At 71.5% G+C, this 100307-nt stretch carries 89 protein-coding genes, 2 tRNA genes, 2 pseudogenes and 1 riboswitch; of the genes and pseudogenes, 35 read left to right on the forward strand and 58 right to left on the reverse strand.

The window, feature by feature from the left end; translation table 11 throughout:
• Positions 1-171: pseudogene (locus ACWD5D_RS33155) on the forward strand (ectoine/hydroxyectoine ABC transporter ATP-binding protein EhuA); the annotation flags it as partial.
• 126 nt (positions 172-297) lie between these two features.
• Here ACWD5D_RS33155 and ACWD5D_RS33160 read toward each other — a convergent pair.
• A complete protein-coding gene (locus ACWD5D_RS33160; RefSeq protein ID WP_451376495.1) occupies positions 298-1056 on the reverse strand; it encodes a class I SAM-dependent methyltransferase in 759 nt (252 codons plus the stop codon).
• Positions 1057-1156: 100 nt separating this feature from the next.
• Here ACWD5D_RS33160 and ACWD5D_RS33165 point away from each other — a divergent pair, with 100 nt between their 5' ends.
• Positions 1157-1798: a CGNR zinc finger domain-containing protein gene (locus ACWD5D_RS33165; RefSeq protein ID WP_451376496.1), complete on the forward strand. Its 642-nt coding sequence runs from the start codon at positions 1157-1159 to the stop codon at positions 1796-1798.
• Here ACWD5D_RS33165 and sodX read toward each other — a convergent pair.
• Positions 1702-2136 carry a nickel-type superoxide dismutase maturation protease gene (gene sodX, locus ACWD5D_RS33170; protein WP_451376575.1) on the reverse strand — a complete coding sequence of 145 codons (435 nt, stop codon included), beginning with the start codon at positions 2134-2136 and terminating at the stop codon, positions 1702-1704. The two genes, ACWD5D_RS33165 and sodX, sit on opposite strands and share 97 nt — an antisense overlap.
• A 145-nt stretch (positions 2137-2281) precedes the next feature.
• Between sodX and sodN the strand changes: the two genes are divergently transcribed.
• The gene (sodN, locus tag ACWD5D_RS33175) at positions 2282-2677 is read left to right on the forward strand and encodes a superoxide dismutase, Ni (RefSeq protein WP_451376497.1); all 396 of its coding nucleotides are present in this window, start codon (positions 2282-2284) and stop codon (positions 2675-2677) included.
• A gap of 509 nt (positions 2678-3186) precedes the next feature.
• On the opposite strand, the gene ACWD5D_RS33180 is transcribed toward sodN, so the two are convergent.
• The 4 genes from ACWD5D_RS33180 to ACWD5D_RS33195 form a co-directional block, all read right to left on the reverse strand.
• Positions 3187-4392 carry an NAD(P)/FAD-dependent oxidoreductase gene (locus tag ACWD5D_RS33180; RefSeq protein WP_451376498.1) on the reverse strand — a complete coding sequence of 402 codons (1206 nt, stop codon included), beginning with the start codon at positions 4390-4392 and terminating at the stop codon, positions 3187-3189.
• Positions 4389-4598 carry a ferredoxin gene (locus ACWD5D_RS33185; RefSeq protein WP_451376499.1) on the reverse strand — a complete coding sequence of 70 codons (210 nt, stop codon included), beginning with the start codon at positions 4596-4598 and terminating at the stop codon, positions 4389-4391. Before ACWD5D_RS33185 ends, ACWD5D_RS33180 begins: the two co-directional genes overlap by 4 nt.
• 35 nt (positions 4599-4633) lie before the next feature.
• Positions 4634-5872 carry a cytochrome P450 gene (locus tag ACWD5D_RS33190; protein ID WP_451376500.1) on the reverse strand — a complete coding sequence of 413 codons (1239 nt, stop codon included), beginning with the start codon at positions 5870-5872 and terminating at the stop codon, positions 4634-4636.
• Between the two features lie 150 nt (positions 5873-6022).
• Positions 6023-6505 (reverse strand): MarR family winged helix-turn-helix transcriptional regulator, encoded by a 483-nt coding sequence (locus ACWD5D_RS33195; protein WP_451376501.1) that lies wholly within the window; start codon positions 6503-6505, stop codon positions 6023-6025.
• A 151-nt stretch (positions 6506-6656) separates the two neighbouring features.
• On the opposite strand from ACWD5D_RS33195, the gene ACWD5D_RS33200 reads away from it, so the two are divergent.
• Entirely contained in the window at positions 6657-7106 is a 450-nt protein-coding gene (locus ACWD5D_RS33200) for an ATP-binding protein (RefSeq protein WP_451376502.1), read from the forward strand.
• A gap of 190 nt (positions 7107-7296) precedes the next feature.
• Complete coding sequence (locus ACWD5D_RS33205) at positions 7297-8499, forward strand: epoxide hydrolase family protein (protein WP_451376503.1); 1203 nt, start codon at positions 7297-7299, stop codon at positions 8497-8499.
• Positions 8500-8669: 170 nt separating this feature from the next.
• On the opposite strand, the gene ACWD5D_RS33210 is transcribed toward ACWD5D_RS33205, so the two are convergent.
• The 5 genes from ACWD5D_RS33210 to ACWD5D_RS33230 form a co-directional block, all read right to left on the reverse strand.
• Positions 8670-9002, reverse strand: coding sequence for a DUF952 domain-containing protein (locus tag ACWD5D_RS33210; protein WP_451376504.1), 333 nt, complete (start codon positions 9000-9002; stop codon positions 8670-8672).
• Between the two features lie 9 nt (positions 9003-9011).
• Positions 9012-10220: an RNA polymerase sigma factor gene (locus ACWD5D_RS33215; RefSeq protein ID WP_451376505.1), complete on the reverse strand. Its 1209-nt coding sequence runs from the start codon at positions 10218-10220 to the stop codon at positions 9012-9014.
• Positions 10221-10233: 13 nt separating this feature from the next.
• On the reverse strand, positions 10234-10656 hold the full coding sequence (locus tag ACWD5D_RS33220; protein ID WP_451376506.1) for a YciI family protein: 423 nt from the start codon (positions 10654-10656) through the stop codon (positions 10234-10236).
• A gap of 95 nt (positions 10657-10751) precedes the next feature.
• Entirely contained in the window at positions 10752-10988 is a 237-nt protein-coding gene (locus ACWD5D_RS33225; protein WP_451376507.1) for a hypothetical protein, read from the reverse strand.
• Positions 10989-11014: 26 nt separating this feature from the next.
• Positions 11015-11599, reverse strand: a complete 585-nt coding sequence (locus tag ACWD5D_RS33230) for a dihydrofolate reductase family protein (protein ID WP_451376508.1) — start codon at positions 11597-11599, stop codon at positions 11015-11017.
• Between the two features lie 111 nt (positions 11600-11710).
• Here ACWD5D_RS33230 and ACWD5D_RS33235 point away from each other — a divergent pair, with 111 nt between their 5' ends.
• A complete protein-coding gene (locus ACWD5D_RS33235; protein WP_451376509.1) occupies positions 11711-12301 on the forward strand; it encodes a TetR/AcrR family transcriptional regulator in 591 nt (196 codons plus the stop codon).
• Between the two features lie 41 nt (positions 12302-12342).
• Here the strand turns inward: ACWD5D_RS33235 and ACWD5D_RS33240 are convergent.
• Positions 12343-12732 (reverse strand): annotated as a pseudogene (locus tag ACWD5D_RS33240) (polyprenyl synthetase family protein); the annotation flags it as partial.
• A gap of 115 nt (positions 12733-12847) precedes the next feature.
• On the reverse strand, positions 12848-14254 hold the full coding sequence (locus ACWD5D_RS33245; protein WP_451376510.1) for a family 2B encapsulin nanocompartment shell protein: 1407 nt from the start codon (positions 14252-14254) through the stop codon (positions 12848-12850).
• A 296-nt stretch (positions 14255-14550) separates the two neighbouring features.
• On the opposite strand from ACWD5D_RS33245, the gene ACWD5D_RS33250 reads away from it, so the two are divergent.
• Both ACWD5D_RS33250 and ACWD5D_RS33255 read left to right on the forward strand, forming a co-directional pair.
• Positions 14551-15153, forward strand: coding sequence for an N-acetylmuramoyl-L-alanine amidase (locus ACWD5D_RS33250; protein WP_451376511.1), 603 nt, complete (start codon positions 14551-14553; stop codon positions 15151-15153).
• Positions 15154-15210: 57 nt separating this feature from the next.
• On the forward strand, positions 15211-16143 hold the full coding sequence (locus tag ACWD5D_RS33255; protein ID WP_451376512.1) for a 1-aminocyclopropane-1-carboxylate deaminase/D-cysteine desulfhydrase: 933 nt from the start codon (positions 15211-15213) through the stop codon (positions 16141-16143).
• Here the strand turns inward: ACWD5D_RS33255 and ACWD5D_RS33260 are convergent.
• Complete coding sequence (locus tag ACWD5D_RS33260) at positions 16140-17735, reverse strand: Na+/H+ antiporter (protein WP_451376513.1); 1596 nt, start codon at positions 17733-17735, stop codon at positions 16140-16142. The genes ACWD5D_RS33255 and ACWD5D_RS33260 overlap by 4 nt on opposite strands.
• Before the next feature lie 61 nt (positions 17736-17796).
• Between ACWD5D_RS33260 and ACWD5D_RS33265 the strand changes: the two genes are divergently transcribed.
• The 3 genes from ACWD5D_RS33265 (at position 17797) to ACWD5D_RS33275 (ending at position 19889) form a co-directional block, all read left to right on the forward strand.
• A complete protein-coding gene (locus tag ACWD5D_RS33265) occupies positions 17797-18057 on the forward strand; it encodes a UBP-type zinc finger domain-containing protein (protein ID WP_451376514.1) in 261 nt (86 codons plus the stop codon).
• A gap of 273 nt (positions 18058-18330) precedes the next feature.
• A complete protein-coding gene (locus ACWD5D_RS33270) occupies positions 18331-18747 on the forward strand; it encodes an ATP-binding protein (RefSeq protein WP_018544439.1) in 417 nt (138 codons plus the stop codon).
• Positions 18748-18875: 128 nt separating this feature from the next.
• Positions 18876-19889 (forward strand): RNA polymerase sigma factor SigF, encoded by a 1014-nt coding sequence (locus ACWD5D_RS33275; RefSeq protein ID WP_451376515.1) that lies wholly within the window; start codon positions 18876-18878, stop codon positions 19887-19889.
• A gap of 17 nt (positions 19890-19906) precedes the next feature.
• Here the strand turns inward: ACWD5D_RS33275 and ACWD5D_RS33280 are convergent, their stop codons facing one another.
• Positions 19907-20368 (reverse strand): hypothetical protein, encoded by a 462-nt coding sequence (locus tag ACWD5D_RS33280; protein ID WP_451376516.1) that lies wholly within the window; start codon positions 20366-20368, stop codon positions 19907-19909.
• Positions 20369-20595: 227 nt separating this feature from the next.
• Here ACWD5D_RS33280 and ACWD5D_RS33285 point away from each other — a divergent pair, with 227 nt between their 5' ends.
• On the forward strand, positions 20596-21564 hold the full coding sequence (locus tag ACWD5D_RS33285; RefSeq protein ID WP_451376517.1) for a diacylglycerol/lipid kinase family protein: 969 nt from the start codon (positions 20596-20598) through the stop codon (positions 21562-21564).
• A 320-nt stretch (positions 21565-21884) separates the two neighbouring features.
• Positions 21885-22142 carry a WhiB family transcriptional regulator gene (locus ACWD5D_RS33290; RefSeq protein WP_003992873.1) on the forward strand — a complete coding sequence of 86 codons (258 nt, stop codon included), beginning with the start codon at positions 21885-21887 and terminating at the stop codon, positions 22140-22142.
• 200 nt (positions 22143-22342) lie between these two features.
• Here ACWD5D_RS33290 and ACWD5D_RS33295 read toward each other — a convergent pair whose 3' ends face one another.
• Positions 22343-23809: a sensor histidine kinase gene (locus ACWD5D_RS33295; protein ID WP_451376576.1), complete on the reverse strand. Its 1467-nt coding sequence runs from the start codon at positions 23807-23809 to the stop codon at positions 22343-22345.
• Between the two features lie 389 nt (positions 23810-24198).
• The gene (locus ACWD5D_RS33300; RefSeq protein ID WP_451376518.1) at positions 24199-24828 is read right to left on the reverse strand and encodes a TetR/AcrR family transcriptional regulator; all 630 of its coding nucleotides are present in this window, start codon (positions 24826-24828) and stop codon (positions 24199-24201) included.
• Between the two features lie 166 nt (positions 24829-24994).
• Here ACWD5D_RS33300 and nagB point away from each other — a divergent pair, with 166 nt between their 5' ends.
• Positions 24995-25780 carry a glucosamine-6-phosphate deaminase gene (gene nagB / locus ACWD5D_RS33305; protein ID WP_451376519.1) on the forward strand — a complete coding sequence of 262 codons (786 nt, stop codon included), beginning with the start codon at positions 24995-24997 and terminating at the stop codon, positions 25778-25780.
• Positions 25781-25840: 60 nt separating this feature from the next.
• Here the strand turns inward: nagB and ACWD5D_RS33310 are convergent, their stop codons facing one another.
• The 4 genes from ACWD5D_RS33310 to ACWD5D_RS33325 form a co-directional block, all read right to left on the reverse strand.
• Entirely contained in the window at positions 25841-27367 is a 1527-nt protein-coding gene (locus ACWD5D_RS33310) for a glycoside hydrolase family 3 protein (RefSeq protein ID WP_451376520.1), read from the reverse strand.
• A 9-nt stretch (positions 27368-27376) separates the two neighbouring features.
• A complete protein-coding gene (locus ACWD5D_RS33315; RefSeq protein ID WP_451376577.1) occupies positions 27377-28243 on the reverse strand; it encodes a carbohydrate ABC transporter permease in 867 nt (288 codons plus the stop codon).
• 32 nt (positions 28244-28275) lie between these two features.
• Positions 28276-29262 (reverse strand): carbohydrate ABC transporter permease, encoded by a 987-nt coding sequence (locus ACWD5D_RS33320; protein WP_451376521.1) that lies wholly within the window; start codon positions 29260-29262, stop codon positions 28276-28278.
• 74 nt (positions 29263-29336) lie between these two features.
• Positions 29337-30614, reverse strand: a complete 1278-nt coding sequence (locus tag ACWD5D_RS33325; protein ID WP_451376522.1) for an extracellular solute-binding protein — start codon at positions 30612-30614, stop codon at positions 29337-29339.
• 406 nt (positions 30615-31020) lie between these two features.
• Between ACWD5D_RS33325 and ACWD5D_RS33330 the strand changes: the two genes are divergently transcribed.
• The 6 genes from ACWD5D_RS33330 (at position 31021) to ACWD5D_RS33355 (ending at position 38889) form a co-directional block, all read left to right on the forward strand.
• Positions 31021-31785 carry a GntR family transcriptional regulator gene (locus ACWD5D_RS33330; protein WP_451376523.1) on the forward strand — a complete coding sequence of 255 codons (765 nt, stop codon included), beginning with the start codon at positions 31021-31023 and terminating at the stop codon, positions 31783-31785.
• A 136-nt stretch (positions 31786-31921) separates the two neighbouring features.
• The gene (locus ACWD5D_RS33335; protein WP_451376524.1) at positions 31922-32188 is read left to right on the forward strand and encodes a DUF3311 domain-containing protein; all 267 of its coding nucleotides are present in this window, start codon (positions 31922-31924) and stop codon (positions 32186-32188) included.
• A complete protein-coding gene (gene mctP / locus ACWD5D_RS33340) occupies positions 32185-33801 on the forward strand; it encodes a monocarboxylate uptake permease MctP (protein WP_451376525.1) in 1617 nt (538 codons plus the stop codon). The genes ACWD5D_RS33335 and mctP overlap by 4 nt, the downstream gene beginning before the upstream one ends.
• Before the next feature lie 149 nt (positions 33802-33950).
• Positions 33951-34094, forward strand: a riboswitch (cobalamin riboswitch).
• Between the two features lie 126 nt (positions 34095-34220).
• Entirely contained in the window at positions 34221-36608 is a 2388-nt protein-coding gene (locus ACWD5D_RS33345) for a ribonucleoside-diphosphate reductase subunit alpha (protein WP_451376526.1), read from the forward strand.
• A gap of 113 nt (positions 36609-36721) precedes the next feature.
• Positions 36722-37678 carry a ribonucleotide-diphosphate reductase subunit beta gene (locus ACWD5D_RS33350; protein WP_451376578.1) on the forward strand — a complete coding sequence of 319 codons (957 nt, stop codon included), beginning with the start codon at positions 36722-36724 and terminating at the stop codon, positions 37676-37678.
• A 248-nt stretch (positions 37679-37926) separates the two neighbouring features.
• Positions 37927-38889, forward strand: coding sequence for a GlxA family transcriptional regulator (locus ACWD5D_RS33355; RefSeq protein WP_451376527.1), 963 nt, complete (start codon positions 37927-37929; stop codon positions 38887-38889).
• 128 nt (positions 38890-39017) lie between these two features.
• Here the strand turns inward: ACWD5D_RS33355 and def are convergent, their stop codons facing one another.
• From def to ACWD5D_RS33395, 8 genes are all read right to left on the reverse strand, one after another.
• Entirely contained in the window at positions 39018-39668 is a 651-nt protein-coding gene (gene def / locus ACWD5D_RS33360) for a peptide deformylase (RefSeq protein WP_451376528.1), read from the reverse strand.
• A gap of 128 nt (positions 39669-39796) precedes the next feature.
• Positions 39797-40804: a tetratricopeptide repeat protein gene (locus ACWD5D_RS33365; protein ID WP_451376529.1), complete on the reverse strand. Its 1008-nt coding sequence runs from the start codon at positions 40802-40804 to the stop codon at positions 39797-39799.
• A gap of 131 nt (positions 40805-40935) precedes the next feature.
• A complete protein-coding gene (locus ACWD5D_RS33370) occupies positions 40936-42198 on the reverse strand; it encodes an HD-GYP domain-containing protein (protein ID WP_451376530.1) in 1263 nt (420 codons plus the stop codon).
• A 64-nt stretch (positions 42199-42262) separates the two neighbouring features.
• A complete protein-coding gene (locus tag ACWD5D_RS33375; protein ID WP_451376531.1) occupies positions 42263-43570 on the reverse strand; it encodes an HD-GYP domain-containing protein in 1308 nt (435 codons plus the stop codon).
• A gap of 106 nt (positions 43571-43676) precedes the next feature.
• Complete coding sequence (gene rsrA, locus ACWD5D_RS33380) at positions 43677-43979, reverse strand: mycothiol system anti-sigma-R factor (RefSeq protein WP_451376532.1); 303 nt, start codon at positions 43977-43979, stop codon at positions 43677-43679.
• Positions 43976-44680, reverse strand: a complete 705-nt coding sequence (locus ACWD5D_RS33385; RefSeq protein ID WP_451376533.1) for a sigma-70 family RNA polymerase sigma factor — start codon at positions 44678-44680, stop codon at positions 43976-43978. The genes rsrA and ACWD5D_RS33385 overlap by 4 nt, the downstream gene beginning before the upstream one ends.
• A gap of 307 nt (positions 44681-44987) precedes the next feature.
• A complete protein-coding gene (locus ACWD5D_RS33390; protein WP_451376534.1) occupies positions 44988-45614 on the reverse strand; it encodes an alpha/beta hydrolase family protein in 627 nt (208 codons plus the stop codon).
• A 23-nt stretch (positions 45615-45637) separates the two neighbouring features.
• On the reverse strand, positions 45638-46453 hold the full coding sequence (locus ACWD5D_RS33395) for an SOS response-associated peptidase (protein WP_451376535.1): 816 nt from the start codon (positions 46451-46453) through the stop codon (positions 45638-45640).
• 69 nt (positions 46454-46522) lie between these two features.
• On the opposite strand from ACWD5D_RS33395, the gene ACWD5D_RS33400 reads away from it, so the two are divergent.
• From ACWD5D_RS33400 to ACWD5D_RS33415, 4 genes are all read left to right on the forward strand, one after another.
• Complete coding sequence (locus tag ACWD5D_RS33400) at positions 46523-47245, forward strand: M50 family metallopeptidase (protein ID WP_451376536.1); 723 nt, start codon at positions 46523-46525, stop codon at positions 47243-47245.
• Between the two features lie 80 nt (positions 47246-47325).
• Entirely contained in the window at positions 47326-48654 is a 1329-nt protein-coding gene (aroA, locus tag ACWD5D_RS33405) for a 3-phosphoshikimate 1-carboxyvinyltransferase (protein ID WP_451376537.1), read from the forward strand.
• Positions 48655-48670: 16 nt separating this feature from the next.
• A complete protein-coding gene (gene rsgA / locus ACWD5D_RS33410; protein WP_451376538.1) occupies positions 48671-49681 on the forward strand; it encodes a ribosome small subunit-dependent GTPase A in 1011 nt (336 codons plus the stop codon).
• Between the two features lie 84 nt (positions 49682-49765).
• Positions 49766-50089 carry a DMT family transporter gene (locus ACWD5D_RS33415; RefSeq protein ID WP_451376539.1) on the forward strand — a complete coding sequence of 108 codons (324 nt, stop codon included), beginning with the start codon at positions 49766-49768 and terminating at the stop codon, positions 50087-50089.
• Positions 50090-50366: 277 nt separating this feature from the next.
• On the opposite strand, the gene ACWD5D_RS33420 is transcribed toward ACWD5D_RS33415, so the two are convergent.
• Complete coding sequence (locus ACWD5D_RS33420) at positions 50367-50972, reverse strand: TetR/AcrR family transcriptional regulator (protein WP_451376540.1); 606 nt, start codon at positions 50970-50972, stop codon at positions 50367-50369.
• A 251-nt stretch (positions 50973-51223) separates the two neighbouring features.
• On the opposite strand from ACWD5D_RS33420, the gene hisN reads away from it, so the two are divergent.
• Both hisN and ACWD5D_RS33430 read left to right on the forward strand, forming a co-directional pair.
• The gene (hisN, locus tag ACWD5D_RS33425) at positions 51224-52024 is read left to right on the forward strand and encodes a histidinol-phosphatase (RefSeq protein WP_451376541.1); all 801 of its coding nucleotides are present in this window, start codon (positions 51224-51226) and stop codon (positions 52022-52024) included.
• A 147-nt stretch (positions 52025-52171) separates the two neighbouring features.
• Complete coding sequence (locus ACWD5D_RS33430; RefSeq protein ID WP_451376542.1) at positions 52172-52567, forward strand: CBS domain-containing protein; 396 nt, start codon at positions 52172-52174, stop codon at positions 52565-52567.
• Positions 52568-52643: 76 nt separating this feature from the next.
• Here ACWD5D_RS33430 and ACWD5D_RS33435 read toward each other — a convergent pair whose 3' ends face one another.
• Positions 52644-54098: a catalase gene (locus tag ACWD5D_RS33435; protein WP_451376543.1), complete on the reverse strand. Its 1455-nt coding sequence runs from the start codon at positions 54096-54098 to the stop codon at positions 52644-52646.
• Between the two features lie 142 nt (positions 54099-54240).
• Here ACWD5D_RS33435 and ACWD5D_RS33440 point away from each other — a divergent pair, with 142 nt between their 5' ends.
• Positions 54241-54657 (forward strand): Fur family transcriptional regulator, encoded by a 417-nt coding sequence (locus ACWD5D_RS33440; protein WP_451376544.1) that lies wholly within the window; start codon positions 54241-54243, stop codon positions 54655-54657.
• A gap of 109 nt (positions 54658-54766) precedes the next feature.
• On the opposite strand, the gene ACWD5D_RS33445 is transcribed toward ACWD5D_RS33440, so the two are convergent.
• The 4 genes from ACWD5D_RS33445 to ACWD5D_RS33460 form a co-directional block, all read right to left on the reverse strand.
• Positions 54767-54840 (reverse strand) — tRNA-Met (locus tag ACWD5D_RS33445).
• 147 nt (positions 54841-54987) lie between these two features.
• Entirely contained in the window at positions 54988-56787 is a 1800-nt protein-coding gene (locus ACWD5D_RS33450; RefSeq protein ID WP_451376545.1) for a tetratricopeptide repeat protein, read from the reverse strand.
• Positions 56788-56992: 205 nt separating this feature from the next.
• Positions 56993-57066, reverse strand: a tRNA-Met gene (locus tag ACWD5D_RS33455).
• A gap of 41 nt (positions 57067-57107) precedes the next feature.
• Entirely contained in the window at positions 57108-60005 is a 2898-nt protein-coding gene (locus ACWD5D_RS33460) for a UPF0182 family membrane protein (RefSeq protein WP_451376579.1), read from the reverse strand.
• A gap of 164 nt (positions 60006-60169) precedes the next feature.
• Between ACWD5D_RS33460 and ACWD5D_RS33465 the strand changes: the two genes are divergently transcribed.
• Positions 60170-60712, forward strand: coding sequence for a PPA1309 family protein (locus ACWD5D_RS33465; protein ID WP_451376546.1), 543 nt, complete (start codon positions 60170-60172; stop codon positions 60710-60712).
• A 106-nt stretch (positions 60713-60818) separates the two neighbouring features.
• Here ACWD5D_RS33465 and ACWD5D_RS33470 read toward each other — a convergent pair whose 3' ends face one another.
• The 4 genes from ACWD5D_RS33470 to ACWD5D_RS33485 all read right to left on the reverse strand — a co-directional run bounded on the left by ACWD5D_RS33470 (position 60819) and on the right by ACWD5D_RS33485 (position 64061).
• Positions 60819-61916, reverse strand: a complete 1098-nt coding sequence (locus ACWD5D_RS33470; protein WP_451376547.1) for a YlbL family protein — start codon at positions 61914-61916, stop codon at positions 60819-60821.
• A gap of 50 nt (positions 61917-61966) precedes the next feature.
• Entirely contained in the window at positions 61967-62122 is a 156-nt protein-coding gene (locus ACWD5D_RS33475) for a hypothetical protein (protein WP_451376581.1), read from the reverse strand.
• A 204-nt stretch (positions 62123-62326) separates the two neighbouring features.
• Positions 62327-62788 carry a molybdenum cofactor biosynthesis protein MoaE gene (locus ACWD5D_RS33480; RefSeq protein WP_451376548.1) on the reverse strand — a complete coding sequence of 154 codons (462 nt, stop codon included), beginning with the start codon at positions 62786-62788 and terminating at the stop codon, positions 62327-62329.
• 160 nt (positions 62789-62948) lie between these two features.
• Positions 62949-64061 (reverse strand): SDR family oxidoreductase, encoded by a 1113-nt coding sequence (locus ACWD5D_RS33485; RefSeq protein WP_451376549.1) that lies wholly within the window; start codon positions 64059-64061, stop codon positions 62949-62951.
• Positions 64062-64253: 192 nt separating this feature from the next.
• Here ACWD5D_RS33485 and ACWD5D_RS33490 point away from each other — a divergent pair, with 192 nt between their 5' ends.
• Positions 64254-65708, forward strand: a complete 1455-nt coding sequence (locus ACWD5D_RS33490; protein ID WP_451376550.1) for a zinc-dependent metalloprotease — start codon at positions 64254-64256, stop codon at positions 65706-65708.
• The gene (locus ACWD5D_RS33495) at positions 65705-66226 is read left to right on the forward strand and encodes an NUDIX hydrolase (RefSeq protein ID WP_451376551.1); all 522 of its coding nucleotides are present in this window, start codon (positions 65705-65707) and stop codon (positions 66224-66226) included. Before ACWD5D_RS33490 ends, ACWD5D_RS33495 begins: the two co-directional genes overlap by 4 nt.
• 87 nt (positions 66227-66313) lie before the next feature.
• Here ACWD5D_RS33495 and ACWD5D_RS33500 read toward each other — a convergent pair whose 3' ends face one another.
• The 4 genes from ACWD5D_RS33500 to ACWD5D_RS33515 form a co-directional block, all read right to left on the reverse strand.
• Positions 66314-67069, reverse strand: a complete 756-nt coding sequence (locus tag ACWD5D_RS33500) for an AIM24 family protein (protein WP_451376552.1) — start codon at positions 67067-67069, stop codon at positions 66314-66316.
• Positions 67070-67086: 17 nt separating this feature from the next.
• A complete protein-coding gene (locus ACWD5D_RS33505; protein ID WP_451376553.1) occupies positions 67087-67767 on the reverse strand; it encodes an AIM24 family protein in 681 nt (226 codons plus the stop codon).
• An 11-nt stretch (positions 67768-67778) separates the two neighbouring features.
• The gene (locus ACWD5D_RS33510) at positions 67779-69476 is read right to left on the reverse strand and encodes a TerD family protein (protein ID WP_451376554.1); all 1698 of its coding nucleotides are present in this window, start codon (positions 69474-69476) and stop codon (positions 67779-67781) included.
• Positions 69477-69601: 125 nt separating this feature from the next.
• The gene (locus ACWD5D_RS33515) at positions 69602-70198 is read right to left on the reverse strand and encodes a M48 metallopeptidase family protein (RefSeq protein ID WP_451376555.1); all 597 of its coding nucleotides are present in this window, start codon (positions 70196-70198) and stop codon (positions 69602-69604) included.
• A 302-nt stretch (positions 70199-70500) separates the two neighbouring features.
• Here ACWD5D_RS33515 and ACWD5D_RS33520 point away from each other — a divergent pair, with 302 nt between their 5' ends.
• Together ACWD5D_RS33520 and ACWD5D_RS33525 are read left to right on the forward strand one after the other, a co-directional pair.
• Entirely contained in the window at positions 70501-71820 is a 1320-nt protein-coding gene (locus ACWD5D_RS33520) for a ThiF family adenylyltransferase (protein ID WP_451376556.1), read from the forward strand.
• Complete coding sequence (locus ACWD5D_RS33525; RefSeq protein ID WP_451376557.1) at positions 71813-73225, forward strand: ABC1 kinase family protein; 1413 nt, start codon at positions 71813-71815, stop codon at positions 73223-73225. The genes ACWD5D_RS33520 and ACWD5D_RS33525 overlap by 8 nt, the downstream gene beginning before the upstream one ends.
• A gap of 1 nt (position 73226) precedes the next feature.
• Here the strand turns inward: ACWD5D_RS33525 and ACWD5D_RS33530 are convergent, their stop codons facing one another.
• From ACWD5D_RS33530 to ACWD5D_RS33550, 5 genes are all read right to left on the reverse strand, one after another.
• The gene (locus tag ACWD5D_RS33530) at positions 73227-73439 is read right to left on the reverse strand and encodes a hypothetical protein (RefSeq protein WP_451376558.1); all 213 of its coding nucleotides are present in this window, start codon (positions 73437-73439) and stop codon (positions 73227-73229) included.
• A gap of 136 nt (positions 73440-73575) precedes the next feature.
• The gene (locus ACWD5D_RS33535; RefSeq protein ID WP_451376559.1) at positions 73576-73902 is read right to left on the reverse strand and encodes a hypothetical protein; all 327 of its coding nucleotides are present in this window, start codon (positions 73900-73902) and stop codon (positions 73576-73578) included.
• Positions 73899-74267, reverse strand: coding sequence for a WhiB family transcriptional regulator (locus tag ACWD5D_RS33540; RefSeq protein ID WP_451376560.1), 369 nt, complete (start codon positions 74265-74267; stop codon positions 73899-73901). Before ACWD5D_RS33540 ends, ACWD5D_RS33535 begins: the two co-directional genes overlap by 4 nt.
• A gap of 175 nt (positions 74268-74442) precedes the next feature.
• Positions 74443-74763: a hypothetical protein gene (locus ACWD5D_RS33545; protein ID WP_451376561.1), complete on the reverse strand. Its 321-nt coding sequence runs from the start codon at positions 74761-74763 to the stop codon at positions 74443-74445.
• A gap of 163 nt (positions 74764-74926) precedes the next feature.
• Positions 74927-77209: an ATP-dependent DNA helicase UvrD2 gene (locus ACWD5D_RS33550; protein WP_451376562.1), complete on the reverse strand. Its 2283-nt coding sequence runs from the start codon at positions 77207-77209 to the stop codon at positions 74927-74929.
• Positions 77210-77324: 115 nt separating this feature from the next.
• Here ACWD5D_RS33550 and ACWD5D_RS33555 point away from each other — a divergent pair, with 115 nt between their 5' ends.
• Positions 77325-77567 (forward strand): mycoredoxin, encoded by a 243-nt coding sequence (locus tag ACWD5D_RS33555; protein ID WP_451376563.1) that lies wholly within the window; start codon positions 77325-77327, stop codon positions 77565-77567.
• A 251-nt stretch (positions 77568-77818) separates the two neighbouring features.
• Here the strand turns inward: ACWD5D_RS33555 and nudC are convergent, their stop codons facing one another.
• The 5 genes from nudC to ACWD5D_RS33580 all read right to left on the reverse strand — a co-directional run bounded on the left by nudC (position 77819) and on the right by ACWD5D_RS33580 (position 88413).
• Complete coding sequence (gene nudC, locus ACWD5D_RS33560) at positions 77819-78763, reverse strand: NAD(+) diphosphatase (protein ID WP_451376564.1); 945 nt, start codon at positions 78761-78763, stop codon at positions 77819-77821.
• 155 nt (positions 78764-78918) lie between these two features.
• Positions 78919-80322 carry a dipeptidase gene (locus ACWD5D_RS33565; protein WP_451376565.1) on the reverse strand — a complete coding sequence of 468 codons (1404 nt, stop codon included), beginning with the start codon at positions 80320-80322 and terminating at the stop codon, positions 78919-78921.
• Between the two features lie 10 nt (positions 80323-80332).
• A complete protein-coding gene (locus tag ACWD5D_RS33570) occupies positions 80333-84025 on the reverse strand; it encodes a UvrD-helicase domain-containing protein (protein ID WP_451376566.1) in 3693 nt (1230 codons plus the stop codon).
• A gap of 114 nt (positions 84026-84139) precedes the next feature.
• A complete protein-coding gene (locus tag ACWD5D_RS33575; RefSeq protein ID WP_451376567.1) occupies positions 84140-87640 on the reverse strand; it encodes an ATP-dependent helicase in 3501 nt (1166 codons plus the stop codon).
• A gap of 266 nt (positions 87641-87906) precedes the next feature.
• The gene (locus ACWD5D_RS33580) at positions 87907-88413 is read right to left on the reverse strand and encodes an MGMT family protein (protein WP_451376568.1); all 507 of its coding nucleotides are present in this window, start codon (positions 88411-88413) and stop codon (positions 87907-87909) included.
• Between the two features lie 185 nt (positions 88414-88598).
• Between ACWD5D_RS33580 and ACWD5D_RS33585 the strand changes: the two genes are divergently transcribed.
• Positions 88599-91502, forward strand: a complete 2904-nt coding sequence (locus ACWD5D_RS33585; RefSeq protein WP_451376569.1) for a lysylphosphatidylglycerol synthase domain-containing protein — start codon at positions 88599-88601, stop codon at positions 91500-91502.
• Positions 91503-91736: 234 nt separating this feature from the next.
• Positions 91737-93281: an alpha/beta hydrolase gene (locus tag ACWD5D_RS33590; RefSeq protein WP_451376570.1), complete on the forward strand. Its 1545-nt coding sequence runs from the start codon at positions 91737-91739 to the stop codon at positions 93279-93281.
• Between the two features lie 320 nt (positions 93282-93601).
• On the opposite strand, the gene moeZ is transcribed toward ACWD5D_RS33590, so the two are convergent.
• The 5 genes from moeZ to ACWD5D_RS33615 all read right to left on the reverse strand — a co-directional run bounded on the left by moeZ (position 93602) and on the right by ACWD5D_RS33615 (position 100167).
• Positions 93602-94780: an adenylyltransferase/sulfurtransferase MoeZ gene (gene moeZ, locus ACWD5D_RS33595; RefSeq protein WP_451376571.1), complete on the reverse strand. Its 1179-nt coding sequence runs from the start codon at positions 94778-94780 to the stop codon at positions 93602-93604.
• A gap of 63 nt (positions 94781-94843) precedes the next feature.
• Entirely contained in the window at positions 94844-95593 is a 750-nt protein-coding gene (locus tag ACWD5D_RS33600) for a spherulation-specific family 4 protein (protein ID WP_451376572.1), read from the reverse strand.
• A complete protein-coding gene (locus ACWD5D_RS33605; RefSeq protein WP_451376573.1) occupies positions 95581-96540 on the reverse strand; it encodes an NAD-dependent epimerase/dehydratase family protein in 960 nt (319 codons plus the stop codon). Before ACWD5D_RS33605 ends, ACWD5D_RS33600 begins: the two co-directional genes overlap by 13 nt.
• Before the next feature lie 241 nt (positions 96541-96781).
• Positions 96782-98170 carry a hypothetical protein gene (locus tag ACWD5D_RS33610; RefSeq protein ID WP_451376580.1) on the reverse strand — a complete coding sequence of 463 codons (1389 nt, stop codon included), beginning with the start codon at positions 98168-98170 and terminating at the stop codon, positions 96782-96784.
• 221 nt (positions 98171-98391) lie between these two features.
• Positions 98392-100167, reverse strand: coding sequence for a DUF3492 domain-containing protein (locus ACWD5D_RS33615; protein ID WP_451376574.1), 1776 nt, complete (start codon positions 100165-100167; stop codon positions 98392-98394).
• Positions 100168-100307: the final 140 nt, after the last annotated feature.

Below are 100307 nucleotides of genomic sequence, written 5' to 3' on the forward strand. Positions count from 1 at the left end.
TCCGGCATGACGATGGTCGTCGTCACCCACGAGATGGGCTTCGCCCGCGAGGTGGGCGACAGCCTGGTCTTCATGGACGAGGGCGTCGTGGTCGAGTCCGGCCACCCGCGCGAGGTCCTGACGAACCCGCAGCACGAGCGGACGCAGTCGTTCCTGTCCAAGGTGCTGTGACGCTTCGCTGAAGAAGGGCGGTACGGGGATTCCGTACCGCCCTTCGGTATTCCCTCGGAGCGTGCGTTCAGGCACGCCGAACCCGACCGCCCCGCCCGACGATCCCGCCCGACAGTCCCGCTGGACCTACTTGAGCGCCAGCAGCAGCGTGTCGGACGGCGAGCACCACACCGAACGCGCCTCCCCGAACCCCTTCTCCCGAAGGACCCGCGCGTGCCAGGCCACGGACGGCATGTCCCCGTCGGCGTGCTCACCGTAGATCTCGAAGCGACGGGCGGTGGGCTCGGCGAGGACCGGGTCCTTCGCGGCCAGCTGCCACCACTGCGCCCAGTCCAGCGCACCGCCGCGCCTGGCCTGATCCATGCGGGTGTGCCGCTGGGCGCGCTCGGCCGCGTTGATCCGGGGCGTGGTGTCGTCGATCATGTGGTCCGCGTTCATGAAGACACCGCCGTCGCGGACCAGCTCCGCGACCTGACCGTAGAGGGCCGCGAGAGGTTCGCTGTGGAGCCAGTGCAGGGCCGTGGCGGTCAGGACCGCGTCGTAGGAGTCGTACGGCAGCTTCGCCGGCCAGGCGGGGTCCTTGAGGTCCCCGGTGACGAAGGAGACCCGGTCGTCGCCCTCGAAGGTGCCGCGGGCGATGGCGAGCAGTGCCGGGTCGAGGTCGACGCCGGTACTGGTGGCCTCGGGGAAGCGCGCCAGCAGCCGGGCGGTGATGGTGCCCGTGCCGCAGGCGAGGTCCAGCACGCGTGGTGCCGTGCCGACGAGCGCCTCGACCATGTCGAGCATGATCCGGAACCGCTCCTCGCGGTCCGGCATGTACCACTCCTGCTGCCGGTCCCAGCTCTCCTGCCACGCGGCCCAGTCGGTTCCGGTCGTGGTGGTCATGTTTTCTCGGCCCCCTCAGAGATGCGTAATACCCTGGAAGCACGACCGGCTGTTACCCGACCGCAGAAACGACCATAGAGCGCCCCCGTAAGGACTACAAGTGGAACTGGCCTATTACTCGGATTACGCGGTACGCCTCGTCAACAGCGAGGAGCCGGTCCGCGGCAAGGACTCCCTGACCTCGGTCGAGGCCGTCCGCGACCTCTTCGGCGCGGGCCTCGGCGCGAACTCGTCGGCGGCCCGCCGCGCCACCGACGCCGATGTCACGCGCTTCCGGTCGGTCCGGGCCCGGCTGCGCGCCGTCTTCGAGGCGGCCGACCAGGGCGACGAGACCCTGGCCGTCGACCTGCTGAACTCCCTCCTCCTGGAGTTCCCGGTCAGCCCGCAGATCTCCGGCCACGACCACCGCGACGAGGACGGCCGCCCGCTGTGGCACATGCACCTGGCCGACCACCCGTCCAACCCCACCGCCGGCTTCGCGGCGATCGCGGCGATGGGCCTGGCCTTCCACCTCACCGAGTACGGCGTCGACCGCCTGGGCCTGTGCGAGGCGGCCCCGTGCCGCAACGCCTATCTGGACACCTCCACGAACCGGTCCCGGCGCTACTGCTCCGACCGCTGCGCCACCCGCGCCAACGTGGCCGCCTACCGGGCCCGCAAGCGCCTGGATGCCGACCGGCCCGACAGCAGCGGCCGGGCCGCCGAGAGCGCCCAGCGCAGCAGCGCGAGCGGCGAACGCTGACGGTTGCCGATGGGCCGGAGCCGCAGCCACGCCTTCCCGAGGATCAGGTCCTCCGGCACGACCCCGTAGTCGGTGCTGTCCCCGCCCGCGTAGGGGTTGTCGCCGAGCACCCACCAGCCGCCGTCGCGGCGCTCCACGGCCCGCTTGACGACCAGCAGGTCCTGCTGGAAGGGATGGCGCAGGACGACGACGTTCCCCGGCCTGACCGAGGCCCCGTACTGCAACAGCAGCCGGTCCCCGTGGTGCAGCGTGGGCACCATGGACGGCCCCGTCACCTCGGCCACCCCGAAGGGCGCCACGGCCCTCCCCCGTTCCGTCTCCTGCGACAGCTCCGGCATCCCCGGCACCTCCCCGGTCCGTTCCTCCACCAGTCTCAGTCTCACCCTGGACTTTTGTCCTAAGCCCTGGGGGGCACTCGGGAAAACCCGTCCCGCAGGGAGTAATGTCCCACCTGAGAAGACGATCACGAGGAAGGAACGCTCCATGCTTTCCCGCCTGTTTGCCCCCAAGGTCAAGGTCAGCGCCCACTGCGACCTGCCCTGCGGCGTGTACGACCCGGCCCAGGCCCGCATCGAGGCGGAGTCGGTGAAGGCCGTGCAGGACAAGATGGCCGCCAACGACGACCCGCACTTCCAGGCTCGCGCCATTGTCATCAAGGAGCAGCGCGCCGAGCTGGCGAAGCACCACGTCTCCGTGCTCTGGAGCGACTACTTCAAGGCCCCGCACTTCGAGAAGTACCCGGAGCTGCACCAGCTGGTCAACGACACCCTGAAGGCCCTCTCGGCCGCCAAGGCGTCCACCGACCCGGCCACCGGCCAGAAGGCGCTGGACTACATCGCCCAGATCGACAAGATCTTCTGGGAGACCAAGAAGGCCTGATCTTCGATCATGCCATCTGACCTGCGATTTCCTTGGTTGCAGTGTCTCCCTGCCCGCACCCGGCCCGCAGGCCGCCCACCCCGGCGCCCCTGACGGCCCGGGTGCGGTCTTTTTCGCCCGGCCACGGGTGGACGTGGATCCGCAGTGTGATGCCGGCGGCGCGTGGCCAAGGACCGGTTGGACCTGCTTGACCTGCTGGACACCCGCGCCGCCGGTGATGAGCGCGGAGGCGTAGCAGTGCCCGCTGGTCGCGGGTCACCATGTCGGGCAGTTCGGCGGACTTGGAGTGCAGCAGTTCGGCGGGCTTGCGGCCCTCGCGCTCGGCAGCCTCGTCCTCGGCCGCCCGAAGCGCCCTGCGGGCGCGGTTCCACTCCGCCTTCCAGCGGCGGTGGTTGGAGGCATGGGATGACCTCCTCGCCCGGCATGGACGGGAGTTCGGTCGGTGGTCACCAGCGGTCATCCCTCCTTGCTTCCGGTGGGACGAGAATGCTTCCTGTGGAACCTGCGGGTCAGTTCACGCTTGCCGGGCTGAGCGCGGGTGCGGCCGCGAAGCCGGTCCATGACGCGTGGTCGACGACCAAGCGGCGCAGCGTGCGGACCTGGCGCGGAGCGTTCCAGCCGAGTACGCCGACCACCCTCCCGTGGTGCCCGTAGGCGGCGGCGAAGTGGCCGTCCGACGTGTCGCCGTGGACGATCCGCGTCTCCGCGTCCCGCGGGAAGATCCCGTACGCCTGGATCCTGGTGTCGTACTGGTCGGTCCAGAAGTAGGGCACGGGAGCGAACGGGGTGGCGTCGCCGAGCAGGTTGCCGGCCGCGGCCATGGCCTGTTCGGTGGCGTTCATCCGGTGCTCCAGCCGCATGCGGGTGCCGAAGTGCGCGTTGGGCCAGGAGGCGACGTCGCCGGCGGCGTAGATCCCGGGGGCCGCCCGGCAATGCGCGTCGCACTCCACCCCGTCTCCCAGCCGCAGGCCCGAACCTTCCAGCCAGCCGGTCGCGGGCGCGGCGCCGAGGGCCAGGACGACGACGTCGGCCGGCAGTGTGGTGCCGTCGCCGAGTTCCACTCCGGTCACCCGGCCGCCGGCCGCACGCAGCCGGCGTACCGGCACCCCGCAGTGCAGGCGTGTTCCGTGGCTCCTGTGCAACTCGGCGACGAGCGCACCGATCCGGTCCCCGAACGGGCGCCGCACCGGGACCGGTTCCGGCTCGGCCACGGTCACCTCCAGGCCCATGGTCCGGGCGGCCGCGGCCACCTCGGTGCCGAGGAATCCGGCGCCGACCACGACCACCCGGGGCCCGGCGAGCAGCGCGGCGCGCAGGGCGAGGGCGTCGTCGAGCGTGCGCAGGACATGGACTCCGGCCAGATCGCTGTCGGGAAGGCGCCGGGGGGCCACACCGGTGGCGATGACCAGCGCGTCGAAGCCGATGCTCTCGCCGCCTCCCAGGCGCACCCGGCGGCCCGGGATGTCGAGGGCGACGGCGCGTTGTCCGAGCCGCAGGTCGGCCCGCAGCCGTGTGAGATCCGGTAGGGAGCGCAGGGTGGCGCGTTGGGGCTCCCAGGCGCCGGTCAGGATCTGCTTGGACAGCGGAGGCCGGTCGTACGGCGGTCGGGACTCCTCACCGATCAGCGTGAGGGTGCCGCCCCAGCCGCGGCGGCGGAGGGTCTCGGCCGCGCTCAGGCCGGCGGCGGAGGCTCCCACGATGACTGTCCGCTTCACAGCTCGTCCTCCTGTTCCTCCACCCAGATCGCCTGGGCCGGGCAGAGGGCGGCGGCCTGTCGGACGTCGTCCGCGAGACCCTCCGGCACGGTCTCGACGCGCAGGACGACGATGCCGTCCTCCTCGCGCTGGTCGAACACGTCCGGTGCGCTCAGCACGCACTGCCCGGAGGCCACGCACTTGTTCTGGTCGACGATCACCTTCATCGGGTCCTCCTTTCCCGCACGGCAGTCGGCCGCGCTCACCAGGTGACGGGCAGCTCGTAGACGCCGTAGACGTTCCCGTCGTGCTTGAACGGGATCTCGTCGAGATCCACGGCGAGCTTCAACGTGGGGATGCGGCGGTAGAGCGTGCTGTAGACGACCTGCAACTCCACCCGGGCCAGCGGCTGGCCCAGGCACTGGTGGACGCCGAAGCCGAAGGCCACGTGATGGCGGGGGTTGCGGTCGATGTCCAGGTGGTCGGGGGCGGGGAAGGCGTCGGGATCGCGGTTCGCGACGTCGTTGGCGAGGACGACGCCCTCCCCGGTGCGGATGGTCACACCGCCGACGTCGATGTCCGCCAGGGCCACCCGGCGGCGTCCGCTGTGCACGATGGTGAGATAGCGCAGGAGTTCCTCGACCGCCGAGGCGACCGTCTTCGGGTCGTCGCTCCCGCGCAGCCGGTCCAGCTGGTCCGGGTTCCGCAGCAGGGCCAGGGTGCCCAGCGCGATCATGTTCGCGGTGGTCTCGTGCCCGGCGGTCAGCAGCAGCATTCCCATGCCGACCGCCTCACGCCGGGAGAGTTCACCGGCCTTGACCCGCGCGGCCAGCGTGGAGAGCACGTCGTCGGCCGGGCGGGCGAGTTTGACGCCGATCTGCCGGTCCAGGTAGTCGAGCAGCTGCTGTGTGGCCACTCGCGCCTGCTCCACGGTGCTGGTGCGCTTGATCAGGATCTTGCTGTTGGCCTGGAAGAAGTCGTGGTCGGCATACGGGACACCGAGCAGCTCGCAGATCACCAGCGACGGCACCGGCAACGCGAACGCCGGGACCAGGTCCACCGGCTTGGGCCCGGCGAGCAGGGTGTCGATCAGACCATCGACGATCTTCTGAATGGCAGGCCGCAGCGCCTCCACCCGCCTGATGGAAAAGGCCGCGGTGACCATCCGGCGAAGCCGGGCGTGCTCCGGATCGTCCATGTTGATGAAGGTCCGCGACTGCCTCCGGCGCTCTCTTTGGGCCGGGCTCAGATGGGGGTAGTGCGGGAGGTTGCTCTCCGAGCTGATCCGCGGATCGGCCAGCAGAGCCCGTACGTCGTCGTAGCGGGTGACCAGCCACGGGGTGCTGCCGTCCCACAGCCGCACCCGGCTGATCGGAGCCTGGTCCCGCAGGGTGTGCAGGGCCGGCGGCGGGTCGAAGGGACAGCGGGCGGCCCGGGTCATGGGGTAGTCCGGTACCTGCGCCGACGGCACATCGGTGCCGGGTGCCGAGAAGGTGCTCATGGTTCTCCGCCCTTTCCGAAGTCGGATACGGGGGCAGTGCCGGGACCGGGCCCCGGCGCGCGCGGTGCGCGACGGGGCAGCGGAGCAGGTCCCGCCTGCCGGAGGAGACACCGAAGAGCGTGGCCAGCAGGCTCAGGAGGCTCGGGAGGCTCAGGAGGGCGATTCGCCGCCGGAAGCGCTTGGCTCCGAGGGGGCTTGGACCATCCGCCGCACGATGGGCAGGGCCGTGCGCATGGCCTCGCCCAGTACCCGCACGTCCTGCTCGGGCAACGCGGCCAGCATGTCGGCCACCCGGGCACACTGCGCGCGCCGGCGCTCGGCCATCAGCTCTCGCCCGGCTTCCGTGATGGCGACCAGGCGGACCCGCCCGTCTCCGGGATGGCCCACTCGAGTGGCCAGGCCCTGGTCTTCCAGCCGATGCACCAGGGCGGTCATCGACGGCTGGGCGATGCCCTCCGCCGCTGCCAGCGCGGTCAGCCGGATCGGACCTTCCCGCTCCAGCCGACTGAGCGCCGCGGCGGTGGTCAGACTCATGCTCTGCCGCTCCGACAGAAGGTGTCTGACCATCCCGGTGGCCAGCTCGTTCAGCGCCGCCGCCACCTCCTGGCGACCCTCTTCGGGTGCCTCATCCATACACACACCTATATCACCCTTCTATATAACATGTCTATATTTTCCATCTATATAGACAATCTATATAGATGAGTGATATGCAGGTCGTAGACCGTCAGGGGTTCTGGTCACAACCAAGGCGCCACGGCGGCGCCGGAGGAAGGTGATGACCGTGACCTGCACCTACGCCACAGAGGCACCCCCACGGCAGGGTCCTGCTCGCAGACCGTCTGCATCCGGCGGCACATGGACCCTGGCGCACCGCCCGGAAGCCGCCGGCGAAGCCCGCAAGATCACCAGAGAGCTGCTGACCCGGTGGAGCGTCGCCGAGGACGCGGCCGACTCGGTCCTTCTGACCGTCTGCGAACTCGTCACCAACGCCGTGGAGCATGCCCTGCCCCCACTGCACTTCGGACTGAGCCGCGACCCGGGCACCCAGCGAGTGCACATCGAGGTGTCCGACGGAGGCCCCGCCGCCACGCACAGCGACTGGGCGGCCGGCTGCACGCCCGACGAACACGGCCGCGGACTGGAGATCGTCGATCAGCTCACCGCCGCGCACGGCGACCGCGAGGAACCCGGACGCGCCGTCCACTGGGCCGACGTCACCAGCGTGCCCTGACTCGGCCGCGCGACGGCGCCCGGTGCTCGCGATCGTCCCCGCGTCCCGTACGAAGCGGCTGATCACTGTGCGAGTCGGGCAACCCGACTCGCAGGGGCATCCCGGTCTCTGCCGGTGCAGAGATGACGGCGTCCGGGCCGGCACAAAATGCCGAGGTCGGAAACGGCAGGCCCACCTAAGCTGCACCACCATGGCGACATCACCGGACGACACCATCCGACCGTTCCGAGTCTCGGTCCCCGACAGCGATCTGGACGATCTGAGGGAGCGCCTCGACCGCACCCGCTGGCCCGACGAACTGCCCGATGTCGGCTGGTCCTACGGCGTTCCGCGTGACTACCTGCGGGAGCTTGCGCACTACTGGCGACATGAGTACGACTGGCGGGCGGCGGAGACGCGCCTGAACCGGTGGCCGCAGTTCATGACCACGATCGACGGCACCAACATCCACTTCGCGCACATCCGCTCCCCGGAACCGGATGCCATGCCGCTGATCATCACGCACGGCTGGCCCGGATCCATCGTCGAGTTCGATCGGATCGCCGGCCCGCTCACCGATCCCCGGGCGCACGGCGGCGACCCTGCGGACGCCTTCCATCTGGTCCTGCCGAGCATCCCTGGCTTCGGGTTCTCCGGCCCCACCCGGGAAAAGGGCTGGGAGTACCAGCGAGTCGCGGCCGCGTTCGCCGAGTTGATGCGGCGCCTGGGCTACCACCGATACGGGGCCCAGGGCGGCGACTGGGGATCGGCCATCTCCCGCGAACTGGGCCGCATCCGCCCCGACCGGGTCATCGGCGTCCATCTGAACATGATCCCCGGCGCCGGGGCGACGGCCGAGCCGACCGAGGAGGAACTCGTCGCCCTCAGCCCCGCGGAACGGGAGCGCACCCGGGCCTCCTGGGAGCGGATGCGGGCGTGGAGCCGCGACAAGCAGGGCTACGCGGACATCCAGTCCACGCGTCCGCAGACACTCGCCTACGCACTCTCCGACTCACCGGTCGGCCAGCTCGCCTGGATCGCCGAGAAGTTCAAGGACTGGACGGACTCCGTCGACCGGCCGGAGGACGCCGTCGACCGCGACCATCTCCTGACCAACGTGATGCTGTACTGGCTGACCGGGACCGCCGGCTCCTCCGGGCGCATCTACTACGAGCGCGCTCACGCCGCCTACGGGGGAGATCAGCCGGAGCCCTCGACGGCCCCCACCGCGTTCGCCTCCTTCCCGCAGGAGAACTTCATCGTCCTGCGCCACATCGCCGAACGCACCAACAACATCGTCCGCTGGACGGAGTTCGACCGGGGAGGCCACTTCGCCGCGATGGAGGAGCCGGACCTGCTCGTCGGCGACATCCGAGCCTTTTTCCGCAGCCTGCGCGCCGCGACCGCGTCCTGAGGGGACGAGCACCGGCCGCACCGCACTGCGGGCGGACCGACGCCTGGAACACAGGCGCCGTTCGATTACGTGACCCGGTCCCGGCGCCGAAGCGCGCGGTGCTCGCGGGGAGTTCGTGACGCGGCTGTCCGAGACGGCGGGCGTCTGCGGGCGTCCGCGCGCGGCCGACGTCAGCCCCAGGGTTCCACGTCCACCACGGCGTCGACGGGCACCGGCCCGTACGCGTGCGGGAACTCCTCCCCGCCGGGCTCCATGGCCTCGTACTTGAGCGGCACGCCCAGGAGGGCCGGGTCCACCACGAGGACCACCAGCTCGTCCGGGCCGTCGTAGTCGCCGTACAGGAAGGCGCCGACGCGCGGGAGTTGCTCGCGGGTGGAGAAGTGGATGAAGCCCTCCTGCTGGAGGGTGCGGCCCCGGGTGGACACCTCGTAGGTGCCGCGCTCGCGGGCTTCCTCCCACAGCGAGCGCTCGGTGAGGTGGACGATGTACGGAAGCTTCGGCATACGGCCACGCTACGGCTTCAGCCGGGCCGCGCGCGTCTGCAGATAGCGCCGTTCCGGCAGGCTGAGGGTGCCGGCGGCGGCAGAGGCGTAGGCGGCGCGGGCCCGGTCGTGGGCGCCCGCGCGTTCCCACAGGTGCCCGCGGACCGCGTCCAGCCGGTGGCTGCCGCCCAACTCACGTTCCATTCCGTCCAGTTCCGCGAGGCCGGCCTGGGGACCGTGGACCATGGTGACGGCCACCGCGCGGTTGAGGCGCTCGACGGGGCCGGGGACCTGACGGACGAGCAGGTCGTAGAGGCCGAGGATCTCCCGCCAGTCGGTGGCCTCGCTGGAAGGTGCCTCGTCGTGTACTGCGGCGATCGCGGCGCGCAGCGCGTAGGGACCGGCCGGCCCCTGGGACAGCGCCTCGGTGACGAGGGTGACGCCCTCCTCGACCGCCGTCCGGTCCCAGCGGGTGCGGTCCTGTTCGTCGAGCGGGATCAACTCGCCGTGCGGACCGGTGCGCGCGGTGCGGCGGGCGTCGGTGAGGAGCATCAGGGCGAGCAGGCCGGCGCTCTCGCCGTCGTCGGGCAGCAGCCGGTGGATGGTGCGGGTCAGCCGGATCGCCTCGGCGGCGAGGTCGTGGCGCTGCAGGGCGGTGCCCGAGGTCGCCGTGTACCCCTCGTTGAAGATCAGGTACAGGGTGTGCAGAACCGCGGGTAGCCGCTCGGCCCAGTTGTCCGGCCGCCCGAAGTGCGCGCCCCGGACCCTTTTCTTGGCCCGGCTGATCCTCTGGGCCATGGTCGCCTCCGGTACGAGGTACGCGCGGGCGATCTCCGCCGTGGTCAGGCCGCCGACCGCGCGCAGGGTGAGGGCGATCTGGGCGGCCGGGGCCAGATCGGGATGGCAGCACAGGAAGAGCAGGCTGAGGGTGTCGTCCTCGCGCGGCGCCCGGTCGGACGGGGCGATCCGGACGGCGAGCGCGGCCGCCCGCTCCTCCCGCGCCCGCCGGGCCTCGTCCGCGCGCAGCGCGTCGGTCAGCCGCCGGGCCGCCACCTTGATCAGCCAGCCGCGCGGATTGTCCGGCACTCCGCTCTCGGGCCACTGCCGCGCCGCCGCGAGCAGCGCCTCCTGGACGGCGTCCTCGGCTGCGTCGAAATGCCCGTAGCGCCGCACCAGCGCACCGAGGACCTGCGGAGCGTGCAGACGCAGCAGTTCCTCGGTGCCGGTGGTGCCGGTCATGCGGCGACGCCGGTCATTCGGCGCTGATGTCCCCGGCGCCGTCCATGATGGGCCGGATCACCACGGGGTACTCGGGCAGGCCCTCCGGTCCGGGGCAGCGGGTGACGCGTTCGGCGATCTCGGTGACCCGGTCCAGGCTCGCACAGTCCACCACCCAGTAGCCGGCCATCAGCTCCTTGGTCTCGCCGTACGGGCCGTCGGTGATCACCGTGTTGCCGGCCTTGTCGCGCCCGACCAGCCGGGTCCGGGCGGGCTCGGCCAGGCCCTGGGCGTCGACGAGTTCGCCGGACTCGGCCAGGTCGTCGCTGATGGCGCCCATGTACAGGTACATGGCCTTGAGCTGCGCCTCGGTCCAGGCCGGGGAGTGCGCGGAGGGCTTGCCGGCCATCGCCTCGTAGTCCGCCTGTGTGCCCTGCACCATCACCAGGTACTTCATGGTCCGCTCCTTCGGCTGGGCCGCCCTGGGCGGGCGGCTCTCACAGGGGACGTCGGAGCCGGGCCGGAATCATCGACACCGCTCGGAGATCTCGCTCAGGTTTTTTTCGCGGCGGACGCGGCGGACGCGGCGGACGCGTGGGGGTGGGGTGCGACGACGGACTTGGCGTCCGGGGCCGCGGGCTCGGCGGGTGCCGCGTAGGCCGGGCAGTCGGGGTTGCGGCACGGGCCGGGGCCCCACACCGGCACCCAGGCGCCCAGCGTCTTGTGCCGTCCCACGATCGTGGCGGCGGGCTGTCCGCAGACGGGACAGACATGCTTCTCGCGGCCCATGTCCTCAGGGTAGGGCGGCCGGGGGCTCAGCGCTTCCTGCGGTACGACCGCACCAGCACGCCGTTGCCGAAGGTGCGCACCGTGTCCAGCGTGAACTCCGTGATGTCGAGGCCGGTGGCGAACATCGGCATACCCGTGCCGTAGACGATCGGGTAGCTCTTGATGACCAGTTCGTCGATCTCGGCGAGCAGGGTTCCGGCGACCTGCGAGCCGCCGCACAGGTAGATGTCCAACCCTCCCTCCTCCGCCTTCAGCTCGCGGATCCGGCCGACCAGGTCGTCGGCGATGATCTCGACGTTCGGGTCGGGCGAGGTGCCCAGGGTGCGCGAGGCGACGTACTCGCGCAGGTGGGCGTAGGGGCTGGTGATGCCCTCCTTCAGGGCCAGGTCGTAGCTGGCGCGGCCCTGGACGATCGTGTCGAACCGCCGGTTCGCCAGGTGATCGACGCCGAGCGCCTTACGGCCGTGGGTGGCCAGGGTCTCCGGGAACTCGGCCTTGAGGAAGGCGAGGTACTCCTCGTCGAGGAACCGGAACATCGCCGTGGCGTCGCCGTTCTCGTCGCCGATGAAGCCGTCGAGCGAGCAGGCGATGAAGTACGTGAGCTTTCGCAAGCTGTTCTCTTTTCGTAGGCTGCCGAGCGGCCGGTTAACCACTCAGCTTGTAGTGCTCCATTTTTCCGGGACGCATCCCGGAACGAGGGCAAGTGAGAGAGGTGGTTCCGCATGGCGGGGAATCCGGAGCGGCGGGCGGCGCTGGTGGACGCTGGGATCGCGGTACTCGCGCGGGAGGGCGCGCGCGGGCTGACGTTCCGCGCCGTGGACGCCGATGCGGGCGTGCCCACCGGCACCGCCTCGAACTACTTCACCGGCCGCGACGACCTGCTCCGCCAGATCGACGCCCGGCTGCACATCCGGCTCGCGCCGGATCCCGAGGTGATGGCGGAGCTGCTGCGAAGCGCCCGGGACCGCGCGTTGGTCACGGCCCTCATGCGGGACCTCATGGGCCGCGCGGTCCGCGACCGCACCGGCTATCTCGCCCTGCTGGAGATGCGCCTGGAGGCCACCCGCCGCCCCGAACTGCGCACCTCCTTCACCACGTCCGTGCGTGGCGATCTGGAGCAGGGCATGGAGTTCCACCGAGAGGCCGGCCTGCCCGGCGGGGACGAGACCGTCACCGTCCTCTACCTGGCGATGCTCGGCCTCATCCTGGAACACCTGACCCTCCCCGGAGTCCTGGACGGCGTCCTGGACGGGGTGAGCGTGCCGGAGGGCCTGGTCGAACGGATCGTGGCGACGGTGGTCCCCGAGAAGTAGGCCGAGGGGTACCGGTAGTAGGCCGAGGGGTACCGGGAGGCGACCGCGGCGGCGGCCCGCACGGCCGCCGCCCGCGCCCCGGGACCGCCCAGCGCGGTGGCCGCGGCGAGCACGAGCGCGGGCCTGATCGCCTTGCCCGCGTTACCCGCCGCCGCAGTGCCGTCCGCCTGCTGCCAGCCGAAGTGGTAGAGGGCGACCCGGCGCATGGAGCCGGGCAGCGACTCGATGGCCGCGCGCAGCTCCGGGTCGACGAGGGCCCGGGTGCGCTCCAGCAACGCCAGCGCCTCCTGGCCGTCGAGCGGCCCGGCCCCGGCGTCAACCGCCGGGCGGCGCCGCTGGTGCGCTCCCGGTGGCGCGGGCGCCTCCCCCGATCCGCCGGGTCCTGCCTCGCCCGTCGAACCCTGCTCGGTCTCCGTCATGAACTCGGCCATGATTCCCCCCTCGCGTGGTCCGCGGACGTGGCGGCGCTTCCACTCCGGCTGGACGCATACCCCGAGGATGTACCCGCCCCGGAGGGCGGGAACACGGCCGCGAAGTGCGGAAACGTCACCTCCACCGGCCGATCTCGACGTTCTCCAGCACGCCGAGCGCGTCGGGCACCAGGACGGCGGCCGAGTAGTAGGCGGTCACGAGGTACTTGATGATGGCCTGTTCGTTGATGCCCATGAAGCGCACGGACAGGCTCGGCTCGATCTCGTCCGGGATGCCGGACTGCCTCAGGCCGATGACGCCCTGGTCGGCCTCGCCGGTACGCATGGCGATGATCGACGTCGTCCGGGCCTCGGTGACCGGGATCTTGTTGCACGGGTAGATCGGCACGCCCCGCCAGGTCGGGATGCGGTTGCCCCCGACGTCGATCGTCTCCGGGACCAGTCCGCGCTTGTTCAGCTCGCGTCCGAACGCGGCGATCGCGCGCGGGTGGGCGAGGAAGAACTTGGTGCTGCGCCGGCGGCTGAGCAGCTCGTCCATGTCGTCCGGGCCGGGGACGCCGTCGTGCGGCTGGATCCGCTGGTCGTACTCGCAGTTGTGGAGGAGGCCGAACTCCCTGTTGTTGACGAGTTCGTGCTCCTGGCGCTCCTTCAACGCCTCGACGGTGAGCCGCAACTGCTGCTCGGTCTGGTTCATCGGCTGGTTGTACAGGTCGGCCACGCGCGTGTGGATGCGCAGCACGGTCTGGGCGATGCTCAGCTCGTACTCGCGCGGCCGGGCCTCGTAGTCGACGAAGGTGTTCGGGATGTCGGGTTCGCCGGAATGACCGGCCGCCAGCTCGACCGCCTTCTCGCCGTACTTGTTGGTGTGCTGCTCGGGGGCCGACCGCAGCTCCTGGAGGTGGTCGCGCAGCGAGTCGGCGCGCTCGGCGACCTGCTCGAAGTCCGTGCGGCTGAGGATCAGCACCGTGCAGGCGGTGTCCGCGCGGGCGGTGTACTCCCAGATGGCGTCCGGGTCCACCAGCGCCTGCTCGCCGAAGTAGGCGCCGTCGCCGAGGACCCCGAGGACCGCGTCGTCGCCGTAGGGGCCCGTGCCGACCTTCTCGACCCTGCCGTGGGCCAGCAGGTACACCTTGTCGGCCTGGTTGCCGAAGGAGGCGATCACGTCGCCGGGCGCGAAGTCCCGCTGCCGGCAGCGCCGGGCCAGCTCCGTCAGTACGTCGTTGTCCTCGTACGACCGCAGCGCGGGCAGCTCGCCGAGTTCGGCAGGGATGACCTCCACCTGGTCGCCGGTCTTCACAAAGGTGATGCGGCCGTCACCGACGGCGTAGGTCAGTCGCCGGTTCACCCGGTACGTGCCGCCGTGTACGTCCACCCAGGGCAGGCTGCGCAGGAGCCAGCGGGAGCTGATCTCCTGCATCTGGGGTACGGACTTGGTCGTGGTGGCCAGGTTCCGCGCTGCCGCCGTGCCGAGAGACTGCTGCGGCTTGCCCTGATCCGTGCGGACCTCTTCGCCTACCGACATAAGGAAATGCCCTCCCATGTACGCCCGGTCCCCGCTCTCACCTGGCACCGGTCTCGCAGACGAGGCTTCCATCACGGAGAGCAGCCACGCCATTACCCGAAAGAGCGGGAATGGATCATCCGACTACTGGGCAGGAAGAGGGACCTCACCCACCTCCTGTCCACGCTGCGCGAGGTGTCCGGATCGGCTCGCACGGCCTACGAACGCGCTGGTCCGAGACGTCCGTTCTCGGTAGAGGCTGCGGTACGAGAGGACCGCGGCCGGCGGCCTCCGGGCACGGTACGAAGGAGGCGGCCATGTCCCCACCCATGTCCGCGAGCGCGTTTCTCGACGCTCTGCGAACGGAGGGTGTCACCGTCGTCGAATGCGGCGACCGGCAGCATCACGATCGCAACCACAAGGGCCCCTGGCGCCCGGTCCACGGCGTGATGATCCACCACACGGCCACCCTGGGCAGCGCGCGCACCGTGGAGATCTGCCGGGACGGCCGCGCCGATCTGCCCGGCCCGCTGTGCCACGGGGTGATCACCAAGGACGGCACGGTCCATCTGGTCGGCTACGGCCGCGCCAACCACGCCGGCCTCGGCGACGACGAGGTCCTGCGCGCGGTGGCCGCCGAGAAGGGGCTGCCGCCGGACAACGAGGCGAACACCGACGGCAACCGGCACTTCTACGGCTTCGAGTGCGAGAACCTCGGCGACGGCGAGGACCCCTGGCCCGAGAGACAGCTCGACGCGATCGCACGCGCCGCCGCCGCGGTGTGCCGACGGCACGGCTGGACGGAGCGGTCGGTCATCGGCCATCGGGAGTGGCAGCCGGGGAAGGTGGATCCCCGGGGCTTCACGATGGCGTCGCTGCGGGAGCGGATCGCCGAGCGGCTCAAGGGCGGGAAGGACTGAGGGCCGACTGGGCGCCGGGCCGGGGCACGGGCCTTCCCGCTAGGCGACAATGGGCTCGTGACCAGCGCCGACCCGCTCGCCCCCGTGCTTCCCTCGCCTCTTCAGGAGGTCCGGGACAGCCGTTTCGGCCGTCATGGGGTGCGTCTGCTGCTCAAGCGGGACGACCTCGTCCACCCGGAGCTGATCGGCAACAAGTGGCGCAAGCTGGTGCCGAACGTCGAAGCGGCGGCGGCGCAGGGGCGGCCGCTGGTCACCTTCGGCGGGGCCTATTCCAACCATCTGCGGGCCACCGCTGCGGCGGGCCGGCTCCTGGGGCTGCCCACGGTCGGCGTGGTCCGGGGCCAGGAGCTGGCGGACCGCCCGCTCAACCCGTCACTGGCCCGGTGCGCGGCCGACGGCATGCGCCTGCACTTCGTCGACAGATCGACGTACCGGCACAAGAACGACCCGGGGACCCTGGCCGCGATCCTGCGCGCGGCCGGCGCCGAGGAGGCGTACGTCGTGCCCGAGGGCGGCAGCAACGCCGAGGCGGTGCGCGGTTGCCGGGCCCTCGGCGCGGAACTGCGCGGCCGGGCCGACGTCGTGGCGGTGGCCTGCGGAACCGGCGGCACCCTCGCCGGTCTCGCCGCCGGACTGGACTTCGGGCAGCGCGCGCTCGGCATACCCGTCCTCAAGGGCGGCTTCCTGGAGGCGGACATACAGGCCCTCCAGGAGTGCACGTTCGGCACCCGCACCGGCGCCTGGTCCCTGGACGACCGCTTCCACTTCGGCGGTTACGCCCGTACGACCCCGGAGCTCGACGCCTTCGCGGCGGACTTCGAGCGGCGGCACGGCCTGCAGGTGGAGCGTCTGTATGTCGCCAAATTGCTGTACGGGCTTGTCTCCCTGACAGAAGAAGGCGCCTTCGCGCGCGGGACGTCGATCGCCGCGGTCGTCACCGGACGGCCCTTCCCGCCGACGCCGCCGGCCTCTCCGGTCCCGCCCGCCTAGCTCGCCTCCCGATACGCCGCCGCCTCCTCCAGGTCGAGCCTGCGCAGCAGCGAGCGCAGCATCTCGTCGTCGATGTAGCGCAGGTCGCGGAGCTTGACGAAGACGTTCCGCTCGGAGCTGATCATCTCGCGGGACAGCCGGCGGTAGGTGTCGTCGACGGACTCGCTGGTGATCGGGTTGACCTGGCCGAGCCGTTCCCAGACGGCGTTGCGGCGGCGCTCCAGGACGGCGCGCAGCCGGTCGGCGAGCGGCGGGGGCAGGGCGTTGCGCTCGTCGGCGAGGAGGTCGTCGAGGCGCCGCTCGGCGGCCCGGGAGGCCTGTGCCTGGGCGTTGGCCTCGGCGAGGGTCTCGGCCTGGCGGTCGCGGCCGGGGAACTTCAGCAGGTGGATCAGCGGGGGCAGGGACAGCCCCTGCACGACCAGGGTGCCGATGACGGTGGTGAAGGTCAGGAAGAGGATCAGATTGCGCTGCGGGAAGGGCTGGCCGCCGTGCACGGTCATCGGGATGGAGAAGGCGATGGCGAGGGAGACGACGCCCCGCATGCCGGCCCAGCTGGTGACCATCGCGCCTCTCCAGGTGGGATTCGCCTCGCGTTCCCTGATGCGCTGCGACAGCATGCGCGGCAGGAACGTCGCCGGGTAGACCCACACGAACCGGGCCACCACGACGACGAGGAAGAGGACGCAGGCGTACAGGGCGGCGCGCGTGCCCTCGTACGCTCCGAGGCCTTCGAGGACGACCGGGAGCTGGAGGCCGATCAGGGCGAAGACCGCGGACTCGAGGATGAAGGCGACCATCCTCCACACCGCCTCCTCCTGGAGCCGGGTGGCGAAGTCGACCTCCCACGCGCGGTGGCCGAGGTAGAGCGCGACGACCACGACGGCGAGGACTCCGGAGGCGTGCACCTGCTCGGCGACGCCGTAGGCGACGAACGGGATCAGCAGGGAGAGGGTGTTCTGGAGGAGGGGTTCCTTCAGATGCGTGCGCAGCCAGTGCAGGGGTGCCATGAGGACGAGGCCGACGCCGACGCCGCCGATCGCGGCGATCAGGAACTCACGGATGCCGCCCTCCCAGGTCGCGCCCTCCCCGATGGCGGCGGCCAGGGCCACCTTGTAGGCGGTGATCGCGGTGGCGTCGTTCAGCAGGGACTCGCCCTGGAGGATCGTCGTGATCCGGGACGGCAGTCCGACCCGGCGTGCGACGGCGGTGGCGGCCACGGCGTCCGGCGGTGCCACGACCGCGCCCAGCACCAGCGCGGCGGTCAGCGGCATCCCGGGCACGAGCAGGTAGGCGGACCAGCCGACGACGACGGTCGCGAAGAGCACGTAGCCCACCGACAGCAGCGCCACCGGTCGGAACTGGGCCCTCAGGTCCAGGTAGGAGCTGTCGCTCGCCGAGGTGTACAGCAGCGGGGGCAGCAGCAGCGGCAGGACCACGTCGGGGTCGAGGGTGTAGCCGGGCACCCCGGGCACGTAGGACACCGCGAGGCCGACCGCGACCAGCAGCAGGGGGGCCGGCACCGCGGTCCGCCGGGCCGCGCCCGCGACCGCGGCACTGCCCGCCACCAGCAACAGCAGCGGCAACACGTCCATGAACTTCGCCCACCCTCATTTTTCGCGCGGTTACCCGCGCGCCCGTCGTAATCTGGCAATCATGAAACAGTGCACGCACGCCGACGCGCTGCCGCACCCTGCACCCGAGCCGCTCAGCGAGACCTGCCTGGAATGTCTTGCGGAGGGGACGCATCCGGTACAGCTGCGGCTCTGTCTCGACTGTGGCCACGTCGGCTGCTGCGACTCCTCACCGCGGAAGCACGCCACGGCGCATCACGCGAAGTCCGGCCACCCCATAATGCGGAGCTTCGAACCCGGCGAGGACTGGCGGTGGTGCTTCATCGACCACGTTCTCGTGTGACACTGCACGGGAGACGGTACGCGGCCGCCATCGCGGACGGTTCGGGCGTCTGACGCCGGGGTACGTCAACCCGGCGCTCGCTCTTCCCATTTGGGCACGCAAACCCCCTAGACACGGAGCGTATCCACAGCTTTACTGTGAGTGACGCCAGGGGGTTGGGGTCCCGGGGACAGGAACGTTCCGAGCGCGATAGCGTCACCGCGGAACCACGTACGCGTTACCCCGGGGGGCGACCCTCGGCCCCGTAAAGCTTGTACCACCATGGAGGTGAGGGTGTCCCAGATCGCAGGCGAACCCACGGCGAACCAGGACTTCGTGGAAGTCCGTCTGCCGGCTGCGGGTGCCTACCTGTCGGTGCTGCGGACGGCCACGGCCGGTCTGGCGGCCCGCTTGGACTTCACCCTGGACGAGATCGAGGACCTGCGCATCGCCGTGGACGAGGCCTGCGCGATCCTGCTCCAGCAGGCCGTGCCGGGCTCCGTGCTGAGCTGCGTCTTCCGGCTCGTCGACGACTCGCTGGAGGTCACGGTGTCGGCACCGACCACCGACGGCCACGCCCCCTCGCGGGACACCTTCGCCTGGACCGTGCTCTCGGCCCTCGCGGGCAAGGTCTCGTCCGCCGTCGACGAGGACAGAACCGTGTCGATCAGCCTCTACAAACAGCGCGGCGCGGGCCCCGGCCCGGCGTGAGGAACGGGGACGGTCCGGTGCGGGACGAAGAACGCGGCACGCGGGAGCTGCCGACGGGGGACGGGGGTGCACCCTTGTCGAGCGAGGTCGAGAGCTTGCGGGACGGCTCCTCGGACGGTTCCCGACGCATGACCGACGGCATCGACGGCATCCCCGAGCAGGCCAGACCACACCCGGAGGAGGACTCCGCGCAGGTCGGCAGGGACGGCGCCGCCGACGGTGCCGTGCAGAGCGCGCCTGCGCAGAAGCGCGGGGGACCCGGGTCCGCCGCCCGCGCGGAGGCGAGGGCTCGGGGAAGGGTGACGGGCGGGACGATGAGCGAGCACGAGCGAGATGCCGAGGACGCCGCGCCGGGCGCGGAGGTCGTGCAGGCGGCACAGCACGACCCCCACGACCGCAGCGGAGCACGTGCCATGTTCGTCGAGCTGCGCAAGCTGAAGGAGGGCAGCCCGGAGTACGCGGAGCTGCGCAACCAGCTGGTCCGGATGCACCTGCCGCTCGTCGAGCACCTCGCGCGCCGCTTCCGCAACCGCGGCGAGCCGCTGGACGACCTCACCCAGGTCGCCACGATCGGCCTGATCAAGTCCGTCGACCGCTTCGACCCGGAGCGGGGCGTCGAGTTCTCCACGTACGCCACCCCGACCGTCGTCGGCGAGATCAAGCGGCACTTCCGCGACAAGGGCTGGGCGGTCCGCGTGCCGCGCCGGCTCCAGGAGCTGCGTCTCGCGCTGACCACCGCGACCGCGGAGCTGTCACAGCAGCACGGCCGCTCCCCCACGGTCCACGAGCTGGCGGAGAAGCTCGCGATCTCCGAGGAGGAGGTCCTGGAGGGCCTGGAGTCCGCGAACGCGTACTCCACGCTGTCCCTGGACGTCCCCGACACCGACGACGAGTCGCCCGCGGTCGCCGACACCCTCGGCGCCGAGGACGAGGCGCTGGAGGGCGTCGAGTACCGCGAGTCCCTCAAGCCACTGCTGGAGGACCTCCCGCCGCGCGAGAAGCGGATCCTGCTGCTGCGTTTCTTCGGGAACATGACCCAGTCGCAGATCGCGCAGGAGGTCGGCATCTCCCAGATGCACGTCTCCCGGCTGCTCGCCCGCACACTGGCCCAGCTGCGGGAGAAGCTCCTCGTCGAGGAATGAGTCGAGGAGGGGTACGCCTACTCGGTCCGGCCCGGTCCCTTGATCCCGAGGGCCTGGGTCGTCGCCGGGTTCACCAGCAGCACCAGCGAGACCACGGCGACCACCGCGAGCGCGATACCGGCGCCGATGGCCGAGCTGTCGGCCTTGAGCAGGTTGTAGGCAACCGGCAGGGCCATGATCTGCGTGATGACGGCGGGCCCGCGGCTCCAGCTGCGCCTGAGCAGCAGCCCACGCGCGGCCAGCAGCGGCAGCAGGGCGAGCACGACCAGCGTGATCCCGCCGGTCACGGCCTGCTGCCGGTCGTCCGGAGCGCCGGTGAGTCCGAGGACGAGGATCCAGACGCCCCCGACCGCCAGGGCGAGCCCCTCCAGCACGGCCAGGACGGCCGCGTACGTCAGCCGGCGCGGGCGCGGTCCGGCGGCGCCGGCTTCCGCGGTGACCGGGGCGGTTTCCTGGACGGGGTTCTGCTCGCTGCTCACCCCAGCAGGGTAGCGGCGCGGGGGTGCGAGCCGTCGCCGGGTGCGTCGTGGCTGGGCGTGCGGTTCCCCGCGCCCCCGGGGAGCCGCACGATCGCGCCTCGCCATGGCGCCGTACTTGGCCTCCCACCCCCGCGACGCGTGACCGTGTTCATCTTCACGTCATCTTCTCTTACCTGATCCCTACCTCGGTCTGGGCCGGGTACCCCCCAGTAGGTACGCTGCCATCCATGCGTGCACTTCTCGTGGTCAATCCGGCGGCAACCACCACCAGTGCACGCAGGCGTGACGTGCTCATCCACGCTCTGGCGAGCGAGATGAAGCTGGAGGCGGTCACCACCGAGTACCGCGGCCACGCCCGCGACCTCGGCCGGCAGGCGGCGGAGAGCGACGACATCGACATGATCGTGGCCCTCGGCGGCGACGGCACCGTCAACGAGGTCGTCAACGGTCTCCTGCACAACGGCCCCGACCTGGAGCGACTGCCCGGTCTCGCCGTGGTCCCCGGCGGCTCCACCAATGTGTTCGCCCGCGCCCTGGGCCTGCCCAATGATCCCGTCGAGGCCACCGGCGCCCTGCTGGACGCCCTGCGCGAGCGCCGCGAGCGCGTGGTCGGCCTGGGTCTCACCTCGGGAACGCCGGGCACCGAGGACGAGTCGGTGCCCGACCGCTGGTTCACCTTCAACGCCGGACTGGGCTTCGACGCGGGTGTGGTCGGCCGGGTCGAGCAGCAGCGCGAGCGCGGCATGAAGTCGACGCACGGGCTCTACGTCCGTCAGGTCGTCCGGCAGTTCCTCGGCGAGCCGAACCGCCGGCACGGCACGATCACGCTCGAACGGCCCGGTGCCGACCCGGTCACCGATCTTGTTGTCGCCATAGTCTCGAACACGTCGCCTTGGACGTATCTCGGCAATCGCCCGATGTACACGTCACCTAAGGCGTCGTTCGATACGGGCATCGACGTACTCGGCCTCAGCCGCCTGTCGACGGCCGCGGTTGCCCGGTATGGCACGCAGTTGCTCACTTCGTCCCCCGAGCGCGGACCCCATGGCAAGCACGCGGTCTCACTGCACGATCTGGACCGCTTCACCTTGCATTCGAAGGCGCCTCTGCCCCTTCAGATGGACGGCGACCATCTCGGACTGCGTACGAGCGTGACGTTCACAGGCGTACGCCGTGCACTGCGTGTGATTGTGTGAGCGGAACGGGCCAAAGTCCTTTCACTCGAACGTTTAGACCAGGGTCCACCCCATGGAAGTACGGCTGTGACCTAGTCGACACCGAGGAATCAAAAAAAACTTTCCGGAAGGGGTTGTATCCGCCGCTGAGGTTTGCGAGTCTCTACGTGGCGATCGGGACGGCCCGCAACACCGGCCTCCACAGATCACCGGAACCCCTCTTCATACCAAGGACCACGCCGGGGAAGACTCGGCGATCGGCCCTTCCCTTGTTGAGGGATTCGTGAAAGCGTTCACATTCACAAGCAACTTGCACGTAATACCAAGGAGAGGTAGCAGCCATGGACTGGCGTCACAACGCCGTTTGCCGCGAGGAAGACCCCGAGCTCTTCTTCCCCATCGGCAACACCGGTCCCGCGCTGCTGCAGATCGAGGAAGCCAAGGCCGTCTGCCGTCGCTGCCCGGTGATCGAGCAGTGCCTGCAGTGGGCGCTCGAGTCCGGTCAGGACTCCGGCGTCTGGGGTGGTCTCAGCGAGGACGAGCGCCGCGCCATGAAGCGTCGCGCCGCCCGCAACCGGGCCCGTCAGGCCTCCGCCTGACATCCCCACCCCTGCTGACAGCCTGAGCTTGGCGGCGCGTGCAGCACGCACGCATCTCCCGCCCCCGAGCCGCAGCGCGCAGTACCCCCGATGCGCATAGCTTCGAGCTTTTGGCCCCGGACCACGGAAGCGGTCCGGGGCTCAATGCTGTTCGGGGCGGGAACGGCAACACCCGACGGCAACCCCCATGGCGCCGGCGCCTACTTGTGTGCCCGCACCGGGATGTCGAGGATCACCCGGGTCCCCTGCTCCGGCGCCGGGACCATGTCGAAGGTTCCGCCCAACTCGCCCTCGACCAGCGTCCGTACGATCTGCAGGCCCAGGTTGCCCGCGGTCTTCGGGTCGAACCCCTCGGGCAGACCGACGCCGTCGTCCTGAACGGTGACGAGCAGGCGGGCCTCCTTGGAGGTGCCGCCGCGGACCGCCGAGACCTCGACCGTGCCGGTGTCGCCCTCGCGGAAGCCGTGCTCCAGGGCGTTCTGCAGGATCTCGGTGAGGACCATCGACAGCGGCGTGGCGACCTCGGCGTCGAGGATCCCGAACCGCCCGCTGCGTCGGCCAATCACCTTGCCCGGCGAGATCTCGGCGACCATCGCGAGCACCCGGTCGGCGATCTCGTCGAACTCCACCCTCTCGTCCAGGTTCTGGGACAACGTCTCATGGACGATGGCGATCGAGCCGACCCTGCGCACGGCCTCCTCCAGGGCCTCCCGGCCGCGCTCGGACTCGATGCGCCGGGCCTGGAGCCGCAGCAGGGCCGCGACGGTCTGGAGGTTGTTCTTCACCCGGTGGTGGATCTCCCGGATGGTCGCGTCCTTGGTGATCAACTCACGTTCGCGGCGGCGCAGTTCGGTGACGTCCCGGCACAGCACGAGGGAACCGATGCGCATGCCCTTGGGCTTGAGCGGGATGGCCCGGAACTGGATGACCCCGTCCTTCGCCTCGATCTCGAACTCGCGCGGGGCCCAGCCGCTGGCGGCCTTGGCGAGCGCCTCGTCCACCGGGCCCCGGGTCGGGGCGAGTTCGGCGGTGGTCCGCCCCAGGTGGTGGCCGACCAGGTCGGCGGCGAGGCCGAGGCGGTGGTAGGCGGACAGGGCGTTCGGGGAGGCGTACTGGACGATGCCGTCCGCGTCCAGCCGGATCAGTCCGTCGCCGACGCGCGGCGAGGCGTCCATGTCGACCTGCTGGTCAGGGAAGGGAAACGATCCTGCGGCGATCATCTGCGCGAGGTCCGAGGCGCTCTGGAGGTAGGTCAGCTCCAGCCGGCTCGGGGTGCGGACGGTGAGCAGGTTGGTGTTGCGGGCGATGACGCCGAGGACGCGCCCCGCACGCCGTACGGGGATGGACTCGACCCGCACGGGGACCTCTTCGCGCCACTCCGGGTCGCCCTCGCGCACGATCCGGCCCTCGTCGAGCGCCGCGTCCAGCATGGGGCGGCGGCCGCGCGGGACCAGGTGGCCGACCATGTCGTCCTGGTAGGAGGTCGGGCCGGTGTTGGGGCGCATCTGGGCGACCGAGACGTACCGGGTGCCGTCACGGGTGGGAACCCACAGGACCAGGTCGGCGAAGGAGAGGTCGGAGAGCAGCTGCCACTCCGAGACCAGCATGTGGAGCCACTCGAGGTCCGAGTCGCCGAGTGCGGTGTGCTGGCGTACCAGTTCGTTCATGGAGGGCACGCTGCGAGCGTACCCGGGGCGGCGCGAACGGCCGAAAAAACACCCGCGGGCCGCGGCGCCTGGGAGGGACCCTCAACCCTCCCGGCACCGCAGCCCGGAGCATCATCGGCCGTGGGGTGTGCGGTCCCGGTCGGCCGAAGGTCGAGGACCCGGGGCAGTCAGGGCAGAGAGCTCCGGTTCCTCGGTCCGCCCTCCTGTGCGGGGAAGACGGAGGCTTTTCAGCTGTGCGCCCCCGCGGAGGCGTCCTCCGCATCGGCGTCCTGCACCGCACATCACTGGCCTACGCATTGTGGACTAGACCACGATGGCGTGTCCATGGATGTGCGGACGCGCGTTAACGGTTGTTGGCACGCGATGCCACGCAGCCTAGCCCGCCGGGGTCAGCTGCGGGGCCAGATATCCATGGCAATTTCCGCGAGTGCCTCCATTTCCTCCCGGCTCGCCCCGTCCCGGGCCTGCTGGGACATGCCCTGCGTCATCGCCGCGGTGTGCCGGGCGAGCGCTGCGGCGTCGGCGCCGGACGGCAGCCGGCCCGCGGCCAGGTCGGCCCGGATCCGGGACTCCAGGGCGGCGATGCCCGCGGTGCGCAGCTCGCGCAGCGGCCGCGCGACCTCGGGACTGCCGCAGTTGGTGGCCGCGTGAGCGACCAGGCAGCCGTAGGGGTGGGCGGGGTCGGTGTACGTGGCGGCGGCCTCGCGCAGGGTGCGCTCGACGGCGGCGCGGGCGGTGGGCTCCTCGGCGAGGGCGCGGTCGCCGAAGGCGCCGTAGGTGGCGGTGTAGACGCGGACGACCTCCTCGAACAGGGTCCGCTTGTCGCCGAAGGCGGCGTAGAGGCTGGGGGTGCCGATGCCCATGACGCGGGTGAGGTCGGCGACCGAGGTGGCCTCGTAGCCGTGCTCCCAGAACGCCATGAGCGCCCTGTCCAGTGCGGTGGCACGATCGAAGGAGCGGGGGCGGCCCCGGCCGCGGGAGGTTGTGGCCCGCTCGTTCGTCTCCGCACCGGTCACCATGGCCGACATTTTATAGCGCTCCCTAGAGAAATGGCGGCCGAGTCGACGGAAGGCCTTGTCCCAGGCGCCTTCCGGGGCCCGTTCTGCTAGATTGGTCTAAACCACACGGCGAGTTCTTCCGAGCCTCTCCCCGATCTCCAGCCCTCTTCAGAACGGCAGGCCCAGCGTGGAAGTTGTCATCGTTCCGGACGCCGCGGCGGGCGGCGAGCTGATCGCCGAGGCCATGGCCCAGCTGCTGCGGCGCAAGCCCGACGCCGTGCTCGGTGTGGCCACCGGCTCGACACCGCTGCCCGTCTACCAGGCGCTGACCGCCAAGGTGCGCTCCGGTGCCGTGGACACCTCCCGGGCCCGGATCGCGCAGCTCGACGAGTACGTGGGTCTGCCCGCCGAGCACCCCGAGTCCTACCGCTCGGTGCTGCGCCGGGAGGTGCTGGAGCCGCTCGGGATCGACATGGACGCCTTCATGGGCCCGGACGGCACGGCCGAGGACGTCCTGGCGGCCTGCGAGGCGTACGAGCGGGCACTCGCCGCGGCCGGCGGCGTGGACCTCCAGCTGCTCGGTATCGGCACCGACGGGCACATCGGCTTCAACGAGCCCTGCTCCTCGCTCGCCTCGCGCACCCGGATCAAGACGCTGACCGAGCAGACCCGCATCGACAACGCGCGCTTCTTCGACGGCGACATCGAGCAGGTGCCGCACCACGTGATCACCCAGGGCATCGGCACCATCCTGGAGGCCCGGCACCTGGTGCTGCTCGCGACCGGCGAGGGCAAGGCGGACGCGGTCGCCGCGACCGTCGAGGGCCCGGTGGCGGCCGTCTGCCCCGCCTCGGCGCTCCAGCTGCACCCGCACGCCACGGTGGTCGTCGACGAGGCCGCCGCGTCCAAGCTGAAGCTGGCGGACTACTTCCGGCACACCTACGCGAACAAGCCGGAGTGGCAGGGGATCTAGCACAAGGGAAGGCGCCGGTCACTTTCGAGGTGACCGGCGCCTTTCGCGTTGTGCGGGCTGCTACGCCCTCGCTCGTACGGGCTTCTGCGCCCCCGCGATGAACTCCGCCGCCGCCTGTCCGCACACCCGGGCCGCGCCGTAGGTGGCCAGGTGGAGGGCGCCGCGGGCGGGGGCCTGGGGGACGCCCATCTCGACCACGACGGTGTCGGGGCGGGCCGTGAGCAGGGTGTCGAGGGCCGCGGCCATCCACGGGTGGCGGTGCTCGTCACGGACCACGGCGACGATGCGGCGCTCCCCCGCGGCGGCCAGCGCGTCCCGCCCCGCCGTCTCCCCGTCGAAGCTGCCGGTCTCGGTGCCGGGCAGCAGGCGGGCGAGTTCGGCGGCGACGCCCCACGGGGTCTCCGCGCCGACGGCGATGTTGGCGACGGGCGCGAAGGAGGCGACGTACGGCGCCTCGGTGAGCGGGGTGAAGAACCCGCCGCCGGTCGCCCTGAGGGCGCGGCGGGCCGCCCGCAGGCCGACCTCGGTGTCGGGGGCGGTGACCGCGCCTGCCGCGCCGGCGCTCCAGGAGGCCAGCTCGCGCACCCGGCGGGCGGCGTCGGCGAGCCGTTCCTCGGGCAGTTCGCCGGAGCGCACGGCCGCCACCAGGGCGTCCCGCAGGAGCCGTACCGTCTCGTCGTCCGCGAGGCCGCCGCCCACACAGATCGCGTCGGCACCGGCGGCTATGGCGAGGACGCTGCCGTGCTCGATGCCGTAGGTGTCGGCGATGGCGCGCATCTCCATGCCGTCGGTGACGATCAGGCCGTCGTAGCCGAGGTCGCCGCGCAGCAGGTCGGTGAGGATGCGCGGGGAGAGGGTCGCCGGCCGGTCCGGGTCGAGGGCCGGGACGAGGATGTGGGCGCTCATCACGGCCCGGCTGCCGGCGGCGATGGCCGCGCGGAAGGGGGCCAGGTCGCGGGCTTCCAGGACGTCGGCGGCCGCGTCGATGCGGGGCAGCGCGTGGTGGGAGTCGACGGCGGTGTCCCCGTGCCCGGGGAAGTGTTTGGTGCAGGCCGCGACCCCGGCCGACTGGAGGCCGGTGACGTAGGCGGCGGTGTGCCGGGCGACCAGGTCGGGGTCGGCGCCGAAGGAGCGGACCCCGATGACCGGGTTGGCGGGGTTGGAGTTGACGTCGGCGGAGGGGGCCCAGTTGAGGTTGACCCCGCAGTCCGCGAGGCGGCGGCCGAGTTCGCGGGCCACCGCGCGGGTCAGGCCGGCGTCGTCGACCGCGCCGAGGGCGTGGTTGCCGGGGAAGCTGGAGCCGCCGCGCACCTCCAGGCGCGTGACGTCTCCGCCCTCCTCGTCGATCGCGACCAGGACGTCGTCCCGTTCCGCACGCAACTGGGCGGTCAGCGCCGCGAGTTGTTCGGGGGTGGCGATGTTACGGCCGAACAGGCCCACGGACGCCAGGCCCTCGCCGAGGCGGCGGAGCAGCCAGTCGGGGGCGGTGGTGCCGGTGAAGCCGGGCTGGAGGACGGTGAGGGCATCGCGTGCCAGGCCGTCCTTCTCCGGATTGAACGCAGCGGTGCCGCCGGCGAGTGTCGTCATCGGGTGGCGTCATCCCTTCACGGCGCCGGCGGTCAGACCCGCGGCCATCTTGCGCTGGACGAGGAGGAACAGGGCGACGATCGGCACGGCCATCAGCGTGGCGCCGGCCATCATCGGGGCGTACTCGGTTCCGTGCTTGGTGGTGAAGTTGCCGAGCCAGACGGTCGCGGTCTGGTGCTCCTGGCTGAGCAGCATCAGGGCGTACAGGTACTCGTTCCAGGCCTGGATGAAGCCGTAGACCGAGGTGGCGACCATGCCGGGGGCCAGCAGCGGGAAGACGACGCGGATGAAGGCGCCGGTCTTGGAACAGCCGTCGACCATCGCGGCCTCCTCCAGCTCCCGGGGGATGTTGACGATGAAGCCGCGCAGCGTCCACACCGTGAAGGGAAGGATGAAGGTCAGGTAGGTGATGATCAGGCCGGAGAGCTTGTCGTACTGGTGCAGGTCGTTCAGCAGCAGGAAGACCGGGATGATCATGGCCACCAGCGGGACCATCTGCACCGCGAGGATGCCGACGATCACGATCTTGCGGCCGCGGAAGGCGAACCGGGAGATGGCGAGCGCGGCCAGCATGCCGACGACGACGCCGATCGCGACGACGGACAGCGACACGATCAGGCTGCGGCCGACCGGGCCCCAGAAGTCGGCGATGTCCAGCGCGCGGCGGAAGTTGTCGAGGGTCAGTCCCGTCGGCAGCAGGCTCGGGTCCGGGTCGATGGCGTCCTTGGCCGGCTTGAACGCCGTGTTCAGCATCCAGTAGGCGGGGAAGCCGGCGGTGACGAAGACGAGGAGGCCGAGGAGGTTCCAGCCGAGCTTCGGGAACCGGCGGCGTCCCGTGGGGGCGACGGCGCCGCCGGTGCCGCTCACGCTGGTCATGTCGCTCATGCTGGTCACGCTGGTCACTCTGGTCACTCGACGTCTCCGATCTTCAGCATCTGGCGCATGTAGACGGCGACCACCGCGAGCAGCAGGACGACGGTGATGAGGGCGATCGCCGAGCCCTGCGCGTAGTTGTTGACCACGAAGGCGCGGTCGTAGGAGTAGGTGGTCAGCAGCTGGAACTCGGCCTCGGGGTGGCCGCCCCGCATGACGAAGACCTGCGGGAAGACGCCCATGTCCCAGATGACCGAGAGGGTCGTGAGCATCACGACGATCGGCTTGAGGATGGGCAGGGTGACGTACCGGAAGACACCCCAGGCGCCCGCGCCGTCGAGGCGGGCCGCCTCCTCCAGCTCCCTGGGGACCTGGGTGAGGCCGGCGCTGAGGGTGATGACCACGAAGGGGACCGCGCCCCAGACCACGAGCAGCATGATGACCGCGAGGCCCTCGGGGCCGCTCGCGAACCAGTTGTGGCCGATCAGGTCGACGCCGGGCAGCTTGCTGATCAGGGCGTTGAGGATGCCGTAGTCGGCGTCGAAGAGCCACTTGAAGACGGTGGTGGCGACGATGACGGGCATGCCCCAGCTGGCCACCAGCGCGATGTTGATCAGGGTCTTCACCCAGCCGGAGACGCGCTGCAGCAGCAGGGCCACCAGCATGCCGAGGACCATCGTGAGGATGACCGAGCCGGCCGCGAAGACGATCGTGCGCAGCACGACCTGCCAGAACTCGCCGTCGCCCAGCACGGCGGAGAAGTTGTCGAACCCGGCCGACTCGGCCGGCTGGAAGCCCCACAGCTGGGACTGTCCGAACGTCTGGAACGACAGGGTGACCAGGCGGACCAGCGGATAGCCCATGACCAGGGCGAGCACGAGCAGACAGGGGGCGAGCAGCAGCCAGGGGGTGGCGGCCGTGCCCGTCCTGCTCGATCCGCGTGGCCGGTCGGGGGAACCCGGTGGCGGTGCCTGCCGCGGTGGCGGCACCTTGGCCGGGGTGGTGGTGTCTGCGGCACTCATCGCGCGCTCCTCAGCGGTCCCTCGGGTCGTACGAGAAGCGGGGCCCTGTCGGTGAACAGGGCCCCGCACTCAGGTCACTTCGTGTTGATGACCTTGTCGATCGCGGCGTCGGCCTCCTTGGCCGCCGCCTCGACCGACTGCTTGCCGGTGCCGATGTTCTGCAGCATGGTCTGCAGGACCTGGGCCTTCTCGACCTGGCCCCAGCCGGGGGCCATCGGGACGAACCAGTTGGACTCGGCCGCGGTAGCCGGCACGACGGTCGCCGGGTCGCTCTTGAGGGTGGCGAGGTCGGTCTTGTTGTTGGGCAGGTTGCCCTTGGCCATCAGGCCCTTCTGGCCCTCGGGTCCGGTGAAGGCGTTGATCCACTCGGCGGCGACGCCCTGTGCCTTGGACTTCACCGGGATGGCGAGGTCGGAGCCGCCGAGGAAGACCGGCATGTTGTTGCCGGAGGGACCGGGCAGCACGAAGTTCTCGAGGTTGTCCTTGAGCTTGCCGGTCTTGTCGTTCTTCGGGTCGGCGGCGGTCGCGCCCTCCCAGGCCGCACCGAACATCAGGTCCGACTTGCCCTGGCCGTAGACGATGTAACGGTCGGACTCGTCCTTGGTCTTGTCGCCGTGCATGTACTTGTCGATGACGCTCTTGAACTCGCCCAGGCCCTTGAGCGACTCGGGCGAGGAGAGGCTGGCCTTCCACTGGCCGCCCTCCTCCTTGGCGATGGAGCCGCCGGCGTCGTAGACGAAGGACATGGCCGCGTACCAGTCGCGGGTGGGCTGGTACCAGGCGTTGAACTTGGCGCCCTGCTTCTTCTGGATCTTGTCCAGGTCGCCGGTCAGTTCGGCGTAGGTCTTCGGCGTCGACTTGATGCCGGAGGCGGCGGCGATGTCCTTGCGCCAGGTGCCGACGCGGCCACCGGCGTAGTACGGCACGCCGTACGTCTTGCCCTGGTAGCTCACGGAGGCCTTGAGGCCGTCCAGCCAGGCGGCGGAGTTGTCGAACTTGGCCGGGTCGACGGGGGCGAAGGCACCCTTGACCATGTAGCCGAGCATCTCCGTGTTGCCCATCTCGACGACGTCGGGGGCCTTGTCGGTGGCGAGGACGGCGTCCAGCTTGGTGTTCTTGTCCGGCCAGCCGTAGTACTCGTGCTTGATCTTGATGCCGGGGTGCGCCTTCTGCACGGCGGCGTCGGCGGACTTCACCAGGTTGGGCCAGTTGTTCTGGGCGTCGACGGTGAGCCAGACGGTCAGCTCCTTGGCGTCCGCCCCCGCCTTGTCGTCCTTCTTGTCACTGCCACACGCCGCGATGGAGACGACCATGCCCGCGATACCGATCGCGGCTACCAGCTTGCGCTTCACGCCACCCTCCTCAGGGTTCCCACAAACCCCCTGCCTCCCCGCGGTGACCGTCAAGCCGTCGTACCGCCCGTGGGGCCGGGACTGGACCAATGGTGTAGACCAGCACGGGGAGCTTGGCCCAGACCAATAGGCCTGTCAAGGGTGTTCAAGCAGGCTCCGAAGGTCCGTGATGCGACCGAGATATGCAGGGACCTTTCATTGCTCAACCGACAGATCGGACGGACCAGTTCCGCTGAACCACTCCCACCCGGTAGGGCGATGGACTAGACCAACCGAGGGTGCGACGGTTATACAGAGGGGATCACGGAGCGTGCGGGTGAACCCCTGCCACGAAGCCGTGCCACGATGTGAGCGTGGCCGAAAGGATGTCGGTCGCTTTCGGCATCCGGAGCCGGGAAGGCAGAGCATGAGCACCGACGTCAGCAGGGCGGAGAACGAGACAGGCGCGACCGTCCGTACCGCGCGCGTGCCCAAGTACTACCGCTTGAAGAAGCATCTCCTGGACATGACGGAGACGCAGGCGCCCGGCACGCCGGTGCCGCCCGAGCGCACACTGGCCGCGGAGTTCGACACCTCGCGCACCACCGTCCGGCAGGCCCTGCAGGAACTGGTCGTCGAGGGCCGGCTCGAACGCATCCAGGGCAAGGGCACCTTCGTCGCCAAGCCGAAGGTCTCCCAGGCACTGCAACTGACCTCCTACACCGAGGACATGCGCGCCCAGGGCCTGGAGCCGACCTCGCAGCTGCTGGACATCGGCTACATCACCGCCGACGACCGGCTCGCCGAACTGCTCGACATCACCGCCGGCGGACGCGTGCTGCGCATCGAGCGGCTGCGGATGGCCAACGGCGAGCCGATGGCCATCGAGACCACCCACCTGTCCGCCAAGCGCTTCCCGGCCCTGCGCCGCTCCCTGGTGAAGTACACGTCCCTGTACACGGCGCTCGCCGAGGTCTACGACGTCCATCTCGCCGAGGCCGAGGAGATCATCGAGACCTCCCTGGCCACCCCGCGCGAGGCCGGCCTGCTCGGCACCGACGTCGGCCTGCCGATGCTGATGCTCTCCCGCCACTCCGTGGACCGCGAGGGCAAGCCGGTGGAGTGGGTGCGCTCGGTCTACCGAGGGGACCGGTACAAGTTCGTCGCCCGCCTCAAGAGGCCTGTGGACTGAGGGGAGTCGGCGTCTTCACGCCGTGCGCGCCGAATCGGCATACCGATATCCGGACGAGGTCTTTCGCTTCCACGACGCCGTCACCTAGATTGCCTGCGCATTGCACAGGTGAGCACCGAGGGGACGGAGCCGTGGCATGTCGGAAACACCTGAAGTGAGACCACCGGTGGTAACACCGGTCCGCGTCGTCATCGCCCTGTGTCTCGCCGTGCCGTTCGTGGCGATGCTGTGGGTCGGCTCGTACGCCAAGACGGACCCGACGTTCATCGGGATCCCGTTCTTCTACTGGTACCAGATGCTCTGGGTGCTGATCTCGACCGCCCTCACCATGGTCGCCCACCAGCTCTGGCAGCGTGACCAGCGTGCCCGCAGGGCCACCCGGGGCGGGGGTGCGGCGAAGTGAAGAACGGCGTCAACGGCGTCGCGCTCGGCGTCTTCATCTTCTTCTTCCTGGCCGTCACGGTCATGGGCTTCCTCGCCGCACGCTGGCGCAAGGCCGACAACGAGCACTCCCTGGACGAGTGGGGGCTCGGCGGCCGGTCCTTCGGCACCTGGATCACCTGGTTCCTGCTCGGCGGCGACCTGTACACGGCGTACACCTTCGTCGCCGTACCGGCGGCGATCTACGCGGCGGGCGCGGCCGGCTTCTTCGCGGTGCCGTACACGATCCTGGTCTACCCGCTGATCTTCACCTTCCTGCCGCGCCTGTGGTCGGTCTCGCACCGCCACGGGTACGTCACGACCTCCGACTTCGTGCGCGGACGGTTCGGCTCGAAGGGCCTGTCGCTGGCGGTGGCCGTCACCGGCATCCTCGCGACGATGCCGTACATCGCGCTCCAGCTCGTCGGCATCCAGGCCGTCCTGGACGTGATGGGCGTCGGCGGCGGGGAGAACACCAACTGGTTCGTGAAGGACCTGCCGCTGCTCATCGCCTTCGGTGTCCTCGCGGCCTACACCTACTCCTCGGGTCTGCGCGCCCCGGCCCTGATCGCGTTCGTGAAGGACACGCTGATCTACGTCGTCATCGCGGTGGCGATCATCTACATCCCGATCAAGCTGGGCGGCTTCGACGACGTCTTCGCCAAGGCCGGTCAGGCGTTCAGCCAGGTCAACCCGGCCACCGGCAAGCCGCGCGGCGCGCTCGCCCCGCCGGAGGCCGGCCAGTGGACGTACGCCACGCTGGCGCTCGGCTCGGCCCTCGCGCTGTTCATGTACCCGCACTCGATCACCGCGACCCTGTCGTCCAGGAGCCGTGAGGTGATCCGCCGCAACACCACGCTCCTGCCCCTGTACTCGCTCATGCTCGGCCTGCTGGCCCTGCTGGGCTTCATGGCGATCGCGGCCGGCGTGAACGTCACCAACGGCCAGCTGGCGATCCCGCAGCTGTTCGAGAACATGTTCCCGGACTGGTTCGCGGGCGTGGCCTTCGCGGCCATCGGCATCGGCGCCCTGGTCCCCGCGGCGATCATGTCCATCGCGGCGGCGAACCTCTTCACCCGCAACATCTACAAGGACTTCATCAAGCCGGACGCCACGCCGAAGCAGGAGGCCCAGGTCTCCAAGTTCGTCTCGCTGCTGGTGAAGGTCGGCGCCCTGGTCTTCGTCCTCACCATGGACAAGACGGTCGCCATCAACTTCCAGCTGCTGGGCGGCATCTGGATCCTGCAGACCTTCCCCGCGCTGGTCGGCGGCCTGTTCACCCGGTGGTTCCACCGCTGGGCCCTGCTCGCGGGCTGGGCGGTCGGCATGGTCTACGGCACGGTCGCCGCGTACGGGGTCGCCTCCCCGACCCAGAAGCACTTCGGCGGCTCGGCGAAGGAGATCCCCGGCATCGGCGAGATCGGCTACATCGGTCTCACGGCGTTCGTCCTGAACGTCGCCGTCACGGTGGTCCTCACCCTCGTCCTCAAGGCCGTGAAGGCCCCCGAGGGCATCGACGAGACCCGGCCGCAGGACTACACGGCGGACGCGGGCGACGCGGGCGTGGAGACGGAACTGACGGGCGCCGCCCACTAGGGCACACCCGCAGCGGGCCGCCGGGGGACGAACCCACGGCGGCCCGCTTCCTCTTGCCCGCCGTCATACACAAGTTGACACTCTGAAGCCAGCACAACACACAACAGACACAACATCTGGGGGTGCCACGACAGCCCGGCACTAGATGTATGCTCATCCTCGCTGTCGCCACAGGGGAATCCGGTGCGAATCCGGAACTGTCCCGCAACGGTGTACTTGTGCACGTCCGCCCGCACGACGGAGAGCGTCGCACAGGAGTCAGTCCGAGGACCTGTCGGCAGCGCGCACCCGGCCGCCCGGCTCGGGTGCCTTCAGACGTCCGGGCCTCGTGGAGTGGGCCGGTGGACGCGACGCCGTGCGCGCTCGTGGCTGCCCCCTGCCCTCCGCCAGGCCCTGTGCCGAGCGAGGGAGAGCCCCACGTGACCATCGCGCCAGCCGATCCGGCTTCAGCCATCCCGGCGACCGAGGCCCCGGTGGAGACCGACGGTCCCGGTGCCGCGCTGCTGCGGACCCTGACCGAGCTGACCGCCGACCTGCCCGACGCCGACCCCGGCCGGGTCGCCGCCGCCGCGCTGCGCGGCCGGTCGGCGCGGGCGGACTCCGACGTCGCCGCGGAACTGCGCGAACTCGCCACGGAGGCCGCCGCCGGCCTGATCTCCGAGGACCCCGCCTACTCGCGGCTGGCCGCCCGCCTGCTGACCCTCTCGATCCGCGCGGAGGCCGCCTCGCAGGGCGTGACCTCCTTCACCGAGTCGGTGGCCGTGGGCCATCGCGAGGGTCTCGTCGCCGACCGCACCGCCGCGTTCGTGCGGCTGCACGCCGAGCGACTGAACGCGCTGGTCGACCCGGCCGCCGACGACCGCTTCGGCTACTTCGGCCTGCGCACCCTGCACAGCCGCTACCTGCTGCGCCACCCGCTCACCCGTCAGGTGATCGAGACGCCCCAGCACTTCATGCTGCGGGTGGCGAGCGGTCTGGCCGAGGACGACACCGTGCGCGCCCTCGACGAGGTCGCCGCGCTCTACGGCCTGATGAGCCGCCTCGACTACCTGCCCTCCTCGCCCACGCTCTTCAACTCCGGTACGCGGCACCCCCAGATGTCGTCCTGCTACCTCCTCGACTCCCCGCTGGACGAGCTGGACTCCATCTACGACCGCTACCACCAGGTCGCCCGCCTCTCGAAGCACGCCGGCGGCATCGGTCTGTCGTACTCCCGCGTCCGGGCGCGCGGTTCGCTGATCCGGGGCACCAACGGGCACTCCAACGGCATCGTCCCGTTCCTGAAGACCCTCGACGCCTCGGTGGCCGCCGTGAACCAGGGCGGCCGGCGCAAGGGCGCCGCCGCGGTCTACCTGGAGACCTGGCACTCCGACATCGAGGAGTTCCTGGAGCTGCGCGACAACACCGGTGAGGACGCCCGGCGTACGCACAACCTGAACCTCGCGCACTGGATCCCGGACGAGTTCATGCGCCGGGTCAACGCCGACGGGCAGTGGTCGCTGTTCTCCCCGGCGGACGTGCCCGAGCTGGTCGACCTGTGGGGCGAGGAGTTCGACGCCGCCTACCGCAAGGCGGAGGAGGCCGGGCTCGCGAAGAAGACCATCCCGGCCCGTGACCTGTACGGCCGCATGATGCGCACCCTCGCGCAGACCGGCAACGGCTGGATGACCTTCAAGGACGCCGCCAACCGCACCGCCAACCAGACGGCCCTGCCGGGCCACGTCGTCCACTCCTCCAACCTCTGCACGGAGATCCTGGAGGTCACCGACGACGGGGAGACGGCGGTCTGCAACCTGGGCTCGGTGAACCTGGGTGCCTTCGTCGACACGGCGGCCGGCGACATCGACTGGGAGCGGCTGGACGAGACGGTCCGCACCGCCGTGACCTTCCTCGACCGCGTCGTGGACATCAACTTCTACCCGACCGAGCAGGCGGGCCGCTCCAACGCCAAGTGGCGTCCCGTGGGCCTCGGCGCGATGGGCCTGCAGGACGTCTTCTTCAAGCTGCGCCTGCCCTTCGACTCGCCGAAGGCACGGGCGCTCTCCACGCGGATCGCCGAGCGCATCATGCTCGCCGCGTACGAGGCCTCCGCCGACCTCGCCGAGCGCAGCGGCCCGCTGCCGGCCTGGGAGAAGACCCGTACGGCCCGGGGCGTGCTGCACCCCGACCACTATGAGGTCGAGCTGAACTGGCCCGAGCGCTGGGCGGCGCTGCGGACACGGATCGCCACCGTGGGCATGCGCAACTCCCTGCTGCTGGCGATCGCTCCGACGGCCACCATCGCCTCCATCGCGGGCGTGTACGAGTGCATCGAGCCGCAGGTGTCCAACCTGTTCAAGCGCGAGACGCTGTCCGGCGAGTTCCTCCAGGTCAACTCGTACCTGGTGCAGGACCTCAAGGAACTGGGCGTGTGGGACGCCCGCACCCGCGAGGCGCTGCGCGACTCCAGCGGCTCGGTGCAGGACTTCGTCTGGATCCCGGCCGACGTACGGGCGCTGTACCGCACGGCGTGGGAGATCCCGCAGCGCGGTCTGATCGACATGGCGGCGGCGCGGACCCCGTTCCTCGACCAGGCGCAGTCGCTGAACCTGTTCCTGGAGACGCCGACCATCGGCAAGCTCTCCTCGATGTACGCGTACGCCTGGAAGTCGGGCCTGAAGACGACGTACTACCTGCGCTCGCGCCCGGCGACCCGTATCGCCCGTGCCGCCCAGGCACAGCCCACCATCCCCGTCCAGCAGGTGGCCGACCCCGACGCCGTCGCCTGCTCCCTCGAAAACCCCGAGTCCTGCGAGGCCTGCCAGTAATGAGTGCCCACCCGTCGCCCGACCACCGCCCCTCAACGACGGCGCTTCGCGCCGGCAGCGCCAGAAAGTACACCACCCTGCTCGACCCGGGCTTCGAACTGACCCTGCGTCCGATGCGCTACCCGGACTTCTACGAGCGCTACCGGGACGCCATCAAGAACACCTGGACCGTGGAGGAGGTCGATCTCCACTCGGACGTCGCCGACCTCGCGAAGCTGTCCCCGAAGGAGCAGCACCTGATCGGCCGGCTGGTGGCCTTCTTCGCCACGGGTGACTCGATCGTCGCGAACAACCTGGTGCTGACGCTGTACAAGCACATCAACTCCCCCGAGGCGCGGCTCTACCTGAGCCGGCAGCTGTTCGAGGAGGCCGTGCACGTCCAGTTCTATCTGACGCTGCTGGACACCTACCTCCCGGACCCGGACGACCGCGCCGCCGCCTTCGCGGCCGTGGAGAACATCCCCTCCATCCGTGAGAAGGCCGGGTTCTGCTTCAAGTGGATCAACGAGGTCGAGAAGCTGGACCGCCTGGCGTCCAAGGCCGACCGCCGCCGCTTCCTGCTGAACCTCATCTGCTTCGCCGCCTGCATCGAGGGCCTGTTCTTCTACGGCGCCTTCGCGTACGTGTACTGGTTCCGCAGCCGGGGTCTGCTGCACGGTCTGGCCACCGGCACCAACTGGGTGTTCCGTGACGAGACGATGCACATGTCGTTCGCCTTCGACGTGGTCGACACCGTCCGCAAGGAGGAGCCGGAGCTCTTCGACGACGAGCTTCAGCAGCAGGTCACCGACATGCTGCGGGAGGCCGTCGAGGCCGAGCTGCAGTTCGCGCGCGACCTGTGCGGTGACGGCCTGCCCGGCATGAACACCGAGTCGATGCGGCAGTACCTGGAGTGCGTCGCCGACCAGCGTCTGACGCGGCTCGGCTTCGCCCCGGTGTACGGCTCGGAGAACCCGTTCTCCTTCATGGAGCTGCAGGGCGTTCAGGAGCTGACGAACTTCTTCGAGCGCCGTCCGTCGGCGTACCAGGTCGCGGTGGAGGGCACCGTCGACCTGGACGAGGACTTCTGAGCGCGCCCATCTCCCCCGGTCTCCTGGGCCTCCCTGAGCTGCCGGTCGACGCGCCTTTCGCGCACGATGCCGAGCACGGACGGGAGGACCAGGAGGACCAGGATCCCGAGGGTCGCGAGCATTCCGATGAGGCCTTCGATCTGGTTTCCGTTCATGGACACCACTGTCCTGCCTGATGCTCCTTACCGGGAGTGGCAGGACTGCCGCACACCCTCGATTTACTGCCACCGTCGAGGCACACTGGCAGCATGCTGAAGAACGTGGCCGCGGTGCTGCTGGACGGCGTGCACCCCTTCGAGCTGGGCGTCGTGTGCGAGGTGTTCGGCATCGACCGCAGCGACGAGGGGCTGCCGGAGTACGACTTCGCCGTGGTCTCGGCGGAGGGGCCCGTGCTGAACACCCACTGCGGGTTCACGATGTCGACCCCGCACGGCCTGGAGCGACTGGAGGAGGCCGATCTGATCGCCGTGCCGGCGGGCGAGACCTATGCGGTACGGGAGTATCCGGAGGAGCTGCTGGAGGCGCTGCGCAGGGCGGTCGCGCGCGGCGCGCGGGTGCTCAGCGTCTGCTCCGGGGTGTTCGTGCTGGCGGCCGCGGGGCTGCTGGACGGGCGCCGGTGCGCGGTGCACTGGCACCACGCCGCGCAGCTCGCCCGCCGCTATCCCGGGCTCTGTGTCGAGCCGGACGTCCTCTACGTCGACGAGGACCCGGTGATCACCTCCGCCGGCACCGCCGCCGGCATCGACGCCTGTCTCCACCTCGTACGCAAGGAGCAGGGCCCCGAGGTGGCCAACAAGATCGCCCGGCGGATGGTCGTACCGCCGCACCGGGACGGCGGACAGGCGCAGTACATCGAGCGGCCGCTGCCCAGGAGCCGCTGCGACACCGTCGGCGAGGTCCTGGCGTGGATGGAGGAGCACCTGGACGAGGAAGTGACCGTCGAACAGCTCGCCGCCCGCGCGCACATGGCGCCGCGCACCTTCGCCCGCCGCTTCCAGCAGGAGACGGGGACCACGCCGTACCGCTGGATCCTGCGTCAACGGGTGCTGCTGGCACAGGAGTTGCTGGAGGGAACGGACGGGACGATGGACGCGATCGCCGCGCGCACCGGCTTCGGCACGGCGGCCGCGCTGCGCCACCAGTTCGTCCGCGCGCTGGGCACGACCCCGAACGCCTACCGGCGCGCGTTCCGGGGCCCGCAGGCCGCCTGAACGCGCACCGGTACGAGGAGTCGCTCCCCGCTGCCGCTCGGTCCGTCACCACAGCGGTCGAAGACGGGCGTCGTCGCTGCTCCCGTACGGTTCGCGGACGTCCGCGGCGTACGGCTCGTCCGACCGTCTCAGTCGTTGGCGACCACGGGGTAGCGCGGCTCGTTCTCGGCCATCTGCCGCAGCGCGTCCTTCCGGTCCCGCTTGGACAGGCGGTCGATGTAGAGGTAGCCGTACAGGTGGTCGGTCTCGTGCTGCAGACACCGGGCGAAGTAGCCGGTGCCGCGGACCTTGACCGGGTTGCCCTTCTCGTCCTGGCCGGTCACCTCGGCGTAGTCGGGACGCGCGAGCGGGGCGTACGCCGTCGGTACGGACAGGCAGCCCTCGTTGCTCTCGTCCAGGTGGCGCCGGTCGGCGGGCAGGTCGACCAGCTTGGGGTTGCAGACCACGCCGACGTGGCGGACGCCCTCGTCGTCCTGGCAGTCGTAGACGAAGACCTTCAGGTCCACACCGATCTGGTTGGCGGCCAGGCCCACACCTTCGGCGGTGCGCTGGCTGGCGAACATGTCCGCGACCAGCTGCTCCAGTTCCGCGCCGAACTCGGTGACGTCCTTGCACTCCTTGTGCAGCACCGGGTTGCCGACGACCGTGATCGGCCGCGAGGTGCCCCGCTCACGCCAGTCCTGCTCGCGTTCCTCGCAGTCCTCCGTGTCGACGACGTACCCCTCGTCGTCGACGGGGAGCACGCCCGCGTGCTGCTGATGGGTGTCCTGCTGCGCCATGACCGACGTATGCCTTCCTGAACAAGAACTCTGAGTAGACAGCTGATACAGGGTACGGGGCCGGGCCCCGTAAGGGGCGCGGGGAACTGCGCGACCAGCCACAACGGATCCGCAGCCGGCCGGCGGTCTCAGCACACCTCTTCGAGATCCCGCCAGTCACGCGAATCCGGGCTGTCCGCGACCCACCCGTCCAGCAACCCCCTCACCAGCGAAGCCGGCGCGGCCACCCCGCACTCCCGCTCGGGCACCCACAACTGCCCGTCCGTCCGGTGCCCCAGCGGTCCGGGATGACCGGGCTCACTGTGATCGTGCGGATCGAGGTGGATGCCCTCCCCCTCGTCCGCGGGCATCCGTGACTCCGAACACATCCGGCACAGCAGCCGCACCGAGGAGGACCAGTCCTCCGCGGCGAACCCCGCGTCGGCGGCCAGCTGCTCCAGCGCGTCCCGGTCCGCCTCGGTGGCCGCCTCCAGCAGAACCACCCAGGTGGGCACGGGCGAGGGCGCCCACAGCTCGATCTCGTCGAACACCGGGTAGGAGTGCCCGGCGGACGTCGTCCGCTCGCCGTGCGGGACGCCGTCGTGCAGCACGACCTCGCCCCAGCGCCGCCCGGACGAGGGAAGCGGGATGGACAGCACCTCGATACGGGCCGGGTCCAGCCTGCGGCCCCACACGACCTCGGCCTCGCCCTCCGGGGAGAGCCGCACGGCCGCGCTGCCCAGCTCCATGCCGAGCGGCTCGCCGGTCGCGGTGGAGCCTCCGCCGGGCTTGGGCCGGGAGACACCGCCGGGGACCCGGAGTCCGTAGGCCTGCCAGGCCCGGCGGGCCAGCGGCCAGTCCTGCAGGGCGGTCGCGGCGATGCCGACGTTCCACCAGTCGGGGGCGCCGGTCGCCTTGTCGAGGAGGGCCACCGCGCGCAGTCCGGCGGCGCGGGCCTGCTCCCAGTCGTGCCGGAACTTGTGCAGCAGGGCGAGGTTGAACCAGGACTCGGACAGCCAGGGCTCCAGGTCGGCGGCGCGTGTCAGCAGTTCGCCCGCGTCCTCGTAGCGACCGTCGCCGATGAGCGTGAACGCGCGGTCGGTCGCCTGCCGCCAGGAGGCGGAGGGCCGGTGCCGTCCCTTGCCGAAGATCCTCACGATTCCCGCCTGCCAGTTCCAGTTCCGCACAGTGGGCTGGCTTGTGCCCCCGGACACCCTCTCCCTCGCATCCAACCACGTGCGGCGGGAGGGCCGCTCATTACCCATGGGTTACCCCGTCACGGGCAAGGTCAGGCCCACCCGTCGACCGCCGTCGTGCGAGCACGGGACGCCGGCATTCCACCGCCCCAGTGCCGGGACAGAACCCGGGCGAGGGACTCCACCACTTCGGGAGCGTAGTCCCCGGCGGTCGCCAGCCGCAGCTCCTCCAGGGCCCTGAGCGGCCCCTCGGGCCCGGCGTCCCGGGCCTTCTCCTCGTACGCGTTCACGGTCCGCACGATCCGCGCGGCGACCGGCTGTTCCCGACAGGGGTCCGCCTGCCGCTCGACCACGACGGCCACCGCCGCGTCCACGCCCGTCTGCCGTACGACGGCCCCGCCGAGCAGTGCGATGCGCCGCTGCTCCTGCCGCGACAGGGCGGCCGTGGCACCCGCCGGGACCGGGTCGACCAGGCTGAGCTGACCGATGTCGTGCATCAGGGCCGCGTACTCCAGGACGGTCAGCTCGGGCCCCGAAAGGCCCAGGTCGCGGCCGACGGCCCGGCTGAGGGCGGCGACGCGGTGGGCGTGCCCGGAGGGGGTGCAGCCGGCTATCTCGGTGGCGCGGGCGAGGGAGGCGATGGTCTGCCGGTAGGTGGCGCGCACTGCGGCGTAGCGGCGGACGGACAGCTGCGTGAGGAGCAGCGGCAGGCAGAACAGCGGCAGCGCCCACAGCCCGGTGACGGCGACCGCGAGGGCGATCACCGCACCGGTCGCGCACACCGCGGAGCCGATGCCGAGCAGTCCGCGCAGTTCGTCGCGCAGCAGCGGGCCGAAGGGCCAGCCGGTGCGGAAGCGGGCGAGGGCGGCGGCGAGGACGGCGTCGCACAGCGCGGTGAGGACGAGCAGGGCGATGAGCAGCAGGGCGTACGCGGGGCCGTCCCAGGTCGTGAACACCCCCTGGTCGTAAAGAGGTTGGAAGCAGACCGCGGCGAAGCCGACGGAGAGGACGCGGCGCGCCAGGTGGTCGAGGGTCGGGGTGCGGCCCATCCAGATGTGCGGGACGCCGCCGAGCAGGGAGGCGGCGAGGACGACGGTGACGACCTGGGCGGCGTCGTGCTGCGCGGGGTGTCCGGCGACGGAGCCCAGCAGGGCGTACGACAGGGATCCGGCGGTGCCCAGCGGCGCGGCCTGCCGTACCTGGGCGTCGCTCCAGCGGGTCAGCTCGCCGACGGCTATGAGCACCCCGAAGGCGAGGGCCACGCCCGGTTCGTCGATGCCGGTCCACAGGGTGGCGGCGAAGGAGACGGCCGCGACGAGCACAGCGGAGCCGTGGATGACCCGTCGGGCGGTCATCGGCGGGCCCGGGTGCGGGAGTGGGGGCGGGGGCGGGTACGTCTGTGACTGCGGCTGCGGCTGGTCATCGGCCCGCCCCCGACCTGCTGTGCGCGGGCTTCTGCGACGGCTGCCGGTACGCGGGTTCGTCGGCGGTGACGGCCGGGTGCCAGCCGAACCGGCGCAGGGCCCGCACGAGTGCCCTGACCATGTGCGGGTCGAACTGGGAGCCCGCGCAGCGCTCCAGCTCGGTGAGGGCCGCCTCGACCGGGCGGGCCCTGCTGTAGGAGCGGGTGGAGGTCATCGCGTCGAAGGCGTCGGCGACGGCGACCACGCGGGCGGACTCGGGGATCTGCGGGCCGGACAGGCCGTAGGGGTAGCCGCTGCCGTCGAGCCGTTCGTGGTGGTGCAGGATCGCCGCGCGGGCCTCGCCGAGGAAGGAGATCCCGCGGACCATCTCGTGGCCGTACTCGGGGTGCAGTTCGATGATCCGCCGCTCCTCGGGGGTCAGCGGGCCGTCCTTGCGCAGCAGCCGGGTGGGCACGCCGAGCTTGCCGACGTCGTGCAGGATGCCGGCGAAGCGCAGCACCTCGACGCGTTCGTCGTCCATGCCGAGTTCGCGGCCGATCATCACGGAGGCCTGCCCGACCCGCTCGCTGTGGCCGCGGGTGTACCCGTCCTTGATGTCGACGGCCTGCACCAGCGCGCGGATGGTGGCCTGGTGGGCGGCCCGCTCCCGGTGGTACTGGGCGAACACCCAGCTGGAGACGCCCATCGGCAGCAGCACGAGCAGCGCGGCGACGGGCCCGTAGGGGCTGCGCCACAGCACGGCCATCATCAGCCCGGCGAGTCCGTGCACGGCGACCGGGGCGAGGCAGCGCGCGAACAGTCCGTGCCAGGCCCGCCGCAGCGGCACCCGGTCGGCTGTGGCGAGGATGCCGCCGTCGAGGAGGGTGAGCACCACGCAGAACGCGAGGACGGCCGCCCCGGCGGGCACGAGGACGTACGGGAAGTGGCAGGCGGAGACGGCGTCGCGGCCGTCGAGCGCCCAGTGCACCTCGGCGGCGCCCCACACCGCGAGCGAGGGCCGCGCGGCCCTCCACACCCGGCGCAGCAGCGCGGGCGGACGCTCCACGCAGGAGAGCAGCGCCGCGGGCAGCGGGACGAGCGCGGCGGCGGACGGGGGCAGCAGGAACGCCCCGGCGAGCAGGACGGGGTAGAACGTGCCGCCGAAGCGGCGCCGTACGCCCTGCTCGCAGACCGCGTAGAGCGCGGCGAGCAGGGCGAGCGCCCACCAGGGGGTGCGCGTGGCCGGCACGGGCAGGACGCAGAGCACCGCCATCAGGCCGACGCAGGCCACATAGGCCCGCGCCCTCGCCGGAACCGCCTCCATCGCGCCCCTCCCCCGACCTTGCCTGTCCGGGCTCGGAGCCTAGGGGCGAGGATCGGGGGGCGGGGCTGACGACCCGAGGATTAGCACGTTCGGGTGAAGCCGGTGGTCAGCTCTCCTGAGCCGTGGCCGTCACGTCGTGCTCGGGCACGGTCTGCCCGGAGCGGATCAGATCGATCCGTCCCATGACCTTCGAGCGGAGGTCGGCGGGTACGTCGTCATGCCCGCAGCACCGCTTGACCAGCTTCTTCACGGCCTGCTCCAGGCCGTACTTCTCCAGGCACGGCGAGCATTCCTCGAAGTGGTGCTGGAACTTGTCGCGATCGACGTCCGGCATCTCGCTGTCGAGGAACTCGTAGAGGTGGTCGAGGACCTCACCGCAGTCCGTCTCGTGCGGATCTCCGCAGCTCATGAGTCCGAACCTTTCGCTTCGTTCGACTCTCCGGCGCCCGCAGGGACCAGTCCGCGCTCGCGTGCGTAGTCCTCGAGCATGCCGCGCAGTTGACGGCGGCCCCGGTGCAGCCGGGACATCACCGTACCGATGGGTGTCCCCATGATGTCCGCGATCTCCTTGTACGCAAAGCCCTCTACGTCCGCGAGATAGACGGCGATGCGGAACTCCTCGGGGATCGCCTGCAGCGCTTCCTTCACGTCCGAGTCGGGCAGGTGGTCAAGCGCCTGCGACTCCGCGGAGCGCAGACCGGTCGACATGTGCGACTCGGCGCGCGCCAGCTGCCAGTCCTCGATCTCCTCGGCCGCGCTGCGCTGGGGTTCGCGCTGCTTCTTGCGGTACGAGTTGATGAAGGTGTTGGTGAGGATCCGGTACAGCCACGCCTTGAGGTTGGTGCCCTCACGGAACTGGTGGAAGGACGCGTACGCCTTGGCGTACGTCTCCTGCACCAGGTCCTCGGCGTCGGCCGGGTTGCGGGTCATGCGCAGCGCCGCCGAGTACATCTGGTCAAGGTATTCCAGCGCATCCCGCTCGAAGCGCGCACTGCGCTCCGAGCCGGACTCGGGACTCGTCCCGGACGTATCCGCGCTCATGCCCTGGCCCTCGGGCAGCTCCGCCTGGCCGTTGTCGGTCCCTGCGTCGGTCCCAGTGACCGGACCCACCTCCTCAAGATCCCGGGCGGGACCGAAACCGGTTCCGCTCGTTTCGGAGGATAGAACACGACCCGTGCCCGCCGCCGCTCGAATGGGAGCGGTCTTGGCCGCGCGCAGTACCGTCCAGTCCAGGTCAGCGCTGCTGCCGCGGGTCGATTCAGACCCTGCCGGACGAAGCCCGTCCACGGGGTGGTGGCCGACGGGAGGGCAGATGGCAGAACCCATGCGGCGGTCTTCCTCTCTCCAGACGTCGGTGCCGGCGCTCCAGCACTCCTTTCCGCCTCAACAGGGATCCGCGGCGCAACATTCCCGGGGGTCACCCGAGTGACGTGACCCACTCCACAACGCCGTCGGTGACGATCTCCAGCGCCTGTTCCTGGGTGATCTCCGCGCGCTTCGGCACGGCGAACCCGTGATCGCCGTACGCCACCTCGACCAGCGTGTACGAGCCCTCGGGGAACTCCTCCGGCTTCCCGAAGGGGTCGTTGCCGCCCTGGACGACCAGCGTGGGCACCCCGGCCCCGAGCAGCTCGTCGGCGCGGGACCTCTCCGGTCTGCCCGGTGGGTGCAGCGGGAAGCTGAGCGCGAGCACGGCACGGGCGCCCAGCTCGGTGGCGGTGCGGCAGGCGACGCGGGCACCGGCGCTGCGGCCGCCGGAGATCACCGGCAGCTCCATCCCGGCCAGGGCGGGCCAGATGCCGCGCCAGCCGCTGTCCAGGGTCTTCGGCGCGGGCGCGACCTTCTTGCCCGCGACCCGCCAGGGCTGCTCGACGAGGGCCACGGTCACACCGTGTTCCGGGAGCACCCCGGCCAGTGCCCGCAGGTCCCGCGCCTCGATGCCGCCTCCGGCCCCATGACTGAGCGCCAGCACCAGCCGTGCCTTCTTCGCCCGGTGCCAGGTGATGCGTGCGGTCCCGGCGTCGGTCTCGACAATCTCGATCACATCAGAAGGCTAGAACCAGAAGGCTAGAAGAGCGTGCCCGCTTCCGGCCCCTCCAGCTCCTTCAGCAGCTCCGGGCCGTTGTTGCGGACGTTGCTGACGGCCGTGGAGACGGGGTAGGCGCGCATCAGGCCCTCGGGCGGCGGGGCCAGCAGGTCGCGCAGGGCGTCCGGGTCCGTGCGGGCGGGGTCCAGCCAGGCGTCCCAGCGGTCCGGGGTGAGCATCAGCGGCATGCGGGGGTGGATCTCGGCGAGCGTGTGCGGGCCCTCGGCGGGGGCGACGGCGAGCGGGCTCGTCTCGGCCTCGGTGGTGATCACCGAGCAGGTCACCCACCAGGCCCCCGGGTGGTCGTCGGGCAGGGTGCGGTCGCGCCAGAACTCGTACAGGCCGGCCATCGCGAACACCGAGCCGTCGGCGGGCAGCACGAAGTACGGCTGCTTGCGCGGCCGCTTCTTCTTGCCCTCGACCTCGAGGTCCCGCTCGTCCTTGCCGGTGACCCACTCGTAGTAGCCGTCGGCGGGGATGACGCAGCGCCGGGCGGCGAAGGCGCGGCGGTAGGCCGGCTTCTCGTGCACGGTCTCCGCGCGCGCGTTGATCATCCGGGCGCCGCCCTCGGGCGTCTTGGCCCAGGAGGGCACGAGCCCCCACTTCAGCGTGCGCAGCTGGCGAACCGGACGCGACGATTCCGCGTCTTTCAGAGGACGGTCGAGGACGGCGTAGACCTCCTTGGTCGGAGCCACGTTGTAGTCCGGCTCGAGGGTCTCCTCGGGCTCCCACTTCTCGATCTCGAAGATTCCTGCGAGATCCTCGGGCCCACGACTGGATGCATACCGTCCGCACATACGTGCCACACTGCCAGGCCCACCCGCCGCCCGGCCACCATCCCTCGACGACAGGAGCCACCCGGAGTCATGGACAGCCTCGCCGCCACCGCGCTCCCCGACGTCTGGGACCGGCTGACCGGTACCCAGCCCGACCCGGACCTGTGGGTGGTCCTGGCCACGCTGGTCGCAGCACTCGCCGTGATCGTCCCGCACGGCCTGTGGCGCATATCCCGCAACGCCGTCACCATCGCCCACGAAGGCGGCCACGGCCTGATCGCCCTGATCACCGGCCGGAAGCTCACCGGCATCAGGCTGCACTCCGACACCAGCGGTCTCACGGTCAGCCGCGGCAAGCCGTACGGCCTGGGCATGATCCTCACGGCGGCCGCGGGCTACACCGCGCCCCCGCTGCTGGGCCTCGGCGGAGCCGCGCTGCTGGCGGGCGGACGCATCACCCTGCTGCTGTGGTTGGCGACCGCCCTGTTGCTGGTGATGCTGGTGATGATCCGCAACGCGTACGGCGTGCTGACCGTGGTCGTGGCGGGCGGCGCGTTCCTGCTGGTGTCCTGGTTGACGGGACCTCAGGTGCAGGCGGCGTTCGCGTACGTGGTGGTGTGGTTCCTGCTGCTGGGTGGGGTCCGGCCGGCCTTCGAGCTCCAGGCCAAGCGGCGGCGGGGAGGCGCCGGCGACTCGGACGCGGACCAGCTGGCGCGCCTGACACACGTACCGGCGGGGCTGTGGCTGTTCCTGTTCCACGCGGTGTCGCTGTGCTCGCTGGTCGGCGGGGGCGGGTGGCTGCTGGAGTCGTGACCGGCGGCCCGCGCCCCGTACACCCCGCACCCCGTACACGGAGAACCCCCACCCCGCGGCCCTCCTTATAGAGTGGCCCCATGCCCGAATCCCCCGCCCTCTGGCCTGCCCCGCACGCGAGCGGAGCCGTCGACGCGACGGTCCACGTCCCCGGGTCCAAGTCGGTCACCAACCGCGCCCTCGTGCTCGCCGCCCTGGCGTCCGAGCCCGGCTGGCTGCGCCGTCCGCTGCGCTCCCGCGACACGCTGCTGATGGCCGGCGCGCTGCGCGCGATGGGCGTGGAGATCGAGGAGACGGTGTCGTCCAGCTCCTCCGTCACAGGCGGCCCCGACTCCGGAGAGGCCTGGCGGGTGCTGCCCACCGGCCTGCGCGGCCCGGCCACGGTGGACGTCGGCAACGCCGGCACGGTGATGCGGTTCCTGCCGCCGGTGGCCGCGCTGGCCGACGGCCCGATCCGCTTCGACGGCGACCCGCGCTCGTACGAGCGTCCCCTGCACGGCGTGATCGACGCGCTGCGCGTCCTCGGCGCCCGGATCGACGACGACGGCCGGGGCGCGCTGCCGCTGACCGTGCACGGCAGCGGGGCCCTGGAGGGCGGCCCGGTGTCGATCGACGCCTCCTCGTCCTCGCAGTTCGTCTCCGCGCTGCTGCTGTCCGGCCCCCGCTTCAACCAGGGCGTCGAGGTCCGGCACACGGGCTCGTCCCTGCCCTCGATGCCGCACATCCGGATGACGGTGGACATGCTGCGCGCGGTCGGCGCCCAGGTGGACACCCCGGAGTCGGGCGGCGAGCCGAACGTGTGGCGGGTGACCCCGGGCGCCCTGCTCGGCCGGGACCTGACCATCGAGCCGGACCTGTCGAACGCGCAGCCGTTCCTGGCGGCGGCCCTGGTCACCGGCGGCAAGGTGCTGATCCCGGACTGGCCGGAGCGGACCACCCAGCCGGGTGACCGGCTGCGGGAGATCTTCACCGAGATGGGCGGTTCCTGCGAACTGACCGAGTACGGGCTGGAGTTCACCGGTTCGGGTGCCGTCCACGGCATCGACGTGGACCTGTCCGACGTGGGCGAGCTGACCCCGGGCATCGCGGCGGTCGCGGCGCTCGCCGACTCCCCCTCCACCCTGCGGGGCGTGGCCCACCTGCGGCTGCACGAGACGGACCGGCTGGCCGCGCTCACCAAGGAGATCAACGAACTCGGCGGCGACGTCACCGAGACGGCCGACGGCCTCCACATCCGCCCGCGCGCGCTGCACGGCGGGATCTTCCACACCTACGAGGACCACCGCATGGCGACGGCCGGCGCGATCATCGGCCTGGCGGTCAAGGGCGTGCAGATCGAGAACGTGGCGACCACGGCGAAGACCCTGCCCGACTTCCCCGAGCTGTGGACCGGGATGCTCGGGAACTGACGGGCGGACTGGAACCATGCGCCGCTACGGCAAGCACACCGACGAGGACGACATCCGGACCCGTCCCAACCGCAAGGGCAACCGGCCGCGGAGCAACATCCGGCCCAAGCACGAGGACGCGGCGGAGGGCATGGTCCTCACCGTCGACCGGGGCCGGCTGACCTGCCTGGTCGAGGACCGTCCCGTCATCGCCATGAAGGCCCGCGAACTGGGCCGCAAGGCGGCCGTGGTGGGCGACCGGGTGGCGCTGGTCGGCGATCTGTCCGGCAAGAAGGACACGCTGGCACGGATCGTGCGGATCGAGGAGCGTTCCTCGCTGCTGCGTCGTACGGCGGACGACGACGATCCCTACGAGCGGGTGGTCGTCGCCAACGCCGACCAGCTCGCGATCGTCACCGCCCTCGCCGACCCCGAGCCGCGCCCGCGGCTGGTCGACCGGTGTCTGGTCGCGGCCTTCGACGGCGGCCTGGAACCGCTGCTCGTGATGACCAAGTCGGACCTGGCCGCGCCGGACGAAATGCTGGAGCTGTACGGCGACCTGGACATCCCGTACGTCGTCACCAGCCGCGAGGAGCTGGAGAACGGGGACGCGGCGCAGCGGGTGCTCGAGCATCTGGACGGCCGGGTCACCGCGTTCGTGGGGCACTCGGGCGTCGGCAAGACGACCCTGGTCAACGCGCTCGTGCCCGAGAACCGGCGGCGTACGACGGGACACGTCAACGCGGTGACGGGCCGCGGCCGGCACACCACCACCTCGGCGCTCGCCCTGCCGCTGGGCGACGGGGAGGGCTGGGTCATCGACACCCCGGGCGTCCGTTCCTTCGGGCTCGCGCACATCGACCCGTCCCGGGTGATCCACGCGTTCCCCGATCTGGAGCCGGGCACCGCGGGCTGCCCGCGCGCGTGCAGCCACGACGAGCCGGACTGCGCGCTGGACGCGTGGGTGGCGGAGGGCCACGCGGACCCGGCCCGGCTCTACTCGCTGCGCCGGCTGCTGGCCACGCGGGAGCGCCGGGAAGGCGACTGAGCATCGCGTTGTTTGCGGGGGCCCGTGGCCGGTAAGTGCATAATCGCACCGAGCCGGAGAGCCGGCCCTACGGGAGGACAGCACATGGCGTGGCTGCTGGTCGTCGTGGCCGGGATTCTGGAGACCGGCTTCGCCGTGTGCCTCAAGCTCTCGCACGGGTTCACCCGGCTCTGGCCGACGGTCGCGTTCGCCAGTTTCGCCCTGGGCAGCTTCGGTCTGCTGACCCTCTCGCTGAAGAAGCTCGACGTCGGCCCCGCGTACGCGGTGTGGACCGGGATCGGCGCGGCGGGCACGGCGATCTACGGCATGGTCTTCCTCGGCGACCTGGTGTCGACCCTGAAGATCGTCTCGATCTCGATGGTCATCATCGGCGTGATCGGCCTCCAGCTGTCGGGCTCGGCTCACTGAGCGGGCCGGGTCGGGCGAAGTCCGGTGCCGTTCGGCAGCGCCCCGAAGGGGCGCGGCGAACCGCGCGACCAGCCACGGCGGACCCGCGGGTGACGCACCGGATGTCCAGCGGAGCGCATGGCCGCCCGCGAGCCGGCCGCGCCGCGGGCGCCGCTCACACCGGCAGGGCGCTACAGGGCGTCGCACACATACCGGCCGGGCGCTACAGGCGTCGCACACACACCGGCCGTCGATGCAGCTCCCCGCACACACACCAGCCGTCGATGCAGGGCGCCGCTCACGCAGGCTGGTGATGCAGGGCGCCGCGCACCAGGCCGGCCATCCCGCCCTCGCCCGGCGGCGCCGCCACGCAGGAGACGGCGAGGCGGACGACCAGCTCGCAGGAGAGGGCCAGTTCGGCGGTGTCGGAGGGGGCGGCACCGGGGCCGGACAGGGCGACCACGGCCCGGTCCCGCACGATCCGCACGAGGTCGCCGGGCGACGGCAGCGGCCCGTCCGCGCGGCGCTGTGCCGGTACGGCGGAGGAGGACGGCACGCCGGACAGGGCCGGTGCGGGCAGGCGCTCGCTCCAGCAGCCCGTGAGCATGGCCCGCACCAGGGCGTTGTCCCGGGCGGCCGAGGCCATCCATTCGGCGGTGGCGGTGAGGCGGTCGCGTGGGTCGCTGTGGGCGGCGAGGGCCCGCTCCACGCCGGCGAGATACCCGTCGGCCTCCCGCCGTACCAGCGCCCTGGCCAGTCCGTCCTTGCTGCCGAACTCGTTGTACAGGGTCTGCCGGGACACCCCGGCCGCCGCGGCCACGTCCACCATCCGCACCGCGGGCCACGGCCGGCGCGCGAGCGCCGTGTAAGCGGCGTCCAGAAGCGATTCCCGGGCAGCAGGCATCCTCGCCTCCCTGGGGCAGGCAACTCTGCGCCCAGATTTGACGCGCATACATGCACTGTCAAGGGTCCGCGGCAGCAATGGGCTCCGCCGGGGCGGGGACTGTTGTTCGGCTGCGGGTCCGTCGTGGCCGGTCGCTCCCCCACTCTCGGCTTCTCCCGCACCGTGGCGGAGCCGCATGTCGATACAGCCCGGCGCCCTGCCCCGAGACCCCGTGTAGCCCCGTACCGGCGACGACAGATACCGTTCCCTACATGCCGGACTACCTCGACGACCTCCGTCTCGCCCACGTCCTCGCCGACGCGGCCGACGCGGCGACCATGGCCCGCTTCAAGGCGCTCGACCTGAAGGTGGAGACGAAGCCGGACATGACCCCGGTCAGCGAAGCGGACAAGGCGGCGGAAGAGCTCATCCGCGGCCAGCTCCAGCGCGCCCGCCCGAGGGACGCGATCCTCGGCGAGGAGTACGGCATCGAGGGCACCGGCCCGCGTCGCTGGGTCATCGACCCGATCGACGGCACCAAGAACTACGTCCGCGGTGTACCCGTCTGGGCGACCCTCATCTCCCTGATGGAGGCGGGCGAGGGCGGCTACCAGCCCGTCGTCGGTGTCGTCTCCGCCCCCGCGCTCAACCGCCGCTGGTGGGCCGCGAAGGGCCACGGCGCCTTCAGCGGCCGCAGCCTGACCTCGGCGTCCCGCATCCACGTCTCCCGCGTCGGCCGGCTGGCGGACGCCTCCTTCGCGTACTCCTCGCTGTCCGGCTGGGAGGAGCAGCGCCGGCTGCACGGCTTCCTCGACCTCACCCGCGAGGTCTGGCGCACGCGCGCGTACGGCGACTTCTGGCCCTACATGATGGTCGCCGAGGGCTCGGTGGACATCTGCGCCGAGCCCGAGCTCTCGCTGTGGGACATGGCCGCCACCGCGATCGTCGTCACCGAGGCGGGCGGCACCTTCACCGGCCTCGACGGCCGCCCGGGCCCGCACAGCGGCAACGCGGCCGCGTCCAACGGACTGCTGCACGGCGAGATGCTGGGGTATCTCAACCAGCGCCACTGAGCCACGGGAGACACCCGCGCGCGCCCTCAAGTGGCGTCGCGCGCCCTCTTGTTGACCCCTCCTTTACCTGCCACCCTGACCCTACCCCCACTTGTGAACTTGTGAATCTCTGAACAAACTCCGGGATTTCTAGGAGGTGGCCCATCCATGCTGGTCCGCGACGCCATGAGTACGGTGGTCCTCACCGTCGGCCCCACCCACACTCTCCGCCAGGCAGCAGCCCTGATGTCCGCCCGCCGTGTCGGCGCCGCGGTGGTCCTGGACCCCGACGCCGGCGGCATAGGCATCCTCACCGAACGCGACGTACTCAACTCCGTCGGCCTCGGCCAGAATCCGGACGCCGAAACCGCCCACGGCCACACCACCACCGATGTCGTCTTCGCCGCCCCGACCTGGACCCTGGAGGAGGCGGCCCGCGCCATGACCCACGGCGGCTTCCGGCACCTGATCGTCCTCGACCGCGGCGAGCCCGCCGGAATCGTCTCGGTCCGCGACATCATCCGCTGCTGGGCCCCGGCCCGGGAACCGGCACCGGCGCTCTGAGCACCGCGGGCAGGTGAACGGCGGGCGGGCCGGCCCCCGAGAACCTGGGGGCCGGCCCGCAGGGAGCAGATGCGGTTCAGCCGCGCAGGGACCGGACCGCCGCTTCCAGCCGCTTGCCGAAGTCGGCGTCCGCGGCACGGAAGTTGCCGATCGCGCGCTCGACGATGTGCTCGCGCGAGACCTTGGCGATGAAGCCCGCGAGGTTGGCGATCAACCGCTCCTTCTCGTCCTCGGACATGAGTCGGTAGAGGTCGCCGGCCTGGACGAAGTCGTCGTCCTCGGCGTGCGCGGGAGTCGGGTGCTCGCCGGTGCCGGCGGTGAACCCGTCGAAGGGCTGCCACAGCGGGCGGTCCGTCTGCCGCGGCCCGCCGAAGCTGTTGGGCTCGTAGTTCTTCGCCCCGCCGTGTCGGCCGTCGTAGAGGAAGCCGTCACGGGAGTGGGTGCGCGCCTCGGTGGCGTGCGGGCGGTTGACCGGCAGATGGTCGGCGTTGACGCCGACGCGGTAGCGGTGCGCGTCGCCGTAGGCGAACAGGCGGCCCTGGAGCATCTTGTCCGGGGACGGGCCGATGCCGGGCACGAAGTGCGCGGGCGAGAAGATCGACTGCTCGACCTCGGCGAAGATGTTCTGCGGGTTGCGGTTCAGCTCCAGCTTGCCGATCTCGATCGGCGGGTAGTCCGCGTGCGGCCACACCTTGGTGAGGTCGAACGGGTTGAACCGGTACGTCGCCGCGTCCGCCGCCGGCATGATCTGCACCTGCACGGTCCAGGTCGGGAACTCGCCGCGCTCGATCGCCTCACGAAGGTCGCGCTGGTGGGAGTCGGGGTCCTCACCGGCGAGCCGGTTCGCCTCCTCCTGCGTGAGGTTCTTGATCCCCTGGTCGGTCTTGAAGTGGTACTTGACCCAGAAGACCTCGCCGGCCTCGTTGTTCCACTGGTAGGTGTGCGAGCCGTAGCCGTTCATGTGCCGGAACGACGCCGGGATGCCGCGGTCGCCGAACAGCCAGGTCACCTGGTGCGTCGACTCGGGGCTCAGACCCCAGAAGTCCCAGACGTTGTCCGCCTCCTGCGAGCCGGTGTACGGATCGCGCTTCTGGGTGTGGATGAAGTCCGGGAACTTGATCGCGTCCCGGACGAAGAACACGGGCGTGTTGTTGCCGACGAGGTCGTAGTTGCCCTCCTCGGTGTAGAACTTCAGCGCCCAGCCGCGCGGGTCGCGCACCGCGTCCGCCGCGCCCAGGTTGCCCGCCACCGTGGAGACCCGCAGGAACGTCTCCGTCTGCCTGCCGACCTCGGAGAGGAACGCGGCACGCGTGTACCGGGTGACGTCGGCGGTCACCGTGAAGGTGCCGTACGCCCCGGCGCCGCGGGCGTGCACCACCCGCTCCGGGATGCGTTCGCGGTTGAAGCGGGCCAGCTTCTCCAGGAGCAGCTGGTCCTGCACGAGCACCGGGCCGCCGGCGCCGGCGGTCTCGCTGTTCTGGTTGTCGGCGACCGGAGCACCGGCCTCCGTCGTGAGCGGTCCCTGGGTCATGCGGGCCTCCTGGGTCGTGCTGACTGTCCTGTCCTGTGGCCAAAGCCATTCTCGATCCTATAATGGACATTGTCTAAGTCAATTTCGAATCCAAAGTCACACCTATTCGGAACCTGGTCCCCCTGCTGTTAGGCTGGTAGCCATGAGCGACCTTCTGGAACGGCTGCGTGGACGCGGATGGCGGATGACCGCGCAGCGGCGCGTCGTGGCCGAGGTTCTCGACGGCGAGCACGTGCACATGACGGCCGACGAGGTCCATGCGCGGGCCGTGGCCAAGCTGCCGGAGATCTCCCGGGCCACCGTCTACAACACGCTGGGCGAGCTGGTCTCCCTCGGTGAGGTGCTCGAGGTCAGCACGGACAAGCGCGCCAAGCGGTACGACCCGAACGCGCACCGGCCGCACCACCACCTGGTCTGCGCCCGGTGCGGCTCGATCCGGGACGTCCACCCGACCGGCAACCCGCTCGCCGACCTCCCCGACACGGAGCGCTTCGGCTTCACGGTCTCGGACGTGGAGGTCACGTACAGGGGGCTGTGCCCGGACTGCGCGGGCGCGTAAGCGCGAAGAGCAAGGGCGAGGGGGCGCGAGCCCCCTCTTTTTGCTGCTCTTCATGTGAAAACGATCGAGGGCCGGAATCCATCTCTGGATTCCGGCCCTCGGCCTTCAGTAGCGGGGACAGGATTTGAACCTGCGACCTCTGGGTTATGAGCCCAGCGAGCTACCGAGCTGCTCCACCCCGCGTCGGTGAACACGACACTACGTGAGGGAAGCCGGCAGAAGCAAATCGATACGGGCCGAGTGACCCGGGCCACTCCCTGTCCGACCGAGCCGGGGGGATCCGACCCGGTCGGGCGGGCGGGGCAGAACCCGCCGAAGCCCGGCGCGTCGTCACGCCGACAGCTCCTCCCGCAGCGCGTCCCGCAGCCGTCCGGCCCGCTCGGCCACCTCCGCGGGCCCCAGTGCCACCGCCCGGTCGGCCCACCTCTGCCCCTCGGCCAGCTCTCCGCGACGCGCGTAGAGCAGGGCCAGCCGCAGCGCCGCCCGCCCGTGCCCGGCGTCGGCGGCACGCTTCCACCACACCGCGGCCTCGGGCTCGCTGCCCTCGCGGGCCAGCAGCAGCCCGAGGTTGAACGCCCCGTTGCGCGAACCGGCCTCCGCCGCCACCCGGTACCACCGCGCCGCGTCGACGACGTCCCCCCGGGCCGCCGCGAGCATGCCGACCCGCACCTGGGCCCGCCGGTGCCCCTGGCCGGCCGCCCGCTCGTACCACTCCTCGCACTCGGTCTTCTCGTGCACGGTCTCGCCCAGCTCGTGCGCGGGCTCCGGCGGACGGCGCGCGTCGAGCACGGTGGCCAGCCGGTACGCCGCCTCCGCGCTGCCGCCGCCCGCCGCGCACCGCAGATGCCGCTCGGCGTCCCGCTCCTCGCCGTCACGCAGCCGGGCGATGCCGACCTGCAGCGCGGCCTCGGTGTGTCCGGCGGCCGCCGCTCGCTCGTACCACCGCAGCGCGACCGGGTTCTCGCCGCGCCCGGCGTGCAGGATCCCGAGGTTGAACGCGGCGTCCACGCTGCCCGCCTCGGCGGCCTTGGAGAACCACGGCTCGGCCCCGCTGGTGTCGCCGACCTGGAGCAGCAGGACGGCCAGCGCGTTCGCCGCCTCCCGGTGTCCGGCGTACGCGGCGCGCCGGTACCACTGCTCGGCCTGCGCGGTCCGCCCCTGCTCGGCGCAGAGCAGCCCGAGGTTGTACGCCCCGTTGTCGTCCCCGGCGTCCAGGGCGGCCCGGTACCAGCGCTCGGCGGTCTGGGGCTCCCCTCGCTCGGCGTGCAGGGCGCCCAGCGCGTTGGCCGCGTTGCCGTCGCCGTCCTGGGCGGCGCGCAGCCACCACACGGCCGCGCTCTCGGTGTCACCGGCATCGCGCAGCAGGAACCCGAGGGCGCAGGCGGCGCGCGCCTCGCCGTCCTTGGCGGACGTCAGGTACCAGCGTCCGGCCTCTTTCAGCTCGCCGCGCTTCTCCAGGATCGCGCCGAGCTGCAGCGCTGCCCGCCGGTGGCCGCGCGCGGCGGCCTGCCGGTACCACTGCTCGGTCTCCTGGGCGGCGTCGGTCCCGGTCTCGTTCTCATGGGCGGCCTTGCGGTCGATCGCGCGTGCCAGCCGGTACGCGGCCTCCCGGTGCCCGCGTTCGGCCGCGGCCCGCATCCAGTGCTCGGCGCCGGCGTCGGCGCGGTGCTCGAGCAGGTCTGCGAGCGCGTAGGCGCCCAGGGTGTGGCCCTGCTCGGCGGACTGGCGCAGCCAGTACTCGGCGGCGGGTTCGTCGCCGCGCTCGCGGTGGTGGCGGCCGAGGGCGTGCGCCGCGGCGGCCGAGCCGGCGACGGCGGCGATGCGCCACCAGCCGGCGGCCTCCTCGGGGTAGCCGCGCTGGTGCAGCAGGACACCCAGGTTGTTGGCGGCGGCCCGGTCACCGGCCGCGGTGGCGGCACGCAGCTGGGGTTCGGCCCCGTCGAGGTCGCCGCGGCGCAGCAGCACGGCTCCGAGGACACTCGACGCCTCGGCGTCACCGGCCTCCGCGGCGAACCGGAGGCGCAGCTCCTCGGCGGCGTCCCCCATCTCGTCGCCGGACGACACCTCGCACGAAGTCTGCGCAAATCGTCCTGTCTCGAACAGAGTTGCCTTCTCCCCCATAACGTCCATCGTCGCACCACCTGCTGCCTGGGTACACCCGGTATATCGCAGCCCGTGAGGTCACTTCAGCGTTTTGTCGACATGCCCACAGAGAGATAAGTCAAACACGCTGTCTTCGGCACCCCACGGCGGCGCGGCCGTCCTTCCGCCCCAGTACATGAGTTCGCACACCACGAAGGCCCGGATCCTGGAGGATCCGGGCCTTCGACTTCAGTAGCGGGGACAGGATTTGAACCTGCGACCTCTGGGTTATGAGCCCAGCGAGCTACCGAGCTGCTCCACCCCGCGCCGTTGCTCAGCAACCGTATCACGGCGCGGGGTGGCCTTGATCAACCCTTCTTGCCGCCGTCCTTGTCGGCCTGGGCCTGCGCCTTCTCGGCCTTCTTGAGCGCGGCCTCCAGGTCGTCCTGCGCCTTGGCGTAGGCGTTCCAGTCCGGCTTGGGCTTCTGCAGCGCCGCCTGCCCGGCGTCGAAGGCCTTCTGGGCGTCCTCCAGTGCCTGTCTGACCGTCGGGTTGGCGGAGCCGGGCGGGTTGGCCGAGCCGGGCGGATTGGCGGTGCCCGTGTCCGGCGGTGTGGTCGCCTTGACCCCGAACACCTCGTCGAGCGCCTCGTCCAGCGTGTCCTTGAAGGCGGTCTTGCCCTCGTAGGTGACCAACACCTTGCGCAGCAGGGGGTACTTCAGGGAACCGCCCCGGACGTAGACGGGCTCCGCGTACAGCAGTCCTCCGTCCAGTGGCACGGTCAGCAGGTTGCCGTACTCGACCTTGGAGTGGCCTCTGCTGAGCAGACTGATCGTCTCGGCGATGTCCGACTCGGAGTTGAACTGGCTCTGCACCTGCTTCGGACCGTCGAAGTTGGTGTTCGTCGGCAGTTTCAGGATTCTGATCTTGCCGTAGTCGGTCGTTCGCGGGTCGGAGTCGACGGCCATGAACGCGCTGAGGTTGTCCTTGCCGTTGGGCGTGAACGTCGTCGTCAGCGAGAACTTCTGGGCGCTCTGGTCCGGCATCTTCATGCTCAGGTAGTACGGCGGCACCGCGCTGCCCGAGTCGTTGGTCGGGTCGTCCGGGACCGCCCACACCTCGCTGCCGCTGAGGAAGGTCTGCGCGTCCGGCACGTGGTACCGGGCGAGCAACTCGCGCTGGACCTTGAACAGGTCCTGCGGGTAACGCAGATGGGCCATCAGGTCCGGGGAGATGTCCGCGCGGGACTCCACCGTGCCGGGGAAGGCCTTCATCCAGGTCTTCAGCACCGGGTCCTGGGTGTCCCACTGGTACAGCTTGACCTCGCCGGTGTACGCGTCGACGGTCGCCTTCACCGAGTTGCGGATGTAGTTGACCTGGTTCTGCTGGGCCACCACCGCGCGCGAGGTGTTGGTGGCGGTCAGCGAGTCGGCCGTCGTATCACCGAGGGTCGTACGCGAGGCGTAGGGGTATCCGTTCGTCGTCGTGTACGCGTCGACGATCCACTGGATGCGGTTCCCGACCACCGCCGGGTAGGCGTCGCCGTCGATGGTCAGCCAGGGGGCGACCGCCTCGACGCGGTCCTTGGGCGTGCGGTTGTACAGGATCCGCGAGCCCTTGCCGATCGCTCCCGAGTAGAGGATCTGCGGCTCGTTGAACGCCACCGCGTACGCGGCCCTGTTGACCGGGTTGTCGAGGTTGACCCCGCTCTTGCCCCGGTAGCTGGTCGTCTTCTCGTGCTCGTTGTCGGGGTAGTCGACCTCCTTCTGGGGGCCGCCGACGATCGAGTACGTGTTGGTCTTCTCGCCGTAGTAGATCCGCTGCTGGAACGAGCCGAGGTCGCCCTTGGCGGGCAGGTTCTTCTCGATGAAGACCGGACGGCCCTCGGGGTCGGCCTCGGTGCCCTTGGCCGCGACCACGCCGAAGCCGTGCGTGTAGCGGAAGTGGTCGTTGATCCAGTTGTTCTTCGGGACGCCGTCCAGGTTCAGCTCGCGCAGGCCGAGGACGGTGTCCTGGTCCTTGCCGTCCTTGGTGGTGTACCGGTCGACGTCGAGGTTGTCCGGGAAGCCGTAGTAGGCCTTGATCTGCTGGAGCTGGCGGAACGTCGGCGAGACCACGTTCGGGTCCATGATGCGCAGGCTGACCGTGGCGCCGACCTGGTCGCGCAACTTGGTCTTGTCCTTGGTGCTGGACGTGCCCGCGTACTCGCTGACCTCTGTGTCGTCGATGCCGTACGCCTCGCGGGTCGCCTTGAGGTTCTTCTCGACGTACGGGGCTTCCTTGGCCTGCTCGTTGGGCTGGACCTGGAACTTCTGCACGATGGCCGGGTACAGGCCGCCGATGAGGATCGCCGAGAGGACCATCAGGCCGAAGCCGATGACGGGCAGCTGCCAGGTGCGGCGCCACAGCGTGGCGAAGAACAGCAGCGCGCAGATGACGGCGATGCAGAACAGGATCGTCTTGGCCGGCAGATAGGCGTTGGCGTCGACATAGCGCAGGCCGGTCCAGTTGCCGGCCGCCTTGAAGTCGCTGGACTTGACGGCCAGGCCGTACCGGTCGAGCCAGTAGGCGACCGCCTTGAGGGCCACGAAGATGCCGAGGAGCACCGAAAGATGGCCGGTCGCGGCGGCGGTGGCGCGCGCGCCGGGGCTGGTGACGCGCAGCCCGCCGTACAGGTAATGGGTGAGCGCGGCGGCGATCAGGCTCAGGATCGCGGTGGCGAAGCCGAAGCCGAGCAGGAACCGGTACCAGGGCAGGTCGAAGGCGTAGAAGGAGACGTCGAGGTGGAACTGCGGGTCCTTCTGGTGGAAGGGCACGCCGTTGACCCACAACAGCCAGGTGCGCCACTGGCTCGCCGCCGAGGCGCCGGCGATCAGACCGACGAGACTGGTGACGGCGAGCAGCAGCCACGTCTTGTACGGCGCGATGCCCATCCGGTAGCGGTCCAGGCTCTGCTGCTCCATGGACATGGCGCTCAGCGGGGGCCGCATCCGGTGCGCGAGCCAGATGTTGACGCCCACGGCGAGAGCCATGATCAGGCCGAACACGAAGAACAGCCCGATCTTGGTCCACAGAGTGGTGGTGAACACGGACGAGTAGTGCACCGACCGGTACCACAGCCAGTCCGTCCAGAAGCCCGCGAACATGGTGAACGCCATGCCGAGGACGGCGAGGACGCCCAGGGTCAAGAGCAGGGTCCGGGCACGCCGGGACGGGCGGCCCGCTCTGATCCGCGGCCCCGTCGGGCCTCCGCCGCGGTCCGGCATCTGGAAAGCCAAGGTGCGCACCTCGAAGTTCGCTGTCGATCCGTCAGGCCCTCGTGTTCGCGGGCCCTCCGTGGCCCCCCGTGATCGCGAGCCCACACCTATGCAACTTACTCACGGTTTGCTCGGTTCCCGATTCCGGCCGGGAACGAGGCAGGATTGTGACCATGTCCAACACTCCCATGGCAGCGAACCCGCTCACCCGGGCCGTACTCGAGATCGACGAGTACGCCTCCGGCCTCGGCTGGGACCAGCCCGCTCGCCTCTTCGCCCTTGTAGACACCGCACGGCTGCGGGCTCAGGAACCCTCGCTCGCCGCCCAGCTCGGCCTGCAGGACGAGCCCGAGACCACCGGTCTCACCCCGATCGAGCAGGACGAGATCCCCGCGGACAAGGCCCTCGACGAGTTCCTCGGCACCATCGCCTGGCCGGACGCGGTGGTCGGGTGCGCGCTCACAGTGGAGCGCCTGATGCTGCCCCCGGCCGCCGAGGCGCAGGTCCCGCAGAACCTGAGCGAGGCCAAGCTGGCGAAGTGGGTGGCGAGCCACCCCGAGCGCCAGGAGGTCCGTATGACGGTCGCGGTGCTGCGCGACGGCACCCGCGAGTCGGCGCTGCGGCTGCGCGAGAAGGACTCCGCGACGGAGGTCCTGACGGGCCCTGACCTGGTGCCGGGCCTGGTGGCGGCGCTGGCGGCGACGTTCGAGGACTGACGTCCTCGGGTACGGCGGCGGGGGCGCCCCTGGTCACAGGGAGCGCCCCCGCCGTCCTTGTGTGCCGTTGCGCGCTCGCCGGCTCGTGCCGGTCAGCGCTCGCCGGTCAGCCCTTGGTCGTGCACTTCGGCAGGGCGGCGGTGTCGCCGCTGCGGATGTCCTTGAGGGCGCCGAGGGCGTCGCCGATGGTCTTGACCTTGACCAGGGTGAGTCCGCTCGGCGTGTCCTTGGCGGCGGCGGCGCAGTTGTCGGCGGGCGTCAGGAAGTACTGGGCGCCCTTGTCGCGCGCGCCGATGGTCTTCAACTCGATGCCGCCGATCGGTCCGACCGTGCCGTTGTCGTCGATGGTCCCGGTGCCGGCGACGAACTTGCCGCCGGTGAGGCTGCCGGGGGTGAGCTTGTCGTAGATGCCGAGCGCGAACATCAGGCCGGCGCTCGGGCCGCCGACGTCGGCGAGCTTGATGTCGATGCTGAACGGGAAGGTGTGGTCGGTCCCTGCGGAGATCCCGACGATGGCCCGCGGGGCGCCGCTGTCGTGGGAGGCCGCGGTCTTGATGGTCACGTCCTGCGTCCGGGTCGCCGTCTTGTGCTCCTTCTCGGCGGCCGCCTGCTCCTTGACCGGGACGAGGGTGAAGACGACGTCCTGACCGGACTTGTGCTTGGTGACCAGCTTGGCGACGTCGGACGGCTGCTTGACCGCCGTGCCGTCCACGGCCTTGATCACGTCACCGGCGTGCAGTCTGCCCTCGGCCGGGGAGCCCTTGATCACCGTGGAGACGATCACCCAGGACTTCACCGGGACGCCCAGTTCCTTCAGGGCGGCGACCTTGGCGGTCTCCTGGGACTGGCTGAACTCCTCGGCGTTCTCCTGGGTGGACTGCTCCTCCGTCTTGCCGTCCGGGTAGAGGGTGTCGTGCGGCACGATCTTGCTGTCGTGCGCCAGCCAGCCGTAGACGGCCTCGACCAGGTTCATCCGGAAGTTGGCGCTGGTGACCCGGACGGTGGTCATGTTCAGATGCCCGTCCGTCGGGTAGGTCCGGTGGCCCGAGATCTGCAGCACCGGCTCGCCCCCGTGGTCCCCGAGCGTGTTCACGGTCGGCCCGGGAGACATCTCCGCGTACGGCGCGGGGATGAGCACTCCCGCGCAAAAGAGCGCGATCAGCATCAGGGTGGAGGCGAGCATCGTCGCGGTGCGGCGTGGCATGCCTCGACAGTACGGGACGGTTCTGTCAGCGCACCGTCAGGGCATCCCCGTCACGCGCCGCGCGCACCCGGGTGGGACTTCTCCATGGCCTCGCAGAATCGGGCGTATCCGTCCAGCTCGGGACCGTCGCTGCGCACCTTGCGGGTGCGGTTGGCCCAGCTTCCCCACAGTCCGGCCGCGATCGCGGCGATAAACGGAATCAGCAACCAGGCGAGAGCCGCCATAAGCCGACCTCCCAACCTGACGAGCGTCCGCAACTGACTGATCAGCAGATTAACCATCCGCACTGACAACGCTCACGGCAGGGGGGCGGTTACGCAACCGGAGCGGTGCTGAGCCGAACGTGCACACATGTACGGCCGTGCGGGGAGGAACTGTGGAGGTCGCCGGCGGGCGCGAGGGCCCAGGTCTCAGCAGGCGCCGACCCACTCCTCGGTACCGTCCGAGAACTTCTGGTGCTTCCAGATGGGTACCTCGTGTTTGAGGTCGTCGATGAGCTTGCGGCACGCCTCGAACGCCTCGCCCCGGTGCGGACACGACACGCCGACGACGACGGCGATGTCCCCCACTCGGAGGTCTCCCACCCGGTGCACGGCCGCCAGCGCCCGCACCGGATAATCGGCGACGACCTTCTCGGCGATGCGCCGCATCTCCACCTCGGCGGTGGGGTGGCAGGAGTATCCGAGGGCGTCGACGTCGGCGCCCCCGTCGTGGTTCCGCACGGTCCCCACGAACAGGGCCGTCCCGCCGGCGGCGTCGTCCCCGACCGCCTGGAACACCTCGTCCACGGACAGCGCGGTCTCCCGGACGCCGATCAGCTTGATGGGATCCTGAGCCGCCTGCTCACCGGGGTGATCGTTCGTAGCTGCCATGCCTCCATCGTGCCGCATGCTCCCGACATCGAGGAATACGAGGTTCACCAGGCACGCGCGCGGTGCCGTTCGGAGTCTTCTACAGTCGCCGTCCCCAGCGGTCGCCGTCCCCAGCGGTCGCCGTCCCCCGCGGTCGTCACTCGCCCGCCGGTCCGGACGGTCAGAGCCGGCGGCGCGCCTTCCGGGCCCGCCGTACGACAGCGGCGGCCCCCAGCAGGGCGACCGTCGCTCCCGCGGCTCCCGCCGCCGTCGCGTCCTTGCGCCCCAGCCGGCGTCCGGCCACGGTGTGCCGCCCGGAGGCCTCCTCCAGCAGCTCGGCCAGCACCTCCTCGTTGGTCCACGCCGGCCGCCACCCGGCGTCGTGCAAGCGGCTCCCGCTGACCACCCAGGGGTACATCGTGTACGCGAGGTCCCCGGCCGGGGAGGGGGTGAGCCCGATCCGGTGCAGCCGGGCCGCCGCGCCGAGCGCGACCGCCGACGGCAGCTCCATCCGCCGGATCCCGCTCAGCTCCTCGACCTCCTCCTGCTCCAGCCATCCGTCGCAGCCGACGGCCAGCTCGCCGTCGACCTTCTCGAGAACGGCGTACTCCAGGGCCCCGCACAGGTCCTCGACATGGCAGAACTGCCAGGCCGGCCGGGAACCGGCCACGACCAGCAGCCGGGGCGACTCGAAGTACCGGGTGAGCGCGGTGTCCGTACCGCCGACCAGCACGGCGGGCCGAACCACGGTGACGTTCAGCCCCGGGTGCGCCCGGGGAGCGCGCCGCGCCAGCCGCTCGATCTCCAGCAGGTCCCCGACGCCGGTGGCCTCGGCGGTGGCCCGCAGCTCGGCGTCCTCCGACAGCGGCAGCTCGTTGTCCGGCAGCGCCCCGTACACCATCGCCGACGTGCACAGCACCACCCGGTGCACCCCGGCCGCCGCGGCGGCGGTCAGCACGGTCTGCGTGCCCCGGACGTTGTACGCGGTCCGCGCTGCCGTGTCGCTGCCGAGGTCCAGGTCGAGCGCCAGATGGACCACCGCGTCCGCGCCCCGCAGCTTGTCCGCGATCGCCGGATCGCGCACGTCCAGGATGTGCCACTGCGCGTCCGCGCACTCCCCGCGCCGCTCGTCGATGGCGATGACCTGCTTGATCTCGTCCGAGGCGGCGAGCCGCTCGGTGAGCAGGGCGCCGACCCCGGTGGCTGCGCCGGTGACCGCGACGACGGGACCGCGCACGGCGGGAGGGGTTGAGTGGTTTCGCGCTGCGCGAACCTGTGGATCTGGGGAACTCACCGGGCGTCTCCAGCGGTTGTCTTCAATACGAGCGCGAGTGAGGCGTACGTACCAGGTACATCCATCCTGCCGCAGCCCTTCCGTGGGCGAAGCACCGAGGCCCGATCCGGTCGGGGTGTCTACGCTGGGTGGTGAATGTCGGGCAGCCGCGCCGCCGGAGGAATCCGGTGGCCTTACCAGCCGAGGAACCCCGTGAGTGACACCCCATTCGGATTCGGCCTTCCGCCGGAGGAGCCGGAAGACGGCGACGAGGGCAAGAAGAAGGACCAGCAGAGCGGTGGTGGGCAGGGACCGGCCAACCCGTTCGGCTTTGGCGGCCTGCCCGGAGCCGGAGGCTTCGGCGCCCCGGGCGCCGACAATCCGCTCGCAGCCATGTTCGGTTCCCTGAACCCCAACGACCTGGGCGCCGCGTTCCAGCAGCTCGGCCAGATGCTCTCCTACGAGGGCGGCCCGGTGAACTGGGACATGGCCAAGCAGATCGCCCGCCAGACCGTCGCCCAGGGCACCCCGGACGGCGTCAAGGACGCGAGCGTGGGCCCCACCGAGCGCTCCGCGGTCGAGGAGGCCGTCCGCCTGGCCGACCTGTGGCTGGACGACGCGACGTCCCTGCCGTCGGGCTCCGGCTCGGCGGTGGCGTGGTCCCGCGCGGAGTGGGTCGAGGCGACCCTGCCCGCCTGGCAGGAGCTGGTCGACCCGGTCGCCGAGCGGGTCGGCGCGGCCATGGGCGACGTCCTGCCGGAGGAGATGCAGGCCATGGCGGGCCCGCTGATCGGCATGATGCGCTCGATGGGCGGCGCCATGTTCGGCACGCAGATCGGGCAGGCCGTCGGCGTGCTCGCGGGCGAGGTCGTCGGCTCGACCGACATCGGGCTCCCGCTGGGTCCGGCCGGCCGGGCGGCGCTGCTGCCGGCCAACGTGGAGGCCTTCGGCAAGGACCTCGGCGTGCCCAAGGAGGAGGTGCGGCTCTACCTGGCGCTGCGCGAGGCGGCCCACCAGCGCCTGTTCGCGCACGTGCCCTGGCTGCGCTCGCACCTGTTCGGCGCCGTCGACGGCTACGCGCGCGGCATCAAGGTCGACACCGCGAAGCTGGAGGACGTGGTCGGCCAGTTCGACCCGCAGAACCCCGAGCAACTGCAGGACGCGCTCCAGCAGGGCATGTTCCAGCCCGAGGACACGCCCGAGCAGAAGGCCGCCCTGGCCCGTCTGGAGACGGCTCTGGCGCTCGTCGAGGGCTGGGTGGACGCGGTGGTCCACGCGGCCGCGAAGCCGCGTCTGTCGTCCGCCGACGCGCTGCGCGAGACCCTGCGCCGGCGCCGCGCCACCGGTGGCCCCGCGGAGCAGACCTTCGCCACCCTGATCGGCCTGGAGCTGCGCCCGCGCCGGCTGCGCGACGCCTCCCGTCTGTGGGCCTCGCTCACGGACGCGCGCGGGGTCGACGGCCGGGACGGCCTGTGGGCCCACCCGGACATGCTGCCGACGGCCTCCGACCTGGACGACCCGGACGGCTTCGTCCACCGCGAGCAGCTGGACTTCTCCGAGCTCGACAAGATGCTCGGCGAGGCGGCCGGCGGCTCCCGCGAGAAGCCGGACCTGAAGAAGCCGGACCTGAAGAAGGACGACGAGGGCAAGGGCGACGACGCCGAGTGAGCCTGTACGACGACGCGGTCCTGGTGCTCAAGGGGTACGAGGACCAGGGTGAGCTGCGCCAGGCCTATCTGGACCATCTGGCCGCCCACCCGGACGGCATGTGGAAGGCCTGCCACGCCGGGCATGTCACCGCGAGCGCCCTGGTGATCGACCCCGAGCACGGCCGGGTGCTGCTCACGCTGCACAGGAAGCTGCGGATGTGGCTCCAGATGGGCGGCCACTGCGAGCCGGGCGACGCGTCCCTGGAGGCGGCGGCCCTGCGCGAGGCGACGGAGGAGTCCGGGATCGGCGCTCTGACCTTGCTGCCCGGCGGCCCGGTGCGCCTGGACCGGCATCCGATCCCGGCGCCGTGCCACTGGCATTACGACGTCCAGTACGCGGTCCTGGCCCCGCGCGACGCCGAGCACGCGATCAGCGACGAGTCGCTGGACGTGCGCTGGTTCGCCTACGACGAGGTGGCGGACGTGGCCGACGACTCGGTCGTACGGCTGCTGGAGGCGACCCGGGCCCGGCTCTGAACGTGTCGAGCCAGGCGCTGAACGTGTAAGGGGCGGCCGCTACGGCGGCCGCCCCTTACGTTTGCTTTCCCTACGGTCGGCGTGCGGTCAGCTCCAGACGTTGCCCTGGTTCTGTCCGCGCGCACCGTGCTGGCCCATGCCGTACTGGGCGGCGAGCCCCTGGCCGATCGCCGCGTTCTGCGGCGGGAGCAGCTCGCTGGGCTGCACGAGCGCGAACCCGGAGCCCATGAAGCTCAGCTCCCAGCCCTCACCGGTGTTGCCGCGCCGCCGCCACACCCCGGAGGAGTGCGTCTGGGCCTGCATCTGCACCCGCAGCCCGGTGGACCAGGCGACGATCGCGTCGGCGTCGCAGTTGACGTACTTGTCGGGCGTGACCTGCATGAGCAGCGGCGCGCCCGAGGTCATCAGGGCGACCTTGCCGCGCCCCGTGATGTTGAGCTGGTACTTCCCCGAGCCGGAGATGCCGTAGAGGCTGTCGACGGCGATGACCTCGTGGTGCAGCGAGGAGTCCATGGCGAGGACGTAGCTGCTGTCGACCGTCAGCCCGTCCTGCTCCACGTCCATGACGTGCACGTACTGGGCGAGGTTGGCGAGGTAGACGGTGCCCTGGCCGTGGCAGCGCATCAGGTCCAGACCCTCGCCGGTGTAGGCGCGGGAGCGGCGCTGGCTGTTGTTCTGGTACTCCGCGTCGAACTCGACGAGGCCCTGGTAGGCGACCATGGTGCCCTTGCGGGCGAGGATGTCGTCGTGGCCCTCCAGGGTGACGCGGAGCATCTGCTTGTTCTGCAGGCTCCAACGATCCTGTGTCTGGAGGTCGTTGTACGCGAAAAGCGGGCTCTGCATGCTGTTTCTGCTCCCCCTCAGCCCCGGACCCGGAGGCGGTCGGTGCTGTCTTCGCTGGGCTGGACGACGACGATGCCCTGGCCGGAGAAGGCCATCTGGTAGGCCTCGCCGCTGCCCCGGCCGATCAGTGACTGCGCCTTGAAGCTGCGCTTGCCCTTCACCTTCAGGTTCGGGGACCAGGCGACGAGCGCGTCGGGGTCGACGTACGTCTCGTCCTCGCCGCCTCCGCAGTCGACGACGATCGGCTTGCCCCGGGAGGTCAGCGCGACCCAGCCCTGGCCGGAGATCTTCGTGTTCCACAGGCCCTGCCCGGCGAACTTGGCGAGCCCCTTGACCCGCTCGACGCCCCATTGCAGGTGTGCGTCGAAGGCGAGCAGGTTGGTGGCGTTGACGGAGATGCCGTCGCCGTTGAGGTTGATCACGACGACGTCGGCGCCGTAGTCGGCGAGGTAGAGCAGGCCGTCGCCCGAGCACTTCATCAACGGGGCGCCCTCGCCGGTTACCCAGTCGCGGGCGATCTGACGGACGGCCGGCGGGTTGGGCTCGTACTGGATGAAGCCTTCGTAGGCGACCATCGAGCCCACGCGCGCGAGGAGGTCGTTCCCGGTCTGCATGGCGACCTTCAGCATGTGGTTGCCGTGGTTGTCCATGCGGGCGGTGACGGGTGCGGGGGCGTAGCCCGCGAGCGGCTGGTTCATGACGGGCTCCCTCAGACCTCGTACGGCTGGACGACGATGAAGTTGCCGGGAGCGCCCCGGAACTGGAGGTTGACGCTCTCTCCGGTGTCGCCCGGGTAGGCGTTGCGGCGCATCCGCACCTGGCTGGAGACGATCACCTGGGAGGCCGCCGACCAGGCCACCACCGCGTTGCAGTCGGCGAAGGTCGTGGGCGTCACCGGCAGGACGACGGGCGCGCCGTGCGTCTTGACGACGATGGTGCCGGTGCCCTGGAACTGCATCGTGAACAGCGCGCCGCCGGGGATGCCGTGGCCCTCGATGCGACGGACCTCGTACTGGAGGCTCTCGTCGAAGGCGAGGACGTTCTCGGCGGAGACGCAGATCGCGTCGCCCTGCAGTTCGACGGAGTGCAGGTGGGTGGAGCTCTCGGCGAGGAACACCTGGCCCTGGCCGGTGCAGCGCATCAGCTGCATCTCCTGGCCGGTGGCGTTGCCGACGATGCGCCCGGCGAACCCGGCGCCCTTGTAGCCGAAGTCGACCTTGCCCTGGTAGAGCACCATACTGCCCTGCCGGGCCAGCACGGACTGCCCGCCGATGCCGAGGTCGACGCGGATGAGTTTCTTGTTCTGCTGCGTCCAACGCTGCCCGGTGGGCGTCTCCTTGAAGGCCTGGAGCGCGGCCGTCACACCGGCACCGCCCTGCGGGGCGCCCTGCGGCACTCCGTAGGGGGTGGTCTGCTGGCCGGGGACCTGGCCGTAGGACGGCTGCTGGCCGTAGCCGGGGGGCATGGGCGCGCCGGGCTGGCCGCCGGGGGAGGGCTGCTGGCCGTAGCCCGGCGGCATCGGGGCGCTCGGCTGACCGCCGCCGTACGACGGCTGCTGCGGCTGCGGAGGCTGGCCGTAGGGCGCCGGAGCCGGAGCCGGCGGCGGGACCGTGCCCGCGGCGGGCCCGGTGAGCGGGGCGATGACCGTGGGCGCGCCGTGCACGTCCGGGACCGGCGGCGCCGGGGGCGGGGTGTTGCCCAGGGGCTGCGTGAAGCCCTGCGCGGGCTGCGGCTCGGGGACCGGGGCCGACGCGGGGGAAGGTGCCGGGGCGGGTGCGGCCGGGGCGGCGAACGCGGGCGGAGCGGAGGACTGTGCGGGCGGGGCGAAACCGGGGGCGGCGCCGGTCTGCGGCTGCTGCGGGGCGGCGGGCGCCTCCTCCTCCAGCACCTCGCCGCCGAAGTTCTTCAGCAGCGCGTCCAGTCCGCCGTCGAAGCCCTGGCCGACCGCGGCGAACCGCCACACGTCCTTGAAGTAGAAGTCGCCGAGCATCACGGCGCGCTCGGTGGAGAACTCCGAGCCGTTGAAGGAGTACCGAGCGACTTCCTCGCCGCCGGCCACGATGCGCACATATCCGGGGCTGATCTGCGACATCTGCCCGGCGCCGTCGACGGTCGCGGTGAACGACAGCTTCCGGATGTTCGCGGGGATCCGGTCCAGCGTGATCCGGAACGACTCGGTGTCGCCCGCCTGGGCGCCCAGCAGCTGGATGGACTCCTCCGGGGACTTCGGCTGGTTGAAGAAGACGAAGTACCGGTCGTCCGAGAGACGCTCGTCGGCGTCCAGACCGAAGCAGCTGATGTCGAAGGTCAGTCCGGGGCCGGAGATCTGCACACCTACGTACAGATCCGTGCCCGCCGTGAGGTCACTGATCCTGGCCTTGTGGCCGCGTTGGAATTCCCTGGCCATGCGTTACGACCGTCCCCCATCCCGAATTTTGAGTGCGTCGCGCCAGGCTAACGGCAAACCCCGGCACCGGACGCAGCCGGTACAGACCCGGTACACAACCGCGCCCGGCAGCTCACACAGGGCGCTCATTCACCGCGCGCGCCGGGCACATGCGGCAACCGCTCGGCGGCGACCACACCTTCGAGGTAGCCGCGGGCCCGCTCGGTACGCGGATAGGACTCCAGCAGCCGCCAGAAGTCGGGGCCGTGACCGGGCACCAGGAGATGCGCCAGCTCGTGGCAGAGAACGTAGTCGACGACGTACTCGGGCATCCCCTGCAACCGGTGCGAGAGGCGGATGCTGCCCTCGGCCGGGGTGCACGAGCCCCAGCGGGTGTTCTGGTTGGTGACCCAGCGCACCGAGGCGGGGCGGGCCCTGCCGCCGAAGTACTGCTCCGACAGCCGCTCGGCACGTTCGGTCAACTCGGCGTCGCCCAGCACCCGTCTGCTCTCCTGGGCGGCGAGCTTGTCGAGCATGACGGTGACCCAGCGCTGCTCCTCCGCCTCCGACATGCGGGCGGGAATGAGCACGACGGTGCGATCGCCCTCGCGGTACGCGGACACCGTGCGACGGCGCCGGGTACTCCTGCGGACCTCGATCGCGCTCGCCTTCGAGCCGCTGGGCGGCAGGCTCGTCGTGCTGCGATGTGGCTTTCCGGCGCGGTGCAGTGGGTCGGCGGGCACGCCCCGACGTTACCCGCTGGGCCGCGCCGAAGTCCCGGCTCGGGAACGGTTCCGTGCCGGTGCCCCACCGTGCGCTGGATTCGTACGACCGATATGCCCGACTGGTACGGCCGATTCGTACGACGATCATCCCGAGCCTGTGGACAACGTCCGTCACCCGTCGGCGCGGCCGGGCATTCTGGCTGTCGTCGGCGGAGCGTGACCGGCTCCACCGGCGAAAGCGGCGTTTCAGGAATTCGGAACCCGGAAGACCTCAGGAACTTTTCACGCATCTCCGACACGGACGGACACGGGGGCCTGTCATGCATCCGATGGTGAAGCCGGCACTGCGGCGCGGCTGGCGCGATCTCAACACCGTGCAGTTCGGGATGACTCCGGCGCACGCCATGACCCTGGGGCCGATGGACACGGCGACGGGTCACTTCCTGGAACTGCTCAACGGCACCCGGGGATTGCCCCTGCTGCGCGAGGAGGGCCGCCGGATGGACCTCCCGGACGGCCATGTCGACGCGCTCGTGGACCGGCTCGGCCGTGCGGGGCTGCTCGACGACCCGCACGGCGGCGGGCCGGCCGCGGAGACCCTGCGAAAGCGGGAGGGCGCCCTCGCGCGGTTGCGCCCCGACCTCGCCTCCCTGTCGCTGACCACGGCCGAACCGGGCGGCGCCCTCGACCGGCTCGCCGCCCGCCGCTCCCTGCGGGTGCAGGTACGGGGCGCGGGACGGGTCGGGACCGTGGTGGCCTCGGTGCTGTCCGGCGCGGGAGTCGGCGAGGTCGACGTGCGCGACGTGGGCAGCGTCGAGCCGTGGGACGTGGCCCCGGGCGGACTGTCCGCCGAGTCGGTCGGGCAACGCCGGGACCAGGCGGCGCGGGCGGCCGCCCGACGCGCGGCACCCGACCGCCCGCGCCGAAGCCGCCCCGGACAGCCCTCCTCCACCTCTCCCCCGAACCCGCCCTCTTCCTCCTCTTCTTCCCCTCCTTCCCCTCCGCGCTCCACCCCCTCTCCCTCCCAGCCGTCTCCACCTCCAGCCCTGTCCGGCACGGACGAGCCGGGGCTGTCGCTGGTGATCCTCGCCCCGCGCGACGACGTCGCCGTGCACGCGCCCGACCCGTTCGTCGCCGAGCCGCTCATGGCCTCGGGGACCCCGCATCTCTACGCGGGGGTGGTGGAGGGGACGGGTGTGGTCGGGCCGCTGGTCCTGCCCGGCGAGACGAGCTGCGCGGGCTGCCTCCATCAGGACCGCGTGGACCGGGATCCTGTCTGGCCCCGACTGGTCGCCCAGTGGCGCTCCGGTCGGGCCCGGCAGGTCGGGCCCTGTGATCTCGCGCTGGCCACGGCCGTCGCGGGACTGGCCGCCGCACACGCCCTCGCGTTCCTCGACGGGGAGTCGCCGTCCAGCGCGGGTGCCCGCTGGGAGGCCTCCCTACCCGGCCTGGACTGGCACTCCAGGCCCGTGTGGCCACACTCGGCATGCGGGTGCGCGGTGGTGGAGAAACACAAGAGGGAGCACTCCTCAACCGGCGGAGAGGCGCGCGAGACAATGGCGGTACAACGGCCGTCGACGCAGCGACGACGAGTGACAGGCGCCGCGCGGCCGACTGGGACTTGGAGGGCGCATGTCTGATCTTCCCCGGAAGGCGGTTACCCGTACCGCCAAGCTCGCCGCGCTCCCGCTCGGCTTCGCCGGCCGGGCCACCTGGGGGCTGGGCAAGCGGATCGTGGGCGAGTCCGCGGAGATCGTCGGCCGGGAACTGCAGCAGCGTACGGCCGAGCAACTGTTCAAGGTCCTCGGCGAGTTGAAGGGCGGTGCGATGAAGCTCGGGCAGGCCCTGTCCGTCTTCGAGTCCGCCCTCCCCGAGGAGGTCGCCGGCCCGTACCGGGCAGCCCTGACCAAGCTCCAGGAGGCGGCGCCGCCGATGCCGACCCGCACGGTGCACCTGGTTCTCGAGGAGCGGCTCGGCGCGGACTGGCGCGAGCTGTTCCTGGAGTTCGAGGACAAGCCGGCGGCCGCCGCCTCGATCGGGCAGGTCCACCGGGCGGTGTGGCACGACGGCCGCGAGGTGGCGGTCAAGGTCCAGTACCCGGGTGCCGGCGAGGCGCTGCTGTCGGATCTCGGCCAACTGAGCCGGTTCGCACGGCTGTTGGGGCCGCTCATCCCGGGCATGGACATCAAGCCGCTGATCGCGGAGCTCAGGGACCGGGTCTCCGAGGAACTGGACTACGCGCTGGAGGCCCAGGCCCAGGCCGCGCACGCGGAGGAGTTCGCGGACGACCCGGACGTGGTGGTTCCGGCGGTGGTGCACCAGAGCGAGCAGGTCCTGGTGACCGAGTGGATCGACGGGATCCCGCTGTCCGAGATCATCACGGACGGCACCCAGGAGCAGCGCGACCGGGCCGGACAGCTCCTGGCCCGCTTCCTCTTCTCCGGCCCGGCCCGCACCGGCCTGCTGCACGCGGACCCGCATCCGGGAAACTTCCGGCTGCTGCCCGGCGGCCCCGGCGACGAGGAGGAGTGGCGGCTTGGCGTGCTGGACTTCGGCACGGTCGACCGGCTCTCCGGGGGGCTGCCGCTACCGATCGGCGTCTCGCTGCGGATGACGCTCGACGGCCGGGCCGAGAACGTCTACGAGCTGCTGTGCGAGGAGGGGTTCGTCAAGGACTCCATCGAGCTGGATCCCGACGCGGTCCTCGACTACCTGCTGCCGATCATCGAGCCGGCCCGGGCCGACGAGTTCACCTTCACCCGTAACTGGATGCGCAGCCAGGCCGCCCGCATCGCCGATCCCCGCTCCCCCGCCTACCAGCTCGGCAAGCGGCTCAACCTGCCCCCGGCCTACCTGCTGATACACCGCGTGACCCTGAGCACGATCGGCGTGCTCTGCCAGCTGGGCGCCACGGTGCGACTGCGGGACGAGCTGGAGGAGTGGCTCCCGGGATTCGTCCTCGCGGAGGATCTTCTGGAGGAGTTGTCGGAGGAGGATCCGCCCGAGGAGGAGCTGCCCGAGGAGGTCATCGCGGCCGAGGCGTGAGTCACCACCAGGACGAGTCCAGCCGGCCCTCGATGGCTCTGAGGTTCTCCCGGGAGCAGACGTCGCAGAAGTACTGCCGGACGCCGTTCTCGACGGAACAGGCCCAAGTGGCCGGCTGTGAGCCGTGTGCCTGGGCGCCGCAGCGGGCGCAGGCGAGGGTGCGGCGCTCCGTGGTGGAGCCGCCCTGATCACTTTCTCCGGGAAGACTCGTCACCTCGTGACGATAACCCCGCATCGGCCGATCACCGCGTACAACGCACCGCGGGGGCCGGTCCGTTCGGCCGGACCGGCCCCCGCGGGGAAGGTTTCGCCTCCCTGGGCCGGGAGGCCACCGCTTCAGGTGTGATCGTCTACTGCATGACGGCCATGGCGAGCGCACGGCGGGCGCGCAGCGAGGCGCGCTCCGCCCGGCGCTGCATCCGCCGGGCGGTGGCCAGGCGCACGGCCCGGCGCTCCCGCGCGGCGTCATGCAGGCGCTCGTGCATATGCGCACGGGCCAGGGCTTCTGGGATGAGTTGCATCTCTCGGGTCCTGTTCTTCTGACGCGAACCGGTCGCGCCGTTCGTGGTGAAGTCTTGGGTCGCGGAGCCCGTGGGCTCGCTGGTGGACGGCTTCATCGGGGCCTGCTTCTTGGGGTCGTGCGTGTGGGGGCGATCGATCGTTCCTGCGGTGTTCATGCTGTGACCGGGTTCTTGCGCGGGCGACCACGCGGCCGCTTCCGGGCGACAACGACACCCTGGACGAACAGCTCGCCACCCCAGACGCCCCAGGGCTCGCGCCGCTCCTTGGCGCCGGCGAGGCAGGCCTCCATCAGCGGGCAGGTGCGGCAGAGGGACTTGGCGTACTCGACGTCCGCCGGCGACTCGGCGAAGAAGACCTCCGGGTCGTAGGAGCGGCAGGGGACGGGTACGCCGAGGTTCTCGATGGCGTCGTCGAGCGCGGTGAGCGCGGTGAGGGGGAACAAGGTGGAGTCCTCCGTGAGGCCGGGCGGGGGGAGCGTTTGTGAAGGCGGTACGGACGGGGCGTGCGCTTCGAGTTGCACGGTGTTTCTTCCTCGTCTGGTCGTTCCGGCCGGTTGACCGGGTGTCGGCTTGGTACCGGGTTCTTTCCTTGTCCCGAGGCTCCTTCGCTGTGTCGTCCACGTTGATGGACAAACAGAAGGGCCGCGGATCCCGGATGGGGTTCCGCGGCCCTGAAGGCGCCGGCCTGATCGTCTGTCAGGCTGGATCGCTCCAGGGTTCTGGCCCACGGAAGGCCCACATCAGGTGGTGCTGCGTCGTCTGCTTCCGGAATCCGGCACCGGCCGCCGCAAAGGCATAGGCGTGTGCCTGTGCCGCTACCGCTTCCAGTGCCTTGCTCGGTCGCTCATTGCGCTCACGAACGGGAAGGCCCGCGAGAGACAGGGAGGACGCCGGACGGACGGCACGAATGCCGGACAGACCGGTGCCCTGGTTCGAGGCGCCGAGAATGCACAGGGAGACGGCCGAGCGATCGGTCATTTTGGCCGTGCTGATGAAGCTGCTGTTGATGCTGATCACTGGACTCGCCTCCTCTCGGCGTCTTGGGGACTGGGGTGAGCCAGTCCGTCGGGTATGCAAGTACAACACGGCATCGGGGCCTTGGAGAAGGCCGCCGCTTCCGTGCTTAGAACCTATGGGGATTGCCGGGGCATGTGCAAACTATTTTTTCGACGAGTTCGCATCAGTCGCCCTCAGCCTCTCCCCCGCCCTCCTGACCTGCACAGATGGCCAGAACATCGGCTCCGTAGCGCTGTAGCTTGCGGGTGAGGACGCCCGGGATGCGGGACAACTCGGCCGGGCTGTCCGGCCGGGTCTCGGCGATGGCCATGAGGGTCCGGTCCGTGAAGACGCAGAAGTCCGGCTGTCCGCTGTCCCGGGCCTGGACGGACCGCCACTCCCGCAGCCGTTCGTAGAGGCCCTCGTCCATGTCGGACGGGCAGTCCTCACAGCGCATCAGCTTCATTTCGCCCGCGTCGGTGAGGGTGCGGCCGCAGACCCTGCACCGGGCCGGGGTGCGCTGGGTGCGCCGCGGGACCGCCGGGACACTGCCCGGGGTGCCGCGCTCGATGCCTCCGCCACCGCCGGCCCCCGTGCGGCCGACGGTGGCGGTCGAGCCGGGGCGCAGGCCGTCCAGGAAGTGGCTGGGCCTGCGGTTGGGGCGGCCGCCGGGTGAGCGGGACAGGGACCAGGAGAGATGGAGCCGTTCCCTCGCGCGGGTCACGCCGACGTAGAGGAGGCGGCGCTCCTCCTCGATCTGCTCGTCCGTCTTCGCGTAGGTGATCGGCAGCATGCCCTCGGCGACGCCGACCAGGAAGACGACGTCCCACTCCAGGCCCTTGGCCGCGTGCAGGGAGGCCAGGGTGACGCCCTGGACGGTCGGGGCGTGCTGGGCGTTCGCCCGCTCGTCCAGCTCCGCGACGAAGTCGGCGAGGGTGGCCTTGGGGCGGGCGGCGGCGACGTCGCGGGCGAGGTTGACCAGGGCGGCCAGCGATTCCCAGCGCTCTCTGACGGCTCCGGAGCCGGCCGGAGGCTCGGTGGTCCAGCCCTCTCCGGACAGCACGGCACGCACCTGCGAGGGCAGGTCGACGGCGTCGTCCAGCAGGGAGTCGTTGCCGCCGAAGCGGGCGGCGCCACGCAGGGCGACGCCGGCCTTGCGCACCTCGGGCCGGTCGAAGAAGCGCTCGGCGCCGCGCAGCTGGTACGGGACCCCGGCGTCGGCGAGGGCCTGCTCGTAGGTCTCGGACTGGGAGTTCGTACGGAACAGGACGGCGATCTCGGCGGCCGGGACACCGGCGCCGATCAGTTCCCGGATGCGGCGGGCGGCGCCTTCGGCCTCGGCGGGCTCGTCGGTGTACTCGGTGTAGACGGGGTCGGGGCCCGCGGGGCGCTGGGAGACCAGTTCCAGCCGGTGGTCGGCGGCGCGGCCGGCGGCCTGGGCGAGCAGTCCGTTGGCGAGGCGCACGACCTGGGGGGTGGAGCGGTAGTCGCGGACCAGCTTGACGACGGTGGCGCCGGGGTGGCGGACGCGGAAGTCGAGGAGGTGGTCGGGGGTTGCTCCCGTGAACGAGTAGATGGTCTGGCTGGCGTCACCGACGACGCACAGGCTGTCGCGGTCGCCGAGCCACAGGTCCAGCAGGCGCTGCTGGAGGGGGCTGACGTCCTGGTACTCGTCGACGACGAAGTGCTGGTACTGGGCGCGGACCTGTTCGGCGATGTCGTGCCGGTCCTGGAGGACGGCGACGGTCAGCAGCAGGACGTCCTCGAAGTCGATGACCGCGCGGTCGCGCTTGACGTCTTCGTAGGCCGTGTAGAGGTGAGCGATCTCGGCCGGGTCGCGCGGGGACTCACGGCCGGCCTTCACGGCTGCGTACGCATAGTCGGCGGGGACGGTCTGGGTGACCTTGCACCACTCGATCTCGGCGGTGACGTCCCGCAGCTCGCCCCGGTCGAGGCGCAGGTTGCAGGCGGCGGCCGCGTCGGCGACGAGCTGGATCTTGCGGTCGACGAGCCGGGGCATGCCGCCACCGATCGCTTTCGGCCAGAAGTACTGGAGCTGGCGCAGTGCCGCGGAGTGGAAGGTGCGGGCCTGCACACCGTGGGCACCGAGCTGGCGCAGCCGGCCGCGCATCTCGCCGGCGGCGCGGTTGGTGAAGGTGACGGCGAGCACGCTGGACGGGTGGAGGATCCCCGCGCGCACCCCGTAGGCGATGCGGTGGGTGATCGCGCGGGTCTTGCCGGTACCCGCTCCGGCCAGCACGCACACCGGCCCGCGCAGGGAGGTGGCCACCTCGCGCTGCTCGGGGTCGAGCCCTTCGAGCACCGCGTCGGCAGACTCCGGTGCCTGCGGGAAGAGAGGGGAGTGCGTTGCTGCTGTCACATGGCCATGCTGCCAGGTCGCCCGGGACTGCCGCGCCGGTTGTCCACAGGCGGGGGCTTGCGGTCGTACTGATGCGGCAGGCGTCACAGCGCTCGGGCAGGAACCGGGACGGATGGGGATACCCCCGGCGGGAATGCCGGCCGGATCCCTTACGTTTGCCCTTCTGACCACTTCCCCGAAGCTGCCTGAGGAGCGCGGAGACATGCAGGGCACTGTGACGATGTACAGCACGACTTGGTGCGGCTACTGCCGGCGGCTGAAGAGCCAGATGGACCGCGAGGGCATCGCCTACACCGAGATCAACATCGAGCAGGACCCCGAGTCCGCCGCTTTCGTGGAGAAGGCGAACGGCGGCAACCAGACCGTTCCGACCGTGCGCTTCGCGGACGGCTCGACGCTGACGAACCCGTCGCTGGCCCAGGTGAAGCAGAAGATCGCCGCGTGACGCTCCGCGGGTTGCCCGCGGTGAACCAGCGGCAGGGCGGTCCCTGAGAGATCAGGGGCCGCCCTGCTGTGTCTTGTCCCACACCAGCGAGTAGCGCGATGGCGCAGTCCTCGATCGGCATGCCGGGCGGGCCGCCCGGATCATTTCCGGAGCGGTCCACCCCGGTGCCCGTCTCCGCCCTGGCGGCCGGCACGGCCCGGTGGTAGTGGACGTTGTGGTTCCGGTACGGGTCGCCGGTCACCCGTGACACCTCAGACGAAGCTCCGCGTCGGCAGAGGCCTGCCGTACCACATCTCGATCAGGCGGGCGGCGATGGAGATGCCGTACGGCGGCAGCACCTCGCCGGATTCGAAGGCCGCGTGGAGTTCCTCGCGGGAGAACCAGCGGGCCTCGTGGATCTCGTCGCCGTCGACGTTGATCTCGGTCGTGGTGGCGCGGGCCATGAAGCCGAGCATCAGGCTGGACGGGAAGGGCCAGGGCTGGCTGGCCACGTAGTCGGCCTGGCCGACGACGACGCCGGCCTCCTCGAAGACCTCGCGGCGCACCGACTGCTCGATGGATTCGCCGGGTTCGACGAAGCCGGCGAGCGTGGAGAAGCGGCCCTCGGGCCAGTGGACCTGGCGGCCGAGCAGGATGCGGTCGTCCTCGTCGGTGACCGCCATGATCACCGCCGGGTCGGTGCGCGGGTAGTGCTCGGCGCCGCAGGCGGGGCAGCGGCGGATGTGGCCGGCGGCCGCGATGACCGTGCGCTCGCCGCAGCGGGAGCAGAAGCGGTGGGTGCGCTGCCAGTTCTCCAAGCCGACCGCGTGCACCATCAGACCGGCGTCGCGCGGGGAGAGCAGCAGGCCCGCCTCGCGCAGCCCGGCGGGGCGGGCTGACTGGTCGATGCGGCCGGGAAGCGAGTCCTTCTGGAGCGCGAAGTAGCTGACGCCCTCCTCGTCGTTGCCCAGGAAGTAGCGGTGTGCCTCGGTGAGCGGCGCCTCGAAGGACGGGGTCATGACGAGTTCGGTCCGGCCGTCCGGCGTCTCGTCGATGAGCACCTGGCCGCCGGAGACGACGAAGCAGCGGGTCGTGGGGTGGCTCCACGCCGCCGCGAGCCAGGCCTCGTCGAGCCGGTGGTGGGCGGCGCGGTCGATGCCGCTCGCGGCGGTCAGTGAGATGGGGCGGTCGGCGGTGTGGTCGGTCCAGGTGGTCACGGGTGCTTCCAACTCCCCCAGTGGAACGGTTCGTTTGGGCGGGCGGTGCGGCAGGGTGTGGGCCGGACGGCACCGGTGCGGGCGCGGGCGGGGCGTGCGGGGCGGTTCTCCAGTGTGCCCCGCCCGCGACGCCCTCCCGGACGGCGCGGTCCGGGTCAGGGGGCGTGACGCCAGTTCTCGGCGAGGTCGCTCCACAGGTAGGCACTGGTCTCGACGCCCTTGAGGAGGAGGTCCAGCTCGACCTTCTCGTTCGGGGCGTGCCAGCCGTCGGAGGGGACGGAGATGCCGAGGAAGAGGACGGGGGCGCCGAGGATCTCCTGGAGGTCGGCGGCGGGGCCCGAGCCTCCTTCGCGGGTGAAGCGGACCGGTCCCTGGAAGGCACGGCCCATGGCGCGGGCCACGGACTGCAGCGCGGGGTGGTCGAGCGGGGTCAGGCACGGGCGCGTGGCGGAGCCGAAGTCGATCTCCAGCCGGATCCCGGCGGGCACCTGCTCGGCGGCCCAGGCGCGGACGGCCTTCTCGACGTGGTCGGGGTCCTGGCCCGCGACGAGCCGGAACGACAGCTTCACCAGCGCCGAGGAGGGGATGATCGTCTTGCTGCCGGCGCCCTGGTAGCCGCCGCCGATGCCATTGACCTCGGCGGTCGGGCGGGCCCAGATGCGCTCCAGGGTGGTGTGTCCGGCCTCGCCGTGGGTGGCGTGGGACTTGGCGGTGCGCAGCCACTGCTGCTCGTCGAAGGGAAGCTCGGCGAACAGCTCGCGCTCGCGGTCGGTCAGCTCGACGATGCCGTCGTAGAAGCCGGGGACGGCCACGCGCGCGTGCTCGTCGTGCAGGGCTGACACGAGGCGGGCGACGGCGGTGGCCGGGTTGGGGACGGCGCCGCCGAAGGAGCCGGAGTGGATGTCCTGGTCGGGGCCGTACAGCCGGATCTCGCACTCGGCCAGGCCGCGCATGCCGGTGCAGACGGTCGGGGTGTCCTCGGCCCACATACCGGTGTCGGAGACGATCACGGCGTCGGCGGCGAGCCGGTCGGCGTGCTCGACGACGAGGTCCCGGAAGTGCGGGGAGCCGGACTCCTCCTCGCCCTCGATCAGCAGCTTGAGGTTGACGGCGGGGGCGGTACGGCCGGTGGCGGCGAGGTGCGCGCGGACGCCGAGTGTGTGGAAGAACACCTGACCCTTGTCGTCGGCGGCCCCGCGCGCGTAGAGGCGGTTCTCGCGGACGACGGGCTCGAAGGGGTCGGTGTCCCAGCCGTCCTCGGGGGCGGCGGGCTGCACGTCGTGGTGGCCGTAGACGAGGACGGTGGGTGCCTCGGGGTCGCCCGAGGGCCACTCGGCGAAGACGGCCGGGGCGCCCGCGGTCGGCCAGACCTCGACGGTCGTGAAGCCGGTGTCACGGAGCCGGGCGGCGAGCCAGTCGGCGCTGCGCAGTACATCGGGAGCGTGGTCGGGCTGGGCCGACACCGAGGGGATGCGCAGCCAGGCGACGAGGTCGTCGAGGAAGGCGGCACGGTGCTGCTCGATGTACGTGCGGACGACGCTGTCCGGGGTCTGGCTCATGCATACGAGCCTATCGGCCCGCACCGGCATCCTCGGCGGGCGTTTCGTCACACCCCGGCGACCCCGATTGGCCGATTCGTACATTTGTGAGCAGCCGCTCCAGGGCGGCCCGGTCCGGCAGGTTCCCGGGCCGTACGACCTCGCCGGTGCGCACGTACAGGAAGGCCGCCGTGACCGATTCGGGCGGGATGCCCTGTTGCTCGGCCCAGCCCAGCCGGTAGACAGCTAGTTGGAGCGGGTCGGCGGTGCGGCCGTGGCCGGTCTTCCAGTCGACGATCTCGTAGGTCGCCTCGTCGCCCTCGCCGTTCCTGTACACGGCGTCGATCCGGCCGCGTACGACCCGGCCGCCGAGGGCTAGCTGGAAGGGGAACTCGACGCGGTACGGGGTGCGGTGGGCGTACTCGGTGCGTTCGAAGGCCTCCTTGAGGGTTTCGAGGTCGCGTTCGTCGGCGATCTCGGCGTCGCTGCCGGGCAGTTCGTCCGGCTCGAGCATGGGCAGCGTCAACTCCTCGAAGCGGGCTTCGACCCAGGCGTGGAACCGGGTGCCTCGGCGTGCGGCCGGTTGCGGAGGGCGCGGCATGGGGCGCGCGAGTTCCTGCGCGAGCCCGTCCGGGTCCGCCGCGAGGCGCAGCACCTGCGACGCGGTCAGCGTGACCGGTAGGGGGACGTCCGTGACGCTCTGCCGTGCGCGCGTCAGTTCTCCGGCGAGGGCGTCGAGGTCCCGGTCCCAGGACGCGACGGCACGGGCCTCCTCGGGGGTGAGGGGCGCGGGGCGGTGCGGCTCGGCGGGGTGGGTGTGCGGGTCCGCGGCCGGGGCGTGCGGGGGCTCGACCGGGGCGGGCGCCTGGTGGGGGATGGTCGGGCGGCCGACAGCCCGGGCGTCCCGGTCGGCGGGCTCCTGTGCGGGGGCGCCGTCGTCGTGGGGGTGCTCGTGCTCGTTCAGAGGCTCGTCGGCGTAGGGGCCTTCCGCGTGAGGGGCCTCCGCGGCGTGCGGGCCCTCCGCGTAAGGGGCCTCGTCGTACGGGTCCGCGTCGTACGGAGCCGGGTCGTACGGGTCCTCGCCGTCCGGGTCCTCGTCGTAGGGGTCGGTGCCGTACCCGCTCTCGGTGCAGGGGCCCTCGTCGTCCGGGGGCGGGGGCCAGTCGGGGTCGTCGAAGGTGTCCGGGTCGTGGGTGGCCGGCGGGGGGCCGTCGAGCCGGGTGGACAGGGCGTCCAGGTGGGCGAGGACGGTCTCGGCGGCGGCGCGGCGGCGGGCCAGGGCCGCGTCGTCCAGCGGCAGCGGCCACACCTGGTCGGCGGTGGCCGTGTGCAGGGCCGGGTTCTCCTCGTCCTCGGCGGGCTCGTCGGCCCACACCTCGATCTCGCCGTTTCCGGCGACGCAGTGCTCGTACAGGGCCTGGAGGAAGTCGGAGGGGCCGCGCGGCTTCTTCTGGCTGGGTCCCCACCAGTGGCCGGAGCCGATGAGGAGGGAGCGGGGGCGGGTGAAGGTGACGTAGCCGAGGCGGAGTTCCTCGGTGTGCTGGTGCTCCTTCATGGCCTCGTGGAAGGCCTTCATGCCGCGCGAGTCCCAGGTCTCGATGTCGGGCAGGGTGTCGGTGTCGCCGCGCAGGGCGTGCGGGAGCACCTTGGCCTGCGCGGTCCACTTCTCGCGGCCCTGTGCGCTGGGGAAGGTTCCGCCCACGAGTCCGGGGACGGCCACGACGTCCCACTCCAGGCCCTTGGACTTGTGCGCGGTGAGCACCTTGACGGTGTTCTCGCCGCCGGGCAGGGCGTTGTCGAGGCCCTTCTCGTACTGGGCGGCGGTGCGCAGGAAGCCGAGGAAGGCCAGGAGGGTGGCCTCGCCGTCGCCGGCCGCGAAGGAGGCGGCGACGTCCAGGAAGTTGGAGAGGGTCTCGCGGCGGCGGGCGGCCAGGGCGTGCGGGGACGCCGACAGCTCCACTTCCAGGCCGGTGACCGCCAGGACGCGGTGCAGGACGTCCATGAGCGGGTCGGACAGGGAGCGGCGCAGGTCGCGCAGTTCGGCGGCGAGGCGGGCGAAACGCACGCGCGCGTCCGGGGAGAACGGCAGCCCGTCGTCGTACCCACCCTCCTCCACGGGGGTCTCCAGGAAGGTGTCCAGGGCGTCCGCGAGCGATATCACCTCGGACGGGTCGACCCCCTCGACGGCCTCGGCGAGCCTGCGGTCGGGGTCGTCGGTGTCGCGGGCGTGGGCGTGGGCGACGAGCAGACGGGCGCGGCGGCCCAGGAGGGCGAGGTCGCGGGGGCCGATGCGCCAGCGCGGGCCGGTCAGCACCCGGACCAGGGACGCGTTGGCCCCGGGGTCCTGGAGGACCTCGCAGACGGCGACGAGGTCGGCGATCTCGGGCAGGTGCAGCAGCCCGGACAGGCCGACGACCTCCACGGGGACGTCCCGGGCGACGAGGGCGCCCTGGATCTCGGCGAAGTCGGTCGCGGTACGGCACAGGACGGCGATCTCGCCGGGTGCCGTGCCGGTGCGCACGAGGTGGGCGAGGGAGTCGGCGATCCAGTCGATCTCCTCGGCGTGCGTGCCCAGCAGGGCGCAGCGGACCGTGCCGTCCCGTTCGGCGCCGGGTGCCGGGCGGAGGGCCGCCACGCCCGCGTGCATGGCGCGCAGGGGCTCGGCGAGGCCGTTGGCGAGGTCGAGGAGGCGGCCGCCGCTGCGCCGGTTCTCGCTGAGTGCCTGGCGGGTGGCGGGGCTGCCGTCGGCGAGCGCGAAGTGCTCGGGGAAGTCGTCGAGGTTGGCGACGGAGGCACCGCGCCAGCCGTAGATGGCCTGGCAGGGGTCGCCGACGGCGGTCACGGGGTGGCCGGTGCCGGCGCCGAAGAGTCCCGCCAGCAGGACACGTTGGGCCACGGAGGTGTCCTGGTACTCGTCCAGGAGGACGACGCGGAACTCCTCGCGCAGCAGCCGGCCCACCTCGGGGATGCGGGCGAGGCGGGCGGACAGGGCGATCTGGTCGCCGAAGTCGAGCAGGTCGCGCTCGCGCTTGGCGGTGCGGTAGCGCTGGACGAGTCCGGCCAGTTCGCGGCGGGCGGCGGCGGTCTCGGGCACCTTGCGCAGGTCGGCGTTGGTGAGCTTGGCGCCCTGGAGGGTGTGCAGCAGGTCGGCGTCCCAGGCGCGCAGCTCCTGGGGGGCCACGAGGTGTTCGGCGAGTTCGGAGTCGAGGGTGAGCAGGTCGCTGACGAGGTCGGCGAAGGAGCGGGTGAGCGCGGGGTAGGGGCCGGGGGCCTCGCGCAGCACGCGCGCGGCGAGCTGGTAGCGGGTGGCGTCGGCCAGCAGACGCGAGGTGGGTTCGAGGCCGAGGCGCAGGCCGTGGTCGGTGAGCAGCCGGCCGGCGAAGGCGTGGTAGGTCGAGATGACCGGTTCGCCGGGCGGGTTGTCGGGGTCGATGACCTCCGGGTCGGTGACACCGGCCTTGATCAGGGCCTTGCGGACGCGTTCGGCGAGTTCGCCCGCGGCCTTGTTGGTGAAGGTCAGGCCGAGGACCTGCTCGGGGGCGACCTGCCCGGTGCCGACCAGCCAGACCACGCGGGCGGCCATCACGGTGGTCTTGCCCGAACCGGCTCCGGCCACGATCACCTGCGGGGCGGGCGGCGCGATGATGCAGGCCGTCTGCTCCGGGGTGAACGGGATGCCGAGGAGCTCCTTGAGCTGCTCGGGGTCGGTGATACGGGCGGGCATGTCGTCAGAGGCTAGCGGCGGGCACTGACATCCGAGGACCGATCGACCTCCCGGGGCGGAGGAACCGCAGGTCAACGCGTGTGGTGCCGTACGTCACCCCGCCGCGGGCACAGGTCACTCGACCACGTGCCGCCCCTCGGGCCGGGCGCTGCACGAGGCGCGGAACGCGCAGTGCGTGCAGTGCTGGCCGGTGGTCGGTGTGAACCGCTCGTCGAGGACCTTCCCGGCGGCGGTGGCGAGCAGGTCGCCGACCCACTCCCCCTCCAGCGGCTCCTGGGCCTGCACCTTGGGCAGGCTCTCACCGCCGTCCCGTTTCGCGGCCCCTTGCCGCAGATGCACCAGTTCGGCGCCTCCGGGTTCGGGGCGCCGGCCGTCGAAGGCGGCGTCGACGGCGCCCTCGTTCACGGCGAGCTGGTAGACGGCGAGCTGCGGATGGCGGGCCACCTCGGCGGCGCTGGGCGCCTGCTTGCCGGTCTTGAAGTCCACGACGTAGGCGCGGCCCTCGCCGTCCGTCTCCACGCGGTCCATCTGGCCGCGGATGCGGACCTCGTAGTCGCCCGCTTCGAGGGTGACGTCGAAGTCCTGCTCGCTGACCACGGGAGTGCGCCCGGTGCGGTCCAGCACGTGCCAGTTCAGGAAGCGTTCGAGCGCCACGCGCGCGTTGTCCTTCTCCTGGGCCGACTTCCAGGGCGCGTCGAAGGCGAGCGCGTTCCACACCGAGTCCAGGCGCTCCATCAGCACGTCGAGGTCGGCGGGGGTGCGGCCGGAGGCGACCTCGTCGGCGAGGACGTGGACGACGTTGCCGAAGCCCTGGGCCGCGGTGGCGGGCGCGTCGGCCTTCACCTCACGGCCCAGGAACCACTGGAGGGCGCACGTGTTGGCGAGCTGGTCGAGAGCGCTGCCGGAGAGGACGACGGGCTGGTCGCGGTCCCGCAGCGGCACCTTGCTCTCGGTGGGCTCGAACATGCCCCACCAGCGGTAGGGGTGCGCGGACGGCACCAGGGGGCGGCCGTCCTCGTCGGCGAGGGCGGCGAGCCTGGCCAGCCGGCGGGCGGCGGCCTCCCGCAGGGCCGCCGAGACGCGCGGGTCGACGGTGGTGGCGCGCAGCTCGGCGACGAGCGCGGCCACCGACAGGGGGCGGCGCGGGCGGGCGGTGACGTCGCGGGGTTCGACGCCCAGCTCGGTCAGGAAGCGGGAGGGCTGGTCGCCGTCGTCGGCGGGTGCCTTCACGGCGGTGACGACGAGACGCTCACGCGCGCGCGTGGCGGCCACGTAGAACAGCCGGCGCTCCTCGGCGAGCAAGGCGCCCGGGGTGAGCGGTTCGGCGAGTCCGTCGCGACCGATGCGGTCTGCCTCCAGGAGGGAGCCGCGGCGGCGCAGGTCGGGCCACAGCCCTTCCTGGACGCCGGCGACGACCACCAGCCGCCACTCCAGGCCCTTGGAACGGTGCGCGGTCATCAGGCGGACGGCGTCGGGCCGTACCGCGCGACGCGTGAGGGTGTCGGCCGCGATGTCCTGGGCCTCGATCTCCTCCAGGAAGTTCAGCGCGCCGCTGCCGCCGGTGCGCTCCTCCGCGCGCGCGGCCGTGGCGAACAGCGCGCACACGGCGTCCAGGTCACGGTCGGCGTTGCGGCCGGCCGCGCCGCCGCGCCGGGCGGCCCGCTCCAGACGCGCGGGCCACGGCGTGCCGTCCCACAGGTCCCACAGCGCCTCCTCGGCCGTACCGCCGCCGGCGAGCCGCTCGCGGGCCGTACGCAGCAGAGCGCCGAGGCGTTGCGCCCCGCGCGCGTACGCCGGGTCGTGCGCGACCAGCCGCTCGGGTTCGGCGAGCGCCAGTGCGAGCAGTTCGTCGGACGGTGGCGGCACCGGATTCCCGGCGACCCGTTCCTCCTCGCGCAGGGCACGCCCGAGCCGCCGCAGATCGGCGGTGTCCATGCCGCCGAGAGGGGAGGCGAGCAGCGTGAGCGCGGTCTCGGCGTCGAGCCAGCGCGTGTCGGGGGCGGATTCGGCGGGCGTCCGCTCATCAGTGGCGGGCGTCCGCTCGTCAGTACCGAGGGACGCCTGCTCGCCAGTACCGAGGGACGCCTGCTCGTCGTCGGCAGCATCGGCAGCGGCCCGGGCGTCGGCATCGTCAGCCGCCCACTCGTCGGCATCGACGGCTGCCGGCTCGTCGCCGTCGTCGGGCGCCCGCTCGTCGCCGTCGTGGGTCGCCCGCTCGGTGGTCTCCGCCGTGGCCGCCGCTCTGAGGGCCGTCAGCAGAGGCGCGACCGCCGGTTCGTGGCGCAGGGCCAGGTCGTCGCCGTCGATGTCCAGGGGGACGCCGGCGGCGGTCAGGGCGCGGCGGAGAGTGGGGATGGTCCGGGATCCGGCGCGCACCAGGACGGCCATGTCGCTCCAGGGGATCCCGTCCTCGAGGTGCGCCCGGCGCAGGATGTCGGCGACGTTGTCCAGTTCCGCACCGGATGTCGGGTACGTGTAGGCCTCGACGCGGCCGCCGTCGCCAACGGCGGCCGGTTCGCGGTGCGCGCGCGCCTTGTCGGCGGGCAGCCGGGGAAGCGGCATGCGCTGGGTGATCAGGCGGGTCGCTGCGAGCAGGGCGGCACCGGAGCGCCGGGAGGTGCGCAGCACCTCGACCCGGGCGGGGCGGCCGTCCGCACGCGGGAAGGCCTCCGGGAAGTCGAGGATGCCGTTCACGTCGGCGCCCCGGAACGTGTAGATCGACTGGTCGGGGTCGCCGAGGGCGACCAGGGTGCGGCCACCGCCCGCCAGGGCGTGCAGCAGCCGTACCTGGGCGGCGTCGGTGTCCTGGTACTCGTCGACGTACACGGCGTCGTACTGGGCGGCGAGCCGGGTCGCGACCTCGGGGCGGTGGGCGAGCAGCACCGCGCGATGGACCAGTTCCGCGTAGTCGATGACGCCCCGCAGGTCGATGACGTCGAGGTACTCGGCGAGGAACGCGGCGGCCGCCCGCCAGTCGGGCCGGCCGATGCGGCGGGCGAAGGCGTCCAGGGCGCCGGGGCCGAGGCCCAGCTCGCGGCTGCGGGCGAGGACGGCCCGGACCTCGTCGGCGAACCCGCGCGTGGTCAGGCAGGCACGCAGCTCGTCCGGCCAGCGCACATGTCCGAGACCGAGCCGCTCCAGCTCGGGCTGTCCGGCGAGCAGCTCGCGCAGGGTGACGTCCTGCTCGGGGCCGGACAGCAGGCGCAGCGGTTCGGTGAACAGGCCGGCGTCCTGGTGGGCGCGGACCAGGGCGTAGCAGTACGAGTGGAAGGTGGTCGCCCGGGGCGCGCGGGTCGCGCCGATGCGCAGGGCCATGCGGTCGCGCAGGTCGACGGCGGCCTTGCGGCTGAACGTCAGCACCAGGATGCGTTCCGGATCCGCGCCGCGGGCGATGCGCGCGGCGACGGACTCCACCAGCGTGGTGGTCTTGCCGGTACCGGGACCGGCAAGAACGAGGAGCGGGCCGCCCCGGTGGTCAACCACGGCGCGCTGTGCGGCGTCCAGACGAGGGGGATCCACTTCGGCCGGCGGGGTGCGGACCAGTCGGTAAGCGCCACGGGTCCCCTGTCGCACCTGGGGGTGCGGCAGTCGCCTGATGGAGGGAGAGGAGCTCACGTGGTTCGCCGGTCCTGGTGGTCTTGCTGGTGGGCAGGCGGTCACGCGTGCGAGGCGGTGGCCGCGGGGTGAGGGAGACACGTGCAGCCGACGCTACGCCGCCGCACCGGGCTGAAGCAGGACTTCCGCTTCTTCCCTCGCGACGCTCGCGGCTCTCGGGCCACGCGGGCCCCTCGTCTCACGAACGTACGTCATGCCACGGACGTCCCCCGTGTCCCTCGTACGGGCCACAGGTTCCCTCCGGAGGCAACGAATGGCGGAAGCTGTCAGGTGTGACCCTCTGTGCCCGCGTCCCGTGCGGCTGCTCCCATGTCGCCGGCGTCCACGTCGCCCGCGGCCATGTCGCCTGCGCCCACGTCGCACGCGGCCGTGTCGCCGTCCCACCGCGCCCGCCTCATGTCGAGCCGCGGCAGATGGCCCTCGCCGCTCCGGCTCGCCTGCTTCAGCGGGGTGCCCTCCTCGCGGTAGTGACCGAGCGCCTCCAGCTCGTGGCCGGGCAGCAGCACCCCGTCGGAGCGCACCACGCGCCACCACGGCACCGCGCCTCCGTAGAGGGACATCACCCGGCCCACCTGACGTGGTCCGCCCACCCGTCGCCCACCACCGCCCTTGCCGGAGAGCGCTTCGCGCTCGCCCCTCTCGCCTTCCAGCCACTCCGCGACGTCCCCGTACGTCATGACCCGGCCGGGCGGGATGCCCTCGGCGACGTCCAGGACACGCTCGGCGTACTCCGGAAGCGCGTCCGTGTCCTCGGCAGGGGTCCGCTCGCTCATTCGTCCCATCCTGCCGCACGGCACCGACAAGGCGGCCCGGACGACCGGGCCCGGACTCTCGCCCCCGAGCGGCCCTTCCGGCAGACTGTCCGCCCCCGCATCTGCACCCTGATGCCCGCGCGTGTCGGCTGGGCATGCCACCATCGTGCGGGCGGTGACCGGTGATACGAGACCAAGAAGAGACCATGAAACAGCAGGGCGTGCACCCCGAGGACGCGGAGGGCACCCCTGGCGCGGCCGCGCGCGCAGGCACCACCCCCGCGGGCGCGGACGACTCAGGCACCGGCACCAGCACTGGCACCGGCACCCCGGACAAGGACGAGGGTGTGCGGCCGTCGGACACGCGCACGCATGACGGCGCGGCCGGCGGTGACGAACCTGGCCGCGCGGCCCACGGCGACGAACGTGGCAGCGCGGCCGACGGCGACGAAGGGGCGCACGTCCCCGGGACCGCACGCACCGCACCGGTCCCCTGCGACGATCCCGACCCCGGCGATCCCCACCCCGACGAGGTCGAGGGCGACGAGCCCCTGCTTCCCGCGCGCGTGCACCGCCCCTCCGACCTCATGCGACTCCTGGTGGGCGTGCTCGCCATCGTCGTCCTGCTGGCGATCGCGGCGTTCGCGCACGGCACCACCTCAGGCCTCGAACAGGACATCAACAAGGGCACCGGCCAGGCTCCGGACCTGCTGATCAAGATCGCGGGACTCGCTTCGAGCATCGCGATCCTCCTGGTGCCGGTCGCCTTCGCGATCGAACGGCTGATCAAACGGGACGGACTGCGGATCGCCGACGGCGTCCTGGCGGCCGTCCTCGCGCACGGTGTGACGCTCGCCACCGACCTGTGGGTGGCCCGGGGCGCCCCCCACTCCATCCAGGAGGCGCTCACTCAGCCCTCGCCGGGCGACCTGAACGCCCTGACCGATCCGGTGCACGGCTATCTCGCGCCCGTCATCGCCTACATGACGGCCGTCGGCATGTCCCGCAGACCCCGCTGGCGCGCGGTGCTGTGGATCGTGCTGCTGCTCGACGCCTTCTCCATGCTGGTCACCGGCTACACGACCCCCTTCTCGATCATCCTGACGGTGCTGATCGGCTGGACCGTCGCCTACGGCACGCTGTACGCCGTCGGCTCGCCCAACGTCCGGCCCACCGGGCGGACCCTGATGGCGGGGCTCCGGCACGTCGGATTCCACCCGGTCACCGCGGCCCGCGAGGAGATCCTGGACACGGAGAACGGCGACCGCGGGCGGCGGTACTTCGTCACCTTGGAGGACGGCCCGCCGCTGGACGTCACGGTCGTCGACCGGGAGCAGCAGGCCCAGGGCTTCTTCTACCGGGCCTGGCGCAACCTGACCCTGCGCGGCTTCGCCACCCGCTCCAGCCTTCAGTCGCTGCGGCAGGCGCTGGAACAGGAGGCGCTGCTGGCGTACGCGGCGATCGCGGCCGGCGCCAACGCGCCCAAGTTGATCGCCACCTCCGAACTCGGCCCGGACGCGGTGATGCTCGTCTACGAGCACACCGGCGGACGCACGCTGGACTCCCTGGCCGACGAGGAGATCACCGACGAGCTACTGCGCAACACCTGGCACCAGGTGCAGGCCCTGCAGTCCCGGCGCATCGCGCACCGCAGGCTCGCCGGTGACGCCGTTCTGGTGGATCGTTCCGGCAAGGTGATCCTCGCCGAGCTGCGCGGCGGCGAGATCGCGGCAGGCGAGCTGCTGCTGCGCATGGACGTGGCGCAGCTGCTCACCACGCTCGGTCTGCGGGTGGGCGCCGAGCGGGCCGTCGCCTCGGCGGTCGGCGTGCTCGGCCCCGACGCGGTCGCCGACTGTCTGCCGATGCTTCAGCCCATCGCGCTGACGCGCTCCACGCGCGCGACGCTGCGCCGGCTGGCCCGGGAACGGGCCCACCGCGAGCGCGAGGCGGTGCTGGAGGCGTCCCGCCAGGACAAGCTGGCCCGGCAGGAGGCCTCCGAGACGACCGGGACCGTGGTCGAGAAGCCCGACAAGAAGGCGGTCCGCGCCGAGCAGCGCGCCGAGAAGCGGGCCATCGACGAAGCCCTGGACGAGGCCCGCGAGGAGGATCTGCTCACCCAGATCCGGCACCAGGTGCTGCGCATCAGGCCCCAGGCGCCCGTGGAGCCGGCCCGTCTGGAGCGGGTGCGGCCCCGCACTCTGATCAGCTTCATCGCCGGTGCCATCGGTGCCTACTTCCTGCTGACCCAGCTCACCCACATCGAGTTCGGTCCGCTGATCGCCAACGCCCAGTGGGGCTGGGTGCTCGCCGCGGTGCTGTTCTCGGCGCTCAGTTACGTGGCCGCCGCGATGGCGCTGCTGGGGTTCGTGCCGGAGCGGGTGCCCTTCCCGCGCACGGTGGCGGCCCAGGTCGCCGGGTCCTTCGTGAAGATCGTCGCGCCTGCGGCCGTCGGCGGCGTCGCCCTGAACACGCGCTTCCTCCAGCGTCAGGGGGTGCGCCCGGGGCTCGCCGTGGCGAGCGTGGGCGCCTCGCAGCTGTTCGGGCTCGGCTGCCACATCCTGATGCTGCTGTCGTTCGGCTATCTGACCGGCACGGAGAAGACGCCGTCGCTGTCGCCGTCCCGGACGGTCATCGCGGGTCTGCTGACCGTGGCGGTGCTGGTGCTCGTGGTGACCTCGGTGCCGTTCCTGCGGAAGTTCGTCGTCACGCGCGTGCGGTCGCTGTTCGCCGGTGTCGTGCCGCGCATGCTCGACGTGCTCCAGCGGCCGCAGAAGCTCGTCACCGGCATCGGCGGCATGCTCCTGCTGACCGCCTGCTTCGTGATGTGCCTGGACGCCTCCATCCGCGCGTTCGGCAACGGTCACGCCTCGCTGAGCATCGCCAGCGTCGCCGTCGTCTTCCTCGCCGGAAACGCGCTCGGCTCGGCCGCGCCGACCCCGGGCGGTGTGGGCGCGGTCGAGGCGACCCTCACGGTCGGTCTGATCGCCGTCGGCCTCCCCAAGGAGGTCGCCGCCCCTGCCGTCCTGCTGTTCCGGCTGCTGACCCTGTGGCTGCCGGTGCTGCCGGGGTGGCTGGCCTTCAACCAGCTCAGCCGCAAGGGAGCCCTGTAGGAACACCCGGGGCGCCCCGTCGACCCGGCAAGCAGGCGCGCCCTCGCGCCCCGGCCCTCGAATCCGACCCCGGACACCCCGGCGACCCGGCGACCCGGCGACCCGGCGACCCGGCGACCCGGCGACCCGGCGACCCGGCGACCCGGCGACCCGGCGACCCGGCGACCCGGCGGAACGTACCTCGTACGGCTCGTGTCCCGCGCGCCGCCGCCCGCGCGCCCGCAGGATGGCTATATGGCGAACCCTTCCCGGCTGCGTGCCGCTGCCCTGACCACGAGCGCCGCGCTACTGACCACCTTGCTGGCCGGATGCGGCGGCAGTTCCGGGGTCGGGGACCTGACGGCGCAGAAGCTGGACTGGACCGACTGCCCGGCGCCGTCCGAGGCGGAGGGCGCCGGCAGCGCCCCGTCCCCGCTGCCGGGCGGCGCCAGGTGGCAGTGCGCCACCATGAAGGCGCCGCTGGACTGGAGCAGGCCCAAGGGCGCCACCATCGACATCGCCCTGATCCGCGCCCGGGCCAGCGGGCCCGCGAACAAACGGATCGGCTCGCTCCTGTTCAACTTCGGCGGCCCCGGCGGCAGCGGCGTGACCACGCTGCCCGCCTTCGCCCAGGACTACACCGCCCTGCGCGCCCGCTACGACCTGGTCAGCTTCGACCCGCGCGGAGTCGGCCGCAGCGCGCCGGTGAAGTGCCTGAACGACGCCCAGCTCGACGAGTACTTCCAGCAGGACGCGACCCCCGACGACAGCGCCGAGCAGACCGAGCTGGTGAACCGCACCAAGCAGTTCAACAACGCCTGCGAGCAGAACTCCAGGAAGGTCCTGCCGCATGTGCGCACCACCGACGCGGCCCGCGACATGGACCTGATGCGCCAGGTCCTGGGCGACGCCAAGCTGCACTACTTCGGCATCTCCTACGGCACCGAACTCGGCGGCGTCTACGCCCACCTGTTCCCCGAGCACGTCGGCCGGGCCGTTTTCGACGGGGTCGTCGACCCCACCGAGGACCCCGAGCAGAGCGCCCTCAGCCAGGCGAAGGGCTTCCAGCTCGCGCTCGACAACTTCGCCGAGGACTGCACGTCCAAGACCACCGAATGCCCGATCGGCGACACCGCACAGGACGTGAAGGACCGTATCGCCACATTGCTGTCGGACCTGGACAAGAAGCCCATCACCGGCATCTTCCCGCGCGAGCTGACCCAGACCGTGGCGACCAACGGCATCGCGCAGTCCCTGTACTCGAAGGACTTCTGGGAGTACCTCACCGAGGGCCTGGAGGAGGCGTACGACGGTGACGGCAAGATCCTGATGCTGCTGTCCGACTCGCTGAACGGCCGCAGCGAGAACGGCGAGTACAGCAACCTCACCGCGGCCAACATCGCCATCAACTGCGCCGACGACAAACCCCGGTACAGCACGGACTTCGTCCGGCAGCGGGTTCCCGAGTTCCGTGCCGCCTCGCCGCTGTTCGGGGACTTCCTGGCCTGGGGCATGGTCAGCTGCACGAACTGGGCGGTACCGGGCGCCGCCGACCATCCCGAGGTCAGCGCCCCCGGATCGGCGCCGATCCTCGTCGTCGGCAACACCGGTGACCCGGCGACCCCGTACCAGGGCGCCCGGCGGATGGCGCAGGCCCTCGGCAAGGGCGTCGGCGTCGAGCTGACGTACAAGGGCCAGGGGCACGGCGCGTACGACAGCAAGAACAAGTGCGTACAGGGCGCGGTGAACAGCTACCTGCTGGACGGGAAGGTGCCGAAGGCGGGCACGGTCTGCTCCTGACGACGGGACGCCGCGCCTCCGCTCCGGCTCACTCCCGACCGCCGGTCCGGCGCACCCGCGATCCCGCCGTCGTCCGCTTCGACGACGCGGCACGCGCCCTGAGCGCACGGGCCGACGCCCGCCGCGAGAGCATGGCGATGCGCACGCTCACGGCGGTCCCCGCCCAGCGGGACACCGCATCCGCGCCGGACATCGAACCCGTCGGCGCCTGACCCCGCAGGCGCCGCCCACGGAAGGTCCCGCCCACGGCAGAGGCCCGCAGCTCCGAACCACTCGGAACCGCGGGCCTCTTCGCTCGCGCCGGTCGGCCGGCGGGCCGGTCAGTAGACCGGCTTCTCCGGCTCGATCTGGTTGACCCAGCCGATGACGCCGCCGCCGACGTGGACGGCGTCGGCGAAGCCCGCGGACTTCAGGACGGCGAGGACTTCCGCACTGCGGACACCCGTCTTGCAGTGCAAGACGATCTTCTTGTCCTGGGGCAGGCCCTCGAGGGCAGTGCCCATGAGGAACTCGTTCTTCGGGATCAGCTTGGCGCCCGGGATGGAGACGATCTCGTACTCGTTCGGCTCGCGGACGTCGATGATCTCGATGTTCTCGCCGTCGTCGATCCACTCCTTGAGCTGCTTCGGAGTGATCGTGGAGCCGAGCGCCGCCTCCTGGGCCTCCTCGGACACGACGCCGCAGAAGGCCTCGTAGTCGATGAGTTCCGTGACGGTCGGGTTCTCACCGCAGACGGCGCAGTCGGGGTCCTTGCGGACCTTGACCTGGCGGTACTGCATCTCCAGGGCGTCGTAGATCATCAGGCGGCCGACGAGGGGGTCGCCGATGCCCGCGAGGAGCTTGATGGCCTCGTTGACCTGGATGGAGCCGATGGACGCGCAGAGCACGCCCAGGACGCCGCCCTCGGCGCAGGAGGGGACCATGCCGGGGGGCGGGGGCTCCGGGTAGAGGCAGCGGTAGCAGGGGCCGTGCTCGGACCAGAAGACGGAGGCCTGGCCGTCGAAGCGGTAGATCGAGCCCCACACGTACGGCTTGCCCAGCAGCACGCACGCGTCGTTGACCAGGTACCGGGTCGCGAAGTTGTCGGTGCCGTCGATGATCAGGTCGTACTGGCTGAAGATGTCCATCACGTTGTCGGCCTCGAGCCGCACTTCGTGAAGGACCACGTTCACGTACGGGTTGATGCCGAGCACGCTGTCGCGCGCGGACTCGGCCTTGGAGCGGCCGATGTCGGACTGGCTGTGGATGATCTGACGCTGCAGGTTCGACTCGTCGACCTCGTCGAACTCCACGATGCCGAGGGTGCCCACACCCGCGGCGGCCAGGTACATCAGCGCAGGGGAGCCGAGGCCGCCGGCGCCCACACAGAGCACCTTGGCGTTCTTCAGCCGCTTCTGCCCGTCCATCCCGACGTCGGGGATGATCAGGTGGCGGGAGTACCTGCGGACCTCGTCTACGGTGAGCTCAGGAGCTGGCTCGACCAGGGGTGGCAGCGACACGGAGACTCCGTTGGTCGGTCGATCACTACGGTTGTTCTTCTCGTAACACTGCCACGGCCTTCTTCATTCCGAGACACCCGTTCCGACCCGCGAGACGATTTCGTCCCAGTAGCCGGGCATGGCCTCCCAGGGGTCCACCCGGCCGCCCCGATCGGAGCGGTCGGTGAAGTAGATCGTCGCCGCGCCCTGCCAGCGCGCGATGCGCAGTGCCTCCTCCAGGTGACCGCGGGGCACACCGTGCACGAAGTGGCAGAAACGGTCGGGCGGATAGTCCGCGGTCCACTCGGCGACCTGCGACCAGCGGTAGTCGGCCCAGGAGCCGCTGAAGGTCACCAACTGGTCGGCGTTCTCCGCGTACCCGGGGTGCGGATGGGTGCCGTGGCCGAGGACGATGTGGGCAGTGTCACTGATCGCCCGCAGCGCGGTGATCACGCGGCGGACCTCGGGGAGCGCGGTGCGCTCGGTGGGGCAGCGGTCCAGCAGGAAGCCGTCGACCCGGTACCAGTCGAGGTGGCGGTGGGCGTCGGTGAGCAGGTCGGCTGCGGCACGGGCGCCGTGGGCGAGGTCCAGATGGCCGAGGACGCGAACGCCTCGGTTGCGCAGCCGTCCGGTGGCTTCCAGGCAATGCGGGTCGGGGCGGGTGCCGGGCCCGGCGGCGACGTTCAGGACCACCCAGTCCAGCGGGGTGCCGGGGCGGGCGAGTTCGGCCCACTGGGCCGGGGAGACCAGCGGGTGGGCGTAGCCGGGGACGCCGAGGGCGGTCCGGGTCCCGGTGCTCGTGCCGCCCGCTGTGGTGCTGGTCAGATGCGGCATGCCGCCTCCATCCAGATGTCGGCGAGGGATTCCTCGAGGTTGATGCGGGGCCGCCAGCCGAGCCGGTCGCGGGCGGTGCGCACGTCGGCCTGCTGCCAGCTGCCGCAGCCGTCCGGGTACGGGTAGGCGAGCGGCGCCGCGTGGTCGGAGTCCCCTCGGGGGCCGGCGAGGGTGCCGCGCAGCGGGCCGGGAGGGGCGTCGAGTTCGTGCAGGGCGCCGCCGTATCCGGCGACCCGGGCGAGGACGGCGGCGGCGTCGCGCAGGCGGACCGCGCGGCCGGAGCCGATGTTGATGACGCCCTGCGCCGCGGAGAGCGAGGCGGCGTGCACGGCGCGGGCGACGTCCCGGACGTCGATGAAGTCGCGCTGGACGCCGAGCCCGCCGAGCTTGAGTTCCCCGTCGCCGGACTGCATGGCGCGGCGCATGGCCTCGGCGAGCCGGCCGAGCGGGGAGCCGGCCGGGGTGCCGGGTCCGGCGGGCGAGAAGACGCGCAGCACGACGGCGTCGAGGCCGGAGCCGAGGACCAGTTCGGTGGCGGCGAGCTTGCTGACGCCGTACGGGCCGCCGGGGCGGGGGACGGAGTCCTCGGCCGTGGAGGAGCCGGACTGGCTGGGGCCGTACTCGGAACCGCAGCCGATCTGCACCAGGCGGGCGCCGCAGCCGCTGCGCCGCAGGGCCTCGCAGACGGTGGCGACGGCGACGGTGTTGTGCCGGGTCAGTTCGCGGGCGCCGCCCCGGGTGGCGCCCGCGCAGTTGATGACGACTCCGGGGTGGACCGCGTCCAGGAAGCGGGTGAGCGCTCCGGGACTGCCGGTGGCGAGGTCGAAGCGGACGTCGGCGTCGTCGCCGCGACCGAGCGCGGTGAGCTGGACGGCCGGGTCGGCGAGCAGGCGGTCGGCGACGAAGCGGCCGATGTATCCGTTGGCTCCGATCAGCAGAACTCTCATCGGGTGGCTCCCGGGGTGTGCGCGCCGGCGGAACCGGCCGTGGCGATGGCTCCGGTTGCCCCGGACGCTCCGGCGGTTCCGGTGGCTCCGGACGCTCCGGGTCGGGTGGTCATCTGGTGGTCTCCTTCAAAGGGGTGATGCGGTCGCCTCCGGCGGTGGGCCGGGTGCCGACGGCCGCCTGGTTGCGTCACGCGTGCGCGGCGGACGGCAGTGGCCTCGGGTGGGGCCGGTGGCGGAAGGTTCACTCGGGTGCTCCCGTGGGCGCGTGGGCCGAGGCGCGGGTGAGGGTGCGCAGGGCGTGGACCAGCAGGGTCAGGGCCGCGGTGCCGCAGGCGAGGGCCGGGACCACGGCCACGCCCCAGGTGTCCACGAGGGCCTGGACGGGGGCGGCCAGGAAGGCGAAGCCGGGCAGCCGGCCGGCCAGGAGCAGTGCGGGAGCCACCAGTTCGATCGCGCCCGCCGCGCCGAGCACGAGGGCGGGGGCGTGGCGGTGGTGGTGTACGACGAGCAGGCGGGCGATCAGGAGGAGGGCGCCGAGGGTGAGTGCCTGCGCGTAGCCCGCGTCTTCGTGGAGCGCGGCGGCGCACAGGGCGAGCAGGGCGGTGAGGGCGCCGAGGAACAGGGCGAACGTGCCGAGCAGCAACGGCCGGGCGGCGGCGCTGAAGTCCTCCAGGCCGCGGCTGCCGGCGAGCCTGCGGCGGGCGCCGACGGCGAGGAGGTGGGCGCACCAGGCGGCGGGGGCGCAGGCCAGGGCGAGTGCCAGGGCGGGTGCGGTGGTCATCGGCCAGGGTCCGTCGGGGGCTCCGTCGGGCAGGGCGTCGGGGCCGGCGGACACGATGGCGCCCAGGAGTCCGTCGCCGAGGAGGGCGTATCCGAGCAGCCAGAGCGTCCACGCGCGCGTGCCGGTTTCCGCCGACCGGGGCGCTGTACCGGGCCGGCCGGCGAGGGGCCCGTGACGCAGGGCCGTCCGGACGGCCAGGGCCACGGCGAGCAGTCCGCCGAGGGCCACGAGCAACCGGGCCTGGCCGTGCGTGAGGCGCAGCCCCGTCACCGTGACCGTGCCGAGCACGCCGGGCAGGAGGGTGAGCAGGACCCAGTCGGCGCGGACGCGGGGCCCGGGCTCGGACTCGGCCTGGGGGCGCGGTTCCCCGTCGCGGGGCACGCGCGCGTACAGCTCCTCCGCGAGCGAGAAGACGTCACGGTGCCGGAACCGCGCGGCTGTGCGGTCGGTGACCCCGTGCGCCTCCAGCCCGGCAGCGATCTCCAGCGGATCCACGGCCCGCTCGCACAACTCACGGTGCCGGTGCAACAGGGCTTTCACCGGATCCGCGACGCCTCGCCGAGGGACGGTTCTACGACTTCTGCCACCGTCGGCGTCGCCGCCCTCGGACCGCCCCGACGCCGACGCCAACGCCGACGCAGACGCAGACGCCGACGCCGACACAGACGCAGCCCGGGATGCTCCGGCGGACCCCTCGGCGGCCTCCGCGAACGAGGGTGAGACTCCCGTCGAAACAGAAGCGGAACCCTTCGCCCACGCCCACGTCCCCGCCCCGACCCCTGCCCCCGCCGAAGCCACCGCCAGCCACTCCCCCGACCGGTCGTCCCACGCCTCCGCGGCGCTCGGCATCCCGGGGAGGTCGCTCTCGCTCGCCTCGCGGGCGGTGTCTTCGTCAAGCTCGCGCACCGTGTTCTCGTCCAGCTCGCGCACCGTGTTCTCGTCCAGCTCGCGCACCATGTCCTCGTCCAGCTCGCGCACGGAGTCCCCGTGCGGCTCGCTCTCCATGTCGTCGCCGGCCGCGAAGGGACCGTTCCTCGGCGGGAGTTCGCCGGAGTTCATGGCGTCCCCGTTCACAGCGCGCCCTCCGAAGCGGCCAGTGGCTTCGCGCGGACCGGGCTGCCCGCGGCCCAGCCGGGAACGCCGCGGGTCAGGACGCGGGCCGTGGGGCCGGTCCAGCGGCCGGGGACGTGGGCCTCGGCGGGTGTCGCGAACGGGAGGGGCTCGCCCGCCTCGTCCAGGACGACGCGGCGTACCGGACAGTGCGAGACGATCTCCAGGTAAATGCCGTGAAATGCCTCGATGTTCTGCTCAACGGTGAACAGTTCGAGCGCGCGGGCGCGCGCTGCGGCCCCGAGGCGCTCACGGCGCTCGGGATCGCGCAACAGCGCCACGCACGCCTCGGCGAGCGCCCGCGGATTGCGCGGCGGCACGACCAGTCCCGTGCCGCCGATGACCTCGACCACCGCACCGACGTCCGTGGAGACGGTCGCGCGGCCGCAGAACATGGCCTCGACCAGGCTGACCGGGAAGCCCTCGACGACGCTGGAGAGGACGACGACGGCACCGGCGGCGTACGCGTCGGGCAGGGTCGGGGCCTCGGGGCAGCCGATCTCCTCGAAGGAGACGGGGTTGTCGCCGACCGCGTGCACACCCTCCGCCTCGTCCGGGAAGAGCTGGGCGGCGAGCGCCCGGCAGTGCCCCAGGTAGGCCTCGCCCTCCGCGTCCGCGGGCACGCCGACGATGCGCAGCCGGGCCTTGGTCTCCTCCTTGCGGACCTCGGCGAACGCGTGCAGCAGCGACACCAGGTCCTTGGCGGGTTCGACGCGCCCCACCCAGACCAGCGTGTCCGGGTCGGCCCGGTCCGGGGACTCGCCGACCTCGGTGAAGCGGGAGGCGTCCATGCCCGGGTGGACGGTGCGGATCCGGGCGCGGTCGGCGCCGCAGTGCTCCTGCCAGCGGCGGGCGTGCGCGTTGCCCGGGGTGAGGATCTCGGCCCTGCGGTACACCTCGGCGGCGAGCCGGCCGTGGAACGCGGCGAGCAGCGCGCGGACGGCGGGGGCGGCCGCGTCGGGGCCGAGCGCCAGGTAGTGCGAGCGCAGTTGCACGCCGTACTCGGTGACCAGCAGGGGTACGCCGGAGAAGTGCCGGGCGAGCAGTCCGGGCACGGCTGCCGGGCCGCCGGCGGTGGCGTGGCAGAGGTCGGCCGCACCGAGGCCCTCGTCGCCGTACCAGTCAAGGGAGAGGGGGCGCAGGGCGCGTTCCAGATGGGCGGTGACGGTCAGCAGGTCGGGGACGCGCGCCTCGTGCGCCGTGCGCAGCGCTCCCGGGGCACGGCAGGCGCGTTCCAGGGCGCGTACGGCGGCGTCCGAGCGAAGCGCCCCGACCAGTCCGCCCTCGTCACGGGCGAGTTCGGCGAGGCCGTACAGCGCGGTGCCGAAACGGTCCGCCAGATCATCGGCCGAGGTCCGGAACCCGTCGGAGGACGTGACACCGACGCCGGCATCGACCCCTGCGCCCGTCCCTGCGCCCGTGCCCGTCCCCGCACCCGCACCTGCGCCCGCGCACACCGCCGCGAGCAGCTCTCCGTAGCACTCGGCGAAGCGCCGACGGGCACGTCGTCCGTGCACGGCCCCGTCGTCCTCGGCCGTCCACAGCGGAGCCGTACGCACGCGGCTGACCTGCGGCGGGAGCGAAACCCAGCCACTGTCCTCCTGGTGCCGACTGCGGCTGAGCGCGTAGACGTCGAACTCGTGCTGTCCGAGCCCGCGCACGAGGCGGTCGCACCAGAGTCCGGCGTCACCGCCCACATACGGGTAGCCACTCTCTGTCAGCAATCCGATGCGCACGCGTACACCCCCGATCTCCCGTGAGGAGGAGCCGCCGTCCGTCCCGACGGCTCACAGCGGGACGAACGTATGCGGACAAGGCGGTGGGGGGGGGGGTCGTGCGGCGGCGCGCTGGCCCCCCAACATCACACAATAGAATA

This window comes from Streptomyces sp. NPDC002520, assembly GCF_053595235.1.

What these genes read in the sequence shown, in the direction of transcription:
- ACWD5D_RS33160 (WP_451376495.1), bottom strand. Translation starts at nt 1,056, where the DNA reads ATGACCACCACGACCGGAACCGACTGGGCCGCGTGGCAGGAGAGCTGG.
- sodX (WP_451376575.1), bottom strand. Translation starts at nt 2,136, where the DNA reads ATGCCGGAGCTGTCGCAGGAGACGGAACGGGGGAGGGCCGTGGCGCCC.
- sodN (WP_451376497.1), top strand. Translation starts at nt 2,282, where the DNA reads ATGCTTTCCCGCCTGTTTGCCCCCAAGGTCAAGGTCAGCGCCCACTGC.
- ACWD5D_RS33185 (WP_451376499.1), bottom strand. Translation starts at nt 4,598, where the DNA reads ATGAAGGTGATCGTCGACCAGAACAAGTGCGTGGCCTCCGGGCAGTGC.
- ACWD5D_RS33190 (WP_451376500.1), bottom strand. Translation starts at nt 5,872, where the DNA reads ATGAGCACCTTCTCGGCACCCGGCACCGATGTGCCGTCGGCGCAGGTA.
- ACWD5D_RS33195 (WP_451376501.1), bottom strand. Translation starts at nt 6,505, where the DNA reads ATGGATGAGGCACCCGAAGAGGGTCGCCAGGAGGTGGCGGCGGCGCTG.
- ACWD5D_RS33205 (WP_451376503.1), top strand. Translation starts at nt 7,297, where the DNA reads ATGGCGACATCACCGGACGACACCATCCGACCGTTCCGAGTCTCGGTC.
- ACWD5D_RS33210 (WP_451376504.1), bottom strand. Translation starts at nt 9,002, where the DNA reads ATGCCGAAGCTTCCGTACATCGTCCACCTCACCGAGCGCTCGCTGTGG.
- ACWD5D_RS33215 (WP_451376505.1), bottom strand. Translation starts at nt 10,220, where the DNA reads ATGACCGGCACCACCGGCACCGAGGAACTGCTGCGTCTGCACGCTCCG.
- ACWD5D_RS33220 (WP_451376506.1), bottom strand. Translation starts at nt 10,656, where the DNA reads ATGAAGTACCTGGTGATGGTGCAGGGCACACAGGCGGACTACGAGGCG.
- ACWD5D_RS33225 (WP_451376507.1), bottom strand. Translation starts at nt 10,988, where the DNA reads ATGGGCCGCGAGAAGCATGTCTGTCCCGTCTGCGGACAGCCCGCCGCC.
- ACWD5D_RS33235 (WP_451376509.1), top strand. Translation starts at nt 11,711, where the DNA reads ATGGCGGGGAATCCGGAGCGGCGGGCGGCGCTGGTGGACGCTGGGATC.
- ACWD5D_RS33245 (WP_451376510.1), bottom strand. Translation starts at nt 14,254, where the DNA reads ATGTCGGTAGGCGAAGAGGTCCGCACGGATCAGGGCAAGCCGCAGCAG.
- ACWD5D_RS33250 (WP_451376511.1), top strand. Translation starts at nt 14,551, where the DNA reads ATGTCCCCACCCATGTCCGCGAGCGCGTTTCTCGACGCTCTGCGAACG.
- ACWD5D_RS33260 (WP_451376513.1), bottom strand. Translation starts at nt 17,735, where the DNA reads ATGGACGTGTTGCCGCTGCTGTTGCTGGTGGCGGGCAGTGCCGCGGTC.
- ACWD5D_RS33265 (WP_451376514.1), top strand. Translation starts at nt 17,797, where the DNA reads ATGAAACAGTGCACGCACGCCGACGCGCTGCCGCACCCTGCACCCGAG.
- ACWD5D_RS33275 (WP_451376515.1), top strand. Translation starts at nt 18,876, where the DNA reads ATGACCGACGGCATCGACGGCATCCCCGAGCAGGCCAGACCACACCCG.
- ACWD5D_RS33285 (WP_451376517.1), top strand. Translation starts at nt 20,596, where the DNA reads ATGCGTGCACTTCTCGTGGTCAATCCGGCGGCAACCACCACCAGTGCA.
- ACWD5D_RS33290 (WP_003992873.1), top strand. Translation starts at nt 21,885, where the DNA reads ATGGACTGGCGTCACAACGCCGTTTGCCGCGAGGAAGACCCCGAGCTC.
- ACWD5D_RS33295 (WP_451376576.1), bottom strand. Translation starts at nt 23,809, where the DNA reads ATGAACGAACTGGTACGCCAGCACACCGCACTCGGCGACTCGGACCTC.
- ACWD5D_RS33300 (WP_451376518.1), bottom strand. Translation starts at nt 24,828, where the DNA reads ATGGTGACCGGTGCGGAGACGAACGAGCGGGCCACAACCTCCCGCGGC.
- ACWD5D_RS33310 (WP_451376520.1), bottom strand. Translation starts at nt 27,367, where the DNA reads ATGACGACACTCGCCGGCGGCACCGCTGCGTTCAATCCGGAGAAGGAC.
- ACWD5D_RS33315 (WP_451376577.1), bottom strand. Translation starts at nt 28,243, where the DNA reads ATGACCAGCGTGAGCGGCACCGGCGGCGCCGTCGCCCCCACGGGACGC.
- ACWD5D_RS33320 (WP_451376521.1), bottom strand. Translation starts at nt 29,262, where the DNA reads ATGAGTGCCGCAGACACCACCACCCCGGCCAAGGTGCCGCCACCGCGG.
- ACWD5D_RS33330 (WP_451376523.1), top strand. Translation starts at nt 31,021, where the DNA reads ATGAGCACCGACGTCAGCAGGGCGGAGAACGAGACAGGCGCGACCGTC.
- ACWD5D_RS33335 (WP_451376524.1), top strand. Translation starts at nt 31,922, where the DNA reads ATGTCGGAAACACCTGAAGTGAGACCACCGGTGGTAACACCGGTCCGC.
- ACWD5D_RS33350 (WP_451376578.1), top strand. Translation starts at nt 36,722, where the DNA reads ATGCGCTACCCGGACTTCTACGAGCGCTACCGGGACGCCATCAAGAAC.
- ACWD5D_RS33355 (WP_451376527.1), top strand. Translation starts at nt 37,927, where the DNA reads ATGCTGAAGAACGTGGCCGCGGTGCTGCTGGACGGCGTGCACCCCTTC.
- def (WP_451376528.1), bottom strand. Translation starts at nt 39,668, where the DNA reads ATGGCGCAGCAGGACACCCATCAGCAGCACGCGGGCGTGCTCCCCGTC.
- ACWD5D_RS33370 (WP_451376530.1), bottom strand. Translation starts at nt 42,198, where the DNA reads ATGACCGCCCGACGGGTCATCCACGGCTCCGCTGTGCTCGTCGCGGCC.
- ACWD5D_RS33375 (WP_451376531.1), bottom strand. Translation starts at nt 43,570, where the DNA reads ATGGAGGCGGTTCCGGCGAGGGCGCGGGCCTATGTGGCCTGCGTCGGC.
- rsrA (WP_451376532.1), bottom strand. Translation starts at nt 43,979, where the DNA reads ATGAGCTGCGGAGATCCGCACGAGACGGACTGCGGTGAGGTCCTCGAC.
- ACWD5D_RS33395 (WP_451376535.1), bottom strand. Translation starts at nt 46,453, where the DNA reads ATGTGCGGACGGTATGCATCCAGTCGTGGGCCCGAGGATCTCGCAGGA.
- ACWD5D_RS33400 (WP_451376536.1), top strand. Translation starts at nt 46,523, where the DNA reads ATGGACAGCCTCGCCGCCACCGCGCTCCCCGACGTCTGGGACCGGCTG.
- aroA (WP_451376537.1), top strand. Translation starts at nt 47,326, where the DNA reads ATGCCCGAATCCCCCGCCCTCTGGCCTGCCCCGCACGCGAGCGGAGCC.
- rsgA (WP_451376538.1), top strand. Translation starts at nt 48,671, where the DNA reads ATGCGCCGCTACGGCAAGCACACCGACGAGGACGACATCCGGACCCGT.
- ACWD5D_RS33415 (WP_451376539.1), top strand. Translation starts at nt 49,766, where the DNA reads ATGGCGTGGCTGCTGGTCGTCGTGGCCGGGATTCTGGAGACCGGCTTC.
- ACWD5D_RS33420 (WP_451376540.1), bottom strand. Translation starts at nt 50,972, where the DNA reads ATGCCTGCTGCCCGGGAATCGCTTCTGGACGCCGCTTACACGGCGCTC.
- hisN (WP_451376541.1), top strand. Translation starts at nt 51,224, where the DNA reads ATGCCGGACTACCTCGACGACCTCCGTCTCGCCCACGTCCTCGCCGAC.
- ACWD5D_RS33430 (WP_451376542.1), top strand. Translation starts at nt 52,172, where the DNA reads ATGCTGGTCCGCGACGCCATGAGTACGGTGGTCCTCACCGTCGGCCCC.
- ACWD5D_RS33435 (WP_451376543.1), bottom strand. Translation starts at nt 54,098, where the DNA reads ATGACCCAGGGACCGCTCACGACGGAGGCCGGTGCTCCGGTCGCCGAC.
- ACWD5D_RS33440 (WP_451376544.1), top strand. Translation starts at nt 54,241, where the DNA reads ATGAGCGACCTTCTGGAACGGCTGCGTGGACGCGGATGGCGGATGACC.
- ACWD5D_RS33450 (WP_451376545.1), bottom strand. Translation starts at nt 56,787, where the DNA reads ATGGACGTTATGGGGGAGAAGGCAACTCTGTTCGAGACAGGACGATTT.
- ACWD5D_RS33460 (WP_451376579.1), bottom strand. Translation starts at nt 60,005, where the DNA reads ATGCCGGACCGCGGCGGAGGCCCGACGGGGCCGCGGATCAGAGCGGGC.
- ACWD5D_RS33465 (WP_451376546.1), top strand. Translation starts at nt 60,170, where the DNA reads ATGTCCAACACTCCCATGGCAGCGAACCCGCTCACCCGGGCCGTACTC.
- ACWD5D_RS33470 (WP_451376547.1), bottom strand. Translation starts at nt 61,916, where the DNA reads ATGCCACGCCGCACCGCGACGATGCTCGCCTCCACCCTGATGCTGATC.
- ACWD5D_RS33480 (WP_451376548.1), bottom strand. Translation starts at nt 62,788, where the DNA reads ATGGCAGCTACGAACGATCACCCCGGTGAGCAGGCGGCTCAGGATCCC.
- ACWD5D_RS33500 (WP_451376552.1), bottom strand. Translation starts at nt 67,069, where the DNA reads ATGCAGAGCCCGCTTTTCGCGTACAACGACCTCCAGACACAGGATCGT.
- ACWD5D_RS33505 (WP_451376553.1), bottom strand. Translation starts at nt 67,767, where the DNA reads ATGAACCAGCCGCTCGCGGGCTACGCCCCCGCACCCGTCACCGCCCGC.
- ACWD5D_RS33510 (WP_451376554.1), bottom strand. Translation starts at nt 69,476, where the DNA reads ATGGCCAGGGAATTCCAACGCGGCCACAAGGCCAGGATCAGTGACCTC.
- ACWD5D_RS33520 (WP_451376556.1), top strand. Translation starts at nt 70,501, where the DNA reads ATGCATCCGATGGTGAAGCCGGCACTGCGGCGCGGCTGGCGCGATCTC.
- ACWD5D_RS33525 (WP_451376557.1), top strand. Translation starts at nt 71,813, where the DNA reads ATGTCTGATCTTCCCCGGAAGGCGGTTACCCGTACCGCCAAGCTCGCC.
- ACWD5D_RS33535 (WP_451376559.1), bottom strand. Translation starts at nt 73,902, where the DNA reads ATGAACACCGCAGGAACGATCGATCGCCCCCACACGCACGACCCCAAG.
- ACWD5D_RS33555 (WP_451376563.1), top strand. Translation starts at nt 77,325, where the DNA reads ATGCAGGGCACTGTGACGATGTACAGCACGACTTGGTGCGGCTACTGC.
- ACWD5D_RS33565 (WP_451376565.1), bottom strand. Translation starts at nt 80,322, where the DNA reads ATGAGCCAGACCCCGGACAGCGTCGTCCGCACGTACATCGAGCAGCAC.
- ACWD5D_RS33570 (WP_451376566.1), bottom strand. Translation starts at nt 84,025, where the DNA reads ATGCCCGCCCGTATCACCGACCCCGAGCAGCTCAAGGAGCTCCTCGGC.
- ACWD5D_RS33580 (WP_451376568.1), bottom strand. Translation starts at nt 88,413, where the DNA reads ATGAGCGAGCGGACCCCTGCCGAGGACACGGACGCGCTTCCGGAGTAC.
- ACWD5D_RS33585 (WP_451376569.1), top strand. Translation starts at nt 88,599, where the DNA reads ATGAAACAGCAGGGCGTGCACCCCGAGGACGCGGAGGGCACCCCTGGC.
- ACWD5D_RS33590 (WP_451376570.1), top strand. Translation starts at nt 91,737, where the DNA reads ATGGCGAACCCTTCCCGGCTGCGTGCCGCTGCCCTGACCACGAGCGCC.
- ACWD5D_RS33600 (WP_451376572.1), bottom strand. Translation starts at nt 95,593, where the DNA reads ATGCCGCATCTGACCAGCACCACAGCGGGCGGCACGAGCACCGGGACC.
- ACWD5D_RS33605 (WP_451376573.1), bottom strand. Translation starts at nt 96,540, where the DNA reads ATGAGAGTTCTGCTGATCGGAGCCAACGGATACATCGGCCGCTTCGTC.
- ACWD5D_RS33610 (WP_451376580.1), bottom strand. Translation starts at nt 98,170, where the DNA reads ATGCCGAGCGCCGCGGAGGCGTGGGACGACCGGTCGGGGGAGTGGCTG.